Source organism: Pseudomonas sp. P4_B3 (assembly GCF_056402295.1).
Window position 1 is genome coordinate 1 of the sequence record NZ_JBFUHR010000032.1, and the last position, 114,408, is coordinate 114,408.

The 114,408-nt window shown below is 60.2% G+C and carries 98 protein-coding genes; 39 read left to right on the forward strand and 59 right to left on the reverse strand.

The window, feature by feature from the left end:
* The 5 genes from AC1DWG_RS27940 to AC1DWG_RS27960 form a co-directional block, all read left to right on the forward strand.
* On the forward strand, positions 1 to 1,172 hold a 1,172-nt coding region (locus tag AC1DWG_RS27940; protein ID WP_477788649.1), incomplete at its 5' end, for a calcium-binding protein.
* A gap of 50 nt (positions 1,173 to 1,222) precedes the next feature.
* On the forward strand, positions 1,223 to 1,933 hold the full coding sequence (locus tag AC1DWG_RS27945) for a hypothetical protein (RefSeq protein ID WP_477754903.1): 711 nt from the start codon (positions 1,223 to 1,225) through the stop codon (positions 1,931 to 1,933).
* 608 nt (positions 1,934 to 2,541) lie between these two features.
* Positions 2,542 to 3,189, forward strand: coding sequence for a hypothetical protein (locus AC1DWG_RS27950; RefSeq protein WP_477788650.1), 648 nt, complete (start codon positions 2,542 to 2,544; stop codon positions 3,187 to 3,189).
* A 250-nt stretch (positions 3,190 to 3,439) separates the two neighbouring features.
* Positions 3,440 to 5,479 (forward strand): 2,4-dienoyl-CoA reductase FMN-binding domain-containing protein, encoded by a 2,040-nt coding sequence (locus AC1DWG_RS27955; protein WP_477788651.1) that lies wholly within the window; start codon positions 3,440 to 3,442, stop codon positions 5,477 to 5,479.
* Positions 5,480 to 5,550: 71 nt separating this feature from the next.
* On the forward strand, positions 5,551 to 6,477 hold the full coding sequence (locus AC1DWG_RS27960; protein ID WP_477788652.1) for a 1-aminocyclopropane-1-carboxylate deaminase/D-cysteine desulfhydrase: 927 nt from the start codon (positions 5,551 to 5,553) through the stop codon (positions 6,475 to 6,477).
* A gap of 57 nt (positions 6,478 to 6,534) precedes the next feature.
* On the opposite strand, the gene AC1DWG_RS27965 is transcribed toward AC1DWG_RS27960, so the two are convergent.
* From AC1DWG_RS27965 to AC1DWG_RS27975, 3 genes are all read right to left on the reverse strand, one after another.
* Positions 6,535 to 7,095 (reverse strand): cytochrome b, encoded by a 561-nt coding sequence (locus AC1DWG_RS27965; protein WP_477764610.1) that lies wholly within the window; start codon positions 7,093 to 7,095, stop codon positions 6,535 to 6,537.
* 262 nt (positions 7,096 to 7,357) lie between these two features.
* On the reverse strand, positions 7,358 to 8,185 hold the full coding sequence (gene phnX, locus AC1DWG_RS27970) for a phosphonoacetaldehyde hydrolase (protein WP_477764609.1): 828 nt from the start codon (positions 8,183 to 8,185) through the stop codon (positions 7,358 to 7,360).
* A gap of 165 nt (positions 8,186 to 8,350) precedes the next feature.
* The gene (locus tag AC1DWG_RS27975; protein ID WP_477788653.1) at positions 8,351 to 9,460 is read right to left on the reverse strand and encodes a 2-aminoethylphosphonate--pyruvate transaminase; all 1,110 of its coding nucleotides are present in this window, start codon (positions 9,458 to 9,460) and stop codon (positions 8,351 to 8,353) included.
* A 109-nt stretch (positions 9,461 to 9,569) separates the two neighbouring features.
* Here AC1DWG_RS27975 and AC1DWG_RS27980 point away from each other — a divergent pair, with 109 nt between their 5' ends.
* Positions 9,570 to 10,430 (forward strand): LysR substrate-binding domain-containing protein, encoded by an 861-nt coding sequence (locus AC1DWG_RS27980; RefSeq protein WP_477764607.1) that lies wholly within the window; start codon positions 9,570 to 9,572, stop codon positions 10,428 to 10,430.
* A gap of 10 nt (positions 10,431 to 10,440) precedes the next feature.
* Here AC1DWG_RS27980 and AC1DWG_RS27985 read toward each other — a convergent pair whose 3' ends face one another.
* A complete protein-coding gene (locus AC1DWG_RS27985; RefSeq protein ID WP_477764606.1) occupies positions 10,441 to 11,313 on the reverse strand; it encodes a LysR family transcriptional regulator in 873 nt (290 codons plus the stop codon).
* Positions 11,314 to 11,581: 268 nt separating this feature from the next.
* Between AC1DWG_RS27985 and AC1DWG_RS27990 the strand changes: the two genes are divergently transcribed.
* Entirely contained in the window at positions 11,582 to 12,907 is a 1,326-nt protein-coding gene (locus AC1DWG_RS27990) for an MFS transporter (RefSeq protein ID WP_477764605.1), read from the forward strand.
* A 68-nt stretch (positions 12,908 to 12,975) separates the two neighbouring features.
* A complete protein-coding gene (locus tag AC1DWG_RS27995; protein ID WP_477764604.1) occupies positions 12,976 to 14,367 on the forward strand; it encodes an FAD-dependent oxidoreductase in 1,392 nt (463 codons plus the stop codon).
* A 3-nt stretch (positions 14,368 to 14,370) separates the two neighbouring features.
* Here AC1DWG_RS27995 and AC1DWG_RS28000 read toward each other — a convergent pair whose 3' ends face one another.
* Positions 14,371 to 15,792 (reverse strand): type VI secretion system Vgr family protein, encoded by a 1,422-nt coding sequence (locus AC1DWG_RS28000; protein WP_477788665.1) that lies wholly within the window; start codon positions 15,790 to 15,792, stop codon positions 14,371 to 14,373.
* Positions 15,793 to 16,017: 225 nt separating this feature from the next.
* On the opposite strand from AC1DWG_RS28000, the gene AC1DWG_RS28005 reads away from it, so the two are divergent.
* A complete protein-coding gene (locus tag AC1DWG_RS28005; RefSeq protein ID WP_008051121.1) occupies positions 16,018 to 16,722 on the forward strand; it encodes a YebC/PmpR family DNA-binding transcriptional regulator in 705 nt (234 codons plus the stop codon).
* A gap of 69 nt (positions 16,723 to 16,791) precedes the next feature.
* On the opposite strand, the gene AC1DWG_RS28010 is transcribed toward AC1DWG_RS28005, so the two are convergent.
* The 8 genes from AC1DWG_RS28010 to AC1DWG_RS28045 form a co-directional block, all read right to left on the reverse strand.
* On the reverse strand, positions 16,792 to 18,111 hold the full coding sequence (locus AC1DWG_RS28010) for a leucine-rich repeat-containing protein kinase family protein (RefSeq protein ID WP_477764603.1): 1,320 nt from the start codon (positions 18,109 to 18,111) through the stop codon (positions 16,792 to 16,794).
* Between the two features lie 170 nt (positions 18,112 to 18,281).
* On the reverse strand, positions 18,282 to 19,343 hold the full coding sequence (locus AC1DWG_RS28015; protein WP_477788654.1) for an ABC transporter substrate-binding protein: 1,062 nt from the start codon (positions 19,341 to 19,343) through the stop codon (positions 18,282 to 18,284).
* 18 nt (positions 19,344 to 19,361) lie between these two features.
* Positions 19,362 to 20,477, reverse strand: coding sequence for an NAD(P)/FAD-dependent oxidoreductase (locus tag AC1DWG_RS28020; protein ID WP_477764601.1), 1,116 nt, complete (start codon positions 20,475 to 20,477; stop codon positions 19,362 to 19,364).
* Entirely contained in the window at positions 20,474 to 21,829 is a 1,356-nt protein-coding gene (locus tag AC1DWG_RS28025; RefSeq protein ID WP_477788655.1) for an FAD/NAD(P)-dependent oxidoreductase, read from the reverse strand. The genes AC1DWG_RS28020 and AC1DWG_RS28025 overlap by 4 nt, the downstream gene beginning before the upstream one ends.
* 45 nt (positions 21,830 to 21,874) lie before the next feature.
* Positions 21,875 to 22,165, reverse strand: a complete 291-nt coding sequence (locus AC1DWG_RS28030; protein ID WP_477764599.1) for a (2Fe-2S)-binding protein — start codon at positions 22,163 to 22,165, stop codon at positions 21,875 to 21,877.
* Positions 22,166 to 22,172: 7 nt separating this feature from the next.
* Positions 22,173 to 22,967 carry an ABC transporter permease gene (locus AC1DWG_RS28035; RefSeq protein ID WP_477755132.1) on the reverse strand — a complete coding sequence of 265 codons (795 nt, stop codon included), beginning with the start codon at positions 22,965 to 22,967 and terminating at the stop codon, positions 22,173 to 22,175.
* A gap of 6 nt (positions 22,968 to 22,973) precedes the next feature.
* Positions 22,974 to 23,843 (reverse strand): ABC transporter permease, encoded by an 870-nt coding sequence (locus AC1DWG_RS28040; protein WP_477755131.1) that lies wholly within the window; start codon positions 23,841 to 23,843, stop codon positions 22,974 to 22,976.
* The gene (locus AC1DWG_RS28045; RefSeq protein ID WP_477755130.1) at positions 23,840 to 24,865 is read right to left on the reverse strand and encodes an ABC transporter ATP-binding protein; all 1,026 of its coding nucleotides are present in this window, start codon (positions 24,863 to 24,865) and stop codon (positions 23,840 to 23,842) included. Before AC1DWG_RS28045 ends, AC1DWG_RS28040 begins: the two co-directional genes overlap by 4 nt.
* A 244-nt stretch (positions 24,866 to 25,109) precedes the next feature.
* Between AC1DWG_RS28045 and AC1DWG_RS28050 the strand changes: the two genes are divergently transcribed.
* Positions 25,110 to 25,946, forward strand: coding sequence for an IclR family transcriptional regulator (locus AC1DWG_RS28050; protein WP_477764598.1), 837 nt, complete (start codon positions 25,110 to 25,112; stop codon positions 25,944 to 25,946).
* Positions 25,947 to 26,027: 81 nt separating this feature from the next.
* Here the strand turns inward: AC1DWG_RS28050 and AC1DWG_RS28055 are convergent, their stop codons facing one another.
* Both AC1DWG_RS28055 and AC1DWG_RS28060 read right to left on the reverse strand, forming a co-directional pair.
* The gene (locus AC1DWG_RS28055; protein ID WP_477764597.1) at positions 26,028 to 26,780 is read right to left on the reverse strand and encodes an anti-sigma factor family protein; all 753 of its coding nucleotides are present in this window, start codon (positions 26,778 to 26,780) and stop codon (positions 26,028 to 26,030) included.
* Positions 26,777 to 27,283 (reverse strand): RNA polymerase sigma factor, encoded by a 507-nt coding sequence (locus AC1DWG_RS28060; RefSeq protein WP_151214457.1) that lies wholly within the window; start codon positions 27,281 to 27,283, stop codon positions 26,777 to 26,779. The genes AC1DWG_RS28055 and AC1DWG_RS28060 overlap by 4 nt, the downstream gene beginning before the upstream one ends.
* A gap of 158 nt (positions 27,284 to 27,441) precedes the next feature.
* Here AC1DWG_RS28060 and AC1DWG_RS28065 point away from each other — a divergent pair, with 158 nt between their 5' ends.
* Together AC1DWG_RS28065 and AC1DWG_RS28070 are read left to right on the forward strand one after the other, a co-directional pair.
* Entirely contained in the window at positions 27,442 to 28,527 is a 1,086-nt protein-coding gene (locus tag AC1DWG_RS28065) for a catalase family peroxidase (RefSeq protein ID WP_477764596.1), read from the forward strand.
* Positions 28,524 to 29,069, forward strand: a complete 546-nt coding sequence (locus AC1DWG_RS28070) for a cytochrome b (protein WP_477755125.1) — start codon at positions 28,524 to 28,526, stop codon at positions 29,067 to 29,069. Before AC1DWG_RS28065 ends, AC1DWG_RS28070 begins: the two co-directional genes overlap by 4 nt.
* A 103-nt stretch (positions 29,070 to 29,172) precedes the next feature.
* Here the strand turns inward: AC1DWG_RS28070 and AC1DWG_RS28075 are convergent, their stop codons facing one another.
* Positions 29,173 to 30,324 carry a M14 family metallopeptidase gene (locus AC1DWG_RS28075; protein WP_477755124.1) on the reverse strand — a complete coding sequence of 384 codons (1,152 nt, stop codon included), beginning with the start codon at positions 30,322 to 30,324 and terminating at the stop codon, positions 29,173 to 29,175.
* 484 nt (positions 30,325 to 30,808) lie between these two features.
* Positions 30,809 to 31,150, reverse strand: coding sequence for a DUF6124 family protein (locus AC1DWG_RS28080; protein WP_477755123.1), 342 nt, complete (start codon positions 31,148 to 31,150; stop codon positions 30,809 to 30,811).
* Positions 31,151 to 31,279: 129 nt separating this feature from the next.
* Here AC1DWG_RS28080 and AC1DWG_RS28085 point away from each other — a divergent pair, with 129 nt between their 5' ends.
* Entirely contained in the window at positions 31,280 to 31,927 is a 648-nt protein-coding gene (locus tag AC1DWG_RS28085; protein WP_477755122.1) for a LexA family protein, read from the forward strand.
* A 39-nt stretch (positions 31,928 to 31,966) separates the two neighbouring features.
* Here AC1DWG_RS28085 and AC1DWG_RS28090 read toward each other — a convergent pair whose 3' ends face one another.
* Genes AC1DWG_RS28090 through AC1DWG_RS28105 form a run of 4 tightly spaced genes read right to left on the reverse strand, consistent with a single transcriptional unit; the run spans position 31,967 to position 37,531 of the window.
* Positions 31,967 to 33,922, reverse strand: a complete 1,956-nt coding sequence (locus tag AC1DWG_RS28090; RefSeq protein ID WP_477788656.1) for an acetyl/propionyl/methylcrotonyl-CoA carboxylase subunit alpha — start codon at positions 33,920 to 33,922, stop codon at positions 31,967 to 31,969.
* Positions 33,922 to 34,734, reverse strand: a complete 813-nt coding sequence (locus AC1DWG_RS28095) for a gamma-carboxygeranoyl-CoA hydratase (protein ID WP_108219087.1) — start codon at positions 34,732 to 34,734, stop codon at positions 33,922 to 33,924. The genes AC1DWG_RS28090 and AC1DWG_RS28095 overlap by 1 nt, the downstream gene beginning before the upstream one ends.
* 13 nt (positions 34,735 to 34,747) lie before the next feature.
* On the reverse strand, positions 34,748 to 36,355 hold the full coding sequence (locus AC1DWG_RS28100) for a carboxyl transferase domain-containing protein (protein WP_056724065.1): 1,608 nt from the start codon (positions 36,353 to 36,355) through the stop codon (positions 34,748 to 34,750).
* A 12-nt stretch (positions 36,356 to 36,367) separates the two neighbouring features.
* On the reverse strand, positions 36,368 to 37,531 hold the full coding sequence (locus AC1DWG_RS28105) for an isovaleryl-CoA dehydrogenase (protein WP_008031893.1): 1,164 nt from the start codon (positions 37,529 to 37,531) through the stop codon (positions 36,368 to 36,370).
* Positions 37,532 to 37,805: 274 nt separating this feature from the next.
* Between AC1DWG_RS28105 and AC1DWG_RS28110 the strand changes: the two genes are divergently transcribed.
* Positions 37,806 to 39,503, forward strand: a complete 1,698-nt coding sequence (locus AC1DWG_RS28110) for an AMP-binding protein (RefSeq protein WP_477764594.1) — start codon at positions 37,806 to 37,808, stop codon at positions 39,501 to 39,503.
* 691 nt (positions 39,504 to 40,194) lie between these two features.
* Here AC1DWG_RS28110 and AC1DWG_RS28115 read toward each other — a convergent pair.
* The 3 genes from AC1DWG_RS28115 to AC1DWG_RS28125 all read right to left on the reverse strand — a co-directional run bounded on the left by AC1DWG_RS28115 (position 40,195) and on the right by AC1DWG_RS28125 (position 42,728).
* Entirely contained in the window at positions 40,195 to 41,094 is a 900-nt protein-coding gene (locus tag AC1DWG_RS28115) for a hydroxymethylglutaryl-CoA lyase (protein WP_477764593.1), read from the reverse strand.
* A 147-nt stretch (positions 41,095 to 41,241) separates the two neighbouring features.
* Positions 41,242 to 41,643, reverse strand: coding sequence for a MerR family transcriptional regulator (locus AC1DWG_RS28120; protein WP_007992801.1), 402 nt, complete (start codon positions 41,641 to 41,643; stop codon positions 41,242 to 41,244).
* A 149-nt stretch (positions 41,644 to 41,792) separates the two neighbouring features.
* The gene (locus AC1DWG_RS28125; RefSeq protein ID WP_477755012.1) at positions 41,793 to 42,728 is read right to left on the reverse strand and encodes a LysR family transcriptional regulator; all 936 of its coding nucleotides are present in this window, start codon (positions 42,726 to 42,728) and stop codon (positions 41,793 to 41,795) included.
* Positions 42,729 to 42,892: 164 nt separating this feature from the next.
* Between AC1DWG_RS28125 and AC1DWG_RS28130 the strand changes: the two genes are divergently transcribed.
* A complete protein-coding gene (locus AC1DWG_RS28130; protein WP_477764592.1) occupies positions 42,893 to 44,122 on the forward strand; it encodes an acyl-CoA dehydrogenase in 1,230 nt (409 codons plus the stop codon).
* A gap of 82 nt (positions 44,123 to 44,204) precedes the next feature.
* Here the strand turns inward: AC1DWG_RS28130 and AC1DWG_RS28135 are convergent, their stop codons facing one another.
* On the reverse strand, positions 44,205 to 45,545 hold the full coding sequence (locus tag AC1DWG_RS28135) for a substrate-binding domain-containing protein (protein ID WP_477764591.1): 1,341 nt from the start codon (positions 45,543 to 45,545) through the stop codon (positions 44,205 to 44,207).
* Positions 45,546 to 45,686: 141 nt separating this feature from the next.
* The gene (gene xthA, locus AC1DWG_RS28140; RefSeq protein ID WP_477764590.1) at positions 45,687 to 46,499 is read right to left on the reverse strand and encodes an exodeoxyribonuclease III; all 813 of its coding nucleotides are present in this window, start codon (positions 46,497 to 46,499) and stop codon (positions 45,687 to 45,689) included.
* Positions 46,500 to 46,732: 233 nt separating this feature from the next.
* Here xthA and AC1DWG_RS28145 point away from each other — a divergent pair, with 233 nt between their 5' ends.
* From AC1DWG_RS28145 to AC1DWG_RS28175, 7 genes are all read left to right on the forward strand, one after another.
* Complete coding sequence (locus AC1DWG_RS28145) at positions 46,733 to 47,383, forward strand: GNAT family N-acetyltransferase (RefSeq protein ID WP_477755008.1); 651 nt, start codon at positions 46,733 to 46,735, stop codon at positions 47,381 to 47,383.
* A gap of 65 nt (positions 47,384 to 47,448) precedes the next feature.
* Positions 47,449 to 49,176, forward strand: coding sequence for an autotransporter assembly complex protein TamA (locus AC1DWG_RS28150; protein WP_477755007.1), 1,728 nt, complete (start codon positions 47,449 to 47,451; stop codon positions 49,174 to 49,176).
* On the forward strand, positions 49,173 to 52,844 hold the full coding sequence (locus AC1DWG_RS28155) for a translocation/assembly module TamB domain-containing protein (protein WP_477788657.1): 3,672 nt from the start codon (positions 49,173 to 49,175) through the stop codon (positions 52,842 to 52,844). The genes AC1DWG_RS28150 and AC1DWG_RS28155 overlap by 4 nt, the downstream gene beginning before the upstream one ends.
* 213 nt (positions 52,845 to 53,057) lie before the next feature.
* Positions 53,058 to 53,531 carry a MarR family winged helix-turn-helix transcriptional regulator gene (locus tag AC1DWG_RS28160; protein ID WP_477755444.1) on the forward strand — a complete coding sequence of 158 codons (474 nt, stop codon included), beginning with the start codon at positions 53,058 to 53,060 and terminating at the stop codon, positions 53,529 to 53,531.
* Complete coding sequence (locus AC1DWG_RS28165) at positions 53,528 to 54,997, forward strand: efflux transporter outer membrane subunit (protein ID WP_477788658.1); 1,470 nt, start codon at positions 53,528 to 53,530, stop codon at positions 54,995 to 54,997. Before AC1DWG_RS28160 ends, AC1DWG_RS28165 begins: the two co-directional genes overlap by 4 nt.
* Before the next feature lie 15 nt (positions 54,998 to 55,012).
* Positions 55,013 to 56,215 (forward strand): EmrA/EmrK family multidrug efflux transporter periplasmic adaptor subunit, encoded by a 1,203-nt coding sequence (locus AC1DWG_RS28170; RefSeq protein WP_477788659.1) that lies wholly within the window; start codon positions 55,013 to 55,015, stop codon positions 56,213 to 56,215.
* A 108-nt stretch (positions 56,216 to 56,323) separates the two neighbouring features.
* Positions 56,324 to 57,856, forward strand: a complete 1,533-nt coding sequence (locus AC1DWG_RS28175) for a DHA2 family efflux MFS transporter permease subunit (protein ID WP_477788660.1) — start codon at positions 56,324 to 56,326, stop codon at positions 57,854 to 57,856.
* Between the two features lie 61 nt (positions 57,857 to 57,917).
* Here the strand turns inward: AC1DWG_RS28175 and lpxH are convergent, their stop codons facing one another.
* Together lpxH and AC1DWG_RS28185 are read right to left on the reverse strand one after the other, a co-directional pair.
* Positions 57,918 to 58,670 (reverse strand): UDP-2,3-diacylglucosamine diphosphatase, encoded by a 753-nt coding sequence (lpxH, locus tag AC1DWG_RS28180; protein WP_477764585.1) that lies wholly within the window; start codon positions 58,668 to 58,670, stop codon positions 57,918 to 57,920.
* Entirely contained in the window at positions 58,667 to 59,170 is a 504-nt protein-coding gene (locus tag AC1DWG_RS28185; protein WP_046037821.1) for a peptidylprolyl isomerase, read from the reverse strand. Before AC1DWG_RS28185 ends, lpxH begins: the two co-directional genes overlap by 4 nt.
* A gap of 267 nt (positions 59,171 to 59,437) precedes the next feature.
* Between AC1DWG_RS28185 and AC1DWG_RS28190 the strand changes: the two genes are divergently transcribed.
* Positions 59,438 to 61,135, forward strand: a complete 1,698-nt coding sequence (locus tag AC1DWG_RS28190; protein WP_477764584.1) for a glutamine--tRNA ligase/YqeY domain fusion protein — start codon at positions 59,438 to 59,440, stop codon at positions 61,133 to 61,135.
* Between the two features lie 15 nt (positions 61,136 to 61,150).
* Positions 61,151 to 62,533 (forward strand): cysteine--tRNA ligase, encoded by a 1,383-nt coding sequence (gene cysS / locus AC1DWG_RS28195; protein WP_046037823.1) that lies wholly within the window; start codon positions 61,151 to 61,153, stop codon positions 62,531 to 62,533.
* Between the two features lie 214 nt (positions 62,534 to 62,747).
* On the opposite strand, the gene AC1DWG_RS28200 is transcribed toward cysS, so the two are convergent.
* Positions 62,748 to 64,580 carry a sigma-54-dependent Fis family transcriptional regulator gene (locus tag AC1DWG_RS28200; RefSeq protein WP_477764582.1) on the reverse strand — a complete coding sequence of 611 codons (1,833 nt, stop codon included), beginning with the start codon at positions 64,578 to 64,580 and terminating at the stop codon, positions 62,748 to 62,750.
* 384 nt (positions 64,581 to 64,964) lie between these two features.
* Here AC1DWG_RS28200 and AC1DWG_RS28205 point away from each other — a divergent pair, with 384 nt between their 5' ends.
* From AC1DWG_RS28205 to AC1DWG_RS28230, 6 genes are read left to right on the forward strand one after another with little or no spacing between them, the layout of a single operon-like run.
* Positions 64,965 to 66,059, forward strand: coding sequence for an ABC transporter ATP-binding protein (locus AC1DWG_RS28205; protein ID WP_477753962.1), 1,095 nt, complete (start codon positions 64,965 to 64,967; stop codon positions 66,057 to 66,059).
* Entirely contained in the window at positions 66,059 to 67,174 is a 1,116-nt protein-coding gene (locus tag AC1DWG_RS28210; RefSeq protein ID WP_477764581.1) for an ABC transporter ATP-binding protein, read from the forward strand. The genes AC1DWG_RS28205 and AC1DWG_RS28210 overlap by 1 nt, the downstream gene beginning before the upstream one ends.
* Complete coding sequence (locus tag AC1DWG_RS28215; RefSeq protein ID WP_477753960.1) at positions 67,171 to 68,037, forward strand: carbohydrate ABC transporter permease; 867 nt, start codon at positions 67,171 to 67,173, stop codon at positions 68,035 to 68,037. Before AC1DWG_RS28210 ends, AC1DWG_RS28215 begins: the two co-directional genes overlap by 4 nt.
* A 10-nt stretch (positions 68,038 to 68,047) precedes the next feature.
* Positions 68,048 to 68,848 carry a carbohydrate ABC transporter permease gene (locus AC1DWG_RS28220; RefSeq protein ID WP_110662253.1) on the forward strand — a complete coding sequence of 267 codons (801 nt, stop codon included), beginning with the start codon at positions 68,048 to 68,050 and terminating at the stop codon, positions 68,846 to 68,848.
* A gap of 10 nt (positions 68,849 to 68,858) precedes the next feature.
* Positions 68,859 to 69,131 carry a DUF2160 domain-containing protein gene (locus tag AC1DWG_RS28225; RefSeq protein ID WP_095943787.1) on the forward strand — a complete coding sequence of 91 codons (273 nt, stop codon included), beginning with the start codon at positions 68,859 to 68,861 and terminating at the stop codon, positions 69,129 to 69,131.
* A 47-nt stretch (positions 69,132 to 69,178) separates the two neighbouring features.
* On the forward strand, positions 69,179 to 70,921 hold the full coding sequence (locus tag AC1DWG_RS28230) for an ABC transporter substrate-binding protein (RefSeq protein ID WP_477764580.1): 1,743 nt from the start codon (positions 69,179 to 69,181) through the stop codon (positions 70,919 to 70,921).
* A gap of 197 nt (positions 70,922 to 71,118) precedes the next feature.
* On the opposite strand, the gene AC1DWG_RS28235 is transcribed toward AC1DWG_RS28230, so the two are convergent.
* From AC1DWG_RS28235 to AC1DWG_RS28355, 25 genes are all read right to left on the reverse strand, one after another.
* Entirely contained in the window at positions 71,119 to 71,496 is a 378-nt protein-coding gene (locus AC1DWG_RS28235; RefSeq protein ID WP_477764579.1) for a type II toxin-antitoxin system VapC family toxin, read from the reverse strand.
* Entirely contained in the window at positions 71,493 to 71,876 is a 384-nt protein-coding gene (locus AC1DWG_RS28240) for a type II toxin-antitoxin system Phd/YefM family antitoxin (protein ID WP_477753957.1), read from the reverse strand. The genes AC1DWG_RS28235 and AC1DWG_RS28240 overlap by 4 nt, the downstream gene beginning before the upstream one ends.
* Before the next feature lie 265 nt (positions 71,877 to 72,141).
* The gene (gene nuoN / locus AC1DWG_RS28245; RefSeq protein ID WP_108217843.1) at positions 72,142 to 73,605 is read right to left on the reverse strand and encodes an NADH-quinone oxidoreductase subunit NuoN; all 1,464 of its coding nucleotides are present in this window, start codon (positions 73,603 to 73,605) and stop codon (positions 72,142 to 72,144) included.
* A gap of 7 nt (positions 73,606 to 73,612) precedes the next feature.
* Complete coding sequence (gene nuoM / locus AC1DWG_RS28250; protein WP_477753956.1) at positions 73,613 to 75,145, reverse strand: NADH-quinone oxidoreductase subunit M; 1,533 nt, start codon at positions 75,143 to 75,145, stop codon at positions 73,613 to 73,615.
* Between the two features lie 39 nt (positions 75,146 to 75,184).
* Positions 75,185 to 77,038 (reverse strand): NADH-quinone oxidoreductase subunit L, encoded by a 1,854-nt coding sequence (gene nuoL / locus AC1DWG_RS28255; protein ID WP_477753955.1) that lies wholly within the window; start codon positions 77,036 to 77,038, stop codon positions 75,185 to 75,187.
* Entirely contained in the window at positions 77,035 to 77,343 is a 309-nt protein-coding gene (gene nuoK, locus AC1DWG_RS28260) for an NADH-quinone oxidoreductase subunit NuoK (protein ID WP_007946416.1), read from the reverse strand. Before nuoK ends, nuoL begins: the two co-directional genes overlap by 4 nt.
* A gap of 2 nt (positions 77,344 to 77,345) precedes the next feature.
* Positions 77,346 to 77,849 carry an NADH-quinone oxidoreductase subunit J gene (nuoJ, locus tag AC1DWG_RS28265; protein ID WP_477788661.1) on the reverse strand — a complete coding sequence of 168 codons (504 nt, stop codon included), beginning with the start codon at positions 77,847 to 77,849 and terminating at the stop codon, positions 77,346 to 77,348.
* A gap of 9 nt (positions 77,850 to 77,858) precedes the next feature.
* Positions 77,859 to 78,404: an NADH-quinone oxidoreductase subunit NuoI gene (gene nuoI / locus AC1DWG_RS28270; protein ID WP_223444746.1), complete on the reverse strand. Its 546-nt coding sequence runs from the start codon at positions 78,402 to 78,404 to the stop codon at positions 77,859 to 77,861.
* A gap of 12 nt (positions 78,405 to 78,416) precedes the next feature.
* Positions 78,417 to 79,424 (reverse strand): NADH-quinone oxidoreductase subunit NuoH, encoded by a 1,008-nt coding sequence (nuoH, locus tag AC1DWG_RS28275; RefSeq protein WP_046037838.1) that lies wholly within the window; start codon positions 79,422 to 79,424, stop codon positions 78,417 to 78,419.
* Positions 79,421 to 82,135 carry an NADH-quinone oxidoreductase subunit NuoG gene (gene nuoG / locus AC1DWG_RS28280; RefSeq protein ID WP_477788662.1) on the reverse strand — a complete coding sequence of 905 codons (2,715 nt, stop codon included), beginning with the start codon at positions 82,133 to 82,135 and terminating at the stop codon, positions 79,421 to 79,423. The genes nuoH and nuoG overlap by 4 nt, the downstream gene beginning before the upstream one ends.
* 137 nt (positions 82,136 to 82,272) lie before the next feature.
* Complete coding sequence (gene nuoF, locus AC1DWG_RS28285; RefSeq protein WP_477753952.1) at positions 82,273 to 83,628, reverse strand: NADH-quinone oxidoreductase subunit NuoF; 1,356 nt, start codon at positions 83,626 to 83,628, stop codon at positions 82,273 to 82,275.
* Positions 83,625 to 84,122 (reverse strand): NADH-quinone oxidoreductase subunit NuoE, encoded by a 498-nt coding sequence (nuoE, locus tag AC1DWG_RS28290; RefSeq protein ID WP_008053447.1) that lies wholly within the window; start codon positions 84,120 to 84,122, stop codon positions 83,625 to 83,627. Before nuoE ends, nuoF begins: the two co-directional genes overlap by 4 nt.
* A 2-nt stretch (positions 84,123 to 84,124) precedes the next feature.
* On the reverse strand, positions 84,125 to 85,909 hold the full coding sequence (gene nuoC, locus AC1DWG_RS28295; RefSeq protein ID WP_007981273.1) for an NADH-quinone oxidoreductase subunit C/D: 1,785 nt from the start codon (positions 85,907 to 85,909) through the stop codon (positions 84,125 to 84,127).
* A 74-nt stretch (positions 85,910 to 85,983) separates the two neighbouring features.
* Positions 85,984 to 86,658 carry a NuoB/complex I 20 kDa subunit family protein gene (locus AC1DWG_RS28300; protein ID WP_046037844.1) on the reverse strand — a complete coding sequence of 225 codons (675 nt, stop codon included), beginning with the start codon at positions 86,656 to 86,658 and terminating at the stop codon, positions 85,984 to 85,986.
* A 10-nt stretch (positions 86,659 to 86,668) separates the two neighbouring features.
* Entirely contained in the window at positions 86,669 to 87,082 is a 414-nt protein-coding gene (locus AC1DWG_RS28305; RefSeq protein ID WP_003223812.1) for an NADH-quinone oxidoreductase subunit A, read from the reverse strand.
* A gap of 643 nt (positions 87,083 to 87,725) precedes the next feature.
* Positions 87,726 to 89,051 (reverse strand): isocitrate lyase, encoded by a 1,326-nt coding sequence (gene aceA / locus AC1DWG_RS28310; protein ID WP_007970439.1) that lies wholly within the window; start codon positions 89,049 to 89,051, stop codon positions 87,726 to 87,728.
* 459 nt (positions 89,052 to 89,510) lie between these two features.
* Positions 89,511 to 90,287, reverse strand: coding sequence for a secretin N-terminal domain-containing protein (locus AC1DWG_RS28315; protein ID WP_477764576.1), 777 nt, complete (start codon positions 90,285 to 90,287; stop codon positions 89,511 to 89,513).
* 339 nt (positions 90,288 to 90,626) lie between these two features.
* The gene (locus tag AC1DWG_RS28320) at positions 90,627 to 91,052 is read right to left on the reverse strand and encodes a GNAT family N-acetyltransferase (RefSeq protein WP_477757067.1); all 426 of its coding nucleotides are present in this window, start codon (positions 91,050 to 91,052) and stop codon (positions 90,627 to 90,629) included.
* Positions 91,045 to 92,214 carry a ribosomal protein uL16 3-hydroxylase gene (locus AC1DWG_RS28325; protein ID WP_477759982.1) on the reverse strand — a complete coding sequence of 390 codons (1,170 nt, stop codon included), beginning with the start codon at positions 92,212 to 92,214 and terminating at the stop codon, positions 91,045 to 91,047. The genes AC1DWG_RS28320 and AC1DWG_RS28325 overlap by 8 nt, the downstream gene beginning before the upstream one ends.
* An 86-nt stretch (positions 92,215 to 92,300) precedes the next feature.
* Entirely contained in the window at positions 92,301 to 93,671 is a 1,371-nt protein-coding gene (gene purB / locus AC1DWG_RS28330) for an adenylosuccinate lyase (protein WP_007981277.1), read from the reverse strand.
* Positions 93,672 to 93,795: 124 nt separating this feature from the next.
* Positions 93,796 to 94,419 carry a high frequency lysogenization protein HflD gene (gene hflD, locus AC1DWG_RS28335; protein ID WP_108217855.1) on the reverse strand — a complete coding sequence of 208 codons (624 nt, stop codon included), beginning with the start codon at positions 94,417 to 94,419 and terminating at the stop codon, positions 93,796 to 93,798.
* A complete protein-coding gene (mnmA, locus tag AC1DWG_RS28340) occupies positions 94,416 to 95,549 on the reverse strand; it encodes a tRNA 2-thiouridine(34) synthase MnmA (protein ID WP_477764575.1) in 1,134 nt (377 codons plus the stop codon). Before mnmA ends, hflD begins: the two co-directional genes overlap by 4 nt.
* A gap of 59 nt (positions 95,550 to 95,608) precedes the next feature.
* On the reverse strand, positions 95,609 to 96,055 hold the full coding sequence (locus AC1DWG_RS28345; protein WP_477764574.1) for an NUDIX hydrolase: 447 nt from the start codon (positions 96,053 to 96,055) through the stop codon (positions 95,609 to 95,611).
* 198 nt (positions 96,056 to 96,253) lie between these two features.
* A complete protein-coding gene (locus AC1DWG_RS28350; RefSeq protein WP_477788663.1) occupies positions 96,254 to 98,479 on the reverse strand; it encodes an NADP-dependent isocitrate dehydrogenase in 2,226 nt (741 codons plus the stop codon).
* Positions 98,480 to 98,805: 326 nt separating this feature from the next.
* Complete coding sequence (locus tag AC1DWG_RS28355; protein ID WP_191628038.1) at positions 98,806 to 98,973, reverse strand: hypothetical protein; 168 nt, start codon at positions 98,971 to 98,973, stop codon at positions 98,806 to 98,808.
* On the opposite strand from AC1DWG_RS28355, the gene icd reads away from it, so the two are divergent.
* A complete protein-coding gene (gene icd, locus AC1DWG_RS28360; protein WP_007972065.1) occupies positions 98,972 to 100,228 on the forward strand; it encodes an NADP-dependent isocitrate dehydrogenase in 1,257 nt (418 codons plus the stop codon). The genes AC1DWG_RS28355 and icd overlap by 2 nt on opposite strands.
* Positions 100,229 to 100,307: 79 nt before the next feature.
* Here icd and AC1DWG_RS28365 read toward each other — a convergent pair whose 3' ends face one another.
* Positions 100,308 to 100,589 carry a cold shock domain-containing protein gene (locus AC1DWG_RS28365; protein WP_477755246.1) on the reverse strand — a complete coding sequence of 94 codons (282 nt, stop codon included), beginning with the start codon at positions 100,587 to 100,589 and terminating at the stop codon, positions 100,308 to 100,310.
* 224 nt (positions 100,590 to 100,813) lie between these two features.
* Here AC1DWG_RS28365 and clpS point away from each other — a divergent pair, with 224 nt between their 5' ends.
* Positions 100,814 to 101,176: an ATP-dependent Clp protease adapter ClpS gene (clpS, locus tag AC1DWG_RS28370; protein WP_032829596.1), complete on the forward strand. Its 363-nt coding sequence runs from the start codon at positions 100,814 to 100,816 to the stop codon at positions 101,174 to 101,176.
* Between the two features lie 30 nt (positions 101,177 to 101,206).
* On the forward strand, positions 101,207 to 103,477 hold the full coding sequence (gene clpA, locus AC1DWG_RS28375) for an ATP-dependent Clp protease ATP-binding subunit ClpA (protein ID WP_477759981.1): 2,271 nt from the start codon (positions 101,207 to 101,209) through the stop codon (positions 103,475 to 103,477).
* Between the two features lie 174 nt (positions 103,478 to 103,651).
* Here the strand turns inward: clpA and infA are convergent, their stop codons facing one another.
* From infA to trxB, 4 genes are all read right to left on the reverse strand, one after another.
* Positions 103,652 to 103,870 (reverse strand): translation initiation factor IF-1, encoded by a 219-nt coding sequence (infA, locus tag AC1DWG_RS28380; RefSeq protein WP_002553999.1) that lies wholly within the window; start codon positions 103,868 to 103,870, stop codon positions 103,652 to 103,654.
* A 111-nt stretch (positions 103,871 to 103,981) separates the two neighbouring features.
* Positions 103,982 to 104,689: an arginyltransferase gene (locus AC1DWG_RS28385; protein ID WP_111287927.1), complete on the reverse strand. Its 708-nt coding sequence runs from the start codon at positions 104,687 to 104,689 to the stop codon at positions 103,982 to 103,984.
* 57 nt (positions 104,690 to 104,746) lie between these two features.
* Positions 104,747 to 105,427, reverse strand: coding sequence for a leucyl/phenylalanyl-tRNA--protein transferase (gene aat / locus AC1DWG_RS28390; RefSeq protein ID WP_108217862.1), 681 nt, complete (start codon positions 105,425 to 105,427; stop codon positions 104,747 to 104,749).
* A gap of 62 nt (positions 105,428 to 105,489) precedes the next feature.
* Positions 105,490 to 106,449 carry a thioredoxin-disulfide reductase gene (trxB, locus tag AC1DWG_RS28395; protein ID WP_477755029.1) on the reverse strand — a complete coding sequence of 320 codons (960 nt, stop codon included), beginning with the start codon at positions 106,447 to 106,449 and terminating at the stop codon, positions 105,490 to 105,492.
* Between the two features lie 306 nt (positions 106,450 to 106,755).
* On the opposite strand from trxB, the gene AC1DWG_RS28400 reads away from it, so the two are divergent.
* From AC1DWG_RS28400 to cysG, 6 genes are all read left to right on the forward strand, one after another.
* On the forward strand, positions 106,756 to 109,167 hold the full coding sequence (locus AC1DWG_RS28400) for a DNA translocase FtsK (RefSeq protein WP_477759980.1): 2,412 nt from the start codon (positions 106,756 to 106,758) through the stop codon (positions 109,165 to 109,167).
* Positions 109,168 to 109,234: 67 nt separating this feature from the next.
* Positions 109,235 to 109,858, forward strand: coding sequence for an outer membrane lipoprotein periplasmic chaperone LolA (gene lolA, locus AC1DWG_RS28405; protein WP_477755027.1), 624 nt, complete (start codon positions 109,235 to 109,237; stop codon positions 109,856 to 109,858).
* 148 nt (positions 109,859 to 110,006) lie between these two features.
* Entirely contained in the window at positions 110,007 to 111,329 is a 1,323-nt protein-coding gene (locus tag AC1DWG_RS28410) for a replication-associated recombination protein A (RefSeq protein ID WP_095059527.1), read from the forward strand.
* A complete protein-coding gene (gene crcB, locus AC1DWG_RS28415) occupies positions 111,329 to 111,703 on the forward strand; it encodes a fluoride efflux transporter CrcB (protein WP_477764571.1) in 375 nt (124 codons plus the stop codon). Before AC1DWG_RS28410 ends, crcB begins: the two co-directional genes overlap by 1 nt.
* A 16-nt stretch (positions 111,704 to 111,719) precedes the next feature.
* The gene (gene serS, locus AC1DWG_RS28420; protein WP_477764570.1) at positions 111,720 to 113,000 is read left to right on the forward strand and encodes a serine--tRNA ligase; all 1,281 of its coding nucleotides are present in this window, start codon (positions 111,720 to 111,722) and stop codon (positions 112,998 to 113,000) included.
* Positions 113,001 to 114,395 carry a siroheme synthase CysG gene (cysG, locus tag AC1DWG_RS28425; protein ID WP_477755023.1) on the forward strand — a complete coding sequence of 465 codons (1,395 nt, stop codon included), beginning with the start codon at positions 113,001 to 113,003 and terminating at the stop codon, positions 114,393 to 114,395.
* Positions 114,396 to 114,408: the final 13 nt, after the last annotated feature.

The following is a 114,408-nucleotide window of genomic DNA, read 5'->3' on the forward strand; positions in this document are numbered from 1 at the left end:
ACACGGTCTGGACCTCGCTCTCGGGCTACACCCTGAGTGCCAACGTCGAAAATCTGTTTTTCGGCGGCAGCGGCGACTTTGCGGGCAGCGGTAACGCGCTCGACAACATACTCGTGGGCGGTGCGGGTAACGACGTCCTGATCGGTGGCGCAGGTGCCGACACGATGGCCGGCGGTGTCGGCAACGATGTCTACGAAGTCACCGACCTTGGGGACGTGGTGAGCGAGCTCGCCGGTGCCGGCAGCGACACGGTCTGGACCTCGCTCGCAAGCTACACCCTGGGCGCCAACGTCGAGAATCTGTTTTTCGGCGGCAGCGGCAACTTCGCGGGCACCGGTAACGTGCTCGGCAATACGATCGCGGGCGGTGCGGGTAACGACGTCATCATCGGTGGCGCAGGTGCCGACACGATGGCCGGCGGTGCTGGCAGCGATATCTACGAAGCCACCGACCTTGGGGACGTGGTGATCGAGCTCGCCGGTGCCGGCAGCGACACGGTCTGGACCTCGCTCGCGAACTACAGCCTGGGTGCCAACGTCGAAAATCTGTTTTTCGGCGGCAGCGGCAACTTTGCGGGCTCCGGCAACGTGCTCGACAACACACTCGTGGGCGGTGCTGGTAACGACCTCCTCATCGGTGGCGCAGGTGCCGACACGATGGCCGGCGGTGCTGGCAACGATATCTACGAAGTCACCGACCTTGGGGACGTGGTAGGCGAGAACGCCGGTGGCGGCAACGACACGGTCTGGACCTCGCTCGCGAGCTACACCCTGGGTGCCAACGTCGAAAATCTGTTTTTCGGCGGCAGCGGCAACTTCGCGGGCACCGGCAACGTGCTCGGCAATAATATCGTGGGTGGTGCGGGTAACGACGTTCTCACCGGCGGTGGCGGTAACGACGTGATGAGTGGCGGCGTCGCCGGCAACGATACGTTCGTGTTTGCTGCCGCGGGTTTCGGCAACGATACGATCCTGAACTTCGGAGCCAATCCGGCCGGGCAGGACTTGCTCAATATCACGGCGCTGGGGATCAACAGCGCGACGTTCGCTGCCAACGTGACCATAACGGCTAACGGGGCGGACACGGTGGTAGGGATCGGGGCGGACACCATTCACCTTGTTGGTGTCAACAGCGCGGCCGTCGATCAGACGGACTTCATTCTGGCCACTTGAGGTCCTGGTCAGTACTGTCGCAAGGAGCGTGGACAGCGGAGGGGAGGGCAATGGATGCCCTCCCTTTCTCCTTCCATTCAATTGTCCACTGGCTATCGGGATGCCAGCAGCGTACTGGAACTCATCAAGGCAAGTTGGAACCGAACTGCGAAATCAAAGAAACAATGGAAAAAGGAAACCCGGCCTTGAACATTTCAGCCATCTGCCTCTTGAGCAGCCTATTGGTTGCGGTCGCGGCTTCTGCTACCGGGATCACTTCGGTCTTCGACCTGGGCTTCACCAGGTCAGCCACAGAAACGCTGAAAAAACTGGACATCAACGACGCTTTTATTATCGCCGTCTCAAGTCCTGCAGCGTTTACCTTCTGCCGCAAAGGTTCGTCAACGCTCTGGAAGTATCAGGTGTTGGATCTAGAGCAACAGGCGGCGATCCAGATTGGCCAAAAGCGGTCTTCGACGGACTATCAACTAATTACCGTTGCGCATGTCAATAGCATTGCCTGCGAACAGGATCACCTTGCACCATTGGTTAAACCGCCTGTCAGGCGTGGACTTGTCCTCGGCCTGATCACCCTGTTTCTGTTGGTCGGCCTCCGATATACCTACCGGGCAATCATGGATTGCCGTTATGACCAAACCGGGTTTTCCAAGCCCGGCTTACAGCGCTTGAGCGAATCCCGGTTACCGCACAATTCGACAGTCATGGCGTTGGCCGCATGGGGTATAGCGGCAGCCACGGCATTTGTTTACTTCGGGTTTTGAGCATGAGCGCAGAGACTTGATTTACACCCTTATTGTTTAAGTTAATCCTGCGTTGCCATCTGCCTGAAAGGGTGGCCGAATCAGGGTGGAATTCGCAATCGGAGTTTGCTCTGGATGAGAGTCGCTCGCTATTGCGCGCGTTGTCGGATGTATAACAACTAGCGGATCCAATATGCAGTTGTAAAACTGCATGTAATCAAGCAGGCCAGTTGTGGTGGGGCATAGCGCGAAAGTTGGCTCATTACTGTCGCTTCAGGCGCACTTGCGCTACGCACCGCTTGTCGGTGGTTTGTTCGAAAAGTGAACATTGGAGCGTCTGTGGCCTCTGATTCTCAAGCACGTCAGCCATGACCTGCCCCCGCAATCGCAAAAAAGAAGTGGAAGTTGGATCTCAAATGCAGTGAGTGCAAATTGGGGTTTTTTATCTGAAGTTCAGGGAGGTGAAAAAAAGCCGTTCATTGATTTGCCGAGCGAATCAATGAGGTTAACAGTGCCGGGTTCATGACTTGGCTTATCTTTTAGAAGTAAGGTCGCACAGGATATTTGAATAAGTAAAAAATCCTGTCAGGTAGTCGATCTGTACTGTCGAATAAGGTGGAGAAAATACCGTGGCGATAAATACCATTATGAGTCTGCTGGAAAATAAGGAATTCATGGAGTTTTTGCGTCTGGGCGTTATTTACGTTCATTTGGTGGCGTGTTGTGTGGCCATCGGTTTGGTGCTGACCAGTGATGTTGCGATGGTTAGAGATCTTTTAAAGCGGAAAGTATTTACTGAGCATGATAATGCTCACATGGAAAGTCTTCAAAAGTCTGTCATCGTTGCACTAATAGCTCTGTGGGTAACGGGTGTCGCTGTCGTCGGTATTGATTACCTGGGTAAAGGTGTCGAATACTTCATGAATCCAAAGCTTCAAGCCAAAGTCATTATTGTCGCGTTGTTGAGTTACAACGGCGTCTTGTTGCATCGCCTGGTACTGCCGGCACTGCAAAAGGCAGGCTCCCTGCTCAATCTCGGATTCAGTGCACGGATGCTGGCGTTGGCCTGCGGTTCGTTGTCGGCAGTGTCCTGGATGTATGCCGCCATGCTGGGTGTCGGACGTCCTTTGGCCTGGAAGTATTCCCTTTCCGAACTGTTGATGGCTTATCCGGTACTGATTGCGCTGGGGTTCCTGACGATGCTGGTGTTGACCCAGCGAGCGAAACAACAGGACGACTACGTTGCGCCTGCGCGGACGGTAGCAAGCGCATGCTAAGCCGGTTCCGCGCGTAAATCTTGCGGGCTTGTCCAGAGTCCGAAAGGTAGCGACCTTCCTGGAGCAGGTTTCAACCCGGACCTGCACCGGAAGGTCGTTTTGGTTTTGAGTTGTAGCTGCTCACTTCGATCATTAAGTTGTCAGTTACGGTCATTGAGCGACAGCGTCTCGACTCTTAGTCTGTCGAACATGACTGATGGGGGCCGTAGAGCTTCCGCACTTTCCGTGATCGCTCGATGTGGAGTTACCGATGACCGCCGCTCAATACCCGCACCTGTTGGCTCCGCTGGACCTGGGTTTCACCACGCTGCGCAACCGCACCCTGATGGGGTCGATGCACACTGGCCTTGAAGAGAAACCGGGTGGCTTCGAGCGCATGGCGGCGTACTTTGCCGAGCGTGCCCGTGGTGGTGTCGGCCTGATGGTCACCGGCGGTATCGGCCCGAACGACGAGGGTGGCGTGTATTCCGGTGCGGCCAAGCTGACGACCGAAGAAGAGGCGCTCAAGCACCGTATCGTCACCCGTGCCGTGCATGATGCGGGCGGCAAGATCTGCATGCAGATCCTCCATGCCGGTCGTTATGCCTACAGCCCGAAACAGGTTGCACCTAGTGCGATCCAGGCGCCGATCAACCCGTTCAAGCCCAAGGAGCTGGACGAGGAAGGCATCGAGAAGCAGATCAGCGATTTCGTCACCTGCTCGGTACTGGCGCAAACCGCCGAGTACGACGGTGTGGAAATCATGGGCTCGGAGGGTTATTTCATTAACCAGTTCCTCGCCGCCCACACCAACCACCGCACCGACCGCTGGGGCGGCAGCTACGAAAATCGTATGCGCCTGCCGGTGGAAATCGTGCGTCGCGTGCGCGAAGCGGTAGGCCCGAACTTCATCATCATTTTCCGCCTGTCGATGCTCGACCTGGTCGAAGGCGGCAGCACCTGGGAAGAAATCGTGCAGTTGGCCAAGGCCATCGAGCAGGCCGGCGCGACCATCATCAACACCGGTATCGGCTGGCACGAAGCGCGGATTCCGACCATCGCCACCAAAGTGCCACGCGCGGCCTTCAGCAAGGTCACGGCCAAGCTGCGTGGTTCGGTCACTATTCCGCTGATCACCACCAACCGTATCAACACCCCGCAAGTGGCCGAGCAGATCCTGGCCGAAGGCGATGCCGACATGGTGTCCATGGCGCGGCCGTTCCTCGCCGACCCGGATTTCGTCAACAAGGCCGCTGAAGGTCGCGCCGATGAGATCAACACTTGCATCGGTTGCAACCAGGCCTGCCTCGATCACACCTTCGGCGGCAAGCTGACCAGCTGCCTGGTCAACCCGCGTGCCTGTCACGAAACCGAACTCAATTACCTGCCCGTGCAGCAACTGAAGAAAATCGCTGTGGTCGGTGCCGGCCCGGCTGGTTTGTCTGCCGCGACCGTGGCCGCCGAGCGTGGCCATCAGGTGACGCTGTTCGATTCGGCCAGCGAAATCGGCGGTCAGTTCAACATCGCTAAGCGCGTTCCGGGCAAGGAAGAGTTCTTTGAGACCATTCGCTACTTCAACCGCAAGTTGCAGACCACCAACGTCGAGGTGTGCCTGAACACCCGCGTCGACGTGGCCGGGCTGGTCGAGGGCGGCTATGACGAGATCATTCTGGCCACCGGCATTGCGCCGCGCCTGCCGGCCATTGCGGGGGTGGAAAACGCCAAGGTGCTGAGCTACCTGGACGTGATCCTGGAGCGCAAACCGGTCGGCAAGCGCGTCGCGGTGATTGGTGCCGGTGGTATCGGTTTCGACGTCTCCGAGTTCCTTGTGCATGAAGGCGTCGCCACCAGTCAGGATCGCTCCGCGTTCTGGAAGGAGTGGGGCATCGATACGCACCTTGAAGCGCGCGGCGGTGTCGCTGGTATAAAGGCCGCGCCCCATGCCCCGGCCCGCGAGGTGTTCCTGCTGCAACGCAAGAAATCCAAGGTCGGCGACGGCTTGGGCAAGACCACCGGCTGGATTCATCGCACCGGCCTGAAGAACAAACAGGTGCAGATGCTCAACAGCGTCGAATACCTGAAGATCGACGACGAAGGCCTGCACATCCGCATCGGCGAAACCGGCGAGCCGCAGGTGCTGCCAGTGGACAACATCGTGATCTGCGCCGGGCAGGATCCACTACGTGAGTTGCATGACGGTCTGGTGGCGGCGGGGCAGAGCGTGCACCTGATCGGTGGCGCGGATGTTGCGGCAGAGCTGGATGCCAAGCGGGCGATCAATCAGGGTTCGCGGTTGGCGGCGCAGTTGTAATCCACGTCCGACAAGCTCACTCGCCACAAAGGTGCTGCTAAGATGCCGGATCACTCCAATGATCCGGCATCATGCTTTCTCCTCCTGACAACTGGCTTCCTCAAGTCCCCCTCGACCCCCTTCACCTCGACTGGCTCACTCACGCCGGCATCGAAGTGGCGATCCTGCGCCTGGACCAGATCGACCCGCTGATCAGCGGCAACAAATGGTTCAAGCTCATCGAGCACCTGAAGACCGCCGAGCGCCTCGGTGCCGAAGGCATCATCAGTCTCGGTGGCGCGCACTCCAATCACCTCCACGCGTTAGCGGCGGCAGGCAAACGTTTCGGCTTTTCCACCGTCGGCCTGCTGCGCGGGCATCCTCAGGAAACCCCGACGGTCAAAGACTTGCAGGCGTTCGGCATGCAGTTGCACTGGCTGGGTTACGCAGGCTATCGAGCGCGGCATGACGCGGGTTTCTGGCAACCCTGGCAAACCCGCTATCCGACGTTGTATCCGGTGCCTGAAGGGGGAGGTGGTTTGCCTGGCGCCCTGGGTTGCATGCAACTGCGGGCCAGCGTTTGCGCGCAACTGGAGGGCTTGGGCTGGAGCGATTACGACGGCTGGTGGCTGGCCTGCGGAACCGGCACGACCCTGGCCGGCCTGGTGCTGGGCGAAGCGGGGGATCATCCGGTGTACGGTGCCCTGGCGGTGCCTGGTGACCACGGGGTGGCTCAGCAGGTCGAGAGGATGGTGCAGGAATCGGGTGTGGTCGATGCGGTGTATGAGCTGTTCGAGGCCAGTCGCGGCGGGTTCGCCAAGGTTGATCCACTGCTGCTCGACTTTATCGAACAGACAGAGCAGGTAGGAAATATTCCACTGGAGCCGCTGTATACCGGCAAGGCACTGCTGGCACTCAAGCACCAAGTCGAAGCGGGCCGATTCGCCCAAGGTACGCGACTGATCTTCATCCACACCGGCGGCTTGCAGGGGCGGCGGGGATTGAGCTCAAAAAGCTGAGCGGCGCTGCGATCCAGTGTGGGAGCAAGCCCGCTCCCACATTGGAATTCATTGGTCTCAGGTATCGCGGTTTACCCGCTTGGGCATCATCCGCAGCAAGGTGTTATCGCCCACCACATAGTGGTGATACAACCCGGCCACGGCATGCAGGCCGATCAGCCAATAGCCGATAGTGCCGCCGAGCTCATGCCAGCCCTGGAGTTGTTTGGCCAGGTCCTTGTTTTCTGCTATCAGCATCGGCAGGTCGAAACCGTAAAACATCACCTGATTGCCTTTGGCGCTGGTGACCAGCCACCCGAGAATCGGCGTGACGATCATGAAAATGTACAGCGCCCAGTGCATCAGCCTGGCCAGCGTCGTTTGCCAGTGTGGCGAGGCCGGGAAGATCTGCGGCGCCGGGCCGAGACTGCGCGCGAACAATCGCACCCAGACCAGAACGAATACGGTCAGGCCGAGCAGGAAGTGTGATTCGACGATCAGCGTGCGCCCGCCACTGCCCTTGGGAAAGATCCCGCGAAACTCGATACAGGCGTAAACCAGCACCAACAGGACCAGCATCAACCAATGCAGCGCGATCGATACGGTGCTGTAGCGCGATTCGGAGTTTTGCCACGGCATACGGTATTCCTCAGAGGTCCGGTTTAAAGCCACCGCTCTTGTCCGACGGTGTGCGTTAACTGTAATCCTGTTTCACCGGGTTTGCCTGAGGCGATTGGTCGCTGGATGCGCAGGTTCGGGTAATAGGCAGAAAAACACATTCCCCTGTAGGAGCGAGCTTGCTCGCGAAGGTCGCCAACGATGACGCACACCCACTGGGTAACCGCGGCATACTTGAGACCATCGCGAGCAAGCTCGCTCCTACAGGGGGAGTTGCGATTTCTTAGCTCGATTGCGGCATTTCTCCATTGGCCAGACGCTTGTTGATGTCGGCGATCACTTCCGGCAGATCAGTGATGGTGTCGATCATGTAGTGCGGGCGCGAACCTTCGAACATTGCGTGGATGCGCTTGCGCTCGCTGTCCAGTTGGTCGCTGCCCAGCGCGCGATAACCTTCGTAGTCCAGGCCCAGGGCGTTGCCCGAGCAGATCAGCGCCACGGTCCACATGCCGGCGCGGCGACCTTCGAGAATGCCCGGCACCGTGTCATCGATCTTCACGCACGCGGCGACATCGTCGATGCCCAGGGCGATGACGTTGGCCAGTGCCTGGGCGGGCCATGGGCGGCCATTCGGGACTTCGTCGGTGGCGACCACGTGATCGGCGACGTAGCCGTTGGTGGCAGCCAGTTCGACTACTTTGTCCATGACCTGTTTCGGGTAGCCGGAGCAGGAGCCGATCTTGATCCCTTGCTGGCGCAGGTTGGCGATGGTCTCCAGCGCCCCCGGAATCAGCGCCGAGTGTTCGGCGATTTTTTCGATCTGCAGCGGCATGAAGCGTTGGTAGACGGCGGTCACGTCATCGTCGGTCGGCGTGCGGCCGAACACTTTGCGATAACGCTCGGCGACTTCCGGCAGATCGCACAGGGTGCGGATGTGATCCCACTTGCCCATGCCCATCGGGCCACGGGCCTCTTCGATGGACACCTGGACGTCGAACTCGGCGAAGGCCTCGACGAAAATCTGCGTCGGGGCGAAGGAGCCGAAGTCGACCACGGTGCCGGCCCAGTCGAGGATGGCGGCTTGCAGTTTGGTTGGGTTGGAGTAGTTCATGGTGATCTGAGTCCTGTAATAACTGGCTATTGGAGAGCAGCTTTACTGTAGGAGCGACGGTGCGGCGATCCGACTTGCTCGCGATGGTCTTTCATTCAACATGTGAGTCGACTGACCGGGCCTCTTCGCGAGCAAGCTCGCTCCTACAGGGGAATGTGGTGAGGTTTAGATCTCTAACACTTCCATCTCGCGCAACACTTCAGCAATCGCCGCCACGGCTTCGCGCATTTCGGCTGGCTGGACATGGCCGATGCAGCCGACGCGGAAGGTTTCGACCTGGGTCAGTTTGCCGGGATAGAGGATGTAGCCCTTGGCCTTGACCCGTTCGTAGAACTCTTTGAACTGGTAGCGAGGATCTTTCGGGGCATGAAAGGTGGCGATGATCGGCGCCTGAATAGCCGCCGGCAGGAAGCTGCGCAGCCCCAGTTTGCCCATCTCTTCCATCAACACCTGGCAGTTGGCGGCATAGCGTTCGTGCCGGGCCGGCAAGCCACCTTCTTCGTTGTATTGCAGCAGGGCTTCGTGCAGTGCGGCGACCACATGGGTCGGCGGGGTGAAGCGCCACTGGCCGGTCTTGGCCATGTAGGCGTGCTGGTCCTGCAGGTCCATGGCCAGCGAATGCGAGTTACCGGTGGCGTTGGCCAGGGATTCTTTGCGAGCGAAGACAAAACCCATGCCTGGCACGCCCTCCAGGCATTTGCCCGAGGCGGCGATCAGTGCGTCGAACGGCACTTGCTGCGCATCCACCGGCAGGGCACCGAAGGAACTCATGGCGTCGATGATCAGGTGCTTGCCGTGTTCTGCGACGACCTGGGCGATCTGCGGCAGTGGATTGAGGATGCCGGTGCTGGTTTCGCAGTGAATCAGGGCGACGTGGGTGATGCCGGTGTCGGCACGCAGCAGGCGGTCGACGTCGGCGGCGGTGGTCGGCTCGTCTTCGGCGGTTTCGAAGGTACTGTAGGCGCGGCCGAGCACATCACAGATTTTCGCCAGGCGTTTACCGTAGGCGCCGTTGATCAATACCAGAATCTTGCCGTCCCGAGGCACCAGCGTGCCGATCGCTGCCTCGACCGCGAAGGTGCCACTGCCTTGCAGGGGCACGCAGTGGTGAGTGGCGGCGCCGTTGATGATTGCCAGCAGTTGCTCGCAGAGGCTGGCGGTCAATTGATTGAAACGGTCATCCCATGAACCCCAGTCGATCATCATCGCCTGACGGGTGCGGGCCGACGTGGTCAACGGGCCGGGGGTGAGCAGGATGGGTTCGGCAGTACTCATTCTCGTGTCCTCGCAATCGATGGGATGAAGCTACGGGACCTAAATTGCAATTTGCCGTGTTATCAATCAAATTGTTTATTGTTATGCCAGCCATCAGTGAGGGTTATTCATGAACCTGTTTCAGCTGCGCGCATTCGATGCCGTGGCGCGGGAAGGCAGCTTTACCCGGGCGGCGGCGCGGCTGTTCATCAGCCAGCCGGCGGTTACCGGGCACATCAAGGCCCTGGAGGAGCACTACCAGATCACCTTGCTGCGCCGCACCGCCCGCCGAGTGGAACTGACGGAGGAGGGCACCAAACTGGCGGCCATCACCCGGGCGATGTTCGGCCTGGCCGAAGAGGCGCAGGTGATGCTCGAAGCCAACCGGCAATTGCTGACCGGGCGTCTGGAGGTGGCGGCGGACGGTCCGCACATGGTCATGCCGATGCTCGCCAGCCTGCGGGCGCGCTATCCGGGGATCACGGTGAACCTGCGCCTGGGCAACGCCCAGGAAACCCTGGCGGCGCTGCTGTCCGAACATGCCGACGTGGCGGTACTGACCGAGGTCGAGCCGCGCAAGGGCTTGCATCTGCAGGCGCTGAACGAATCACGGATTTGCGCGCTGGTGCCCGCCGGGCATCCTTGGGCGCAGAAGGCCAAAGGCGTGCAGCTCAAGGAACTGGATCAGGTGATCATGGTGCTGCGCGAACCGGGTTCGATTACCCGGCGCACCTTCGATGAGGCTTGCGCCCAGGCCAGGGTCAATCCGCGGGTGCTGCTGGAACTGGACAGCCGCGAAGCGGTGACTGAAGCGGTGGCCGCCGAACTGGGGGTGGGGGTGGTGTCGTCGGTGGAGGTCAGCCACGACCCGCGGGTGGCGGCGGTGCCGATTATTGGCGAGGGGCTGGTGAATCGGCACATGATCGGGTGCATGGAGCGGCGACGGGATTTGCGCTTGATTCAGGCGTTTTTCGGGTTGGCGCCAGCGTAAGGTGATGGGGTCAGTTCAGACTCTCGCGCACCATCTCAAGAAACGTCGCCACCACCCGCCGCGAGCTCTGCTCGCGCAGGCAAACCAGTGTTTCAGTCAGCCGTCGTTCGCAATCGGTAATCGGCAGTGCACAAACCCTGGAGTCGGCGCCAAACTCGGCAGCCGACACCACGCCCACCCCGATCCCGACCACCACCGCTTCCCGCGCCGCCTCCCGGCCTTCGACCTGAATCGCCGGGCGAATGCGGAACCCGGCGCGTTGCATTTCTTCTTCCAGGGTCTGCCGGGTCACCGAACCGATTTCCCGCAACACCAGCGGCGTGTCGTCGAGGTCCGCGAGGGTGATGGATTCGCGATCCGCCCACGGATGATTGCGCGACACGAACGCCACCATCGGGTCGTTACGCAGGGACAGGGAGATCAGGCGTTCATCGCTGACGTCACGGCCCAGTAACGCCAGGTCGGCCTGATAGTTGAACAGTCGAAACAGCGACTCATCGGTGTTGCCGGTTTCGATCTTCACGCTGATCCCGGGGTAGCGTTCGCAGAAGCGGGCAATCTGCGGCAGCACATGCACCGGTGCATCCACCGCCAGAATCAGGCTGCCGGTCTGCAAGGCCTGGGAATCCTGCAACAGCTCCTGCGCTTGCGCCTCAATCACAAAAAGCCGCTGGGTAACGCTCAGCAGGCGCTCGCCCAGATCGGTCAGGCGCACCGAGCGCTTGTTGCGGTGAAACAGCAAGACGCCGTAGCGCTCTTCGAGTTTGCGCACCTGGTCGGAAATCGCCGGCTGCGTCAGAAAAAGCCGCTCGGCGGCTTTGGTAAAGCTTCCATGGACCGCCACGGCATGGAAGGCTTTGAGCTGGGCGTGGGACACCGACATGGAAATCTCCAGTAACAAGCTGAGCTTATTTTTGAAATACGATAAATCGATTTCACTTATTAATCAGTAATTGTTTTTATCCACCTCAGCCCCGCTGACGGGTCAGTCGAACAGCAGCGGGAGCCATGAGCCTGGGCGTGCAAAAACAGGACTCATCTGACCGGTATCCGCCGTAGGGACAGGGCGATATCGCAGTGCTCAACAATAAAAAAACAGGCGTTTTCTTCCAATTCTGCCGGCACACTCACACCCTGAGGTCAGAACCACAATGAACAAGCACATCGGCACCATCAAGCGTTGGCGCATGCAGATCTTCGCGATCACCTGGCTCGCCTACGCCGCTTTCTACTTCACCCGCAAAGCCTTCTCGGTGGCCAAGCTCGGCATCGCCGAAGACCCGACCTTCATGCTCGACAAAATGGCCATGGCCAACCTCGACGCCATCTACTTGACGGCCTACGCCGTCGGCCAATTCACCTGGGGCATCCTTGCCGACCGCTTCGGGCCGCGGGTGGTGGTGCTGGGCGGGTTGCTGATTTCCGCCTGTGCGGCGCTGGTGATGGGCAACTTTGCAACGTTACCGATTTTCGCTACCTGCATGCTGATCCAAGGGCTGGCGCAGTCCACCGGTTGGTCGGGGCTGTGCAAGAATCTCGGCAGCTTCTTTCCCTCGGAGCAACGCGGGCGGGTACTGGGCCTGTGGAGTTCCTGCTACGCCTTTGGCGGTCTCGTGGCGTCGCCGTTTGCCGGTTGGTGGGCGTATACGCTCATCGGCACCTGGCATGCGGCGTTTGTTTCCAGTGCGGCGGTGGTTGGGCTGGTCGCCGTGCTGTTTTTTATTTTTCAACGTAACAAACCGGAGGACGTCGGCTTGCCGGCGGTGGAGCCGGAACCTGAGCTGACCGCCGAACAAGCTGACGCGCAAAGCAAAATCAGCATGTGGGAGCCTTTGAAGGAAATCCTGCGCAACCGCACGGTGCTGGTGCTCGGGCTGGCGTACTTCATGCTCAAACCGGCGCGCTACGCGATTCTGCTGTGGGGGCCGGTGATCGTTTTCGAACAGATGCCTTCGGTGGGTAAGGTCGGTGCAGCAATCATTCCGACCTCGTTCGAGCTGGCCGGATTGCTCGGACCGATCATGATCGGCCTGGCCTCGGACAAACTGTTCGGCGCCCGACGCATGCCGGCTTGCGTACTCAGCCTGTTGGCGCTGACCGTGTCTTTGGCACTGTTCATGGGCGCCTTGCATACCGGTAGCGTGGTCCTGGTGGTGGCGTTGCTGTTCGTCATGGGCCTGACCCTCTACGGACCGGACTCGATGATCAGCGGCGCGGCGGCCATCGATTTCGGTACTGCCAAGGCCGGCGCCACAGCAGCCGGTTTCGTTAACGGCTGCGGCTCGGTCGGGGCGATTCTCGGTGGCCTGCTGCCTGGCTACTTCGACACCGTTACCGTGTTCATTGTCTTCGCCGGCTGCGCCATGTTCTCGGCGCTGGTGCTGATCCCGCACTGGAACAGCCGCCCGGGCGGCCTGAAAACCAACTACCCGTTCGTGCCCAATCGGACGATGACCATCAAACCCCTGCGCACCTGAATCCTGTCCCTCGTCGCCTGCTGCGTCCGCGGCAGGCTGGCGTGTGGGCCATTGACTGGAGATTTCCCATGAGACCCTTTTGGCTGGACCAGGCCTTGAAGGCTGATGCGTCCGAAACCTGTCCGCCACTGCAAGGCGACAGCCGCGCCGACGTGTGCATCGTCGGCGGCGGTTATACCGGGTTGTGGACCGCGATCATGCTCAAGGAGCAGAACCCCGAGCTGGACGTGTTGCTGGTCGAAGCGGATATCTGCGGCGCCGGGGCCAGTGGACGCAATGGCGGTTGTGCGCTGTCGTGGTCGGCCAAGTATTTCACCCTTGAGCGTTTGTTCGGCGTCGAAGAGGCCGTGCGTCTGGTCAAGGAGTCCGAGCGCAGCATCCATGCCATCGGCGCCTTCTGCGAACAGTATGCGGTGGACGCCGATTACCGCCTCGACGGAACGCTCTACACCGCCACCAACCGTGCCCAATGCGGCTCGACCGATGCGGTCATCGCAGCACTGGAGCGCCACGGCATCAACTCGTTCACCCAGCGGCCGGTGGCCGATGTGCAGCGCATGGCTGGCTCCGGCAAACACCTGGAGGGCTGGTTTTCTCCGGCCGCGGCCAGTGTGCAGCCGGGCAAGCTGGTGCGCGGTCTGCGCCGGGTTGCCTTGCAGTTGGGCGTGAGGATTCACGAAAACACCGCGATGACCGGGCTGGAAGAGGGCAAGCCGGTGGGCATTCAAACCCCCAGCGGCACCGTCCGCGCCGACCGGGTGGTGCTGGCGATGAACGCCTGGATGGCCCGAGCGTTCCCGCTGTTCGAGCGCAGCGTGGCGATCGTTTCCAGCGACATGCTGATCACCGAGCCTCGGCCGGATTTGCTCGACGAAATCGGCCTGACCAGTGGCGTCACGGTGCTCGATTCACGGATTTTCGTGCACTACTACCACAACACCCCGGACGGCCGGATCATGCTTGGCAAGGGTGGCAATACCTTCGCTTACGGTGGACGCATGCTGCCGGTGTTCGATCAACCTTCGCCTTACGCCGGTTTGTTGCAGAGCAGCCTGGCGGATTTCTTCCCGGCGTTTGCCGACGTCAAGGTCGAAGCGACCTGGAATGGTCCGTCGGACCGTTCGGTGACCGGGCTGCCGTTTTTCGGGCAGATGAGCGCCAGTGGCAATGTGTTCTACGGTTTTGGCTACTCCGGCAGCGGTGTCGGGCCCTGCCATATGGGCGGGCAGATTCTGGCGTCGATGGTCCTGGGCCTGGACAACCCCTGGACCCGTTCGCCACTGGTCAACGGACCGCTGGGTTTTTTCCCGCCGGAACCGATTCGCTACATTGGCTCGCTGATGGTGCGCAACGCCATCCGCCGCAAGGAGCGTGCAGAGGATCACGGGCGTCGGCCGCGGCATCTGGATGTGCGATTGGCGAAGTTCGCCGCAGCAGCCGGCAAGGCTGACAAGGGCTGAGTGTCAGGGCGCAAGGTCCGAGCGGCTGAGCAGCCAGTCGAACAGCAGGCGGGTATCGCCACGGGGCTCACGCGGACGAGGGCCGCGAGGTTGTGGCCGTGGGCCCATGGCCGTACAGAGCACCGGGCGATCCGGGTCACTGTCGAGGAAAATCACCAGTACCTCGTTGCCGGCCAAGGGCAGGCGGGACGGATCGATCCAGTCCTCGGCGGTGGTCAGCGCCAGCGGCAGCCACAGGCCATCGGACGCCTCTGCGACTGCTTGTGTGACGGGCCAGAGGTTCACCTGAACCCGGCCATCCTCATCCACCGTTGGCGGTTGCCCGACCAGGCCGCACACCTGGCCGGGCTGATACCCGGGAATGCTCGGCCTGGGTTGTTTGAGCGAGGGCCTGAACACTGTCGACCAGGGGATGGCGCTGAATTGATTGCAGTAGCCCGGGGTGATGCCCGGTGAGTCGTCGAACAGAATCGATGAATGACGCCCCTCATGGCGGATTTCGGTGACCAGCCATTGGTCATTGAAACTCGCCAGCGGGTGCTCGGCCACCTGTACGATCCGGCCACTGCGTAGTGCACCCTGGTTACTTTGGCCGTGGATCTGCAGGTGTCGGCAACGCAGACGTTCCAGTTGTCGACGGCTGAGCTGATCGCGATGTTGTTGTTCGTGGGCGGGAAAGTGTCTCGTCGTGGCGAACGAGTGATTGGCTGCGCCGTCGCTGGTGTCCGCTGCACCAGGATTCCTGGCACCCGGGCGCACGGGGGAGAGCGCCGCGTCATGGCGCTGGAACAGTTCGCTGATCACAGGTTCGTGATGTTCGTCGAGGGCGCCGCTGCGCATCGGCATGAGCAGCGGTTCCTGGGGGAAACTCAGGCTGTCATCGGCCAACACCAGGACATGGCCATCGCGTTGATGCTCGAAGTGGTAGTGGATGCCTTCTTCCTCGCACAGTCGTTGCAGCAACGCCAGGTCGGTTTCATCGTATTGAATGCAAAAAGGTCGCAGGGGATAGTGCCCGGCTGCCAGTTCAAAGCGATAACTGCCGGCGGGCAACCCATGTTCCTCGAGCAATTGGCGCAGGATCATGGGCACGCTGGCGCGCTGGAAGACGCGTCGGCGTCGTTGCTGCTCCAGCACTTGGACACGGGACACCAGCACCAGCTTGTAAGCGACCCGGTGCCCGCTTCGATGTTCACTACTGGCGCTGTGTAGCACGCCATGAATGCCTTGATCGTGGCCGAAGTCGAGGAACACCGGTTGGCGCAGCAATCGCTCAAGGTTCAGGGCCGGTGCCAGCCCGATAACCTCGATATCGAATCGATAGGGCTGGTTGAGTGCTTCATGACCGCTGAACCGGACCACCTGGAAACTCAGGTCGTCGTCGAGAAGCGTCAGGGTGGTGGGACTTTCCTTGTCGTTGTGCATCGAACACGCTGCCGCCGTGAAGTAGGGTGCAAAGCGTACGAAACCCCAGCGCATTGCGGGCACGTTAAAGCGACATTTCCGAATCGCCCTACAACCGCTGGTGAAGATGTCGATGCAAGTCGGGATTTTTTGGTCGATTGCCAACTTTAGGCCGTATAAACTTGCACAAAGCGTCGACCAATAGATGTCTCGGCGCCACAGATGCCACAGATAAGAGAGTGAGAAATGGGCGCACAGTGGAAGGTTAAACACAAAGAAGCGGCAGCCAATGCCAAAGGCAAGATCTTCGGCAAACTGGTGAAGGAAATCACCATTGCTGCGCGCAACGGCGCTGATATTGCTACCAACGCGCACTTGCGCCTGGTGGTTGAACAGGCCAAGAAAGCTTCGATGCCCAAGGAAACACTGGATCGCGCCATCAAGAAGGGCGCGGGCCTGCTGGGCGAAACCGTGCAATACCATCGCGTGACGTATGAAGGGTTCGCCCCGCATCAGGTGCCGTTGATCGTTGAGTGCGTGACCGACAACATCAATCGCACCGTCGCCGAGATCCGCGTGGCATTCCGCAAGGGTCAACTGGGCGCTTCCGGTTCCGTGGCCTGGGACTTCAACCACGTCGGCATGATCGAAGCGTCGCCGGACACCCCGGACGCCGATCCGGAAATGGCCGCCATCGAAGCCGGTGCACAGGATTTCGAGCCGGGTGAAGAGGGTGCAACCCTGTTCCTGACCGAGCCGACCGACCTCGATGCGGTACAGAAAGCCCTGCCGGAACAAGGCTTCACCGTGCTGTCGGCCAAACTTGGCTACCAGCCGAAAAACCCGGTCAGCGGCCTGAGCGATGAGCAGATGGCGGAAGTCGAAGCGTTCCTCGAAGGCCTCGATAACCACGACGACGTGCAGGACATGTTTGTCGGGTTGGCGGGTTGATCGAACTGGCTTTGATCTGACCTGTGGCGAGGGGCTTGTCGGAACGCCGCCTCGCCACAGGTTCTGTATTTATATCTTGAGTCCAGCCAACTCCTGGACGATCTCCTCAAACCCCGGCCGCTCCAGCACCTGCGGCTGACAGCAACTCCGTTCTAAATCTTCCAGCACCCCACGCAGTTCATCGCTCAACCCCGAGTCGATTCGCGCCAGCAACTCCCCCAACAACACCCCGAACGCCCGCACCTCGATCCGCTGCAAGGCACGGCTTTCAAGGCTGTCGGAAATCGCGTGGAACGACGCCGCACCAAAGTCCCCCAGCAAGCAATCACCCTGTTCACTCCACAGAATATTGTGCCCATAGAGGTCGCCGTGGGTGATGCCATGACCGTGCAGGTGCTCGGCCACCGAGGCAATGCCCGAGGCAATGCGCAGCGCCACCGCGGCACTGAAACGCAAATCGTCGGGGTAAATGTCGCGGCTGCACGACGCCAGGCTCGGCAGTGCGGCGAGGTTGCGGTAGCTCGGTGCGATCAGTTGCATCACCAGCCCGGCGGTTTTCTGCGGGTGATCGACAATCCGCCCTTCGACGCGGATCAGGTTCGGGTGCAGGCCAGCGGTGATGCAGGCGTTCATCTCGTGCAATGGCGAACCGTCGCTGGTCATTTCGCCCTTGTAGAGCTTCACCGCAACGACCATGGGCGGCTGGTCGCCCGGTTGCCAGACGGCCTGATGAATCACCCCGGAGGCCCCTTCGCCGAGTTTTTTCTCCAGGCGCAATGCCGACCAGTCAATACGCGGTGTGGCGTCGAGGGCCGAGGCATCGGCTTCGGTTTCCAGCGGGTTACCGGCGTACGCCAGCCAGGTCAGGCTCGGCAGCTCCAGCAGCCATTGCGGCAACCCGGTCAACCGGTTGGCGGCGATGCGGATCAGTTCCAGCCGATGGCACTGGCGCAACGACTCCGGCAGCGCTTGCAAACGGTTGCCGGCGAGCATGAGCTTTTGCAGGAACGGGCGCTCTCCCAGTTCGGTCGGCAAGGTTTCGATGCAGTTGTCGGTCAGGATCAGCCAGCGCAGCAGCGGTGGGAGCGCCGCTGCGGGCACGTGGTCGATGCGGTTGGCCTTGAAGCCGATCATCGTCAGTGCGGTGCATTGGCCCAGGCAGGCCGGCAACTCGGTGAAACGGTTATCGGAACAGAACAGCACGCGCAAACGGCTCAGGCGATGCAAGTCCTCGGGCAGGGCGCTCAAGGCATTGCCGCTGAGGTTGAGCACTTCCAGCGAGTCCGCCAGATCGAAGATCTCCCGGGGGAATTCGGTCAGGCCGTCGACCAGATCCAGCCGCGTGATGCCCGACAACTCGCCGTTACGCAATTGAGCAAGGGTATGCATGAACAGATTCGCTATTGATCAAGGAATAGGCGCGTGGCACCGCAAATGCGCGACATGATAGCGGGAAAGATGTGGCGACTGTCAGGCCGCCTTCGTCGGAACGCCGCCCGGAGCAAGCCCGCACTCACAAGGTCATGCCGATGCCCACACAGCTGTGCGTTGCCAGTGATCTAGCGCTCGATACTGCGGCTCCACCGCGCATTCCATGCCGGACGTTGTTCGTTAACCTGATCCCAATCCAGGGCAATCGCCGTATCGAGGTAATGTTTCATGGCTTCGACCTGACCATGGGTTCGCTCGGTGGTTGGGGTGTTGGGGTTGGACGGAATCTGGTCGCCATCCTCGAGTGCGACGGCCTGGGCTTGCGGGGTCAGCAAGAAGGCGGCAAGTTTTTGCGCCAGCTCCGGTTGCGTGTTATTGGCGATTGCGCATTCGGCGACGTTGAGCACCACGGCGCCTTCCTTCGGCTGTGCGTATTCCACTGGCATGCCCTTGAGCTTCAGAGCCGTCACCTGGGTCGGCGTCAACGGGAACAGCGCCGCTTCGTCGGTCTGAAGCATTTCGGAGATCTTCGCCGAGCTCGGAATGTATTCCAGTACGTTACGCCCGACGGTGTTCGGCCAGGCCTTGAAACCAGGGTCGACATTGGTTTCGGTGCCGCCCTGGATCCGGTTGAACATCAGGAAACCGTGCAATCCGAACGTCGAAGAGGCCATCGACTGGAACACCAGTTTGTCCTTGAAGCGCGGGTCGGCCATGTCCATCCAGGAGGTCGGCGCGCTCCAGCCTTTTTCTTTGAACAAGCGGGTGTTGTATGCCAGCCCGGTGACCCCGAGGCTGACCGCCACGGCCTGGTCCTTGATCCGTCCCTTGGCCGGAATCTGTTCCAGCGTCGGGTTGTCTTCGAGTTTGTCGCACAGTCCCATGGAGATCGCGCGGTACATGATGCCGTCGTCGAGGAACATCACGTGCATCTGCGGGTTGCCCTTGCTGGCCTGAACCTTGGCCAGGATATCGGATGAGGTGCCCGGTACGATCACTACTTTGACGTTGTTGGCCTTCTCGAAAGCCGGCAGCACCTTGTCGGCATAGAGCCGCTCCATGGTCCCGCCGTTCATGCCCAGATAAAGTGTTGGCTCGGCCTGGGCCTGAGTGACCGTGAGCAGGGCGCCCACGCAAGAAAAACTTAGCCAAGAGAAACCGAGCAGTGCACTGCATTTGACGTTATTCATTGGCGCGACCTTCCTCTATCAAGCTACGGAGATGGAGTGAAACCGGGTGATGGAAAACGCATCCAGCGACGTCTTTGATGCGCCGCTACAGATGATTTCGGTGAGCGCCTGGCCCACCGCGGGACCGATCTGGAAACCGGCGCCGGCAAAGCCGAACGCGTGCAACAGACCGGGTTGGGTACCACTGTGGCCGATCACCGGTTGGCGATCGGGCAGATAACCTTCGGTGCCGCTCCAGGTACGAATCGCCTGGGCACCTTCAAGAAACGGGTAGAGCTCGACGGCCTGGCGGAGTATTTCCAGCACTGCGCCTTGACCGGGGCGGGCGCGGGTCTCGTCGAGGGCATAGCCCTGGCCGCCGCCCAGTACGCAATTTCCCCGAGTAACCTGACGGGCATAAATGCCACCGCCCTCGACGCCGGTGCTGGCATCCATCACCAGCGGCAACGGTTCGGTGACCAGCATCGCCGGGTGACCTGAATGCATCGGCACCGGTTCGCCGAACTGCGTGGCCAGGCTGCCGGCCCAGGCTCCGGCGCAGTTCAACAGCCAGGGTGCACGCCATTCCAGGCCAGTTTGCGTACGGACACGAAATCGTTGTCCGTCATGTTCTACAGCGCTCACCGCGCATTGTTCGTAAACCTGCGCGCTCTGTTGCCGCGCCGCCCGAGCGAACGCCGGAGACACCAGGCGCGGGTTGGCGTGACCATCGTCAGGGCAATAGGACGCGCCTGCCGCCACGTCTCCAACCCACGGAAAACGTGCGCGCAATTGGGTTCGGTCGAGCACTTGCAGATCGAGACCGAACCCCCGACTGCTATCGGCGTAGTCCCGCAGGGCTTGCAGATCGTTGAGACTGCGGGCCAGTTTAAGGTGACCGCTGCGCTGGTATTCGCCGTCGATGCCAATCAGTTGTGGCAACTGCGCCCAGATTTCGTGGGCCTTTTGCGACAGCGGCAATTGCGCCAGGTGACGACCCTGACGCCGCACGCCGCCGTAGTTCACGCCGCTGGAATGTGAGCCGCAAAAATCCCGTTCCAGCAGCGCCACGCGCCGACCGGCCCGACTGAGAAACAGGGCGGCGCTTGCACCGACAATGCCACCGCCAATGATGACTGCATCGACTTCGTTCAAAGCTCGATCTCCAGGCCAAACGGCAGCGGTTTGATCGGTGCCTGGGCGCGCAACCGGCCGATATCGGACACAGCGCGCTGGCTCTGGCAGGCAATGATTTCTGCTGCTGCGGCACCGCACATCCGACCCTGGCAACGCCCCATGCCGACACGACAATGAGCCTTTACCCGGTTGATTTCCCAATGACCTTCGCGCACCACATCGCGAATATCCCCGGCGCGTACTTCTTCACAGCGACAGACCATCACGTCATCGGTAAGACCAGCGGCCCAGTTGTCGGGAAATGTAAAGGCGCGTTCGAGGCCCTGACGAAATTCGCTAATGCGTTCCAGGCGGTGTTCCAACTGGGCAGGGCGCTGCGCCGAAATCAGATGACCCATGTCGTCGAGCAGTGCCAATGCGGCGCGCTCACCGGCCATTTCCGCCGCGTCCGCCCCCATGATGCCGGCGCCGTCGCCCGCCAGATAAACCTCGGCGACACTGCTGCGGCCCGCACGGTCACGCTGCGGTAACCAGGCGCGATTGAGTGGGTTCCAGGCGAATTCACAGCCGAGCAGATCGGCCAGTTGGGTTTCACTGCGCAGGCCGTGAGCGAAGGCCACGGCGTCGCAGTCGAGTGAGTGGTTGCCCTTGGCGTTGGACCAGCGCAGCGATTGCACGCGTTGCTCGCCGTCGATGGTTGCCAGGGTCGCACCTTGATGCACAGGGATGCCGTGCGCGGTCAGCCAGCCGCGGTAATAAATACCTTTGGCCAGCGTGGACGGTTGCGCCAGCAGGCCGGGCAGGGCTCGGGCCTGTGCGCTGAAGGGTGAGCTGTCGAGCACCGCGACCACGTTGGCCCCAGCCTTGGCGTATTGATAGGCGACCAGGTACAGCAGCGGGCCGCTGCCGGCGAACACCACGCGTTCGCCGATGGCGCAGCCCTGGAACTTCAAGGCGATTTGCGCCGCGCCGAGGCTGTAGACCCCCGGCAATGTCCAGCCCGGTACGGGCAGAATCCGGTCGGTGGCGCCGGTGGCGACGATCACCCGGGAGAACTCCAAACGTGCTGCGCGGCCGTTCTGCAAGGTGTCGAGGGCGCCGTCTTCGGCATTCCACACCAGGGTTTCGGCGCGGTAATCGATTTGTTCGCGCAGTGCGTCAATCGTCTGATGCAGCGCATTGGCTTTGCGTGCTTCAAAGCCATACAGCTTGGCCGGCGAACGTTTGAAGTTGGCCGGTTGACGCCGATAAATCTGCCCGCCGCCGCGTGCGGCTTCGTCCAGCAGCACCGGACGCACGCCATGGGCAACCAGCGTTTGAGCCGCACGAATGCCCGCCGGACCGGCGCCGACGATGACCACAGACTTCATACTCTCACCCCTGTGGGATTCGGTTTCTACAGATGGAATGTTTATTCATAACGATCGCCCCGGTTCGCGGCAGACCTGCTGCCCGGCTTCGAGCAGCGTCGAGCAGGCGCGCACCCGGCGACCATCGCCCAGTCGCACCCAGCAATCCTGACAGGCCCCCATCAGGCAGAAGCCGGCGCGGGGTTCGGCACTGAAGTCGCTGCCGCGCAGGTGTTCGCTGCAAGTCAGCACGGCGGTCAGCACGGTATCGCCGAGCAAACCGCTGGCGCGATGGCCGTCGAGGGTAAAGTCCAGGGCCGGGCGGTCAGCTTCGGCCAGTCGTTTCAGCAGAGCCATGGCGCCCTCATTGTTTACCCACCAGAACCCGATCCAGGCCGTAGACCCGATCAAGCAGAATCATCGTCAGTGCGGTCAGCGCAATCACCAGTGCCGACACCGCCGCCATCATCGGATCGATGGACTCAGTGGCGTACACGTACATGCGCACCGGCAGGGTTTGTGTGGCCGGCGAGGTGACGAAAATCGACAGCGTGACTTCGTCGAAACTGTTGATGAACGCCAGTAGCCAGCCACCGGCCACCCCCGGCAGAATCATCGGCAGGGTGATCTGGCGGAACAGCGTGAAGCGCCCGGCGCCCAAGGATTGCGCGGCGTGTTCGGCGCTGCGATCCAGGCCAATGGCCGAGGCCAGCACCAGACGCAGCACATACGGTGTAATCACCAGCACGTGGGCGAAAATCAGCCAGACGAAGCTGCCATTGACACCCAGCAACGCAAACAGGTGCAGCAACGCCACACCAAGTACCAGGTGCGGAATGATGATCGGCGACAGAAACAGGCCGTTGAGAAAGTCTCGACCGGGAAACTCGAACCTGGTGATCGCCAGCGCGGCGGGCACCGCAATCAGCGTCGCCAGGGTGGCTGCACCGAACGCCAGGATCAGGCTGTTGTAGAACGCATCGACAAAATCGGCACGCTCGAACACCGCGCGAAACCAGCGTAGAGAGAACTCCGTGGTCGGCAGGCTCAGGGTGTTTTCCGGGGTGAAGGCCACAAGGCAAACCACCACCAGCGGCGCCATCATGAACACCACCACCAGGGTATGAAACAGCAGGGCGAAAGGACCGTTCCTGGACATGACGAATTATCCCAATGACTTCTTGTAGCGGCCTTCGATCATGCGATTCCACGACAGCATGATCAGCAGGTTGATGAGCAGCAGAGCCACGGCAATAGTCGCGCCCATGGGCCAATTGAGCTCCGATAGGTACTGGTCGTAGATCAGCGTGGCAACCATCTTCAGCCGACGACCGCCGAGCAGGCCGGGGATCGCGAATGAGCTGGCGGCCAGGCCAAACACGATCAATGTGCCGGACAACACACCAGGCATGACCTGTGGCAGCACGACTTGGCGAATCACCGTGAAGTGACTGGCGCCCAGCGACTGCGCGGCTTGTTCGGCGGCGGGATCGAGTTTCTGCAGCGAGGTCCAGACCGGAATGATCATGAACGGCAGCATCACGTGGACCAGCGCAATCACCACCGCGAACGGCGTGTAGAGCAGCTTCATCGGCGAGCCGCCGAGGGCTTGCAGGGTCTGGTTGACCAGGCCGTCGGCGCCGAGCAACAGGCTCCAGCCGAAGGCGCGCACCACCACCGAAATCAACAGCGGAGTGAGGATCAGAATCAGGAAAATCGAGCGCCAGGGTGTGCCCATGCGACTGAGGATGTAGGCCTCGGGCACGCCGATCAGTACGCAGAGCAAAGTGGTCAGGGCGCTGATCCACAAGGTGCGCAGAAAGATCTCGTAGAAATACGGATCGCCCAGCAGGTTGCTGTAGTGCTCGACAGTGTAGGCGTCGCCGTTGATCCCCGAGCTGTAGTCGAAGACGTTGAACGACAGCACCAGGGTCAATCCCAGCGGGATGATCAACAAGCAGAGGTACAAGGCCAGGGCCGGTGCAGACAGCCAATACCCCTGGCGTCCCTGGTGGATGGCGGTGAGCGTACTCATGCTGGCACCTCGTCGACACTCAGCACTCGCAGCAGCGCCGCGTCCCAGTCCAGACCGACTGCAGTGCCTTCGTTCAACGGCGCAGAGCCATCGTTGCGGCGCACCACGCAGAGTTCGCCCAGGCTCGTCCCGACGCCGTACAGCCATTGGCTGCCGAGGAAAAACCGACTGACGATCTTGCCTTGTAAACGACCGTGGCCGGCATCGCGCAGATCGATTTTTTCCGGCCGCAGGCTCAGGGTCAGATCGCCTTTGCCAACACCGCACACCTGAACCACACCGGCACCATTGCGCTCGCCGGGCAGCAGATTGGCCTTGCCGACGAATCCGGAAATGAACTCGGTGCGCGGGTGTTCGTAGAGGGTGTAGGGCGCGTCGATCTGGGTGATGCGCCCGGCCTGCATCACCACGACACGGTCGCTGATGGACAGCGCCTCCGACTGGTCGTGGGTGACCATCAGCGTGGTGATTGCAACTTCGCGCTGGATGCGGCGGATCTCGAATTGCATCTCTTCGCGCAGATTGGCGTCGAGGTTGGACAGTGGTTCATCCAGCAAAAGTACCGGCGGCTGAATCACCAGGGCGCGGGCCAGGGCGACGCGCTGGCGCTGGCCACCGGAAAGCTCCCGCGGGTAACGCTCGGCGTGCTGATTCAGGCGCACCAGTTTCAGAACCCGGTCGACTCGCTGCTGGATATCAGCGTTCGCCACCTTGCGCATGCGCAGGCCGAAAGCGACGTTGTCCTTGACGGTCATGTGCGGGAACAGCGCGTAGCTCTGGAATACCACCCCCAAACCGCGGCTGGCGGGTTTGGCGTGGGTGATGTCGCGGCCATCGAGCACGATGCGCCCGCTGGTGACTTCGACGAAGCCGGCAATCATTTGCAGAGTGGTGGTCTTGCCGCATCCCGAGGGGCCGAGCAAAGACACGAATTCACCTTTCTCGACCGAGAGGTCGGTGGCGACGACGGCGTCGATTTCGCCGTAGCGTTTGCAGAGTTTTTCAAGTTGCACAAAAGCCATGACTGCGCTCCACCTGAGATTGTTATGCGTCACCCAAAGGCGCGCTTTTTTGTATGGGCAGATACGAAAAGATGTTGCCGGGGTGCGTGGCGCTCGACTTGAGTCGGCTGCCGCTGTTGTTCGAATCGCCCCTGTCTGGACGCAGAGTAGGACGAAGACTAGGATGGGCTCAATGGCCTATTTCACTGAGGCGATGACTATTTTAAGTTTTATTCGATCAGTAAATTAATAATCGGAAAACAAGATGCAGGATTCCATTGAGCGGAATGAAAGCAAAAGTGAAGTCGGTGTCGGCGCGGTCTCAAGACTGTTTGCGGTACTGCGAACACTGGGTGATACCGTCGAGGGCGGCGAGCGGGTGACGCAACTGGCGCAGCGCATCGGCTTATCGCAACCGACGACGCATCGGTTGCTGCGCAGCCTGATGGACGAGGGCATGGTCGAGCAGGATGGGCGCAGTAAACGCTATCGCCTGAGCCTGGATTTTTTCGCGCTGGCGGCGCGTGCGGGCAACACCGGAAACTTGCGCGAACTGGCACGGCCGGCGCTGCTGCGACTCTCGGCTTCGCTGGGTGATTCGTTGTTTTTGCTGGCGCGCTGCGGCTTTGATGCGATCTGTCTGGACCGCAGCGAAGGGCCGTTCCCGATCCGTACCTTTACCGGGGATATCGGCGGGCGTGTGGCGTTGGGCGTGGGTCAGGGCAGCCTGGCGATTCTGGCGTTCCTGCCGGAGGAAGAGCGCGACACCGTCATCCATTACAACTTGCCGCGCCTGAAAGACTTCCACCTGTATGACGAGGTGTTCCTGCGCTCGGAAGTCGACAACGTGCGCGCCCTGGGTTACGCCGGGCGCAATACCGGCGTGCTGCAGGGCATGGCCGGGGTGGCCGTGCCGATTCTCGATCGTGAAGGTCGCGCGGTGGCGGCGTTGAGTGTGGCGACCGTGAGTGACCGATTGGGCCCGGATCGCCTGCCGACGGTGGTGGACATGCTCAAGCGCGAAGCGGCGCTGATCGGGCCGCGGATCAATCCGTTCGACCCGCTACTGCGCCGGCCTTCGCAGGTGTTTGGGCAAGGATGAAAAGATCGCAGCCTGCGGCAGCTCCTACAGGTTCATGTGTACATCTGTAGGAGCTGCCGCAGGCTGCGATCGTTTGATCTGTCAGAACTGAGTGGTCTGTTTGAGCATCCGCGCCGCGGGTGTATCCGCCGGGCTGACCATCGCATAGTTGTAGCCGCTTCCCGACCAGTACTCGGCCTGCAACTCGCCATCACTGCGACTGCCCCTCGGCAACATGTAGTTTTTCGGCCCTGGCGGGCGCACGTAGAAACTGACTTTCTGCCCGCCCTGGTTCTCGTAGACCACCATCGCCGCCGGGCCTTGCTCGGTGCTCAGCAGGCGCCCGCTGACCGGTTTGAAACCGGCATCGGAAAGGTCGGGCAGGCGATTGGCCTGAGTGAAATAACGGTCGAGCCAGCCTTGCATATCACCGTCCTCGCCGACGTTGTAATCGGCCGGGAGGATGCCTTGCTGGGCAATCAGGCGATAGGCCTGTATAGCGTCGGCCATCGGTGCCGGGGCGCTGGCCAGGGTCATTTCCCGTGCTTGCCAACCGCTGAAACCGCCGACACTGACTGCGATCAACAGCACCGCCGCGCTGGCCAGGTGCCGACGGGACTGGCGTTTCAGGTGTTGGCGAATCACGGCTGGATCGAGGTTCGGATTGACCGGTTGCTGCAAGGCGCCACCGAGGGCCGCGCGCAGTTGCTGGGCGTCCAGTTGCCAGGCGCGCACTTGTGCGGACATTTGCGGATTGCTCGCCAGAAAAGTCTCTACCAGGCGTCGGTCGGCGTCGCTCAGTTGGTGATCGACATAGGCGTGCAGGTCACGCTCGCTGGGGGGCATGCTGATCATTTGAGTCTCCGCAGGGAAGGGCGGTTGATTTCGCCATCACTGAGTTGGCGCAGGGCCTGGCGAGCCCGGGACAGGCGGGACATCACGGTGCCGGTGGGTACGTCGAGAATCCCGGCGACCTCTTTGTAGCTCAGGCCTTCCACCGACACCCAGAGCAGCAGCGCGCGTTGCTCGGTGGGCAATTGATCGAAAGCGCTGAGGGTCGATTGAGCGATAACGGTGCGCTCCACCGAGGGCTGGGCATCGTCACGCCCGGTGAAGAATTCGAGCATGCGCGCATAGCGCCGGGAGCGACGGTGCGCATCGAGAAACTGCCGGTAGACAATCGAGAACAGCCAGGCGCGCAAGTCGCCCTCGGCGCGTTTGCCGCTCCAACTCGACAATGCCCGCTCCAGGCTCGCCTGCACCAGGTCGTCAGCGCTGCTGGTGTTGCGCGTCAACGACACGGCGAACCGTCGCAATCTTGGAATGATTTCCCTCAGTTGTTCGTCGATATCGTTCATGAAGTTCTGACTGGTCGCTACGCTTGGGACTAGGAAGACGTCCGGTACTGGAGGTTATTCCACGTCAGAAAAAATAAACATCGCGCGTGGGAATAAACCTGCATGCGGTTCGTCTGCTTGATTCTTCTCACTTGTGGCCGATGGCCCTGGAGTCTTTCATGGTAGATCGATCATCACCGCCAACCCGGCCACCCTTGAGTGCGGCGAGCCTGACGTTGCGTCTGGCCGGCATTGCCGTGGTCGTTGCGGCCGTGGCTGGGGCGTTTGCCTACGTCAACGGTACCTTCGACCCACAGCGCCTGACCCCGAAGAAACTGATCAACGTGCTGGAAACCAATAACGGCGTGCATCAGGGTTTCCGTCGCAACCATTCCAAAGGCGTGTGCGTGATCGGGCATTTCGAGAGCAGCTTTGATGCGCGCAGCTATTCCACCGCTCAAGTGTTCAACGAAGCGCGGACGCCGGTGGTGGGGCGTTTCGCCTTGCCGGCCGGTAACCCTTACGCGCCGGACAGTGCTGTGCCGATCCGCAGCATGGCCTTGCGCTTCACCCAGGCCAACGGCCAGCAGTGGCGCACCGGGATGAACAGCATGCCGGTGTTTCCGGTGGGCACGCCCGAGGCGTTCTATCAACTGCAAAAAGCCCAGTCGCCAGACCCGACCACCGGCAAACCGGACCCCAAGGCGGTACCGGCGTTTTTTGCTTCGCACCCGGAAGCCGCACCGTTCCTGGCCTGGATCAAGACCGCCAAGCCGTCGGCCAGTTACGTGACCGAAAACTACAACAGCGTGAATGCGTTCTACCTGGTCAACGCGGCCGGCCAACGCCAGGCCGTGCGCTGGAACATGGTGCCACTGGCCCAGGACGCACCGGGGGGCACTGCACCGGAGGGCAATGATTTCCTGGAGAAAGACCTGGTTCAGCGAATCGCCGCCGGCCCGTTGCGCTGGCAGTTGAACATCACCCTGGCCAACCCCGGCGATCCGGTCAACGACGCCAGCAAGGCCTGGCCCGAAGGGCGCAAGGTGTTGAATGCTGGCACCCTGGTGCTTGAAAAGACTCAACCGCAACTCAACGGTGAATGCCGTGACATCAACTACGATCCGCTGGTGTTGCCTGCCGGGATCGAAGGTTCCGACGACCCGTTGCTCGCCGCCCGTTCAGCCGGTTACGCCAATTCCTACCTGCGTCGCACCAGCGAAGTAAGCCAGTTGCCCGCCGCCAAACAGGAGGGCCAGCAATGAGCAACCAACCGAACCACTTCGCCCCGCTGGCGCGCCTGCTGCACTGGCTGATGGCGCTGATGATCATCGCGATGCTGTTTATCGGCGCCGGCATGGTCGCCTCGGTGTCCGAGCGTCATGAATGGCTGATTCATCTGCACAAACCCTTGGGCATCGCGATTTTGCTGTTGGTGATCGTGCGCCTGGTGGTGCGTTTCTCCACCACACAGCCACCATTGCCGGCGGACTTGCCGGGTTGGCAGGTGCGGGCGGCCAAGGCGTCGCATGTGTTGCTGTACGCCTTGATGCTGGTTCTGCCGCTGCTGGGCTGGGCGATGATTTCGGCGTCGGGCGAGCCGGTCATGCTCAGCAGTTCGCTGCAACTACCGTCAATTGTGCCGGCGAACGCGCAGGTGTTTGCGTTTTTGCGCAAGGCGCACGGGTATCTGGCGTATCTGTTGTTTCTGACTGTGTTGCTGCATTTGGCGGCGGCGTTGTTTCACGGTTGGGTGCGTCGCGATGAGGTGCTGGACAGTATGTTGCGGGGTAAGGATCGCGGATAATAGCCGGGCGAAAAAAGATCGCAGCCTGCGGCAGCTCCTACAGGGAAACGCATTCCAATGTAGGAGCTGCCGCAGGCTGCGATCTTTTGATCTTGAAGGGCAATTAACGCAGGCTATCGACCATCTCGGCCACGGTGGTCAGCACATCCTTGCCCAATTGCTTCGAACGTTTGCCCGACCAACCGGTTTCCGCGTTCGGGTGGTCGTCGTGATCCTTGAACGGCATTTCCAGGGTCAACGACAGGCAGTCGTACTTCTGCCCGACGCTGTTACAGGCCAGCGTCATGTTGGCCCGGCCCGGTTCGTCGCGGGTGTAGCCGTACTTGGTCTGGAAGTCTTTGGTGGTGTGCTTCAGATGACTGCGGAAGTGCTCCTCGAGCTTTTCGATTCGCGGCGTGTAACCGGGGTTGCCTTCGCAACCGGCGGTGAATACGTGAGGGATTTCCTCGTCACCATGGGCGTCGAGGAACATGTCGACGCCGTACTTTTCCATCTGCTGCTGAACGAACAGGACTTCCGGGCTGATTTCCTGGCTGGCGCTCTGCCAGGCGCGGTTGAGGTCCTGGCCCATGGCGTTGGTGCGCAGGTGGCCGTGGAAAGCACCGTCCGGGTTCATGTTTGGCACCAGGTACAGGTCGGCGCTGGCCAGCAGTTTATTCAGCACAGGGTCGTCGTGTTTTTCCAGGCGTTCGATCACGCCTTCCATGAACCACTCGGCCATGTGCTCGCCCGGATGTTGCTGGGCAATCATCCATATCTTGCGTCGGCCTTCGGCCCCGGTGCCTTTGCGCAACAACTGAATGTCGCGACCTTCGACACTTTTGCCGGTGGCCAACAGTTCGGTGCCGGCCTTGGTCAGTGCCTGCTCGATCAGCCAGTCGTGGCGACCACGGCTGTAGGGTTCGAAGTAGGCGAACCAGGCGTGGGTTTGCTCGGCTTCAAGGCTGAAACGCAGGCAGTCGCCTTCGAAAATGGTCGGTACGCGGAACCAGTTGACGTGATCGTAGGACGCCACCGCCTGATAACCGGTCCAGGCTTTGTTATAGGAGGATTGGCTGGCATTGTTCAGGCGAAACCAGTGCTCCTGGCCAACATGCAGGCCGCTGGCCTTGAAGTGGAACCACTGGAAATGCGGACTGCGGGTGTCCGGGCGAATGGCCAGAAGCGGTTTGAGCGGGTCGCTGATGTCGATGACTTGGATGTTGCCGCTGTCGAAATTGGCACTGATGTCGAAAGAGGATTTAGCCACGCTCATAATCGGGTCCTGAATATGATTTTTATGGCGGCTACTTTACACGCAAGAGTGGGGTGAAACCGAGGGAAATTGCGGGGTGCAGGGGTGGGGGCGTCCTCCTTGACGCTGTCGCAGCTTAGAGGCTATGCGATTGATTCTCAAGTGCTATCTGTCACTGGTTTGAACCCATGATTCCGGGCTTCTTTTGCCAACTGGCATTCTTTTGATATCATCCGCGCCATCGAATTTGCGGCACCCAAAGACTTCATTAGCCTGAAGCCAAAAGCCAGAAAACTGGCAAAAAAAGACCCGGCAAAAAGCCGGGTCAAAAACCGTGATTAGCCTGATGAGGAGATAGTCCAGGAGACCGACCTAAGGTCACCTGGTCCATCGACTGATCTCGCGATCAGCTGATGCAATAATAATCATTCTCGTTTGCAAGTCAAACGTTTTTACCTGCGCGATAGGAAAATTCTTTCCTGTCCTCTCTAATCGCCTTTTCACCTCAACCGTTTTCATACTTCTCCAGCGATCGATCGACCATCGCCTTGGCCATGTCGATCATGTGCACCGTCGAAAATGCCAGGTCGCGGTTTGCGCCTTGCAGGTGATTGGCTGATTCGTACGCGGTGGCGGCAGCACAGCGCAACAGGTCCAAAGCATGGACCAGCGCCTCTTCGCCGCTGATGTTGCGGTTCACATCAAAAAAGCGCGGTTCGGTCACTTCCTCTGAAATAGCTGGTTTCAAGTAATAGTCCAGCGCGCGTTGTGCCGCCGCTGAGCCCTGGGGCGAGGTGAGGGTGGTGTCGATTTGCATGTCCGACAGGTCATTGGTGGGTGGGTTCATGGCGATGGCAAGCTCCGTGTTAGATTCAGATCCGTGAATTGATCCTAATACGTAATGTATTTGTGACGATAATTTAAATACTACAATATGTGTTTTGATGGCCGGAGTTGCCCACGTATCGTGCCGCACATGGATAAATGGATTGAATTGGTCAAGGCCAAGATGAGTGAACTCAAAATCACTCAAGAGATACTCGCCGAGCGCCTCGGGATGTCCCAGGGCGGCATTGGCCACTGGCTCAACAAACGTCGTGAACCCGGCATCGAAGACATGAACCGTGTCCTGCAGGCGCTGGGTCTTGAGTTTCTCGAAGTGGCGCTGGTAATCCGGGAACCGCAGGCGTCAACGGACGACGAAATCCCTTTGACACAGAAGTACAATCCGTACTTCCGCTACCCGGTCAGTGACTGGCGCGAACCTGTCGAAGTGCGCGATGGCGAGGTCGCGGTGTATGGGAAAGGGCACTTTGAATTGTCCGATTATCACGCGCAGGGACCGGCATTCTGGTTGAGAGTGTCAGGTGATGCGATGACCGCACCCACTGGCATCAGTATTGCGGAAGGCATGCTGATCCTGGTGGACCCGGCGGTGGACGCCGAGCCTGGCAAACTGGTCATTGCCCAGTGGCCGGGCAGCGCCGAAGCCACGTTCCGCAAGCTCATCGAGGAGGGCGGGCAGCGTTATCTGGTACCGCTCAATCCGACGTATCCGAAAGCCTTGTACGCCGAAGATTGTCGAATCATCGGCGTAGTGGTTCAGGCAACAGCCAGGTTCTGATCAGATCGGTCCTCGCGATGCGCAGGACCGATCTTCATTTCACGCTTCTTCCAGTTCGACCAGCGCACTGCCTTCACTGACCATCTCGCCTTCCTGGCAATACAGCGCCTTGATCACCCCGGCGTGAGGCGCGCGGATGCTGTGCTCCATCTTCATCGCCTCAAGTACCACCAATTGCGCCCCGGCTTCGACCGATTGCCCGGCCTCGACCAGTACGCGGACGATGCTGCCGTTCATCGGTGCGGTCAGCCCGCCATGATGGCTGTGGCTGGCCTCGACGGCGCTGATCGGGTCGTAAGCCTCGATACGGTGCAATTCGCCATCCCACTGCAAATATACGTATTCGCCACGGCGTATAGCGCGGTGTTGACGACGCACGCCAGCATGCTCGGTCAACAGTTGCTCGCCCTTGAGCAGTGCGCTGTGGGCATCGACGTCGCCCAAGGTCAACGCACGGTCCTGGCCTTCACAACTCAAGTGCAGGGTGATTTCTCTCGGCAAACCGGCACGCAGCCCGTTACGCGCCGCCCACGGTGAACTCGGGTCATCGGCGCGGGTTGCAAGCGCCTGGCTCTGGGCAAACGCCTGGGCGGCGGCTTGCCAGAACTCATCGCTGAGGTCCGCTGGCACCGGCAGCAACTGTTCCTGGTAGCGCGGAATGAATCCGGTATCCAGTTCGGCAGCGGCAAATGCCGGGTGGCCGATGATGCGCCGCAGGAAGTTGATGTTGGTCTTCAGGCCGCCGATGGCGAATTCTTCGAGCATGCTCAGCAGGCGCAAGCGCGCCTGTTCACGATCTTCGCCCCAGGCAATCAGCTTGCCGAGCATCGGGTCGTAGAAGGGCGAAATTTCATCGCCCTCTTCAACGCCGCTGTCCACCCGACGCCCAGGCCCTTGGGCGGATTCGCGATATAGCTCCAGACGACCGGTCGCCGGCAGGAAATCATTGCCCGGATCTTCGGCATACAGTCGCACTTCGATCGCGTGCCCCACCAGCGGCACCTGGTCTTGCGTCATCGGCAACGCTTCGCCGCGTGCCACGCGAATCTGCCAGGCCACCAGGTCGAGGCCGGTGATGGCTTCGGTGACCGGGTGTTCCACTTGCAGGCGGGTGTTCATTTCCATGAAGAAGAACTCGCCCCGCGCATCCAGCAAAAACTCGACGGTGCCGGCACCGACATAACCGATGGCCTGCGCTGAACGCACAGCGGCTTTGCCCATGGCGCGTCGCAGCTCCGGGCTCAGGCCAGGTGCCGGCGCTTCTTCGACGACTTTCTGGTGACGGCGCTGAATCGAGCAGTCGCGTTCGTTGAGGTACAGGCAGTTGCCGTGCTGGTCGGCGAACACCTGGATTTCCACGTGACGTGGTTTAAGCAGGTACTTCTCCACCAGCATCCGCGAGTCGCCGAACGACGATTGTGCTTCGCGCTGGGCTGAGGCCAGGGCTTCGGCCAGTTGGCTGACGTCCTCGACCACTTTCATGCCTTTGCCGCCGCCACCCGCGGTGGCCTTGAGCAGCACCGGGTAGCCGATGCGTTCGCAGGCGGCGCGGAAGGTTTCCAGGTCCTGGGCTTCGCCGTGATAACCGGGCACCAGCGGCACGCCAGCGGTTTCCATCAAGGCTTTGGCCGCGGACTTGCTGCCCATGGCGTCGATGGCCGAGGCGGGCGGGCCGAGGAAGATCAGGCCGGCGTTTTCGATGGCGCGGGCGAAACCGGCGTTCTCCGACAAGAAGCCGTAGCCGGGGTGAATCGCCTGGGCGCCGCTGGCCTTGGCGGCGGCAATCAGTTTGTCGATCTGCAGATAGCTGTCGGCGGCTTTGCTGCCACCCAGGTCGACGCGAATATCGGCTTCGCGGCTGTGCCGGGCGTCACGGTCGGTGGCGCTGTGTACGGCCACGGTGGTCAGGCCCAGGGCCTTGGCGGTGCGCATCACCCGGCAAGCGATTTCGCCACGGTTGGCCACCAGCAGGGTGGTGAGGACAGGTGCGCTCATCAGCGGGGCTCCTTGGTGGATTCGGCTTGCCAGCTCGGCGGACGTTTTTGCAGGAAGGCACGCAAGCCTTCCTGGCCTTCAGGGCTGACGCGAATGCGGGCGATGGCGTTTTCGGTGTAGCGACGCAATGCCGGGGTCAGTGAGCCGTCGCCGACTTCGCGCAGCAGATCCTTGCTGGCGCGCATGGCCGCCGGGCTGTTGAGCAGCAGATTGTCGATCCACTGTTCGACTTTCTGTTCCAGCTCGGCACTTGCATAACTCTCCGACAACAAACCGATTTCCCGAGCCCGTTGCCCGCCGAAACGCTCAGCGGTCAAGGCATAGCGACGGGTAGCGCGTTCGCCAATGGCTTGCACCACGAACGGGCTGATCACCGCCGGTGCCAGGCCGATGCGTACTTCCGAGAGGCAGAACTGCGCGTCATCGGCACCGATGGCCATGTCGCAGCAACTGATCAGGCCCAGTGCGCCACCAAAGGCTGCGCCTTGCACCACCGCCAGGGTCGGGACTTTCAGCTTGGCCAGGTTGTACATCAACTCTGCCAGTTCCCGGGCGTCATCGAGGTTGGTGGCGTAATCGAGTTCGGCCGATTGCTGCATCCAGGCCAGGTCGGCGCCGGCGCTGAAATGCTTGCCGCGACCGCGCACGATCAGAAATCGCAGGCTGGCATCGCTCGCGACTTTGTCGAGGGCGAGGATCAGTTCACGGATCATTTCGGCGTTGAAGGCGTTGTTCTTTTCTTCACGGCTGAGCCACAGGGTGGCAAAACCCCGAGGATCGCTCAGCAGTTCGAGGGTGTTGAAGTCGCTCATGTTCTTCTCCCGATCACATCCGGAACACGCCGAAGCGGCTCGGTTCGATTGGCGCGTTCAACGACGCGGACAAGGCCAGGGCCAGTACGTCGCGGGTCTGGGCCGGGTCGATGACACCGTCGTCCCACAGGCGCGCGCTGGAATAGTAGGGGTGACCCTGTTCTTCGTACTGGTCGAGGATCGGTTGCTTGATCTCGGCTTCCTGCTCGGCGCTGAAACCCTGGCCACTGCGCTCGGCCTGCTCGCGCTTGACCTGCACCAGCACGCCGGCCGCCTGTTCGGCACCCATCACGCCAATACGCGCATTTGGCCACATCCACAAAAAGCGCGGATCGTAGGCGCGACCGCACATGCCGTAGTTACCGGCACCGAAGCTGCCGCCGATGATCACCGTGAATTTCGGCACCTTGGCGCAAGCCACCGCCGTCACCAGTTTCGCGCCGTGCTTGGCGATGCCGCCGGCCTCGTACTTCTGGCCGACCATGAAACCGGTGATGTTTTGCAGGAACAGCAGCGGGATGCCGCGTTGGCACGCCAGTTCGATGAAGTGCGCGCCTTTCTGCGCCGCTTCAGCGAAGAGAATGCCGTTGTTGGCGAGGATTGCGATCGGGTAACCGTGCAGGTAGGCAAAGCCGCAAACCAGCGTGGTCCCGAACAGCGCCTTGAACTCGTCGAACACCGAACCATCCACCAGCCGCGCAATCACTTCGCGCACGTCAAACGGTTGCTTGGCGTCGGCCGGGACCACGCCGTACAACTCGTCACTGCTGTAGAGCGGGGCGATCGGAGTGCGTTGCTGAACCTCACCTTGCTTGCGCCAGTTGAGGTTGGCGACGCTGCGTCGGGCGAGCGCGAGTGCGTGCTCATCGCTCTCGGCGTAATGGTCGGCCACCCCGGAAATCTTGCAGTGCACATCGGCCCCGCCGAGATCTTCGGCACTGACCACTTCACCGGTCGCGGCTTTCACCAGCGGCGGGCCGGCGAGGAAGATCGTCGCTTGTTCGCGGACCATGATCGCTTCGTCGGCCATCGCCGGTACATAGGCGCCACCAGCGGTGCAGGAACCCATGACCACGGCAATCTGCGGAATGCCCATGGCGCTCATGTTGGCCTGATTGAAGAAGATCCGCCCGAAATGCTCGCGGTCCGGGAACACTTCATCCTGACGCGGCAGGTTGGCACCGCCCGAATCCACCAGGTAGATACACGGCAGGCGATTTTGCTGAGCGATGGTTTGCGCGCGCAGGTGTTTTTTCACCGTCAGCGGGTAGTACGAGCCGCCTTTCACGGTGGCATCGTTGGCGACGATCATGCATTCGACGCCCTCCACACGGCCGATCCCGGCAATCACGCCAGCGGCGGGGACGTCTTCGCCATACACCTCGTACGCCGCCAGTTGGCTGATTTCGAGGAACGGCGAACCCGGATCGAGCAAGCGGTTGATGCGCTCACGGGGCAGCAGTTTGCCCCGCGAGGTGTGGCGTTCTTGCGCCTTCGGGCCACCACCTTGCGCCACTTGGGCGAGCAGGGTGTGCAACGCGTCGACCTGTTTGAGCATCGCCGCGCTGTTGGTGGCGAACTCCGCTGAACGGGGGTTGAGCTGAGTATGCAGGGTAGCCATGGGCAGCTCCGTTTAGCGGGTTTCGTTGAACAGTTCGCGACCGATCAGCATGCGTCGGATCTCACTGGTGCCGGCACCGATTTCGTACAGCTTGGCATCACGCAGCAGACGACCGGCCGGGAATTCGTTGATGTAGCCGTTGCCACCGAGAATCTGGATCGCGTCGAGGGCCATTTGTGTGGCGCGTTCGGCGCTGTAGAGGATTACCCCGGCGGCGTCCTTGCGCGTGGTTTCGCCGCGCTCGCAGGCCTGGGCCACGGCGTACAGATAGGCGCGGCTGGCGTTGAGTTGGGTGTACATGTCAGCGACCTTGCCCTGGATCAGCTGGAATTCGCCGATACTTTGGCCGAACTGCTTGCGGTCGTGGATGTACGGCACGATCAGGTCCATGCACGCCTGCATGATCCCGGTCGGGCCGCCGGAGAGCACGACGCGCTCATAGTCGAGGCCGCTCATCAGTACCTTCACGCCGCCGTTGAGTACGCCGAGGATGTTTTCTTCAGGCACTTCGACGTCATCGAAAAACAGTTCGCAGGTGTTCGAACCGCGCATGCCGAGCTTGTCGAACTTGTTGCTGCGGCTGAAGCCCTTCCAGTCGCGCTCGACGATGAAGGCGGTGATGCCGTGGGGGCCCTTTTCCAGGTCGGTCTTGGCGTAGATCACGTAAGTGTTGGCGTCCGGACCGTTGGTGATCCAGGTCTTGCTGCCGTTGAGCACGTAGTGATCGCCGCGCTTGTCGGCGCGCAGTTTCATCGACACCACGTCGGAACCGGCGTTCGGCTCGCTCATGGCCAGCGCGCCGATGTGCTCGCCGCTGATCAGCTTGGGCAGGTATTTCGATTTCTGTTCGTGGTTGCCGTTGCGGTTGATCTGGTTGACGCAGAGGTTGGAGTGGGCGCCGTAGGACAACGCCACCGAGGCCGAGCCACGGCTGATTTCTTCCATGGCCACCACGTGGGCCAGGTAACCAAGGCCGGCACCGCCGTACTCTTCCGGCACGGTAATGCCCAGCAGGCCCATGTCGCCGAACTTGCGCCACAGGTCGGCGGGGAACAGGTTGTCGATGTCGATCTGAGCGGCGCGCGGGGCGATCTCTTTGGCGACGAAGGACTGAACCTGATCGCGCAGCATGTCGATGGTTTCACCGAGGGCAAAGTTCAGGGATGGATAGCTCATGGGTCACCTTTTGGCTTTTTTGTCGGTTGGTGAGACTGTCAATGGGTTCTCACCTTTACGTTAACGTAAGCCTGTGACGAATGGCTGTCAATCACCCTTTACGTTAACGTCAACTTGAGCGAGAGTAGGGCCAATGAATCCTGTAGGAGCGGGCTTGCCCGCGAAGGCGTCGGATCCGTCGAAATCGATGTTGAACGTGCTGGCCTCTTCGCTGGCAAGCCAGCTCCTACAGGGGACCATTCGCAGCCCATAAATAAAGACAATAGGGGTCGTCATGGATCAACCCAGTGCAAGCCCGCAACGCAGTTACACCCGTGGTTCACAGGACAAAGCCTTGCTGGCGATGACCATCGGCCAGGCGTTCGATAACACCGTCGCGCAATACCCGGACGGGGAGGCGCTGGTGGTGCGCCATCAACAGCTGCGTTTGAGCTGGCGGCAATTGGCCGAGGTCGCGGACCTGCACGCCAGAGCGTTGCTGGCGTTGGGGCTGCAGACGGGTGACCGCCTCGGCATCTGGGCGCCGAACTGTGCGCAATGGTGCATCAGCCAGATTGCCACGGCGAAAATCGGCGTGATCCTGGTCAATATCAATCCTGCGTATCGCAGTTCCGAACTCGAATACGTACTCAAGCAATCCGGTTGCCAATGGCTGGTGTGTGCCGGGGCCTTCAAGACCTCGAACTATCACGCGATGCTGCAAGGCCTGGTGCCGGAGTTGGCCGGGCAATCCATCGGCAAGTTGCAGAGTGAGCGGTTGCCGGAGTTGCGTGGCGTCATCAGCCTGGATGCGCAGCCGCCGAGCGGTTTCCTGCCGTGGTCGCAATTGGCCGGTCTGGCGGGCAGCGTGACGGTCGAGCAACTGCATGAGCGCCAGGACAGCCTGCATTTCGATCAACCGGTGAATATCCAGTACACCTCCGGCACCACCGGTTTCCCCAAGGGCGCGACCCTCAGTCACTACAACATTCTCAACAACGGCTACATGGTCGGCGAAAGCCTGGGCCTGACGGCGGCCGATCGGCTGGTGATCCCGGTGCCGCTGTATCACTGCTTCGGCATGGTCATGGGCAACCTCGGCTGCATCACCCATGGCAGCACGATGATTTATCCAAACGACGCGTTCGATCCATTGCTGACCCTCAGCACCGTGGCCGACGAAAAAGCCACGGCGCTGTACGGCGTGCCGACCATGTTCATCGCCATGCTCGATCAGCCTCAGCGTGCCAGGTTCGACCTGTCGAGCCTGCGCACCGGGATCATGGCGGGCGCAACCTGTCCTATCGAGGTGATGCGCCGGGTCATCAGCGAAATGCACATGAGCGAAGTGCAGATTGCCTACGGCATGACGGAAACCAGTCCGGTGTCATTGCAGACCGGTCCTTCAGATGACCTGGAGCTGCGCGTGACCACCGTCGGCCGCACCCAGCCACAACTCGAAAGCAAGATCATCGACGAAGCGGGCAACCTGGTGCCACGGGGCACCATCGGTGAGCTGTGCACCCGCGGTTACAGCGTGATGCTCGGCTATTGGAACAACCCCGAAGGCACGGCGGAAGCCATCGACCAGGCCGGCTGGATGCACACCGGCGACCTGGCGAGCATGAATGACGAGGGTTACGTGTGCATTGCCGGGCGCAACAAGGACATGATCATCCGCGGTGGTGAGAATGTTTACCCGCGGGAGCTGGAAGAATTTTTCTTCACTCATCCGGCCGTTGCGGATGTTCAGGTGATCGGTATTCCTTGCTCGCGCTACGGCGAAGAGATCGTCGCCTGGATCAAGTTCCACCCCGGCCACAGCGCCACCGAGCAAGAACTGCAAGCCTGGTGCAAGGAGCGCATCGCGCACTTCAAGACGCCGCGCTACTTCAAGTTCGTCGAGGAGTTTCCGATGACGGTGACTGGCAAGATCCAGAAATTCCGGATGCGCGAGATCAGTATCGAGGAGTTGCGTAGCAAGCAGGTCTGACGAAGGCCGACTGTAGGAGCGAGCTTGCTCGCGAAGAACGTCAACGATAACGCGTGCAGTCTGGAAATGCGCGGTGCCCTTGTGTTCTTCGCGAGCGAGCTCGCTCCTACAAAGGGCTGCGGAAATCTTAAATGCCAGACAGCACAAAGGGGAGCCGAAGCTCCCCTTTAATTTCGTTGCGCGTGCTCTTTTTTTATTATTGAGGGTCGGCCTGTTGTTGTTTTTGGCAACCGTTGCCCTTTACCGCTGTTTTTGGCGATCCCCATCCGGGATCAAGAGCAAACGTATTTTTTTGAGCGCTGATCTACTTTTTCGCTGAGCGATCCAACCAGTACGGGAGCTACCTGAAGGTAGTTTTATTATTCTCTGTCTGGTTGCGGGTAACTCCGAAAAGCACCCTGAAAAGCACATCTTCTCCAAAAAAATCTGTTAGCTGCGTCTCTGCCGTGTTGTTTTTGTTATGTCAGAGTCGTTACGTCTTGTTTTTATTAGGTTTGCCGCAATTTTTTTATTCTTGTTGTGCGATAGAGATAGCAGGAGCCATGCCAACTTTTTAAAAGCCTTTAAAATCAACGATTTGGAGAGTTGTGAGGTTTTTCGCTTCAGGCAAAACCCCACATTTTGTTTCCGTGTTACTCGCTTGCGCCCACGTTTCAGACACAGCGGTAACACCCGGACACACTCAGCACACTCACTGTGCGCTGCGAGCCTTGGCCACGCGGGAACCGGTAGGGCGACCCAGTACGGTACAAATCTGTTGACCGGCAACCATCAAGGCGTCGAGGTCGATTCCGGTGTCGATGCCCAGGCCGTTGAGCAGGTAAACCACGTCTTCGGTCGCGACGTTACCGCTGGCGCCCTTGGCATAGGGGCAGCCGCCCAGGCCGGCGATGGAGCTGTCGAACACCGAGATGCCCTCCAGCAGGCTGGCGTAGATGTTGGCCACAGCCTGACCGTAGGTGTCGTGGAAGTGCCCGGCGAGTTTTTCCCGGGGCACATCCTTTGCTACGGCTTCAAACATCTTGCGGGTTGCGCCAGCGGTGCCGGTGCCGATGGTGTCCCCCAGCGAGACCTCATAGCAGCCCATGGCATACAGTTCACGTGCGACCACGGCGACTTGCTCCGGGGCGACGTTACCTTCATAGGGGCAGCCCAGCACACAGGACACATAGCCGCGCACGGTAATTCCGTGTTGTCTGGCGGCGTCCATGATCGGCGCGAAACGCTCCAGGCTTTCGCTGATCGAGCAATTGATGTTGCGTTGGGAAAACGCCTCTGAAGCCGCCGCGAACACGGCCACTTCCTTGACCCCGGCGGCGAGGGCATCTTCGAAACCGCGCAAGTTGGGAGTGAGTGCGCCGTAGACCACACCCGGTTTGCGCTGGATCTGCGCGAAGACTTCGGCGGAGCCGGCCATCTGCGGTACCCACTTGGGCGACACAAAACTGCCGACTTCTATATAGCCAAGTCCGGCTGCGGTCAGTGCATCGACCAGTTGTACCTTGTCGGTAACACTGATGGGCCGGGCTTCGTTTTGCAGGCCGTCGCGTGGGCCGACTTCGACAATGCGTACGTGGGTGGGGAGGGGCATAAGGTTCGACCTGTGCTGATTGTCTGAATGTGCAGTGATCCCTGTAAGAGTGAGCCTGCTCGCGATGGCGGTAGCAAATTCAACGCTGATGTCGACTGCCCCGGCGCTATCGCGAGCAGGCTCACTCCTACAGGGGATTTTGTAGGCCTACTGAACTGATTCCTGGCTTTTGAGCGTCTGCTCCAGCGCCTGTACGCAGCGCTCCTCGGCAGTGTCCAGTTCCAGTTTCATCTGTTCGATGTCCAGCAACTGCTGTTCAAGCTGCTCACGGCGCTCGCTGATTTTCGCCAGCATGCTGTGCAACTGCTTGGTGTTACCGCTGGACGGGTCGTAGAGCTCGATCAGTTCGCGGCATTCAGCCAGCGAGAAACCGATGCGCTTGCCCCGCAGGATCAGCTTCAGGCTGACCTTGTCGCGGGGTGAGTAAATACGTTCCTGGCCACGACGCTCAGGGCTGAGCAGGCCTTGCTCTTCATAAAAGCGAATGGCCCGGGTGGTGATGTCGAGCTCGCGGGCGAGATCGGAAATGCTGTAGGTCTGGCTGCTCATGGACGCGCTCGCAAAAGGTCATGGCGCTAAGCTAATGGCAGGTTGACGTTTACGTCAAGGGAGAAAAGATCGCAGCCTGCGGCAGCTCCTCCCCGGGATTTGTATTCACCCTGTAGGAGCTGCCGCAGGCTGCGATCTTTTGATTTTTCTCAAACCGGTTGTTTATCCAGTTTTCTCTCCTGCGCCGTCACCTGCTGGCACAACTCGATCATCTGCTCGCGCATCCAGCGGTTCGCCGGGTCCTGGTCGGTGCTTTCGTGCCAGTAAAGGTGGGTTTCCACTGGCGGCACATCGTTGACCGGCAGATAAAAGGCGTGCAGGTCGTTACGCCGGGCGAAGCGTTCCGGCACGGTCATGACCATGTCCGTCTGTTGCAGCACTTGCGAAGCCATCAGGTAATGCTGGGAGCGCAGGGCGATCTTGCGCTGGATGCCCATCTTGCCCAACGCCAGGTCGACATAGCCGAGGCCGCTGCGGCGGCTGGAAATATGGATGTGGGTCAGGCCCAGGTAATCATCCAGGGTGAGTTTCTCCTTGCCCGCCAGCGGATGCCCCTTGCGCATGGCACACACGTAGCGGTCTTCCATCAATTTGACGTGGCGCACCTGCGGGTCGGTGTTGAGCGGTGCATCGACCGCGAAGTCGAGCCGACCGGCCGCCAGCTCCTTGGTGGTTTCACGGCGTTTGGACAGGAAGCTTTCGATGATCACCGTCGGCGCCAGGCGGCGCAGGCGCTGGAACAGCGGCGGCAGGATCACCGCTTCGGTGAGGTCGGTCATGCTGATGCGGTAGGTCTTGACCGCTTGCTGCGGGTTGAAAATGCGGCTTTCCTGCACCGATACGCGCAGCAGCGAGAGGGCGTTGCGCACCGGGCCGATGATGTTCTGCGCCATCGGCGTGGGCACCATGCCCTGGGCGGTGCGCACGAATAGCGGGTCGTTGAAGGTCTCGCGCAGACGCGCCAGCGCGTTCGACACCGCCGGTTGGGTGATGCCGACGATTTGCCCGGCGCGGGTCAGGTTGGCTTCGGTGTAGATCGCGTCGAAGACGATGAAAAGGTTGAGATCGACCTTGCTCAGATTCATTACGCGGCTCTCTTATTGTGTGGGCGGACTGACCTTGACGATCAGCCGATCATATATCGGTGATGAATGTTTATACACGCCGAGAATAGGCTAGGTAAATTATCAACGCTGTTCTAGCATCGATACATGACCTAAACAACCTCCCCCAAGAAGGTATCTTGCTCATGGATTTCGCTTATTCGCCCAAGGTTCAGGAACTGCGCGAGCGCGTGACTGCGTTCATGGACACCTACGTTTATCCCGCCGAAGCCGTGTTCGAGCGCCAGGTCGCCGAAGGCGATCGCTGGCAGCCGACCGCGATCATGGAAGAACTCAAACTCAAGGCCAAGGCCGAAGGCCTGTGGAATTTGTTTCTGCCTGAGTCCGAACTGGGTGCCGGCCTGACCAACCTCGAATACGCGCCGCTGGCGGAAATCATGGGCCGCTCGCTGCTGGGGCCAGAGCCGTTCAACTGCTCGGCACCGGACACCGGCAACATGGAAGTGCTGGTGCGTTACGCCAACGAAGAGCAGAAACAACGCTGGCTCGAACCATTGCTGCGCGGCGAGATCCGCTCGGCCTTCGCCATGACCGAACCGGACGTTGCGTCCTCCGACGCCACCAACATGGCTGCCCGTGCGGTGCGCGATGGCGACGAGTGGGTGATCAACGGCAAGAAATGGTGGACCTCGGGTGCTTGCGACCCGCGCTGCAAAATCCTGATTTTCATGGGGCTGAGCAATCCTGACGCGCCACGCCACGCCCAGCACTCGATGATTCTGGTGCCGGTGGATGCTCCCGGCGTGAAGATCGTGCGCCCGCTGCCGGTGTTCGGTTACGACGATGCACCTCATGGTCACGCCGAAGTGCATTTCGAAAACGTCCGGGTGCCGTACGAAAACGTCCTGTTGGGCGAAGGACGCGGCTTCGAAATTGCTCAAGGTCGCCTTGGCCCGGGCCGGATTCACCACTGCATGCGTTCGATCGGCATGGCCGAGCGCGCACTGGAACTGATGTGCAAGCGCTCGGTGAGCCGCACCGCATTCGGCAAACCCCTGGCGCGGCTGGGCGGTAACGTCGACAAGATCGCCGACTCGCGGATGGAAATCGACATGGCACGCCTGCTGACGTTGAAAGCGGCGTACATGATGGACACCGTCGGCAACAAAGTGGCCCGTAGCGAGATCGCGCAGATCAAGGTCGTCGCGCCAAACGTTGCGTTGCGAGTGATCGACCGGGCGATCCAGATTCATGGCGGGGCAGGGGTTTCCAACGATTTCCCGCTGGCCTACATGTACGCGATGCAGCGTACCCTGCGCCTGGCCGACGGCCCGGACGAAGTGCACCGAGCGGCGATCGGCAAGTTCGAAATCGGCAAGTATGTGCCGAAGGAGATGATGCGTAGCGGGCATTAAGAAAAGTTAAAAGATCGCAGCCTTCGGCAGCTCCTACAGGATACGCGTACATCTGAAGGAGCTGCCGAAGGCTGCGATCTTTTCAGTACACCCAAACCTCAACCCGCCGATTCCTGATCCTTCCCTCATCGGCGTTATTGGCCGCCACTGGCATTTCGGCACCGAATCCACGAATCTCGCGAAACACCACGCCGCTCTTCACCAACTCCCGCCGTACCGCCATGGCCCGCAGTTTCGACAACAGATCGGCACGCGTCGGGTCGCTCTTGGCATCGCCAAACCCTACCAGCGTCACTTGCCCAGACATTTTGTCTTGCTGCTTTATATAGTCGAGCACTCGCGTCAGGTCTTGCCGCGCCTTGTTGTCCAGGCTGGCACTGCCTTCTTCGAAGCGAAAATTCACCGACAATCGCTGGGCATGCCGACTCAGCGCCTGATACCCCTCGGGCATCAACGCATTGGGGGTGACGGCCATGGCCTGGACGGTTTGTGCAATAAAACCGTTGGCCGCGACGATGGCCTGGCCATTGCTGCTTTGAGCGAAGGCCACTAGCGCGTAGGCCCAGGGATTTTTGCCGTTGGGTGGCAGGTAGAAGAACAACCGGCGGGACAGCGGATAGTCTTCCGTGGCAATCAGGCTGTTGAGCGGCAACATGGCTTGCGATTGCCCGTCGACAATGGCCACGGCTTTGGCCTGGCGCACATAGGGTAATCCGATAAATCCGATGCCTTGCGGGTCGGCGCTGACCGCATCGGACAGTTGCTCGCTGGACTCGAAGCGTTTTGCCGTGCTGCTCAGAGTTTTCCCACGGCTACTGAGGACCAGTACCTTGAAAGTGTCGAAGGTCCCGGACTGATCATCCCGTGCATACAGATGAATCGGCCCGCCGCTGCTACCTATGTCTTCCCAGGTTTTCACCTCACCACTGAAAATGCGCGCCAGTTGCACGGTGTCGAGTTGGTTCAGCGGATTGTCCGGATGAAGGATGATCGCCAGGCCATCGATGGCGATGACCTGTTCGGCGCTCGGACTTTTCAGGTCACCGAGGGATTGCAGGCTGGCCAGTTCGCTGTCCCTGATCGGGCGCGACGAGGCGGCAAGATCGGCACTGGCGGTTTTTAGCGCGGTGAAACCGGTGCTGGAACCATGGGCCGCCACCTCCACCACGACCCGCCGGCCTTGAACGGTTTCACCGACAATGCGCAGTTCGTTGGCGGTGTCCGAGACTTCGCGGTGAATCCTGCGCAGGCCTTGTTCACTCATCAGGCCCTCGACCAGCGCCGGTCCCAATGCCGCGCCAATGGTGTTGGAACCCTGGATGCGCAGCACGGTGCCGTGTTCGGGTGTCGGCAAGTCGCCGGCCGGGGCCGCCTGCGGCAAGCCCATGCACAGCATCAACAGGAACAGCACGCGCAGCATCATGCCGGCACCTTACATAGCCAAAGGAGGTGCCGGGAGATTAAGTCAGTAAGGTTTCCGAAAAATGACAGGCAAAAGATCGCGGCCTGCGGCAGCTCCTACAGATATATGTAGGAGCTGCCGCAGGCTGCGATCTTGTGCTTTTTAGCTCAATTCAAGCCAGATCGGCGCATGGTCCGAAGGTTTTTCCATGCCGCGCAGTTCGTAGTCCACCCCTGCGGCTTTCACCCGTGGCAGCAAGCCGTGGGAGGCGAGGATCAGGTCGATGCGCAGGCCACGCTTGGGCTCGTCTTCGAAGCCACGGCTGCGGTAGTCGAACCAGCTGAAGGTGTCGCTCACTTTCGGGTTCAGGTGCCGGAAACTGTCCACCAGGCCCCAGTTCTTCAGGCGGGCCATCCACTCGCGCTCTTCCGGCAGGAAGCTGCATTTGCCGGTTTTCAGCCAGCGCTTCATGTTGTCCGGGCCGATGCCGATGTCGCAGTCTTCCGGGGAAATGTTCACATCGCCCATCACCACCAGCGGCTGGTCGTTCTTGAACTGGCTTTCCAGCAATTGCTGCAAGTCGCTGTAGAAACGTTCCTTGGCCGGGAATTTGGTCGGGTGGTCGCGGTTTTCGCCCTGTGGGAAATAACCGTTCATGATGGTCACCGGCGCACCATTGGCGTCGGCGAAGGTGCCCCAGATGAAGCGTCGTTGGGCGTCTTCTTCGTCGGTGGCGAAACCCTTGTGCAGGGCCAGCGGTTCCTGGCGCGAGAGCAGGGCGACGCCGTAATGCCCCTTTTGTCCGTGGAAATACACGTGGTAGCCCAGTGCTCTGACTTCATCGAGGGGAAACTGGTCGTCGTGGACCTTGGTTTCCTGCAAGCCGATCACGTCAGGCTGGTGTTTTTCGATCAGCGCCGCCAGCTGATGGGGGCGGGCGCGCAGCCCGTTGATGTTGAAGGAGACGATCTTCATGGTCGGCAGTCCTGGCAAAAGGGCGATGCTAGCTGACATGTGGGAATCGGGCCAGTGTGGGGTGAGGGGATTTAATGTGTTCTGTCAGATCTGCGTTGACCGTCCCAACTTGCTCGCGAAGGCGATTTCATTGCCTACACTCATTTCGGATCTGTAAGGAACTGTGTCAGCGCCGATCAGCTCGTAACAACAAGAGCGCAGCCACCCGAGCTGTGCCGGGGAGATCAACCGTCATGCCCGAAACCTCGACTGCCATCGCCGATATTCACATGCTCGACAGCGGCTACGCCCGCGAAGCGCGTTCGCTGCTGTACCAGGCTTATCGACACGAGCCGACTTTCGGCTATTTGTTTGAAGCCGAACGCCCCGGTTACGAACAGCGGGTTCGCGCCACCGTGCGCGAACTGGTGAGCCAGCATTTTCTCCAGGACCTGCCTGCCATCGGCCTGTTGGTCAACGACCGCCTGATCGGCATCGCTCTGATCGCGCCGCCGCAACGTCGTCTCGGTGTCACTGAAAGTTGGGCCTGGCGCCTGCGGATGCTGCTCAGCACGGGATTTCGCTGCACCCGTCGCTACCTCGAATATCACGCTGCCGTGGAGGCCTGCGTGCCGAATGACTCGGTGCATGTCTTGCCATTGCTGGGGGTTCATCCGCAGTTCCAGGGCAAGCATTTCGGCGAGCAACTGTTGCAAGCCGTGCACAACTGGTGCGCCGTGGATGAAAACTCACAGGGCGTGATCCTCGATACCGGGAATCCTCGCTATCTGGAGTTCTATAAGCGCCAGGGCTATGAGGAAATCGGTGAAGTTGCCGTAGGACCGATTCGCGAACATGTGTTTTTTCACCCCAATCCCCAGGTGTTACAAACAGCAACGGCTTGAACGGCGAACTTTCCGGGCATGTCAGGCTCTATCACGCTCTCAAGCTCGTGATAGCATCCGCGCCTATGAAGTTTCCAGGAAGAATTACCAGCGGTGTGCTGATGCTGATGACCAGCTGCACGGCGCTGGCTCAAAGTGAATTGGATGTACGGATCAAACCGTCCAATGATGAGCTGAAGGCCAATATAGAAGGCTATATCGGCAGCCTCGGCGATCGCGACGAGCAGGCGTTGCTGCGCTTCAGCCGTGGCGCTGAAGAACAGGCGCACAAGGCCGCCCAGGCCTTGGGCTACTACCAGCCGCACATCGACAGCGAGGTGAAGGGCGGCGAAAAGCCGCGCCTGGTGCTGAAAGTCGACCCCGGCGAGCCGGTGCACTTGCGTAACGTCACGGTGCGTGTCGACGGTCCGGCAGCCTCCCTCAAGTCCTTTCGAATCCCTAAAAGCGACGCGCTCAAGCCCGGCGCTGTGCTCAATCATGGGCATTACGAGGACGCCAAGCGCCTGATCCAGAATCAGGCTTCGCGCTATGGCTTTTTCAGCGGCCGATTCACCCGTTCAAAATTGTCGGTCGACCCGCGTGCCGGCGTCGCCGATATCGAACTGATCTATGAAAGTGGCCCGCGCTATACCTTGGGCAAGGTCAGTTTCGAGGGCGATACGCCGTTCGACGACGAGCTGCTGCAACGCATGGTGCCGTTCAAGGCCGGTACGCCGTATGACTCGGAACTGATCGCCGAACTCAATCAGAACCTGCAATCGAGCGGCTACTTCGAAGGCGTGCGCGTGGACGCGGCACCCGCGGCGTCCAAGGACGATGCGATCCCGGTGGACGTCAAGCTCGAAACCCGCAAGCCGCGGACCATGGGCCTGGGCCTGGGTTTCTCCACCGACGTCGGCCCACGTGCCAAGGCCAACTGGACCCGACACTGGGTCAACGCCCAAGGGCACAGTTATGGCTGGGAGACCGAAGTCTCGGCGCCGCGGCAAAACGTCGGGTTGTTCTACGACATTCCACTGGACCCGCCACTGACCGACAAGCTGCGTTTTGCCGGCGGCTATCAGAATGAGGACATTGCCGGCACCGACACCCACAGCAAGTTGCTGACCCTCGGCCCCGAATGGCACAGCAAATTGCCCAGCGGCTGGCAGCGGGTGGTGTCGCTCAAATGGCAACGCGAGGATTACCAACTCGGCGACGACTCCGGGCTCAGTAACCTGCTGATGCCCGGCGTGAATTATTCGTACCTGAAAAGCGACAACCGCATCGACCCGCATAACGGCTATCGGCTGCAATTCGAATCCAAAGTGGCCAAGGAAGGTCTGGGTTCCGACAGCAACCTGATCTACGGCACGGCGCTGGTCAAAGGCCTGACCACGGTGTTCGACAACCATCGTTTCCTCGGGCGGGTGCAGGTCGGCGGCAGTGCCACCAACGGCTTCAAATCGGTGCCGCCATCGCTGCGCTTCTTCGCCGGTGGCGATCAGAGCGTGCGCGGTTACGACTATCAGAGCCTGTCCCCGGAAAACTCCGACGGCGACCGCATCGGTGGCCGCTACATGGTCGCCGCCAGCGCGGAATATCAGTATTCCATCGCTGAAAAATGGCGGATCGCGACCTTTGTCGATCAGGGCAACTCCTTCAACACACTCGAACTGCCGAACCTCAAGACCGGGGTCGGTATCGGCGTGCGCTGGGTATCGCCGGTGGGGCCGATCCGCCTCGACCTGGCCCACGCGCTGGACGACGATGGCGGCATTCGACTGCACTTTTCCATGGGGCCTGAGCTGTGAAGCGTGGTTTGAAAGTAACGCTGCTGGCGATAGCGGCACTGTTGATGCTGGTTGTCCTGACGCTGGCCACAGTGCTGGGCACGGCGACGGGCAGCGGCTGGGCGTTGGGCTTCGTACCGGGGTTGACCCTGGACAACTTCCAGGGCCGGCTGGGCGGGCAGTGGAGTGCCGACCGGGTGTTGTGGCAACAGGCCAACAACCGGGTTGAGCTGAGCAAGGTGATTTTTGCCTGGTCGCCGTTGTGCCTGTCCCGCAGGGCCTTGTGCATCGAGCAATTGCAGGCCGATCAGGTCAGCCTGACGTTCCCGCCGGGTGCCGAAGAGCCAGACAGCGGCCCGATCACGCTCCCGGAGCTCAAGTTACCGTTGGCCCTCGAACTGGGGGAGATCAAGGTCGGTAGCCTGTTGTTCAACGGCAGCGAGGAGCTCAAGGGCTTGCAACTGGCGGCGCACTGGACGGCGGCCGGTTTGAGGATCGATTCGGTGGCGTTGCAGCGCGATGACCTGAGCCTGAACCTGTCCGGCCTGCTGCAACCCTCCGGTAACTGGCCCCTCAGTGCCGAAGGCAAGCTGACCCTGTTGTCGACGCCTGAGCCCTTGGCGCTGGCGCTGAAAGTCGACGGCGACCTGCTCAAGACTCTGAACCTGAAAGCCGACAGCAGCGGTTACCTCAACGGGCAACTGACCGGCGAACTGCAACCGCTGGTGGAAAACCTGCCGGCCAAGGTGCGGATCACCGCCGATGGCTTCAAGCCCGGTGCCGATCTGCCGGACACCCTGCAACTCAATCAGCTTGAGCTCACGGGTGCCGGCGACTTGATGAACGGCTACGCGCTGCTCGGCAAAGCCACGCTACCCGCCGAGCAAGGGCCAGTCGCCCTGGCGCTGCAAGGCAAGGTCGACGCCAAGGGTGCGCAGATCGCCGCGCTGGACCTGACCGCCAACGACAAGCAAAGCCTCAAGCTCACAGGGCTTGTGGATTGGAGCAAGGGCCTGAGCGCCGAGGCGAAGATTGACTGGCTGGACTTCCCGTGGCACAGGCTCTATCCGCTCATCGACGAACCGCAAGTAGCGCTTCGCACGTTTACCGGCGAAGTTTCTTACACCGACGGCAAGTACCTCGGGCATTTCGCCGCCGCGGCGGATGGTCCGGCCGGCGCTTTCACCCTGGCCAGCCCTTTCGCGGGCGACCTGACGAAAATCTACCTGCAACAGATTCAACTCCAGGCCGGGCAGGGCAAGGCTGAAGGGCACTTGAATCTGCAATTCGCCGACGGCATTGCCTGGGACACCGCGCTGGACCTGTCGGCGATCAACCCCGCGTACTGGGTCGCAGAGCTGCCGGGTACGCTGGCCGGGCCGTTGCGCAGCCAGGGCGAGATGAAGAACGAAATGCTCAGCCTCAATGCCGACCTGGACCTCAAGGGCAAACTGCGCGGTCAACCGGCGGTGATCCAGGCCAAGGCCGATGGCCGTGGTGAGCAGTGGAACCTCAACGCCCTGCAAATCCGCCTCGGTGACAACAGCATCACTGGCAAGGGCAGCCTGCAACAGAAACTCGCCGGGCAGATTGACCTCAAGTTGCCGAGCCTGGCCCAGCTCTGGCCAGAACTGCGCGGCCAGCTCAATGGCCGCGTGGATGTCGCCGGCACACTCAAGGCGCCCCAGGGCAAGCTTGACCTGCAAGGCTCGCAATTGGCTTTCCAGGACAATCGCCTGCAAAGCCTCAACCTGGACGCCACGCTGGACAGCGCGCAACGGGCGAAAATCGACCTCAAGGGCAGCGGCATCCAGGCCGGCGACACCTCACTGGGAACCCTGACCGCCAGCGGCCAGGGCGATATCAAGAACCAGAAGTTGAGCCTCGATCTGCAAGGGCCGAAGCTGAAACTGGCGCTGGGTCTGGACGGTGCGCTGGACAAAGGCAATTGGCGCGGACGCCTGGCCAGCGGTGATATCCAGGCCGGTGGCCAGGACTGGAAGCTGCAAGGGCCGGCGAAACTCGAACGCCTGGCGGATGGCAAAATCAACTTTGGCGCCCATTGCTGGGCATCCGGCCAGGCCAGCCTGTGCGGTGAAGACTCACGCCTGATGCCCGAGCCGAAACTGCGTTATCACCTCAAGCAATTCCCGATTGACAGCCTCGCGCAGTGGTTGCCGAAGGATTTCGCCTGGCAGGGCCGGCTCAACGCCGACCTGCAACTGGACCTGCCGGCCAGCGGCCCGAACGGCCAGGTCAGCGTCGATGCCGGCGGCGGCACGTTGCGCATCAAGGAAAAGGACCAGTGGCTGGACTTCCCGTACCAGACCCTGAAACTCACCAGCAAACTCACGCCCAAACGCATCGACACCGAGCTCAATTTCGTCGGTGGCAAACTCGGTGAACTGATGGTGCAGGCGCAGCTCAATCCGTTGCCGAAAAACAAACCGTTGAGTGGCTCGTTCCGCTTGAGCGGGCTGGACCTGTCGGTGGCGCGGCCGTTTGTGCCAATGGTCGAAAAGCTGGCCGGGCGCCTGAATGGCAGTGGCACGATTTCCGGTGGGCTGTTGGCGCCACAGGTCAATGGCAGTCTGCAACTGAGCGACGGCGTGATTGCCGGACCTGAGCTGCCGATGGAGCTGCAAAACCTGCACGTTCAAGCGCTCATCGCCGGAGAAAGCGTGCAATTGAACGGTGGCTGGAACAGCGGCAAGGCCGGGCAGGGCAGCCTGAACGGCAACATCGCCTGGGGCCAGGCGCTGGTGGTAGACCTGGCGCTCAAGGGCTCGCAGTTACCAGTCACCGTCGAGCCTTACGCCAAGCTTGAGGTCGCTCCGGACCTGAAAATCTCGATGAAGGATGACGAGTTGGCCATCGCTGGCAAAGTGCTGGTGCCCAGGGGCGAAATCACCATTCGCGAATTGCCGCCGTCGACGGTCAAGGTCTCCGATGACACGGTGATCGTCGGCCAGCAAACCGAGGAGGGTAAACCGCCGCTGGCGATGAAGATGGACATCGAAGTGCTGGTCGGCGAGGACAAGCTGAGCTTTGCAGGATTTGGCCTGACCGCGAATGTGCAGGGGCATGTGCACATCGGTGACAACATGGACACCCGTGGCGAGCTGTGGCTAAACGATGGCCGATACCGCGCCTACGGCCAGCGGCTTTCGGTGCGCCGGGCACGCTTGCTGTTTGCCGGGCCCATCGATCAGCCGTACCTGGACATCGAGGCCATTCGCAAGACCGACGATATCATCGCCGGCATTCGCCTGAGTGGCAGCGCCGAGCAGCCGACCACGCAGATTTTTTCCGAACCGGCCATGAGCCAGGAACAGGCCTTGTCCTATCTGGTGCTCGGGCGTCCGCTGAGCAGCAATGGCGAAGACAACAACATGCTCGCCCAGGCGGCCCTCGGTCTGGGCTTGATGGGCAGTTCCGGAGTGACCAGTGGCCTGGCCAAGAACCTGGGCATTCAGGACTTCCAGCTTGACACCCAGGGCAGCGGTACTGCCACCAGTGTGGTGGCCAGCGGCAATATTTCCGAGAAGCTCAGCCTGCGCTACGGTGTCGGCGTGTTCGAACCGGCCAACACCATTGCCTTGCGCTACAAGCTGAGCAAGAAGGTCTACCTCGAAGCCGCGGGTGGCGTGGCCAGTTCGCTGGACATCTTCTACAAGCGGGATTTCTAGTCCCTTCAAAATCAAAAGATCGCAGCCTTCGGCAGCTCCTACAGGGTTTTGTGTACACCTGTAGGAGCTGCCGAAGGCTGCGATCTTTTTGCTTATATCCGATGCCTTTAGTCAACTAAATACAAAGCTTCCTAACTATTACGTTGACATTCGCTGCTTAGGCAGTAATATCTCGACATATATTCACTGCCTAGGCAGCTAATTGGTGGTCAGATGAAACATTTCTCTCCAGACGATTTCCAGAATTGCCATCTCGGTTTGTTGCTCGGACGCGCCGCGCTGCTCAAGGACCGGATCATCGACACCCACATGGAACCCCACGGCATCACTGCCGCGCAGTTCAAGGTGTTGATCATCATGGCCCAGTTCGGCGTCGATTCGCCGGGAGAGTTGTGCCGTCACCTGTCCCTGGACAGCGGTTCAATGACCCGCATGCTCGATCGTCTGGAACAGAAAGGTTTCCTCGCTCGCCAACGCTCCGAGGCGGATCGTCGCCAAGTGCAGCTTGTGCTCACGGAAGAAGGGCAGAAGCTCGCCGGGCTGCTGCCGCACATCGGCGCCGAAGCCATGAATGAACTGGCCGGTGCCATCACTCCAGAGGAGCTGAAAACCCTGGAGTTGATCCTGAAGAAAATTTTGGTGGCAGCCGGTGACGCGATCACCCTGCTGCGGGTAGGTGACAAATGAGCAGTACCCCCTTGCGTACCGGTCTGAGCCTGGTGCTGTTGGCCATGAGCGTCGCCGGTTGCGCCAGTTACAGCGGCCTGAAAACCGAAGGCGTCAGCCTCGACGCGAAAAACCTCAAGGCCGGACAATCCCTCAGCGGCGTGACGTTGTCGCCGGCCGCCTGGCCGAAAAGCGACTGGTGGAAAAGCCTCGGCGACCCGCAACTCGACGGCCTGATCCGCGAGGCCTTGCGCGATAGCCCGGACATGCAGATCGCCGACGCCCGTGCCCATCAGGCCAGCGCTGCCGCTTCCGCAGTCGACGCCGAGCGGATGCCGACCCTGGATGCCAGCGCCGGTGTCAGCCGCTCGCGCCAGGCCCTGGACCAGGATCCGCGCGGGCAGGGCGACACGTACGCCACCATTCGCAACATCAGCACCAGTTTCAATTACAACTTCGACCTGTGGGGCGGTCAGCGCGATGCCTGGGAAGCGGCCCTCGGCCAGGCCCGCGCCGCCGAAGTCGACCAGCAGGCTGCGCAATTGACGCTGGCCGCCGATGTCGCCCGGGCCTACAGCGATCTCGGCCAGGCACACATCGTCTATGACCTGTCCAACGAAGACATCAAGCGCACCCGGCAAATGCTCGACCTGAGCCAGCGGCGCCTGACTGCCGGGATCGACAGCCAGTACCAGTTCCAGCAGACCGAAAGCCTGGAAGCCACTTCCCAGGCCAACCTGATCGACGCCGAAAAGCGCTTGAACAGCGCGAAAATCGCTCTCGCGGTGCTGCTCGGCAAAGGCCCGGACCGTGGCAATGAAATTGCCCGACCCAACATTCTTCAGCCGAGTGCGGTAGCGCTACCTTCGGTGCTGCCGGCCGAGTTGCTCGGACGTCGCCCGGACCTGGTGGCCGCGCGCTGGCGGGTCGAAGCGGCGAGCAAAAACATCGACGCCGGCAAGACCCGGTTCTATCCCAACTTGAACCTCAGTGCCGCCGCCGGTGCCGAATCCCTGTTGGGGGATGCGATGTTTGGTTCGGCCAGCCGCTTCTTCAACATTGCACCGACGATCTCGGTGCCGATCTTCGACGGTGGTCGCTTGCGCGCCGACCTCGATTCGCGCGACGCCGATTACGACCTCGCCGTGGCGCAGTACAACAAAAACCTGGTGAAGGCGCTGGGGGATGTCAGTGACAGCATCAACCAGTTGCGCGATATCGGCCGGCAGATCACTGCCCAGCAGCACGCCACCGACATCGCCCAGGATTCCTACAACACCGTGGTCCAGCGTTACGGTTCCGGCATCGGCAACTACCTGGACGTGCTCAGCATCGAGCAGCAACTGCTCCAGGCCCAGCGCCAGCTGGCCAACCTGAATGCCGAGCAGATTGACCTGTCGATCCAACTGATGCAGGCGCTGGGTGGCGGTTTCCAGCCTGAGGCCATCGCCTCGGCCAACGCCACGCCAGCCACGCTGACCCACTAATTCAAGGTACTTGTCATGGCCACTGCCGATACAACTCAACCTCCTGAAAACCCCCAGGGCAACCCCAACTCGGGCAAACGCAAGTTCATGTTGCTGGTCCTGGCCGCCGTCGTCGTATTGAGCGGCGCGGGCGTCTGGGCCTATCACGAGTTCTACGGACGCTGGAGCGAAAGCACCGACGACGCCTATGTGAACGGCAACGTGGTGGAAATCACGCCGCTGGTCACCGGCACCGTGGTCAGCATCGGTGCCGACGACGGCGATCTGGTCCATGAAGGCCAGGTGCTGGTGAACTTCGACCCGAACGATGCCGAAATCGGCCTGCAAAACGCCCAGGCCAACCTGGCGCGCACCGTGCGTCAGGTGCGTGGCTTGTACAGCGATGTGGATGGCATGAAAGCCCAGGTCAACGCCCAGAAAGCCGAAGTGCAAAAGGCCCAGGACAACTTCAGCCGCCGCAAGAACCTCGCCGCTGGCGGGGCTATTTCCCAGGAAGAGCTGTCCCATGCCCGCGACGACCTGACCTCGGCGCAAAACGCCCTGGCCAACGCCGAACAAAAGCTCAAGACCACCAGCGCGCTGGTCGATGACACCGTGGTTTCGTCGCACCCGGACGTAATGGCCGCTGCCGCACAACTGCGTCAGGCGTACTTGAATAACTCGCGCAGTACGCTGATTGCACCGGTGACCGGTTACGTGGCCAAGCGTTCTGTACAACTTGGCCAGCGCGTGCAACCAGGTACCGCGCTGATGGCGGTGATTCCGCTGGATCAACTGTGGATCGACGCCAACTTCAAGGAAACCCAGCTGCGTGACATGCGCATCGGCCAGCCGGTCGAGATCGAAACCGACCTCTACGGCAGCGACGTCAAATACAGCGGCACCATCGACAGCCTCGGCGCCGGGACCGGCAGCGCCTTTGCCCTGCTGCCGGCGCAGAACGCCACCGGTAACTGGATCAAGATCGTGCAGCGCGTGCCGGTGCGGATCCACGTCAACGCCGAAGAGCTGGCAAAACACCCGTTGCGGGTTGGCCTGTCGACCATGGTCGATGTGAATCTGCGCGACCAGAGCGGGCCGGTGTTGGCGCAACAACCGCCGCAGAAGGCTTCGTTCAGCACTAACGTCTACGACCGTCAGTTGGCCGAGGCCGAGGCGATGATCACCCAGTTGATCCACGACAACAGCGCCGCGGTCAGCAAAACCGCGCAACGCTGATTCGCCAGTGTGCCATCACACCGACCCCTGTGGGAGCGAGCCTGCTCCGGGCGGCGTTCCGACGATAGCGTCCGGTCGCAGCGCCAGCCCAGTTTCAAAGGATTCGCGATGAGCAATAACGCGTCTTTCACGCCACCCAGCCTGCTGCTCAGCACCATCGGCCTGTCGCTGGCGACCTTCATGCAAGTGCTCGACACCACCATCGCCAACGTGGCGTTGCCGACGATCTCCGGCAACCTGGGCGTGAGTTCGGAGCAGGGCACCTGGGTCATCACCTCGTTCGCCGTGAGTAACGCCATCGCCTTGCCGTTGACCGGTTGGCTCAGTCGTCGTTTTGGCGAGGTGAAGCTGTTTGTCTGGGCGACACTGCTGTTCGTGCTGGCCTCGTTTTTGTGCGGGATTTCCACCTCAATGCCCGAGCTGGTGGGCTTCCGGGTGCTGCAAGGGGTGGTGGCGGGGCCGTTGTACCCGATGACCCAGACCTTGTTGATTGCCGTTTATCCTCCAGCGAAACGGGGGATGGCACTGGCATTGCTGGCAATGGTGACGGTGGTCGCGCCGATTGCCGGGCCGATCCTCGGCGGCTGGATCACTGACAGCTATAGCTGGCCGTGGATCTTCTTTATCAATGTGCCGATCGGCCTGTTCGCGGCATGGGTGGTGACTCAGCAGATGAAAAAGCGTCCGGTGGTCACCAGCCGCCAACCGATGGATTACGTCGGTCTGATCGCGCTGATCATTGGCGTCGGGGCGCTGCAGATCGTGCTCGACAAGGGCAACGATGCCGATTGGTTCGAGTCCAGTTTCATCGTGATCGGCTCGGTGATTTCGGTGGTGGCCCTGGCGTTCTTCGTGATCTGGGAAATGACCGACGAACATCCGGTGGTCAACCTGCGCCTGTTCGCCCATCGCAACTTCCGTTACGGCACCATCGTGTTGATTCTGGGGTACGCCGGGTTCTTCGGGATCAATCTGATCCTGCCGCAATGGTTGCAGACGCGACTGGGCTACACCGCGACCTGGGCAGGTTTTGCCGTGGCGCCGCTGGGGATCCTGCCGGTGCTGCTGTCGCCGTTTGTCGGCAAGTACGCGCCGCGATTCGACATGCGCGTGCTGGCGGGCGGGGCGTTCCTGGCCATCGGCCTGAGCTGTTTCATGCGCGCAGGCTTCACCAATGAAGTGGACTTCCAGCACATCGCGCTGGTGCAGTTGTTCATGGGGATCGGCGTGGCGCTGTTCTTCATGCCGACCCTGACCATCCTGCTGTCGGACCTGCCACCGAGCCAGATTGCCGACGGTTCGGGGCTGGCGACGTTCTTGCGTACCTTGGGCGGCAGTTTCGCGGCGTCGTTGACCACCTGGATCTGGATTCGCCGGGCGGATCAGCATCACGCCTACCTGACCGAAAGCATCACCCCGTTCGATCCGGCGACCCGCGAAGCGCTGACCAACCTGGGCGGGGCAGGGGTCAAGGCCTACACGCAGCTGGAGCAGACGGTGATCAGCCAGGCGTACATCATGTCCACGGTGGATTACTTCACCTTGCTGGGCTGGATGTTCATGGGGTTGATCCTGATTGTATGGCTGGCCAAGCCGCCGTTTACTGCCAAGGCGGGGCCTGCGGCTTCAGCGGGACACTAAACACCGCACAACCCCTGTAGGAGCGAGCAGGCTCGCTCCTACTGGGGTTTGTGTTTGGTGGTTAGTTGGCGGGTGCGGCCAACTGCGGTGGCGGGGCGAAGTCGAACGGCGCCAGCGCAAACCCTTGCTCATCCACCTGCAACGCCCACCCTTGACGATCCCAATCCCCCAGCACAATGCGCCGGGCCGCTTGCTCGCCAAGCTGCAACTTGTGAATCGCGGGACGATGGGTATGCCCGTGGATCAAGGTTTTCACCCCGTACTCCTGCATGATCCGCGGAATTTCCTCGGGCGTGACATCGACGATGTCATTGGCCTTCATCCGCACCTGCGCACGGCTTTCACTGCGCAGCTTGCGTGCCAGCTTGTGCCGGGTGCTTAACGGCAGGTTGCGCAGGATAAACAGGGTGATCGGGTTACGCAGGTAGCGACGCAGCTTCATATAGCCTTCGTCGCGGGTGCACAGGCTGTCGCCGTGCATCAACAGCACCGGTTCGCCGTTGAATTGCACGACACTCGGGTCTTTCAGCAGGGTGCAGCCGGCCTTTTTGCAGAAGGCCTTGCCGAGCATGAAGTCGCGATTGCCGTGCATCAGGAAAATGGCCGTGCCGCTGTCGCTCAAATCGCGCAGGGCCTGGCAGATGGAGCGCTGGAAGGGTGTCATGGCGTCGTCGCCGATCCACACCTCGAAGAAATCGCCCAGAATGTACAACGCACTCGCCGAGCGGGCGCGTCCGGCGAGCAAATCCAGAAACGCCCGGGTAATGTCCGGGCGCTCCTCTTCCAGATGCAAGTCTGAAATCAGCAATATCACTCAATGATCTCGGCTTTCTCGATGATCACGTCGTCTGCTGGTACGTCCTGGTGGCCGGACTTGGAAGTGGTGGCCACGCCTTTGATCTTGTCGACAACGTCGGTGCCGGCGGTCACTTTACCGAATACCGCGTAGCCCCAGCCCTGAACGTTCTTGCCGCTGTGGTTGAGGAAGCTGTTGTCGGCCACGTTGATGAAGAACTGTGCGGAAGCCGAATGCGGCTCCATGGTGCGGGCCATGGCGACGGTGTACTTGTCGTTGGAAAGACCGTTGTCAGCTTCGTTCTGGATGCTTGGGCGCTTGTCTTTCTTTTCTTTCATGCCTGGCTCGAAACCGCCGCCCTGGATCATGAAGTTACCGATGACACGGTGGAAAACGGTGTTTTCGTAGTGACCGGCTTTAACGTACTCGACGAAGTTGGCCACGGTGATCGGGGCTTTGTCGGCGTTCAGTTCGAGGACGATGTCGCCATGGTTGGTAGTCAGTTTGACTTGGGTCATGATCGGGACTCTTTTAAGGAGAAGCGTTTCTAAGGAATTCGTGGTTTTGGGACATTCCGTCCCGCAACCGGTTCAGCCTGTCTCGGCCAAGGTGCGCAGTTTAGCGTGACAGGCACGAATTTCGAGGCTGTTTTTTCATTTACGGCCTATTAAATACGACGGTTTACAGAGTGCGCTCTGTCAGGTACTTGACGGCATCGGCTATGATAGCGGCTTTGTTTTGTCCGGCCTTCATTACGGCCACGCACTTGTACGTTCAAGGATCCTATGAGCAAGCCCACTGTCGACCCTACCTCGAATGCCAAGACCGGCCCTGCCGTGCCGGTCAACTTCCTGCGGCCGATCATCCAGGCAGACCTGGAATCGGGCAAGCACACGCAGATCGTCACCCGTTTTCCGCCTGAACCCAACGGCTACCTGCACATCGGCCACGCCAAGTCGATCTGCGTGAACTTCGGCCTGGCCCAGGAGTTCGGCGGCGTCACGCACCTGCGTTTCGACGACACCAACCCGGCCAAGGAAGACCAGGAATACATCGACGCGATCGAAAGCGACGTCAAATGGCTGGGCTTCGAGTGGTCCGGTGAAGTGCGCTACGCCTCGCAGTATTTCGACCAGTTGCATGACTGGGCGGTGGAGTTGATCAAATCCGGCAATGCCTACGTTGATGACCTGACCCCGGAACAAGCCAAGGAATACCGTGGCAGCCTGACCGAGCCGGGCAAGAACAGCCCGTTTCGCGAGCGCAGCGTCGAAGAGAACCTGGATCTGTTTGCCCGAATGAAAGCCGGCGAGTTCAAGGACGGCGCACGGGTGCTGCGGGCCAAGATCGACATGGCCTCGCCGAACATGAACCTGCGCGACCCGATCATGTATCGCATCCGTCACGCCCACCACCACCAGACCGGTGACAAGTGGTGCATCTACCCGAACTACGACTTCACCCACGGTCAGTCGGACGCCATCGAAGGCATTACCCATTCGATCTGCACCCTGGAGTTCGAAAGCCACCGTCCGCTGTACGAGTGGTTCCTCGAGCACTTGCCAGTGCCGGCCAACCCGCGCCAGTACGAGTTCAGCCGCCTGAACCTGAACTACACCATCACCAGCAAGCGCAAGCTCAAGCAACTGGTCGATGAAAAGCACGTCAACGGCTGGGACGACCCGCGCATGTCCACGCTGTCGGGCTTCCGCCGCCGTGGCTACACGCCGAAATCGATCCGCAATTTCTGCGAAATGATCGGCACCAACCGTTCCGACGGCGTGGTGGACTTCGGCATGCTCGAATTCAGCATCCGTGACGACCTCGACCACAGCGCCCCGCGCGCCATGTGCGTGTTGCGTCCGCTGAAAGTCGTGATCACCAACTACCCGGAAGGCCAGGTCGAGAACCTCGAACTGCCGTGCCACCCGAAAGAAGACATGGGCGTGCGCGCACTGCCGTTCGCCCGTGAAATCTACATCGACCGTGAAGACTTCATGGAAGAGCCGCCAAAAGGCTACAAGCGCCTGGAACCGGCCGGTGAAGTGCGTCTGCGCGGCAGCTACGTGATCCGCGCCGACGAAGCGATCAAGGACGCCGATGGCAACATCGTCGAACTGCGCTGCTCGTACGATCCGGACACCCTGGGCAAGAACCCGGAAGGTCGCAAGGTCAAAGGCGTGGTCCACTGGGTGCCGGCCGCGGCCAGCGTCGAGTGCGAAGTGCGCCTGTACGATCGTCTGTTCCGTTCGGCCAACCCTGAGAAGGCCGAAGACAGCGCCAGTTTCCTGGACAACATCAACCCTGATTCGCTGCAGGTACTCACCGGTTGTCGTGCCGAGCCTTCGCTGGGCAATGCACAGCCGGAAGACCGTTTCCAGTTCGAGCGCGAAGGCTACTTCGTCGCGGATATCAAGGACTCGAAACCGGGCGCTCCGGTATTCAACCGTACCGTGACCCTGCGTGACTCCTGGGGCCAGTGATTCAAGGAACATGACGTGCTGACGATCTACAACACGCTCACCAAGAGCAAAGAAGTTTTCAAGCCGCTGGATGGCAACAAGGTGCGCATGTACGTCTGCGGGATGACCGTGTACGACTATTGCCACCTGGGCCACGGCCGCAGCATGGTCGCGTTCGATCTGGTGACGCGCTGGTTGCGCTTCAGCGGCTACGACCTGACCTACGTGCGCAACATCACCGACATCGACGACAAGATCATCAACCGGGCCCGCGAGAACGGCGAGTCGTTCGAAGCGCTGACCGAGCGCATGATCGCGGCGATGCACGAAGATGAAGCGCGCCTGAACATCAAGAAGCCGGACATGGAGCCGCGTGCCACGGATCACATCCCGGGCATGCACGCGATGATCCAGACCCTGATCGACAAGGGCTATGCCTACGCCCCGGGCAACGGCGACGTGTACTACCGCGTCGGCAAGTTCATGGGCTACGGCAAGCTGTCGCGCAAGAAGATCGAAGACCTGCGCATCGGCGCCCGCATCGAAGTCGACGAGTCCAAGCAGGACCCGCTGGACTTCGTATTGTGGAAAGCAGCCAAGCCGGGCGAGCCGAGCTGGGAATCGCCGTGGGGCGCCGGGCGTCCGGGTTGGCACATCGAATGCTCGGTGATGTCCACCTGCTGCCTGGGCGAGACCTTCGACATTCATGGCGGCGGTAGCGATCTCGAGTTCCCGCACCACGAAAACGAAATCGCCCAGAGCGAAGCGGCCACCGGCAAGACCTACGCCAACGCGTGGATGCATTGCGGCATGATCCGTATCAATGGCGAGAAGATGTCCAAGTCCTTGAACAACTTCTTCACCATTCGCGACGTGCTCGACAAGTACCACCCGGAAGTCGTGCGTTACCTACTGGTGTCGAGTCACTACCGCAGCGCCATCAACTACTCGGAAGACAACCTCAAGGACGCCAAGGGCGCCCTGGAGCGTTTCTACCACGCGTTGAAAGGCCTGCCGAACGTTGCACCGGCTGGCGGCGAAGCCTTCGTCGAGCGTTTCACCCAGGTGATGAACGACGACTTCGGTACGCCGGAAGCCTGCGCGGTGCTGTTCGAGATGGTCCGCGAGATCAACCGCCTGCGCGAGAGCGATCTGAACGCAGCGGCCGGTCTGGCAGCCCGTTTGAAAGAGCTGGCCAGCGTGTTGGGTGTATTGCAGCTCGAAGCCGATGACTTCCTGCAGGCTGGCGCCGAAGGGCGCGTCGATGCAGCCGAAGTCGAGGCGCTGATTGCAGCGCGCCTGGCAGCGCGTGCCGGCAAGGACTGGGCCGAATCTGACCGCATTCGCGACCAGCTCACTGCCATGGGCGTGGTGCTGGAAGACGGCAAGGGCGGTACGACCTGGCGTTTGGCTGACTGACAGATGTAATGCTTAAAAACAAAACCCGCCAAGTGCGGGTTTTGTTTTTAAGGGCTGTTCGCTATTTCTGCGGTGACAGGGCTGGCGTCTTTCGCTGCGATGCGGCGACCCGACAAGCCAGCTCCTACAAGGTCGCGCCGTTCGCCAAAATCACATACACCACGGACACTGTAGGAGCTGGCTTGCCAGCGAAGGGGCCCGTCCGGCCAACCCATCATTCAGTCTGGCGCAACCGCTTATAAAGGGTGTTACGACTAACCCCCAACCGCCTCGCCAGATACGAAATATTCCCCCCCGCCGCCTGCAACTGCCGGTTCAAATCTTCGGCATCATTCAGATCCACGGCTAACGGTTCCGGCGTATCGACCGGCTCCATCTCCAGATCAACAAAAAAATCATCCGGCAAATGCTCTGGCCTTATCGGTTGTTCCTCGGCCATCGCCAATGCCACCTGCATCACACTGCTGACCTGGCGCAAATTCCCCGGCCACGGGTGGCGGCTGAACAACTCCATCACTTCGTGACTCAACCCAGCCCACTGACTCAGTTCGCGGTGCTGTTCCCACAAGCGTTTGAACAGTGCCTCTTTATCGCTGCGCTCTCTTAACGGTGGCAATTCCAGAGTCAGGCCGCCGATGCGGTAATACAGGTCTTCACGAAACCGCCCCAGTTGTACCTGTTCGCGCAACGAGCGATTGGTCGCGGAAATGATGCGCAAGTCCACCGGGAACAACTCGCTGCTGCCCACCGGTTGCACGCAACGCTCCTGCAACACCCGCAACAGTCGCGCCTGGGTCGGCAGCGGCATGTCACCGATTTCGTCGAGAAACAGCGTGCCTTTGTCAGCCTTGCGGATCAGCCCGATGCTGCCTTTCTGGTTGGCGCCGGTGAACGCGCCTTTCTCATAGCCGAACAACTCGGACTCCACCAGTTCGGCGGGAATCGCTGCGCAGTTGACGGCGATGAACGCTTGTTTGCTGCGAGAGCTGGCCTGATGCAGGGCTTTGACGAACACTTCCTTGCCGACCCCGGTTTCACCGTGAATCAGCAAGGGAATGTCTTTTTCCAGCAAGCGCTCGGCCTGACGCACGGCTTTTTCCACACGACTGTCGCCGAAATGCAGGGTATTGAGGCTGATGGCCGCGGGCGCAGCTACAACCGGCTCGGTGAACACTCGAGGCTGAATTGATGCCTGTTTCGGCCGCTTCAACAGGCACTGGAAGCGGTTGCGCCCCGAGGTTTGCAAGGCGAAGGGCAGGCCGTCGGGCTGGTTCAGCAATTCCAGCAGCGAGACCTTGAACAGGCTTTCGACACTGACCCGCGACAGGCTGATGCCCAGCAGGTTGTCGGCCCGGCGATTGGCCGACAACACTTGGCCAGTCTCATCGAATATCAGCAACCCCGCCCACTGACTGTCGAGGTTGTTCAGTCCGGTGTTGAACGTCAGTTGGAAATGCTGGCCATGGAACAGGTTGAGGATCAGCCGGTTTTCCACGGTCTGGCTCATCATCTTGACCATGCCCAGGGTGTGGGAGGGCGGCAGGTAGCTGTCACTGGACACATCCAGCACCGCGATCACCTTGCGCTCGGCATCGAAAATCGGCGCGGCGGAGCCGGTCATGAAGCGGTTGGCCTTGAGGAAATGTTCGTCGTGCTCGATGTGCACCGCTTGTTCACAGGCCAGGGCGGTGCCAATGGCGTTGGTGCCGCTGCAGCGTTCCATCCAGCTGGCGCCGGCGCTGAACCCCCGTGCCAGTTTGGGTTCGATAAAGCGCTGCGTTCCCCACGACGTGAGCACCTGGCCCTGATGGTCGGCGAGCATGATCAGGCAATTGGAATTGCTCAGGATGTTCTCGTAGTAGGGCAGCACTTCCTGGTGGGTGGTTTGCACCAGTGAATGTTGGCTCTCCAGCAATTGCGCAATGCCCGCTGCCGGCAATTGGTCGAATGCCGGTGTGCTCTGATGACTGAGACCGAACGTGCGGCAACGGGACCAGGAGTCCTGGATGATGGCGTCGTGGGACAGTGGCGAGGCAGGTGCGGCCATGGCGGTCGATCTCTGAACAAGCTTTTATTGTTTTTATGGTGGCTTCAACTACAAACGGTCACTGTAGGAGCGAGCTTGCTCGCGATGGACGTTAACGGTGATGAGGGCTGCCTGAATAAACGAGGCGCTCTCAAGTGCATCGCGAGCAAGCTCGCTCCTACAGGGGGGCGTGAGCAGTCCATAGAGTGTTGTTCACTATTGTTCACTGTCAATGGGTGAACTGTTCAATTGTTCATTTTCGATTGTTCATTTGTGTTCAGCAACGAACGCTGTTTGTACGTCCCGTTCGGAAATTTCAAGCTAAATCAATAGCTTGAATTTTTTGGCACGGATGTCGCTATGTAGCTCCGGTCGCTTGACTCCAAAAATAAAAAAGGCCGAGCCATGTCATTAACCCTGGAGCACGTCAGCCGCACCGTCGAGGGCCAGACCTGGATCGACGATGCCAACCTGAGTTTTGAACCCGGTTCCTTCAACGTTTTGCTGGGTCGCACCTTGTCCGGCAAAACCAGCCTGATGCGCTTGATGGCCGGTCTGGACAAGCCCGACAGCGGCCGCATCCTGATGAACGGCGTCGATGTCACCCAGCGCCCAGTGCGCCTGCGCAATGTGTCGATGGTGTATCAGCAGTTCATCAATTACCCGACCATGACCGTCTTCGAGAACATCGCCTCGCCGCTGCGCCAGGCCGGTGTATCCAGCGAGCTGATCCAGAGCAAGGTGCTGGAAACCGCGAAGATGCTGCGCATCGAGAAATTCCTCCAGCGCCATCCCCTCGAACTCTCCGGCGGCCAGCAACAGCGCACGGCCATGGCCCGGGCGCTGGTCAAGGATGCCGAGCTGATCCTGTTCGACGAACCGCTGGTCAACCTCGACTACAAGTTGCGTGAAGAGCTGCGCCAGGAAATGCGCGAGCTGTTCAAGGCGCGCCACACCATTGCGATCTACGCCACCACCGAGCCCAACGAAGCCCTGGCTCTGGGCGGTACCACGACCATTCTTCACGAAGGCCGGGTGATCCAGAGCGGCCGCTCTTCCTCGGTCTATCACCAGCCGCAAACGGTGCTGGCGGCCGAGCTGTTCTCCGAGCCGCCGATCAACCTGATGCCGGGACGCATTGCCGGCAACGAAGTGAGTTTCGCCAACTTCGTGCACTTTCCGTTGAACGTCGATTTACGTCCGGTGGGCGAGGGCGAGTTCCGTTTCGGCGTGCGGCCCAGTCATATCTCGCTGGTGCCGAGCAACGACGATGACCTCGAATTGGCGGTGACCGTCGAAGTCGCGGAAATCAGCGGCTCGGAAACCTTTCTTCACGTGCGCAACGAGCACTTCCTGCTGGTGCTGCACTTGCCGGGTGTTCACGAATACGACGTCGATGCGCCGATCCGCATCTACATCCCGACCCATAAACTGTTTGTGTTCGATACGCAGGGGCGGCTGGTCCAGGCGCCGGGCCGGCGTGTCACGAGGGTTGCCTGATGGCCGAAATCCGTTTGCACAACCTCGCCCACAGTTACACCAAAACCCCGGTGGGACCTGAGGACTACGCGATCCGCGAGATGGACCACATCTGGGAGCAGGGCGGCGCCTACGCGTTGCTCGGACCATCGGGCTGTGGGAAATCGACCTTGCTCAACATCATTTCCGGGCTGCTCAGCCCGTCCCAGGGCCATGTGCTGTTCGACGGCAAAGCGGTCAATGACCTGACCCCGGAGAAGCGCAACATCGCCCAGGTTTTCCAGTTTCCGGTGGTCTACGACACCATGACGGTGTTCGATAATCTGGCCTTTCCGTTGCGCAATCAAGGCATGGTGGAAGCGAAAATTCACAGCAAAGTGCAGGAAATCGCTGAAGTCCTCGACCTCCAGGCATTGCTTTACAAGAAGGCGCGCAACCTCACCGCCGACGAAAAACAGAAAGTCTCCATGGGCCGCGGGCTGGTGCGCGATGACGTGTCGGCGATCCTGTTCGACGAGCCGCTGACGGTGATCGACCCGCACCTGAAGTGGAAACTGCGGCGCAAGCTCAAGCAGATCCACGAGCAGTTCAACATCACCATGGTCTACGTCACCCACGATCAGCTGGAGGCCTCGACCTTCGCCGACAAGATTGCGGTGATGTACGGCGGGCAGATCGTGCAGTTCGGCACGCCAAGGGAATTGTTCGAGCGCCCGAGCCACACCTTTGTCGGCTACTTCATTGGCAGTCCGGGGATGAACCTGATCGACGTGCAGCCACAACCGGGTGGAGTCGGTTTTGCCTCGACCCATCTGCCGCTGTCCGAGGCCATGCAGCAGCGCATCGCCGAGTCCGAATGGAAAACCCTGAAGGTCGGCATTCGACCGGAGTTCGTCCATGTGTGGGACGAAGCCTTTGATGACGCGCTGCGGGCACAGGTCGTACACGTCGAAGACCTGGGCACCTACAAAATCATGACCCTCAACCTCGATGGCGTCCCCCTGAAGGTGCGCCTGGCCGAAGACAAATTGGTGCCGCAAGGCACGGCCTACATCAGTTTTCCGGCGCAATGGCTGATGGTCTATGCCGACGAATTCCTCCTGGAAACCCAAGCCAACATTGAGGTGCAGCCATGAACAAGGTGCAGAACAACAAGGCCTGGTGGCTGGTACTGCCGGTGTTCCTGCTGGTGGCGTTCAGTGCGGTGGTCCCGATGATGACCGTGGTCAACTATTCGGTGCAGGACATCTTCGACCAGTCCAGCCGTTATTTCGTCGGCGCCGACTGGTACAAGCAGGTGCTGCTCGACCCGAGGCTGCATGACTCGTTGCTGCGTCAGTTCATCTATTCCGCCTGTGTGCTACTGATCGAAATTCCGCTGGGCATCGCCATTGCCCTGACCATGCCGACCAAGGGCCGCTGGTCTTCGGTGGTGTTGATCGTGCTGGCAATCCCGTTGCTGATCCCGTGGAACGTGGTCGGCACCATCTGGCAGATCTTTGGCCGCGCCGATATCGGCCTGCTGGGGGCGAGTCTCAAGGCCATGGGCATCAGCTACAACTATGCGGCGAACACCATGGACGCCTGGGTCACGGTGCTGGTGATGGACGTCTGGCACTGGACCTCGCTGGTGGCGCTGCTGTGCTTCTCCGGGTTGCGGGCGATTCCGGATGTGTATTACCAGGCGGCGCGGATCGACCGGGCCTCGGCCTGGGCGGTGTTCCGGCATATCCAGTTGCCCAAGCTCAAGAGTGTGCTGTTGATCGCCGTGATGCTGCGCTTCATGGACAGTTTCATGATCTACACCGAGCCGTTCGTGCTCACGGGCGGCGGTCCTGGCAATGCCACGACCTTCCTCAGTCAGACCTTGACCCAGATGGCCGTAGGGCAATTCGACCTGGGGCCGGCAGCGGCATTCTCGCTGGTGTACTTCCTGATCATCCTGTTGGTGTCCTGGCTGTTCTACACCGCCATGACTCACTCTGACGCCAACCGTTGAGGACCGCGCCATGAGCAAAAGAAAACTTATCCCCTTGCTGCTCTACATCCTGTTCCTGCTGGTGCCGATCTACTGGCTGCTGAACATGTCCTTCAAGAGCAACACCGAAATCCTCGGCGGCCTGACGCTTTTCCCACAGGATTTCACCCTGGCCAACTACAAGGTGATCTTCACCGATCCGAGCTGGTACACCGGCTACATCAACTCGGCGTACTACGTGAGCCTGAACACGATCATTTCCCTGACCGTGGCGCTACCGGCGGCCTATGCCTTCTCGCGCTACCGCTTCCTCGGTGACAAGCACCTGTTCTTCTGGCTGCTGACCAACCGCATGGCGCCGCCAGCGGTGTTCCTGTTGCCGTTCTTCCAGCTGTATTCCTCGATCGGCTTGTTCGACACCCATATCGCCGTGGCCCTGGCCCATTGCCTGTTCAACGTGCCGCTGGCGGTGTGGATTCTCGAAGGCTTCATGTCCGGCGTGCCCAAGGAAATCGACGAAACCGCCTACATCGATGGCTACAGCTTTCCCAAGTTCTTCGTGAAGATTTTCATCCCGCTGATCGGCTCCGGCATCGGCGTCACGGCGTTCTTCTGCTTCATGTTTTCCTGGGTCGAACTGCTGCTGGCGCGAACCCTCACCTCGGTGAACGCCAAACCCATCGCGGCGGTAATGACCCGCACCGTCTCGGCATCCGGTATCGACTGGGGGGTACTGGCGGCGGCGGGGGTGTTGACCATCCTGCCGGGCATGCTGGTGATCTGGTTTGTTCGCAACCACGTGGCCAAGGGCTTTGCCCTGGGCCGGGTATGAGGAACTGATGATGGAATGGATGAGTTGGACCGTCCCCACGGCGGCATTCTTCAGCGTGATTGCCCTGATCCTGGTGGTCATGACCACTTGGGAATTGCGTTCGCCGAGCATCCTTCGGCGTGGTTTTCTGCCGATTGCCACCACTCGTGGCGATCGCTTGTTTATCGGTCTTCTCGGCAGCGCCTACCTGCATTTGCTGGTAATCGGCGTCACCGACTGGAGCATCTGGGTCGCCTTCGCGATGTCCCTGGTGTGGCTGTTGGCTGTGATGCGTTGGGGCTAGTCGAATCGCTCGGCAATGTTGCTCCGAAACTTAAACAGGAGGTCTCTATGTTCGACAAAAACAATAAGCTGCGACATAGCATTTCATTGGCAGCCATGCTGGCACTCAGCGGTTTGAGCGCATCTGCCTGGGCCGATGCCTACGAAGATGCCGCGAAAAAATGGATCGGCAGCGAGTTCAAGCCGTCCACCCTGACGGCCGATCAGCAGCTCGCGGAATTGAAGTGGTTCATCAAGGCCGCCGAGCCATTCCGCGGGATGGACATCAAGGTGGTGTCGGAAACCATTGCCACCCACGAGTACGAGTCCAAGGTGCTGGCCAAGGCCTTCACCGAAATCACCGGCATCAAAGTGACCCACGACTTGCTGCAAGAAGGCGACGTGGTGGAAAAATTGCAGACCGTGATGCAATCGGACAAGAGCATCTATGACGGCTGGGTCAACGACTCGGACCTGATCGGCACGCACTTTCGTTACGGCAAGACGGAATCGATCACCGACCTGATGGCCAACGAGGGCAAGAACTTCACCTCGCCGACCCTGGACATCAAGGACTTCATCGGCATCTCGTTCACCACCGCGCCGGACGGCAAGATCTACCAGTTACCTGACCAGCAGTTCGCCAACCTCTACTGGTTCCGCGCTGACTGGTTCGAACGCGCAGACCTCAAGGCCAAGTTCAAGGAAAAGTACGGCTATGAGCTGGGCGTGCCGGTGAACTGGTCAGCCTATGAAGACATCGCCAAATTCTTCAGCGAAGACGTCAAGGAAATCGACGGCAAACGCGTCTACGGGCACATGGACTACGGCAAGAAAGACCCGTCCCTGGGCTGGCGCTTCACCGATGCCTGGTTCTCCATGGCCGGTGGCGGCGACAAGGGGCTGCCCAACGGTTTGCCGGTGGACGAGTGGGGCATCCGCGTCGAGGATTGCCATCCGGTGGGTTCCAGCGTAACCCGCGGCGGCGACACCAACGGCCCGGCGGCGGTGTTCGCCACCACCAAGTATGTCGACTGGATGAAGAAGTACGCGCCACCGGAAGCGGCGGGCATGACCTTCTCCGAATCAGGTCCGGTGCCGTCCCAGGGCAACATCGCCCAGCAGATCTTCTGGTACACCGCCTTCACCGCCGACATGACCAAACCGGGTCTTGCGGTGATGAACGCCGACGGCACGCCGAAATGGCGCATGGCGCCGTCACCGCGCGGACCGTACTGGGAAGAGGGCATGAAGCTGGGCTATCAGGACGTGGGTTCCTGGACGTTCATGAAGTCCACACCTGAGAAGCAGAAACTGGCAGCCTGGCTCTATGCGCAGTTCGTGACCTCGAAAACCGTGTCGCTGAAGAAAACCATCGTCGGCCTGACGCCGATCCGCGAGTCGGACATCAACTCGCAAGCGATGACCGACCTGGCTCCGAAACTCGGTGGCCTGGTGGAGTTCTACCGCAGCCCGGCCCGCGTGCAATGGACCCCGACCGGGACCAACGTGCCTGACTATCCTCGCCTCGCGCAGTTGTGGTGGAGCCACATCGCCGAAGCCGCCAGCGGCGAGAAAACCCCGCAAGAGGCGCTGGACGGCCTGGCCAAGGATCAGGACGCAATCATGAGCCGTCTGGAACGCTCGAAGGCACAAGCCACCTGCGCCCCGAAAATGAACCCGGAACGCGATGCGCAATACTGGTTCGACCAGCCGGGCGCACCGAAGCCGAAACTGGCGAATGAGAAGCCTAAGGGCGAGACCGTGAGCTACAGCGAACTGCTGAAATCGTGGGAGGCGGCGCGTAAGTAAAATGGTTGTAATGTGAAAGGCGAGCGGCACCGGAAGGTGCCGTTTTTGTTGGAGTCTGTTCCACCGTCATCGCGAGCAAGCTCGCTCCCACAGGTTTTGTGTCATACACAAAATCTGCGGGTATCCTCGGTCACTGTGGGAGCGAGCTTGCTCGCGATGGGGGCGTTACGGTCAAAGCATGTATTACCGCAGACCTATCAGACCAAAACAGCCAAATCCGTGTACTGAGCAACCACGGAATCGGCGGTGAGGAGTCTCATGGGTTCTGTGATGGCCGTTGCAATAATCAAACGGTCGAAAGGGTCGCGATGGTGATGCTCGAGGTCTTTTACGGCAATGGCGTGTTCTGACGTTACCGGCAACTCGATGAAGCCGCTTTCGAGGCAATATTGACGGATCTCCTCCAGATCGACGTTCAGCTTTCCTAGCCCGACCTTGATTGCCATCTCCCAGAATGTCGCTGCACTGATGTAAATGTCGGCGGCGTTTTCAATGATCTTTCTGGCCTTGCCAGTTAGCCTTGGATCATCACTGAGAGTCCAAAGCAGAACATGGGTGTCAAGCAGAACCCTCATTCGTGAGTTCCCTCAAAAGCATCCAGCATGTCGTCGGGCAGGGGGGCGTCAAAGTCTTGAGGAAGAACCAGTTTGCCTTTCATCGCTCCGATACGCTGTGCGCAAGGTTTTCCCACGGGAACCAGACGAGCCAGGGCTCGACCATGTTTGGCAATCGTAATGATCTGTCCGGCTGCTGCATCATCGACGAGTTTGGACAGGTTGTTTTTTGCTTCGGCCAGCGGAACGACGATCATGGCGTTTCTCCTGAATTCTGGACAAATATAGCCAGAATTCAGAGCGCCGACAAAGGCAAGCTGACGATAGGTCAAATCGTCATGTGTCAAATTGGGTGAGTAATCAAAACTGCTGTCCCGCAACGTATAGGTTTCCCGTTTCATGGAATGCTCCGAATGGCTTTTCACGCACCATAGCGATCGGTAGCAATGATCGGATGTCAGCTATTCCATACCGTCGCTCAAGCATCTTCTTAAAATGGGTAGGGAAAAAAGCTCAAAAGATCGCAGCCTGCGGCAGCTCCTACAGGGTGTAAGCCATCCCGATGTAGGAGCTGCCGCAGGCTGCGATCTTTTGATCTTTGATCCCAAACGCAAAAACGGCACCCGAAGGTGCCGTTTCTGTTTACTACCGAGTAACGCTACGCGATCAACCCGCCAGGCCCGACTGTTGAACCAGGTTCAACAACGGTTGTGGGTACAGGCCGAGGAAGAACGCCAGTACCGCGATGGCCAGCAGCATCACGCCGCCTGCACGTTGTTCCCAGTGCAGTTGGGCGTCGACTCGACGCAGGTTCGGTTCGATCAGGTACAGGGTGACCATCACACGCAGGTAGTAGAACACGCCGATGGCGCTGCCCAGTACCAGGGAGCCGACCAGCCACCATTGGTGCGATTCGACACCGGTGGCGATGATGTAGAACTTGCCGATGAAGCCCGCGGTCAGCGGGATACCGGCCAGGGACAGCATCATCACGGTCAGTACGGCGGTCAGGTACGGACGGCGCCAGAACAGGCCGCGGTATTCGTACAGGGCGTCTGCGTCACGGCCTTTGTACGGCGAGGACATCAGGGTGATCACACCGAAAGCACCGAGGCTGGTGATCACGTAGGTGACCAGGTACACGCCGATGGCTTCCACGGCCAGACCCTTGCTCGCCACCAGGGCGATCAGCAGGTAGCCGAAGTGGGCGATGGACGAGTAACCCAGCAGACGCTTGAGGTTGCTCTGGGTCAGGGCCAGCAGGTTACCGAACAGGATCGACGCGATGGCGATGATGGTCAGCACGTTGCTCAGCACGCCGCTGCTCGCCGCTGGCGAGATCTGGAACAGACGCACCATCACCGCGAACACGGCAACCTTGGAAGCGGTAGCGAGGAACGCTGCAACCGGTGCCGGAGCACCTTCGTAGACGTCCGGAGTCCAGAGGTGGAAGGGTACCAGCGACAGCTTGAACGCCAGGCCGATCAGCATCATGCCCAGGCCCAATTGAGCCAGAGAGCTTGGCAGGCCAGTAGCCGCCAGCGCCTGGCCGATGCCGACGAAGCTCAGGGAACCGGCGTCAGCGTAGAGCAGGGCCATACCGAACAACAGGAATGCGGAACCGGCAGCCGACAGCACCATGTACTTGATGCCGGCTTCCAGCGAACGCTTGTTGAAGAAGGCATAGGCCACCAGACCGTAGACCGGTACCGAGAGCAGTTCCAGACCGACGAACAACCCGGCCAGGTGCTGCGCGCTGACCAGCACCAGGCCACCGGCGGCGGCCATCAGGATCAGCAGGTACAGTTCTTCACGGTTGCCCGGGTAACCCGTGCCGCCATCGCCGAGGTAGGCATGGGCGAGGGTCACACAGGCGAGGGTGGCGACCAGGATCAGCGCCATGTACAGGCAGGCGAAGCTGTCGATCTGCAGCAATGGGGTCACGGCCAGGGGCGCGACTTTCAGGGCAGGCAGGATCGACAGCAGTGCCAGGTTCAGACCCGCCACCGACAGCAGGAAGGTCTGGGAGTGGTTGCGGCGCCAGGCGATCGCCAGCATCACCACGATGATCGTGGCGCTGGTGATCAACAACGGCGCTAGCGCGATAAAGTGTTGAGTCGTGAATTCCATAGCGCTCTTACCGGGCCGAAGCGAGTTGAGTGAAGGCGGTGCCGAGCCATTGCTGCACGCCATGCATCGTAGCGGCAGAGGTATCGAGGAACGGTTGTGGGTACACGCCGATGTAAATCAGCAGTGCGGCCAGACCGACCACCATGATCATTTCGCGACCGTCCATGCCATGTAACACCGCGTCCGATTTCGACGGGCCGAAGTAGGCACGGTGGATCATGATCAGCGAGTAGACCGAACCGAACACCAGGCCGGACGTCGCGATGATGGTGACCCATGGAGCGATCGGGAAGGTGCCGATCAGAATCAGGAACTCACCGACAAAGTTACCGGTCGCCGGCAAGCCCAGGGAAGCTGCTGCGAAGAACAGGCTTAAGGCTGGCAGGTAAGCGATCTTCGACCACAGGCCACCCATCTCGCGCATGTCGCGGGTGTGAGTACGCTCGTACAACTGACCGGAGAGGATAAAGAGTGCCGCCGCCGACAGACCGTGCGCCAGCATCTGCATCACCGCACCCTGCAGCGCTAGTTGGCTGCCGGAGTAGATGCCGATCAGTACGAAGCCCATGTGGGAAACGGACGAGAAGGCAATCAGGCGCTTGATGTCGGTTTGCGCGAACGCCAGGAACGCACCGTAGAAAATCCCGATCAGACCCAGGGTCATCGCAAACGGCGCGAACTCGGCCGAGGCATTCGGGAACAGCGGCAGGGCGAAACGCAGCAGGCCATACGCCGCAGTCTTCAACAAGATACCGGCCAGGTCCACGGAACCCGCGGTCGGCGCCTGGGCGTGAGCGTCAGGCAGCCAGGAGTGGAACGGCACGACCGGCAACTTGACCGCGAAGGCGATGAAGAAGCCGAGCATCAGGATGTACTCGGTAGTCGTCGACATCCTGGTTTTCAACAGATCGGCGTAGTTGAAAGTAATCACGCCGGTGTCGTTGAAGTTGACCAGTACCAGACCCAGGATCGCCACCAGCATGATCAGGCCGGAAGCCTGAGTGAAGATGAAGAACTTGGTCGCCGCGTAGATCCGGGTTTTCTTGCCGTCCGAAGAACTGTGACCCCAGAGCGCGATGAGGAAGTACATCGGCACCAGCATCATTTCCCAAAAGAAGAAGAACATGAACAGGTCGAGGGCGAGGAACACGCCGACGACACCGCCCAGGATCCACATCAGGTTCAGGTGGAAGAAGCCAACGTGACGCTGGATCTCTTTCCACGAGCAGAGTACCGAGAGCACACCCAGCAGACCGGTCAGCATGATCATCAACAGCGACAGGCCGTCGAGGGCCAGGTGCACATTGATGCCGAAGCGCTGGATCCAGACGTGTTTGAACTCAAGCGCCCAGGTCGGATCGGCACCCGGTGCCGGAGCAAATGAATAGTCACCGTTGGCCCACAGCCAGAGGCCGAGGGAGAGCAGCAGGGACATGGTGATCAGCGCAATCCAGCGCGGGAGGGTGGCGCCGAAGCGCTCACCCATCCAGCACAGCAGGCCGCCGATGAAGGGGATCAGGATTAGCCAAGGCAGAATCATGACGGGTTCGTTTCCTTTCGCAAATTCGCAAGGTTCATATCAGACCGCTACCAGCACGACGGCGCCAATGACCAGCACGGCACCAGCAGCCATCGAGGCGGCGTACCAACGCAGTTGACCGGTCTCGGTACGGCTCAGGGCGGTGTGACCGCCTTTGGCCATGCGCGGGATCAGACCGATGGTCTGGTCGAGCGGGTCTTTGCGCAGGATGTGGCTGATCGCCAGGTACGGCTTGACGAACAGTTTGTCGTAGATCCAGTCGAAGCCCCAGGCAGCGAACCACCAGGCCGAGAGGATACGGCCGATGCCGCTGTTGGCGATGCCGGTGACGAAGCGACGCTTGCCGAGGAACAGCAGCGCGGCCAGCAGGATACCGGACAGGGCGATGGCGCCCGAAGCGATTTCCAGACTGTGCTTGGCTTCGCCGCCGGCATGGCCGACGCTTTCCGGCAACACACCGTGCAGCGGCGGAACGATCATCGCGCCGACGAAGGTCGACAGTACGATCAGCACCGACAGTGGCAGCCAGTGAGCGATACCGTGACCAGCGTGGGCTTCGGTCTTCGCTTCACCGTGGAACGCGATGAAGATCAGGCGGAAGGTGTACAGCGAAGTCATGAACGCGCCGACCAGACCCGCGTAAAGCAGACCGTTGTTGCCGCTGGCGAACGCTTCCCAGAGGATTTCGTCCTTGGAGTAGAAGCCTGCGGTCACCAGAGGCAGGGCCGCCAGGGCCGCGCCGCCGACGATGAAACTGGCGTAGGCCAGTGGCAGTTTCTTCCACAGGCCGCCCATCTTGAAGATGTTCTGCTCGTGGTGGCAGGCAACGATCACCGCACCGGACGCAAGGAACAGCAGGGCCTTGAAGAAGGCGTGGGTCATCAGGTGGAAGATCGCGCCATCCCAGGCACCCACGCCCAGGGCCAGGAACATGTAGCCGATCTGGCTCATGGTCGAGTAGGCGAGGATACGCTTGATGTCGGTCTGAACCAGTGCGGCGAAACCTGCGAGAACCAGGGTCACACCGCCAACGATGCCCACCAGGTGCAGGATTTCCGGCGCCAGGGTGAACAGGCCGTGGGTACGGGCAATCAGGTAGACACCGGCGGTCACCATGGTTGCGGCGTGGATCAGTGCCGAAACCGGAGTCGGGCCGGCCATCGCATCCGCCAGCCAGGTTTGCAGCGGCAGTTGCGCGGATTTACCGACAGCGCCGCCCAGCAGCATCAAGGTAGCCATGACCATCCAGAAATCGCCGGACTGGAATTTCTGCGGAGCCAGCACCAGCAGTTCCTGGATGTTCAGGGTGCCCAGTTGGGCAAACAGAATGAACAGGCCGATGGCCATGAACACGTCGCCGATACGGGTCACGATGAAGGCCTTGAGTGCGGCGTTACCGTTGTTGCGGTTGCTGTAGTAGAAACCGATCAACAGGTACGAGCACAGACCCACGCCTTCCCAACCGAAGTACACGAACAGCAGGTTATCGGCCAGGACCAGGAACAGCATGCTGGCGATAAACAGGTTGGTGTAGGCGAAGAAACGCGAGTAGCCGTCTTCACCGCGCATGTACCAGGAGGCGAACAGGTGGATCAGGAAGCCGACGCCAACCACCACACCGAGCATGGTTACGGACAGGCCATCCAGGTGCAGGGCGAAGTTCGGCGTGAAGCCTTCCACCGCCATCCACTGCCACAACACCAGGGTGTAGTGACCGCCTTCCGGCGGGGCGACGTTGAACTGCCAGATCACATAGGCCGCGACGATCGCCGACAGGCCAATGGAGCCGACGCCGATCAGCGCCGAAAGGTTTTCCGAGAGACGGCCGCGAGAAAACGCCAGCAGCACAAAACCGATCAGGGGGAACAGGAAAGTCAGATAGAGAAGGTTCATCCGCGCATCTCACTGGCAGCGTCGATATCGAGCGTGTGGAAGCGGCGATACAGTTGCAGCAGGATCGCCAGGCCAATACTGGCCTCGGCGGCTGCCAGGCTGATCACCAGGATGAACATGATCTGTCCATCCGGCTGCGCCCAGCGGCTACCGGCAACGATGAACGCCAGGGCGGAGGCATTCATCATGACCTCCAGGCTCATCAGCACGAAAAGGATGTTGCGGCGGACCATCAGGCCGACCAGACCGAGGCAGAACAGGATGCCGGCAACCGCCAGGCCATGCTCCATGGGGATAGCAGGCATCGTCATTGCTCCTTGGCTTCGTTGCGGCCCAAGTGGAACGCCGTGACGGCTGCGGCGAGCAGCAGCATCGAGGCGAGTTCGACCACCAGCAGGTAAGGACCGAACAGGCTGATGCCCACGGCCTTGGCGTCTACGGTGGAGTGGCCGATGGCTTCACCGGTCTGGTGGGAGAACAGCACATACAGCAGTTCCACCAGCAGCAGCGCAGCGAGGAGGACCGGGCCGCCCCAGATGCCGGGCTTGAGCCAGGCGCGCTCTTGCTGAGCCGAGGCCGGGCCCAGGTTCAGCATCATCACCACGAACACGAACAGCACCATGATGGCGCCAGCGTAGGCGATCACTTCCAGGACACCGGCAAACGGTGCGCCGAGGGCGAAGAACGTCATCGCCACGGCGATCAGCGAAATGATCAGGTAGAGCAGGGCGTGCACAGGGTTGGTGTTGGTGATCACGCGAAGCGTGGACACCACAGCGATACCCGATGCGAAATAGAAAGCGAATTCCATCTTTCTTCCTTAAGGCAGCAAGCTCTTCACGTTGATCGGTTCGGCTTCATTCTGCGCGGAGCCTTTCGGCTTCCCGGCAATCGCCATACCTGCAACACGATAGAAGTTGTAATCAGGGTTTTTGCCGGGGCCGGAGATCAGCAGATCTTCTTTCTCGTAAACCAGGTCCTGACGTTTGAACTCGGCCATTTCGAAATCCGGCGTCAGCTGGATCGCGGTGGTCGGGCAGGCTTCCTCGCAGAGGCCGCAGAAAATGCAGCGCGAGAAGTTGATGCGGAAGAAGTCCGGGTACCAGCGACCGTCTTCGGTTTCAGCTTTCTGCAGCGAGATGCAACCAACCGGGCAGGCCACGGCGCACAGGTTGCAGGCTACACAACGTTCTTCGCCATCAGGGTCGCGGGTCAGGACGATACGCCCACGGTAGCGCGGCGGCAGGTAGACCGGTTCTTCCGGGTACTGCAGCGTGTCGCGCTTGCGGAAGGCGTGGCTGAAAATCATCACCAGGCTACGAAGCTGGGTGTAGAAGCCATGCACGATGTCAAAAATGTACTTCATGATTCTCTATCCTCACTGAGCCGCGACGGCGGGCGTGTTGAGCAACACGATCGCAGCGGTCACCAGCATGTTGACGAGGGTCAGCGGCAGGCAGAACTTCCAGCTGAAATCCATCACTTGGTCATACCGTGGGCGCGGAATCGAGGCGCGCAGCAGGATGAAGAACATGATGAAGAACGCGGTTTTCAACGCGAACCAGATGAACGGGATCTGCGGCAGGATGCCGAACGGACCGTGCCAGCCACCGAAGAACAAGGTCACCAGCAGCGCCGAAATCAACACGATGCCGATGTACTCGCCGACGAAGAACATGCCCCATTTCATGCCGGCGTATTCAATGTGGTAACCGTCGGCCAGTTCCTGCTCCGCTTCCGGCTGGTCGAACGGGTGACGGTGAGTCACGGCCACGCCAGCGATGAAGAAGGTCAGGAAACCGAAGATCTGCGGAATGACGAACCACAGGTTCTGCGCTTGATATTCAACGATGTCGCGCATGTTGAACGAGCCGACCTGGATCACGATGCCCATCAGCGACAGGCCCATGAACACTTCGTACGACACGGTCTGCGCCGAGGCACGCAAGCTGCCCAACAGGGCGAACTTGTTGTTGCTCGACCAGCCGGCGAACAGCACCGCGTAGACCGACAGGCCAGCCATGGCGAAGAAGAACAGGATGCCGATGTTGATGTCCGCGACACCCCAGGTCGGGGTGATCGGGATGATTGCGAAGGCAATCAGCAAGGCGCTCATGGCCACGACCGGCGCCAAAGTGAAGATCACTTTGTCGGCGAACGGCGGCGTCCAGTCTTCCTTGAAGAACATCTTGATCATGTCGGCCGCGATCTGGAATGCGCCGAACGGACCGACACGGTTTGGACCGTAACGGTCCTGCCAGAGGGCGAGCAGACGACGCTCGACCCAGCTCAGCAGGGCGCCGCAAACCACCACGGCAAGCAGAATCACCACGGCCTTGAGGACCGCGATGATGATGTCGATCACTTCAGGAGTGAACAAGGTCATTGAGCTGCCTCCTGCAGACCGTCAACGGATTTGCCAAAGATCGCTGGCGGAATGCCGGCGATGCCCGCAGGCAATGCCACCAGACCGGCGCCCAGCTCTTCATTGATACGCAGTGGCAGACGCAGGGTCTGACCAGCCACGTTCAGGCTCAGCATGGCGCCATCGTTGACGCCCAAACGGTCGGCTTCGGACTTGGCCAGCGCAACATAAGCAGCCGGAATGCGTTCCTGAACCGGAGCGGCTTTCGAAGAGTTCTCTTCGCTGCCGAACAGGTGGAAGAACGGCACAACCTGCCAGGTGCCTTGGGCTGGGTTGAACGCGCGCGGAACACTGGCGAACCAGTTCAGCGAGTCACCAGTGCTTTCGATCAGGCGGGTGCCCGGGTCGCCAGCGCGGATGTGACCACCGACTTCGTCCTGGAACTTGTTCCAGGCTTGCGGCGAGTTCCAGCCCGGAGACCAGGCGAATGGCACTTGCTGACGCGGTTCGACCGAGCCCGAGTAACCTTCCATGGAGAACGAGAACGCGGTGTCGTTGTCCTGGGAAGTACGCGGTTCGTGCACGCTGATGTCGGCGCGCATGGCGGTCCGGCCGCTGTAACGCAGCGGTTCACGAGCCAGTTTCAGGCCTTTGATGCGGAACGCGGCGGACGGTGCGGCATCGACGATGCGCGCCAGTTGCGGTTTGCTCGCAGCAACGGCAGCGGTGACGTGGTCCAGTTGGGTCCAGTCGATCGGCTGGTTCAGCAGGGTCGAGCGCAGGGCATGCAGCCAGCGCCAGCCTTCGTGAACCAGAATGCTTGCGTCGAGGTAAGTCGGGTCGAAGACCTGGAAGAAACGCTGGGCGCGGCCTTCCTGGCTGACCAGCGTACCGTCGCCTTCAGCAAAGCTGGCAGCTGGCAGAACCAGGTGCGCGCGATCGCTGGTGGCGGTCTTCTGATGGTCCGCCACGATCACCACTTTCGCGGCGTTCAGGGCAGCATCGACCTTGGCTTTGTCGGTGCGGGTGTATAGATCGTTTTCCAGCACGACGATGGCGTCGGCCTTACCGTCGATCACCGCTTGCAGGGCTGCGTCGACCGAGTCACCACCAAGCATGGCCAGGCCGAGGCTGTTGGCCTCTGGCACGATCAGGCTGATGGAACCGTTCTTCTCACGCAGCTTCAGGGCCTTGGCGATGTTCGCCGCGGCTTCGATCAGCGCCTTGGAACCCAGCGAGGTACCGGCAATGATCAATGGACGCTTGGCAGCGAGCAGGGCGTTGGCGATGCGCTGAGCCAGTTCGAGGGCTTCAGCGTCCAGGCCTTCAACGGCCGGCGCGCTGGCATCGAGGGCGTGAGCCACGGCGAAACCGATGCGGGCCAGGTCGTCGGGAGCTGCGTGAACGCATTCTTCAGCCACGTCGTCGAGCTTGGTTTCAGCCAGGCTGGCGATGAACAGCGGGTTCAGCGCGTTCTGACCGATGTTCTTCACCGCGGCATCGAGCCATGGCTGAACGCGCATGGCGTCGGCCATGTCTTCGGCCTTGCCCTTGACCGATTGACGCAGGGCCAGGGCCATGCGCGCAGCGGTCTGGGTCAGGTCTTCGCCGAGGACGAAAATCGCATCGTGATCTTCGATGTCGCGCATGTTCGGGATCGGCAGCGGACTGTCTTTGAGCACCTGTACAACCAGACGAATGCGCTCAAGCTCAGCGGCTTCGATACCGGAGTAGAAGTGCTCGGCGCCGACCAGTTCAAGCAACGCGTAGTTGCTTTCGAGGCTGGCGCGCGGCGAACCGATACCAACGATGTTGCGACCGCGCAGCAGGTCAGCGGCTTTATCCAGTGCTTCGTCGAGGCCCAGCTTGGCGCCGTTGGCCAGCAGTGGCTGACGCGGGCGGTCTTCGCGGTTGACGTAGCCATAGCCGAAACGGCCACGGTCGCACAGGAAGTACTGGTTCACCGAACCGTTGAAACGGTTTTCGATGCGACGCAGTTCGCCGTAACGCTCGCCCGGGGAAATGTTGCAACCGCTGGAGCAGCCATGGCAGATGCTCGGCGAGAACTGCATGTCCCACTTACGGTTGTAGCGCTCGGAGTGAGTCTTGTCGGTGAACACACCGGTCGGGCAGACCTCGGTGAGGTTGCCGGAGAACTCGCTTTCCAGGGTGCCGTCTTCAACGCGACCGAAGTACACGTTGTCGTGGGCGCCGTATACGCCCAAGTCGGTGCCGCCGGCGTAGTCTTTATAGAAGCGCACGCAACGGTAGCAAGCGATGCAGCGGTTCATTTCGTGGGAAATGAACGGGCCCAGTTGCTGGTTCTGGTGAGTACGCTTGGTGAAGCGGTAACGGCGCTCGTTGTGGCCGGTCATTACCGTCATGTCTTGCAGGTGGCAGTGACCGCCTTCTTCACAGACCGGGCAGTCGTGAGGGTGGTTGGTCATCAACCATTCAACAACACTGGCACGGAAGGCCTTGGATTCTTCATCTTCGATGGAGATCCAGGTGCCGTCGGTGGCAGGGGTCATGCAGGACATCACGATACGACCACGGGTGTCGTTCTCGTCGGTGTACTGCTTGACCGCGCACTGGCGGCAAGCGCCAACGCTGCCAAGGGCAGGGTGCCAGCAGAAATAAGGGATATCGAGGCCTAGCGACAGACATGCCTGTAACAGGTTGTCTGCCCCATCGACTTCGAGCTCTTTGCCGTCTACGTGGATAGTGGCCATGGTTCAAAGTTCTTCGTTGGCCCGGTGTCAGCGGGCGTGGCTAATGGAATCTTGTTATCCGCGTGAATCAACACAGCCGTTAAAGGCGTCATCACACGAAAAGCGAAGGGCACGGACCCTTCGCCTTTTTTAAGCGTTTACGCGCCGACCAGGATCGGCCTTGCCAGAGGCGGGACGGCGGCGCTGACTGGCGCGATACCGGCTTCGAACTCATGGCGGAAGTATTTGATCGCGCTGCCCAACGGCTCCACGGCGCCCGGTGCGTGAGCACAGAAGGTCTTGCCTGGGCCGAGGAAGCCGACCAGACCCAGCAGGGTCTCGATGTCGCCGGCTTGCCCTTCACCGTTCTCGATGGCCATCAGGAGCTTGACGCTCCATGGCAAGCCATCGCGGCACGGGGTGCAGAAGCCACAGGACTCGCGGGCGAAGAACTGTTCCATGTTGCGCAGCAGGGACACCATGTTGACGCTGTCGTCCACCGCCATGGCCAGGCCGGTACCCATACGGGTGCCCACTTTGGCGATGCCGCCGGCGTACATTTGTGCGTCCAGGTGTTCCGGCAACAGGAAGCCGGTACCGGCGCCGCCAGGCTGCCAGCACTTGAGCTTGTAACCGTCGCGCATGCCGCCGGCGTAGTCTTCGAACAGCTCGCGAGCGGTGACGCCGAATGGCAGTTCCCACAGGCCCGGGTTCTTGACCTTACCGGAGAAGCCCATGAGCTTGGTGCCCATGTCTTCACTGCCTTCGCAGGCCAACGATTTGTACCAGTCCACGCCGTCGGCAATGATCGCCGGCACGTTGCAGAGGGTCTCGACGTTGTTCACGCAAGTCGGCTTGCCCCACACGCCAACGGCGGCCGGGAACGGCGGCTTGGAGCGCGGGTTGGCGCGGCGGCCTTCGAGGGAGTTGATCAGTGCGGTTTCTTCACCGCAGATGTAACGCCCGGCGCCAGTGTGGACGAACAGTTCGAAATCAAAACCCGAACCCAGGATGTTCTTGCCCAGCAGGCCAGCTGCCTTGGCTTCTTCCACGGCACGGTTCAAGTGCTTGGCGGCGGTGGTGTACTCGCCACGCAGGAAGATGTAGCCACGGTAGGTTTTCAGCGCGCGGGCACTGATCAGCATGCCTTCGATCAGCAGATGGGGCAGTTGCTCCATCAACATGCGGTCTTTCCAGGTGTTCGGCTCCATTTCATCCGCGTTGCACAGCAGGTAGCGGATGTTGATGGATTCGTCCTTTGGCATCAGGCCCCACTTCACGCCAGTGGGGAAGCCTGCACCGCCGCGGCCCTTGAGGCCGGAGTCTTTCACGGTCTGGACGATGTCGTCCTGAGCCATGTCGGCGAAGGCCTTGCGCGCAGCGGCGTAACCGTTCTTGGCCTGGTACTCGTCGAGCCATACGGCTTCGCCGTCGTCACGCAGACGCCAGGTCAGTGGGTGAGTCTCGGCCGAACGTTTGATGAGGTTGGCCGGACCGAAGGAAGTCAGGGTCATACGTAGCCCTCGAGCAATTTGGCAACGCCTGCTGGCTGCACATCACCGAAAGTGTCGTCGTCGATCATCAACGCCGGCGCCTTGTCGCAGTTGCCGAGGCAGCAGACCGGCAGCAGGGTGAAACGACCATCGGTGGTGGTCTGACCCAGGCCGATGCCCAGTTTGCTCTGGATTTCACTGACCACGGACTCGTGGCCGCCGATGTAGCAGACCATGCTGTCGCAGACGCGAATGATGTGACGGCCCACTGGCTGACGGAAGATCTGGCTATAGAACGTCGCCACACCTTCAACGTCGCTGGCCGGGATGCCGAGGATCTCGCCGATGGCGTACAGGGCGCCGTCCGGCACCCAGCCACGTTCCTTCTGGACGATCTTCAGGGCTTCGATCGACGCCGCTCGCGGGTCTTCGTAGTGATGCAACTCGTGCTCGATGGCCGAGCGCTCGGTTTCACTCAAGGTGAAACGGTCTGTCTGGATAAGCGTGCTGTTCATGCTTAGCGGTCCACGTCGGCCATAACGAAATCGATACTACCCAGGTACGCAATCAAGTCCGCGACCATGCTGCCTTTGATCACCGAAGGGATCTGCTGCAGGTGCGGGAAGCTTGGGGTACGAATCCGGGTGCGGTAGCTCATGGTGCCGCCATCGCTCGTCAGGTAATAACTGTTGATGCCCTTGGTCGCTTCGATCATCTGGAAGGATTCGTTGGCCGGCATGACCGGGCCCCACGAAACTTGCAGGAAGTGTGTGATCAAGGTTTCGATGTGCTGCAGGGTGCGCTCTTTCGGCGGCGGCGTGGTCAGCGGGTGATCCGCTTTGTACGGGCCTTCCGGCATGTTGCGCAGGCACTGGTCGATGATCCTGATGCTCTGGCGCATCTCCTCGACACGCACGATGCAGCGGTCATAGGCATCGCCATTGGCGGCCAGCGGCACTTCGAATTCGAAGTTCTCGTAGCCCGAGTACGGACGCGCTTTGCGCAGGTCGAAATCGCAACCGGTCGAACGCAGGCCGGCACCGGTGACGCCCCATTCCAGGGCCTCTTTGGTGTTGTAGTCGGCGACGCCGATGGTCCGGCCACGCAGGATGCTGTTGTCCAGTGCGGCTTTCTGGTATTCGTCCAGACGCTTGGGCATCCACTCGACGAAATCCTTGACCAGTTTTTCCCAGCCGCGCGGCAGGTCGTGGGCGACGCCACCGATGCGGTACCAGGCCGGGTGCAGGCGGAAACCGGTAATGGCTTCGATCACCGTGTACGCGCGCTGACGGTCGGTGAAAGTGAAGAACACCGGGGTCATGGCGCCGACGTCCTGGATGTAGGTACCCAGGAACAGCAGGTGGCTGGTGATCCGGAAGAACTCGGCCATCATGATGCGGATGACGTCGACCTTCTCCGGCACCTTGATGCCGGCCAGCTTCTCGACCGAGAGCACGTACGGCAGGTTGTTCATCACGCCGCCGAGGTAGTCGATACGGTCGGTGTACGGGATGAAGCTGTGCCAGGACTGACGCTCGGCCATCTTCTCGGCACCACGGTGGTGGTAACCGACGTCCGGTACGCAGTCGACGATCTCTTCACCGTCCAGCTGCAGGATGATGCGGAACGCACCATGCGCGGACGGGTGGTTCGGGCCGAGGTTGAGGAACATGTAGTCCTCGTTCGGGCCGGAACGCTTCATGCCCCAGTCTTCCGGCTTGAAGCGCGCGGACTCTTCCTCGAGCTGCTGCTTGGCCAGGTTCAGGGTGAACGGGTCGAACTCGGTGGCACGCGCCGGGAAGTCCTTGCGCAGCGGGTGACCTTCCCAGGTCGGCGGCATCATGATGCGCGACAGGTGAGGGTGGCCTTTGAAGTCGATGCCGAACATGTCCCAGACTTCACGCTCGTACCAGTTGGCGTTCGGCCAGATGCTGGTGACGGTCGGTAAACTGAGGTCGCTCTCGGACAAGGCGACCTTGATCATTACGTCACTATTACGTTCGATCGACATCAAGTGATAGAACACGGAGAAGTCGACGCCGTTCGGCAGCCCTTGACGCTTGGTGCGCAGACGCTCGTCCACGCCGTGCAGGTCATAGAGCATGACGTACGGCTTGGGCAGGTTGCGCAGGAAGGTCAGGACTTCGACGAGTTTGGCGCGGGCAACCCAAAGCACCGGCATGCCGGTGCGGGTAGGCTGGGCGGTGAACGCCTCCGGGCCAAAACGGTTGTTCAGTTCGACGACCACATCCTGGTCGTCTGCCTTGTAAGGCGGGATGTACAGAGCACTGCCTGTAGTCATGGTTATTTTATCGCTTTCGGTCAACGTAAAGAATGAAGCCAGGTTCTCGTTCTATGGAAAGAAGCAGATCTGGATCAGACTTCGTCGGGGCTGCGCAGGTTGGTGACTGCGATTCGCTGTTCGCGGCGCTTTTCCTTTTCGGAAGGCATCTCGGCGCGATACACGCCTTGATCGCCAACGACCCAGGAAAGTGGGCGACGCTCCTGGCCAATCGACTCCTGCAACAGCATCAGGCCTTGCAGGAAAGCTTCAGGGCGGGGCGGGCAGCCAGGCACGTAGACGTCCACGGGCAGGAACTTGTCCACCCCTTGAACGACGGAGTAGATGTCGTACATGCCACCGGAGTTGGCGCACGAACCCATGGAGATGACCCATTTAGGTTCGAGCATTTGCTCGTAGAGACGCTGAATGATCGGCGCCATCTTGATGAAGCAGGTACCGGCGATAACCATGAAATCCGCCTGGCGCGGTGATGCCCGGATAACCTCGGCGCCAAAGCGCGCGATGTCGTGGGGCGCCGTGAAGGCGGTGGTCATTTCCACGTAGCAGCACGAAAGACCGAAGTTATACGGCCACAGGGAGTTCTTGCGCCCCCAGTTGATCGTGCCGTTAAGCACGTCTTCGAGCTTGCCCATGAAAATGTTTTTGTGGACTTGATCTTCTAACGGATCGGAAACGGTTTCCCGCTGGCCAATCGGATACTGCTCGTTAGGAGCATCGGGGTCGATCCTGGTGAGATTGTATTGCATTGCCAAAGCCTCATTGTTTCAGCTTCGCTTGCCGCTTGCGCCGAGCTTCCGGAGCCCAGTCAAGGGCGCCCACTCGGAATAGGTAGACAAGGCCTGCCAACAGAATTGCTATGAAAACGAGAGCTTCGACGAATCCGGTCCAGCCGCTTTCGCGGACGGACACAGACCATGCAAAGAGAAAGAGGGCTTCGATATCGAAGATCACGAAGAGCATCGCGACCAGATAGAATTTGGCTGAGAGCCGCAAGCGGGCGCCACCTGTAGGTAGCATGCCGGACTCGAACGGTTCGTTTTTGCTGCGGCCCCAGGCTTTTGACCCGAGGAGGCTGGAAACACCGAGCATGAAGGCGCAGAGGCCGACAACGCCTAGAAGGAAAATGGCAAAGCCCCAGTTGTGGGCCATGAGTCCTGTCGCTTCGGGCATGCTGGTAATCCTTAACAGAGAGCAAAGGTCTCTGAGCTTGAAAAGAAACAAAGGCAGTGACGATATGTCGCAGCAATCAATCCCGCTGATTTTATGGCTAAACACCCGGCAAGTAAAATTCCTATAGCGAAATTATTTATAGGAATAAGGACATAGGGAGCCCTCAAGGCCCTGTAGCCCTTGGCCCGTGGGCATTAGCCGGCATTTCGTCAATTATGTTTTGTAGGGAATGTAACGAACATTGCTGCCTATAAATGATAATCAGTATTATTTGGATCGGTTTTTAAACTGCTTGTCCTTCGGATACTCGGGAAGTTGTCTTGTATGGGCGTTACTGCAAGTAGCGGAGGGGCGTGTTTTAGCGGATTTTTCTGACGCCGATGGCGCTCTGGATCAATGTTTCGTCAGGCTATCGCCGATCCCCTGTAGGAGCTGTCGAGTGAAACGAGGCTGCGATCTTTTGATCTTGTTTTTTTAGAGGCAAGATCAAAAGATCGCAGCCTGCGGCAGCTCCTACAGGAGTTTGTGGTTTTTGGGGGGGAGGGCGCAGGCAAAAAAACGCCCCGAACCAGTCGGGGCGTCAGATTTGCGGCGTTGCGGTTTCTAATTGGTCCGCAACGGCCGTTTGCTCAGGCGAAGCAGATCAGTGGAACTGTTCTTCTTCGGTCGAACCGGTCAGTGCGGTCACTGAAGACGAGCCACCCTGGATCACGGTAGTCATGTCGTCGAAGTAGCCGGTGCCCACTTCCTGCTGGTGCGCCACGAAGGTGTAACCCTTGGCGGCGTCAGCGAATTCCTGCTCTTGCAGCTTCACGTAGGCAGTCATGTCGTTGCGGGCGTAGTCGTGCGCCAGGTTGAACATGCTGTGCCACATGTTGTGAATGCCGGCCAGGGTGATGAACTGGTGCTTGTAGCCCATGGCGGACAGTTCGCGCTGGAACTTGGCGATGGTCGCGTCGTCCAGGTTTTTCTTCCAGTTGAAGGAAGGCGAGCAGTTGTACGACAGCAGTTGGTCCGGGTATTCCTTCTTGATCGCTTCAGCGAAGCGACGAGCCTCGTCCAGGTCTGGCTTGGCGGTTTCGCACCAGATCAGGTCGGCGTACGGAGCGTAGGCCAGACCGCGAGCGATGGCCTGGTCCAGGCCGGCGCGTACTTTGTAGAAGCCTTCCTGGGTACGTTCGCCAGTCACGAATGGCTGGTCGTACGGGTCGCAGTCGGAAGTCAGCAGGTCAGCGGCGTTAGCATCGGTACGGGCCAGGATGATGGTCGGAGTACCGGCAACGTCAGCAGCCAGGCGAGCAGCGGTCAGCTTCTGTACGGCTTCCTGGGTAGGAACCAGTACCTTGCCGCCCATGTGGCCGCATTTCTTCACGGAAGCCAGTTGGTCTTCGAAGTGAACGCCGGCGGCGCCTGCTTCGATCATGCTCTTCATCAGCTCGTAAGCGTTCAGTACGCCGCCGAAACCGGCTTCAGCGTCAGCCACGATTGGCGCGAAGTAGTCGATGTAGCCAGCGTCGCCCGGGTTCTTGCCGGCTTTCCACTGGATCTGGTCGGCACGACGGAACGAGTTGTTGATGCGCTTGACCACGGTTGGAACCGAGTCCACCGGGTACAGCGACTGATCCGGGTACATCGATTCGGCGGAGTTGTTGTCCGCAGCCACTTGCCAGCCCGACAGGTAGATCGCCTGGATACCGGCCTTGACTTGTTGTACAGCCTGGCCGCCGGTCAGGGCGCCCATGCAGTTGACGAAATCTTTCTCAGGACGGAAGGCCGGCTTGGCACCTTGGGTGACCAGGTTCCACAGCTTCTCGGCGCCCATTTTTGCAAAGGTGTGCTCAGGTTGAACCGAGCCACGCAGGCGGACGACGTCAGCAGCGGAGTAAGTGCGTGTCACGCCTTTCCAGCGCGGGTTTTCAGCCCAGTCTTTTTCGAGGGCTGCAATTTGCTGTTCGCGTGTCAGTGCCATGGGAGATAAACCTCGTCGCGTCTTTATGAAAAGTTGTTCTGCGGTGGAAAATTCCTGCGCTCGCTGACCAGAAGCTTAAGCGGTCAAGTCGGATTCGGCGGGGAGGGCGACGGGATGAACGATCGGCTCGAGGGGAAGTGAGCAGGTAAAGGCGAACTGCGGGCGCATTCGGGCGTCGTGGGCCTTGGTGCGAACATCAGTGTGGTGCCGGGTTACCTATTACGCTTCCGTCCCTCGGGACAACTTCGTTCCAGTCGACAACCTCGTCAAACACACCTTGTGGGCGGTACAGACACGAAGCGGTTCGCGGGGGTAGGTGCGAACATCGCCTCGAAGGCCCTTGCCAGGGCCTCTGATTAGCGGGAGCGAGGCCATCATGCCTTCGCTTTTTTGGCTCGTCAAACGTTTTGTAGTGCTTTTTTTCAAGCACTACATCTTTGGTCTAATACGACTCGTCAGTCAGTTTTTGGTGCTTTGGTCCAGGGTGTCGACTTTCACCCGCAATGTCATGTCGTTGCGGCTCTGGCTCGAGTAGCTGCGGGTCAGGCCCTGTTTGTCGGCCTGGGTCTGGCCATTCACCCCGGCCAGCAGGATCCACTCACCGAGGTGACCGGTGACGGTTGTGTCGGTGCTTTGTACGTTCACTACATCGGGACGTTCCTGGCTCATGCGGTCACGGTTGGTACTGATCGACAAGTGAACGATGTCACCGGTGACGTTTGCGGTGACGTAGAAGCCCTGGGTGACGTTGCGGTATTCAGTCTGGTTGCGGTAACCGCCATAGGAGTCGCTCTGGCTGCTGGTGATCGGCACGCTCTGGCCGACCTGGATCAGTGCCGGTGCGCCTTCGCTGGCCTGCACTTGCTGAATGCCGCCGTCGCGGCTATCGGTGCTGTAGTTGATGATGCGGGTCTGGTTTGACTTGGCGCCGTTGACCGAATAACCCTGGTCGTCCTGGAAGTTGTTGTCGCTGGTGTCGACGGTGATCAGCAGGCGCTTGGGTGCAGTGTCGAGTTGCGAAAGAAGGGCTTTAAGTTCGTCGATCTTGCGTTGATCGGCGTTGACGATGAGTTGATTGCCGTAGGCGCTGACCTGTCCGTCCTTGCCGACGAAATCCTGCGCCACGGGCAGCAGGTCGGCGCTGGTGCGGTAGTTCAGCGGCACGATTTCGGTGGCTGCCATGACCGAAAAACTGCAGACCACCAGCAGGGTGCTGAGCAGGGTGCGTAGGGACATATCCGTTATCTCCGCCATTATGATTTGTGTAGGAGCGAGCTTGCTCGCGATGGTCGTCAACGATAATGCGTGACGCCTGGCACCCCGCGGCGCTCTCAAGTCCATCGCGAGCAAGCTCGCTCCTACAAGTATTGATAGTGCCAGTTTGTCGGCCCGGGATGGGGTAAGTTGAATGGTAGACAGCAAAACGCCCCGGTATCCGAAGATAGCGGGGCGTTTTGTGGTGTGGTCGAGTGCTTTTGTGGCGAGGGAGCTTGCTCCCGCTGGACTGCGCAGCAGCCCCAATAATTTAGGGTCGCTTCGCGACCCGGCGGGAGCAAGCCCCCTCATCACAGGGTCTCAGGCCGAATGCCGCACCATGTCCACATGCGGAATCCCGGCTTCCAGGAACTCCTCACTGACCATGTGAAAGCCCAGGCGCTCATAGAACGCCGTGGCTTGCACTTGAGCGCTGAGCATCTGCTGCTTCAACCCGTGCTCTTCAGCTTCGCCAATCACCGCTTGCATCAGTGCGTCGCCGACTTTCAGGCCACGCCAGTCCTTGAGCACCGACACTCGGCCGATGTGACCATCGGGCAGCAAGCGGGCGGTGCCAATTGGAAAGTCGCCTTCGTAAGCGAGGAAATGCACTGCATCAATGTCATCGGCGTCCCATTCCAATTCTGGCGGAACGGATTGCTCGGCGACGAACACCGTCTCACGAATGCGCCGGATCTCGGCGTTGTCCTTTTGCCAGTCTGCGACACGTACGTGAATCTTATTCATCGGCAAACCCCAGGCTTCCTTGCTTGACCAGTTCGCACAGCAGGCCGCGGCCGTCTTCGTCGCTCAGCCATTCGCCGAGGTTGTCGGCGTGCAGCGAGTCGGCGGCGCAGATCATCTTCAGCAGTTCGCGCAGCTTGCCTGGCAGGTAACGGCTCTGGCCGCTGGCGAACAGCAGCAGGTCGTCATCGACTTCAGACCACGCCAGGCGTGCGCTCGGGTTGCGAATCAGGATCGCGCCTTGCTCCAGGGCGGACATGAAGTCCTCTTCTTCGACGTCTTCCGGGCCCACCACCAGTTCCGGGTAACGTGGCTCGGTCATGAACTGGCCGAACCAGGTCAGCAGCAGGCGCTCGTCGCTCATGTGCTCGGCCAGCAGGCCTTTCAAGCGGTCGAGTGCATCGCGCTGGATCTGGTGAGGGTCGGCAGTCGGCAAGGCGTCGGCGTCGGTGTAGCGTTCTTCGTCCGACAGGAACTGGCTGAGGAAGTCAGTGAAGTGGGTCAGCACTTCAGCGGCGCTCGGTGCGCGGAAGCCGACCGAGTAGGTCATGCATTCATCAACGGCAACGCCGCAATGGGCCAGGCGCGGTGGCAGGTAGAGCATATCGCCCGGTTCCAGCACCCATTCATCGGTGGCTTCGAATTCGGAGAGGATGCGCAGGTCGGCGTGGGTCAGCATCGGGCTCTCGGTGTTGCACATCTGGCCGATCTTCCAGTTGCGCTTGCCGTGGCCTTGCAGCAGGAACACGTCGTAGTTGTCGAAGTGCGGACCAACGCTGCCACCTGGCGCGGCGTAGCTGATCATCACGTCGTCGATGCGCCAGCTCGGCAGAAAGCGGAAGTTTTCCAGCAGTTCGCTGACTTCCGGCACGAATTGATCCACGGCTTGAACCAGCAGGGTCCAGTCACGTTCAGGCAGCTTGCTGAATTCATCTTCGGCGAACGGGCCGCGACGCAGTTCCCACGGACGCTCGCCATTCTCGATGATCAGTCGCGATTCGACTTCTTCTTCCAGCGCCAGGCCGGCCAGTTCGTCGGCGTCGATCGGGCTTTCGAAATCAGGAATCGCCTGGCGGATCAGCAGTGGTTTTTTCTGCCAGTAGTCGCGCAGGAATTCCCGTGCCGTGATGCCGCCCAGAAGTTGAAGAGGAATATCAGGATTCATGTGTAACCTATTGAAAAAATGCACTTTTCAGACGGGAATAAAAACGCCCGGCGCTGCCGGGCGTCTTAAAAGGGTCTAGCGGTCGATCAGATGCGTCTGGCTTGTTCTACAGCGTTGCCGATGTAGTTGGCCGGGGTGAGCAATTTCAGCTCGGCCTTGGCGGCGGCTGGCATGTCCAGGCCGTCGATGAAAGTCTGCAGCGCTTCTGGGCTGATGCCCTTGCCGCGGGTCAGTTCTTTCAGCTTTTCGTACGGGTTTTCGATGTTGTAGCGACGCATTACGGTCTGGATCGGCTCGGCCAGTACTTCCCAGCAGGCGTCCAGGTCAGCGGCAATCTTCTGCTCGTTGAGCTCAAGCTTGCTGATGCCCTTGAGGCTGGCTTCGTAGGCGATCACGCTGTGGGCGAAGCCGACACCGAGGTTGCGCAGTACGGTGGAGTCGGTCAGGTCGCGCTGCCAACGAGAGATTGGCAGTTTGCTCGCCAGGTGCTGGAACAGTGCGTTGGCGATGCCCAGGTTGCCTTCGGAGTTCTCGAAGTCGATCGGGTTGACTTTGTGCGGCATGGTCGACGAGCCGATTTCGCCAGCGATGGTGCGCTGCTTGAAATAGCCCAGGGAGATGTAGCCCCAGATGTCGCGGTCGAAGTCGATCAGGATGGTGTTGAAGCGCGCAATCGCGTCGAACAGCTCGGCGATGTAGTCGTGCGGTTCGATCTGCGTGGTGTACGGGTTGAAGCCCAGGCCCAGCTCGTCTTCGATGAAGGCGCGGGCGTTGGCTTCCCAGTCGATCTCGGGGTAGGCCGACAGGTGGGCGTTGTAGTTGCCGACAGCGCCGTTGATCTTGCCCAGCAGCGGAACGGCAGCGACTTGAGCGATCTGGCGCTCCAGGCGGTAAACCACGTTCGCCAGTTCTTTACCCAGGGTGGTCGGTGAGGCCGGTTGACCGTGGGTGCGCGACAGCATCGGTACGTCGGCGAAGCGGATCGCCAGTTCGCGGATGGCGTTGGCGGTCTGGCGCATCAGCGGCAGCATCACGTCATCACGGCCTTCGCGCAGCATCAGGGCGTGGGACAGGTTGTTGATGTCCTCACTGGTGCAGGCAAAGTGGATGAACTCGCTGACCTTGGCCAGTTCCGGCAGCTTGGCCGCCTGCTCTTTGAGCAGGTATTCAATGGCCTTGACGTCGTGGTTGGTGGTGCGCTCGATCTCTTTGACGCGCTCGGCGTGCTCCAGAGAGAAATTTTCCGCCAGGGTGTTGAGCACAGCGTTGGCTTCGGCAGAGAACGCCGGCACTTCGCTGATGGCAGGGTGAGCGGCCAGGCGCTGGAGCCAGCGCACTTCAACCAGAACGCGGGCACGGATCAGGCCGTACTCGCTGAAAATTGGGCGCAGGGCCTGGGTTTTGCCGGCGTAGCGGCCGTCAACAGGGGAAACCGCAGTGAGCGAAGAGAGCTGCATGGGGTGTTCTCGGACAGTCGGGCAACGAAATGGGGCGCGTATCATACATGAAAAAATCCGCCGGTCCGTCGCCAACTGACCGGCGTATTACGCGTATTGCTATGTTCAGTTCTGTCGATGCGGGTTATTCGTTACGCATCAACGGGTAAAGCTCTTTCAGCAATTTGCGGCGGCTGATCACCAGCTGCCAGCGATGACCGCCCAATTGCCGCCACAGGCGCGCCGAACGGATGCCGGCCAGCAGCAGGGCGCGAATTTTCGAGGCATTGCTCGGTTGCTGTAGGTTGCGCATGTCACCGTGCACCTGGATGCGTTGGCGCAGGGTGCTCAGGGTGTCCTGATACAGCGCGCCGCATGCAGCGATCACGTTTTCGTGGGCCGGGCCGAAGTGTTCGACCTGGGACTGAATCTGCGGCAGACGCTTGCCAATCACGTCGAGCATGTCGTTGCGCTTGGCCAGCTGACGTTCAAGGCCGAGCATGGCCAGGGCATAACGCAGCGGTTCGCGCTGCAGGGCGCTTGGATCGCGTTCGAGGGCGCCAATCAGCGCGCGGTAGCCTTCGCGCAGGTTGATGTCGTCGCCGCCGTAGACTTCCAAAGTGTCCTTGGGGTCGCGGATCAGCAGGCTACCGAGCATGCAGGTCAGTCCGGCTTCGTTGGTCTGGCCGGACTTGGCAATCCTGTCCACCAGCACGGCGGCGAGAAACACGCCGCCCAGTGCTGTCAGTTGCTCCTGAATCGGGTTCATAGGGCCTGGCCCTTGCTCGTCCACGGCTCGGCTACTTCAATCACGCCGCCGCCGAGGCAGATTTCACCGTCGTAGAACACCACGGACTGGCCCGGAGTGACCGCGCGTTGCGGATCATCGAAGGTCGCGCGATAACCGGTGGCGGTTTTTTCCAGGGTGCACGGCTGGTCGCTCTGGCGATAACGAACCTTGGCGGTCAGCTTGCGTGGCTGGCTCAGATCGATCGGGTTGACCCAGTAGATATCGGAAGCGAGCAGGGCGCGGGAGAACAGCCACGGGTGATCGTTGCCCTGGCCAACGATCAGCTCGTTGTGTTCCAGGTCCTTGATCAGCACGTACCACGGCTCATCGCTGGCATCTTTCAGCCCGCCAATGCCCAGGCCCTGGCGCTGGCCGATGGTGTGGTACATCAGGCCGTGGTGACGGCCGATGACTTCACCTTCGGTGGTCTTGATCTCGCCCGGTTGCGCTGGCAGGTACTGCTTGAGGAAGTCGCTGAAGCGGCGCTCGCCGATAAAGCAGATCCCGGTGGAATCCTTTTTCTTCGCGGTCGCCAGTTCGTATTTCTCGGCAATGGCGCGCACTTGCGGTTTTTCCAGCTCGCCGACCGGGAACAGGGTCTTGGCGATCTGTTCACCGCCGACGGCGTGCAGGAAGTAGCTCTGGTCCTTGTTCGGATCCAGGCCCTTGAGCAGTTCGGTGCGGCCGTCGATGTCGCGGCGACGCACGTAGTGACCGGTGGCGATCAGGTCGGCGCCGAGCATCATGGCGTAGTCGAGGAACGCCTTGAACTTGATTTCGCGGTTGCACAGGATGTCCGGGTTCGGCGTGCGTCCGGCCTTGTATTCGGCCAGGAAGTGCTCGAACACGTTGTCCCAGTACTCGGCGGCGAAGTTGGCGGTGTGCAGCTTGATGCCAATCTTGTCGCACACGGCCTGGGCATCCGCCAGATCATCCATGGCGGTGCAGTATTCCGTTCCATCGTCTTCTTCCCAGTTCTTCATGAACAGGCCTTCCACCTCATAGCCCTGCTCGATCAGCAGGAGGGCGGAAACGGAAGAGTCCACGCCGCCGGACATGCCGACAATGACGCGCTTCTTTTGTGTGTCAGAAGGGGCTGGATCACGCATAGGGATTCAATGAGTGTCTTGAAAAAGGACGCGATTCTAGCAGGCTAAGGCCCGCAAGGCTAAAGAGAAGGACGGATCAATTCGAGGCCGAAGTGTTGGCCTGTCAGATAGTCGTCGATGCAGCGGATGATCAGCTCGCTGCGCCAGTTGTCGCGCTGCTCGATTAATTCCTCGCGGGTCAACCACTTGGCGCCGATGATGCCGTCATCCAGTTGATAATCCGCGTGGTGTTTCAGTGGTTTGGCGATGAAGCAGACCCTCTGGTAGGTCACGCCGTTGCTCGGGGCGGTGTAGAGGTAAATGCCCAGCACGCCGGTGGGTTCGACGTCCCAGCCTGTTTCCTCGAGGGTTTCGCGCACGGCGGCTTCGGTCAGGGTTTCGTTCGGGTCCAGATGACCGGCGGGCTGGTTGAGTACGACGCGCCCGTGCTTGAGTTCTTCCACCATCAGGAATCGGCCGTTGTCTTCGACGATGGTAGCGACGGTGATGTGGGGTTTCCAGTCCATGTGTGTTCCCTCAATGTTGAAAGTTGAAAACCGAACCCTGTAGGAGCTGGCTTGCCAGCGAAAGCGGTGGATCAGTCAATGAAGGTTTTGAATGATAAATCGCCTTCGCTGGCAAGCCAGCTCCTACAGGGTTTTGAGCTCCAGCCATAAACACAAACCCCGGCACAGGGCCGGGGTTTGTGATGTTCCCTTACAACCTTAAACCAGCGCAGCAACTGCCGCGTTGAAGGTTGCGCTTGGGCGCATGGCCTTGCTGATCAGCTCGGCGTCGGCGTGGTAGTAACCGCCGATGTCCACTGGCTTGCCCTGAACGGCGTTGAGCTCGGCAACGATGGTCGCCTCGTTCTCGGTCAGGGTCTTGGCCAGGGTCGCGAACTGCGCTTGCAGTGCAGTGTCTTCGGTCTGGGCAGCCAGGGCTTGAGCCCAGTACAGTGCCAGGTAGAAGTGGCTGCCGCGGTTGTCGATGTTGCCGACTTTGCGCGATGGCGACTTGTTGTTGTCCAGGAACTGGCCGGTGGCCTGGTCCAGGGTCTTGGCCAGCACCAGCGCCTTAGGGTTGTTGTAGGTCACGCCCAGGTGTTCCAGGGACGCGGCCAGGGCCAGGAATTCACCCAGCGAATCCCAGCGCAGGAAGTTTTCTTCCAGCAACTGCTGAACGTGCTTCGGAGCCGAACCGCCAGCGCCGGTTTCGAACAGGCCACCGCCGTTCATCAGCGGCACGATCGACAGCATCTTGGCGCTGGTGCCCAGTTCCATGATCGGGAACAGGTCGGTCAGGTAGTCGCGCAGTACGTTGCCGGTCACCGAGATGGTGTCTTTACCTTCGCGGGTGCGCTGCAGGGTGTACTTCATCGCGTCGACCGGCGCCATGATCTGGATGTCCAGGCCGGCAGTGTCGTGATCTTTCAGGTAAGCCTGAACTTTCTCGATCACTACGCCGTCGTGGGCGCGCATCGGGTCCAGCCAGAAGATCGCCGGGGTCGCGCTTGCGCGAGCACGGTTGACGGCCAGTTTGACCCAGTCCTGGATCGGCGCGTCTTTGGTCTGGCACATGCGGAAGATGTCGCCGGCCTCGACAGCCTGTTCCATCAGCAGGTTGCCCTTGCTGTCGGTGACGCGAACAACGCCGTCAGCCTTGATCTGGAAAGTCTTGTCGTGGGAGCCGTACTCTTCGGCTTTCTTCGCCATCAGGCCAACGTTCGGCACGCTGCCCATGGTGGTCGGATCGAACGCGCCGTTGGCCTTGCAGTCTTCGATCACTGCCTGGTAGATGGTCGCGTAGCAGCGATCCGGGATCACGGCCTTGGTGTCGTGCAGCTGGCCGTCGGTGCCCCACATCTTGCCGGAGTCACGGATCATTGCTGGCATCGAGGCGTCGACGATGACGTCGCTCGGCACGTGCAGGTTGGTGATGCCTTTGTCGGAGTTGACCATCGCAAGCGATGGGCGAACGGCGTAGACCGCCTGGATGTCAGCTTTGATCTGCGCTTGCTGCTCGGCAGGCAAGGCCTTGATGCGAGCGTACAGGTCGCCGATGCCGTTGTTCAGGTTGAAGCCGATCTGTGCCAGCACGTCAGCGTGCTTGGCCAGTGCGTCTTTATAGAACTCGGCAACGATCTGGCCGAACATGATCGGGTCGGAGACCTTCATCATGGTGGCTTTCAAGTGAACCGACAGCAGCACGCCTTGTGCCTTGGCGTCTTCGATTTCGGCCGCGATGAAGCTGCGCAGGGCGTTTTTGCTCAATACCGCGCAATCGAGGATCTCACCGGCTTGTACGCTGGTCTTTTCTTTCAGGACGGTGGCGGTGCCGTCTTGAGCGATCAGTTCGATCTTCACGGCGTCAGCGGCGTCGATCAGGGCAGCTTTTTCGCTGCCGTAGAAATCGCCGGTGCTCATGTGTGCGATGTGGGACTTGGAGTCCTTGGCCCAGGCGCCCATTTTGTGCGGGTGCTTGCGTGCGTAGTTCTTGACCGACAGCGGAGCGCGGCGGTCGGAGTTGCCTTCACGCAGAACCGGGTTCACGGCGCTGCCCTTGATTTTGTCGTAACGCGCCTTGGCTTCTTTGTCGGCGTCGCTGGTGACGGTCTCAGGGTAGTCCGGCAGTGCGTAGCCCTGAGCTTGCAGCTCTTTGATCGCGGCTTGCAGTTGTGGAACCGAAGCGCTGATGTTCGGCAGCTTGATGATGTTGGCTTCAGGCGTAACGGCCAGGGCGCCCAGTTCGGCGAGGTGGTCGGCTACGGCTTTGTCACCCAGTTGCTCGGGGAAGCTGGCCAGGATGCGCCCTGCAAGAGAGATATCGCGGGTTTCAACGGCGATATCAGCCGAGGCGGTGAACGCCTCTACGATAGGCAACAGTGAATAGGTGGCGAGGGCAGGAGCTTCGTCGGTGAAGGTATAGATGATCTTCGAGCGGGTGGGCATATTCGGATTAACTCTCTCTTCTTTGCTAAAGCGTGCGCAGAAACTCGAGGGCGCCGGGTAAGCGCGTTCGTTCAAAGTCATCCATGAGCCGAATATCGAGGTTTCGTTGCTGTGATGTTGGGTGCATCAGTAAGGCGTCAAGTGGCCGGACTGCGATAACAGGCCGGCCTGCCAGGCGGAAAGTCTCGTCGTAGAGCACTTCAACCGTCGTGACCCTGTGGTCAGCGGCGGCATTATACATAGGTAGCTGGCAATCTGCCGATGGTTCATACGCAACGAATGTCGTCCATTGGTCTAAAGGTCGCAGGGGCAAGTCGGGCGTAGAGTCATTCGTCGTGCTTGGTTTTGGCGCTTTTCCCTTTGCTTTCAGGCTTGTAGCGCACGAGTTGCAAGGCTTTGCGCCAGATGGATGGAACATAGGGTTTGCGCGCCGATTCAACTGGGTTACGCTCGAACCAAGCCAGATGTTCAATCCAATCAATGGAGTTCAGCATGGGTTACAAGAAGATTCAGGTTCCAGCCGTCGGCGACAAAATCACCGTCAATGCAGACCATTCTCTCAATGTTCCTAATAACCCGATCATCCCCTTCATCGAAGGCGACGGCATTGGTGTCGACATCAGCCCGGTCATGATCAAGGTTGTCGATGCTGCTGTTAAGAAGGCTTACGGTGGCGAGCGCAAGATTTCCTGGATGGAAGTGTACGCCGGGGAGAAAGCGACTCAGGTTTACGATCAGGACACCTGGCTGCCTCAGGAAACCCTGGACGCGGTCAAGGATTACGTGGTTTCCATCAAAGGTCCTCTGACCACCCCGGTCGGTGGCGGCATCCGTTCCCTCAACGTGGCCCTGCGTCAGCAACTCGACCTGTACGTCTGCCTGCGCCCGGTGCGCTGGTTCGAAGGCGTGCCTAGCCCGGTCAAGAAGCCAGGCGATGTCGACATGACCATCTTCCGCGAGAACTCCGAAGACATCTACGCCGGCATCGAGTGGAAGGCCGGCACGCCGGAAGCCACCAAGGTCATCAAGTTCCTCAAAGAAGAAATGGGCGTTACCAAGATCCGTTTCGACGAAAACTGCGGTATCGGCGTCAAGCCGGTGTCCCTGCAAGGCACCAAGCGTCTGGCACGCAAGGCCCTGCAATACGTGGTCGACAACGATCGCGATTCGCTGACCATCGTGCACAAAGGCAACATCATGAAGTTCACCGAAGGTGCCTTCAAGGAATGGGCCTACGAAGTGGCGGCTGAAGAGTTCGGCGCGACCCTGCTCGACGGCGGTCCGTGGATGCAGTTCAAGAACCCGAAAACCGGCAAGAACGTCATCGTCAAGGATGCCATCGCCGACGCCATGCTCCAGCAGATCCTGCTGCGCCCGGCCGAGTACGATGTGATCGCGACCCTGAACCTGAACGGCGACTACCTCTCCGACGCCCTGGCGGCGGAAGTGGGTGGTATCGGTATCGCGCCAGGTGCCAACCTGTCCGACACCGTGGCCATGTTCGAAGCCACCCACGGTACGGCGCCGAAATACGCCGGCAAGGACCAGGTCAATCCCGGTTCGCTGATCCTGTCCGCTGAAATGATGCTGCGCCACATGGGCTGGACCGAAGCAGCCGACCTGATCATCAAGGGCACCAACGGCGCGATTTCCGCCAAGACCGTGACCTATGACTTCGAACGTCTGATGGAAGGTGCGAAGCTGGTATCGTCTTCCGGTTTCGGTGATGCGCTGATCTCGCACATGTAAGAACGCGCAGGCACACAAAAACCGCCTGATTCAATAAGTTGAGTCAGGCGGTTTTTTTATGACTGGATGACGGGTTGCGTCAGCTCGACACCGTTTCGTGCTGGGTGGCGGGCGCGGTCTGTTCGCTCGGGAGCGTGGCAGACGTGATATTCAATGCATGCAAGCCTTTGGGGCCCTGAACGATCTCGAAGCTGACGATTTGTCCGGCCTTGAGGGTTTTGTAGCCGTCCATCGCGATGGCCGAATAGTGAGCAAAGAAATCGATTTCCTTGCCGTCCTCATCACGGCCTTCTTTGGCATCGGTGTTAATGAAACCGAATCCCTTGGCATTGTTGAACCATTTCACCTTGCCAACTGACATACCCAACTCCCTCTGCAACAGACTCCATCACTGGAGTATCATCCAGTACATCCGCAGTCGAATCTGTAAATAAGATTGACTCCGCGGACCTTTTTTACCCACTGTGGGCTCTATTGGTTGTAACACCGTTTTGCCGATAGTCAAGCTGACCGGGCAGTCGGAGTTGAAAACGCTGATAGCCGCCCCCACCAATGTATTTGAACAACTGACGAACCTTTCTTTCCATGCATGCAATCAGCCAGATTCGACTAACATTCAATCAGGATCGCCCTGATTTACACGACGACGATTCCACAGGCATTGCTGTTCAGGAGGCAAAGCCTGCACTACAGGCGCCGCCGATGTACAAGGTGGTTTTGTTCAACGATGACTACACACCGATGGATTTCGTCGTCGAAGTGCTCGAGGTGTTTTTTAACCTGAATCGCGAGCTGGCGACCAAGGTCATGCTGGCCGTCCATACAGAAGGGCGGGCAGTATGTGGAGTGTTTACCCGCGACATCGCCGAGACCAAGGCCATGCAGGTCAACCAGTACGCCAGGGAAAGCCAGCATCCGCTACTCTGTGAAATCGAGAAGGACGGTTAATCGCCGACCACTTGGGTATGAGGTGAAGCTATGTTAAACCGCGAGCTCGAAGTCACCCTCAATCTTGCCTTCAAGGAGGCCCGTTCGAAGCGTCATGAGTTCATGACCGTCGAACACCTCTTGCTGGCCCTATTGGACAATGAGGCTGCCGCCACCGTTTTGCGTGCGTGCGGTGCAAACCTCGACAAACTCAAGCATGACCTGCAGGAGTTCATCGACTCCACCACGCCATTGATCCCCGTGCATGACGAGGATCGCGAAACCCAGCCAACCCTGGGCTTCCAGCGTGTCCTGCAACGTGCTGTGTTTCACGTACAGAGCTCGGGCAAACGCGAAGTGACTGGTGCCAACGTGCTGGTCGCGATCTTCAGTGAGCAAGAGAGTCAGGCGGTGTTCCTGCTGAAGCAGCAGAGCGTCGCCCGTATAGATGTCGTCAACTACATCGCCCACGGCATTTCCAAGGTGCCGGGGCATGGCGATCACTCTGAAGGTGAGCAAGATATGCAGGACGACGAGGGCGGTGAGTCTTCTTCCTCGGGTAATCCCCTGGATGCTTATGCCAGCAACCTCAACGAACTGGCGCGCCAGGGTCGTATCGATCCGTTGGTAGGTCGTGAGCTGGAAGTCGAGCGTGTCGCGCAGATCCTTGCGCGTCGTCGCAAAAACAACCCGCTGCTGGTGGGCGAGGCGGGCGTGGGTAAAACCGCGATTGCCGAAGGCCTGGCCAAGCGCATTGTCGACAACCAGGTGCCGGACCTGCTGGCCAACAGCGTGGTTTACTCCCTTGACCTGGGTGCCTTGCTGGCCGGTACCAAGTACCGTGGCGATTTCGAGAAGCGCTTCAAGGCGTTGCTCAATGAGCTGAAAAAACGTCCGCAGGCGATCCTGTTCATCGACGAGATCCACACCATCATTGGTGCGGGTGCCGCGTCCGGTGGTGTCATGGATGCCTCGAACCTGCTCAAGCCACTGCTGTCGTCCGGTGATATCCGCTGCATCGGTTCCACAACGTTCCAGGAGTTCCGCGGGATCTTCGAGAAGGACCGTGCCTTGGCTCGGCGCTTCCAGAAGGTCGATGTGTCGGAGCCTTCGGTGGAAGACACCATTGGCATTCTGCGCGGCCTGAAGGGGCGTTTCGAAAGCCATCACAATATCGAATACAGTGATGAAGCCCTGCGCGCGGCTGCCGAACTGGCCTCGCGTTACATTAATGATCGTCACATGCCGGACAAGGCCATTGATGTCATTGATGAGGCGGGTGCCTATCAGCGTCTGCAACCGGTGGAAATGCGCGTTAAACGCATCGAAGTGCCTCAGGTCGAGGACATCGTTGCGAAGATTGCGCGGATTCCGCCAAAACACGTCACCAGCTCCGATAAAGAGTTGCTGCGTAACCTTGAGCGTGACCTGAAATTGACCGTGTTCGGTCAGGATGCCGCGATCGATTCGCTGGCAACCGCGATCAAGCTGTCCCGTGCCGGCCTCAAATCCCCTGACAAACCTGTCGGTTCGTTCCTGTTCGCAGGGCCTACCGGTGTCGGTAAAACCGAAGCGGCGCGTCAGTTGGCCAAGGCCTTGGGTGTCGAGTTGATTCGCTTCGACATGTCCGAGTACATGGAGCGCCACACCGTATCGCGTCTGATCGGTGCGCCTCCGGGTTATGTCGGGTTCGATCAGGGCGGCCTGCTCACCGAAGCCATCACCAAGCAGCCACACTGCGTGCTGTTGCTCGATGAGATCGAGAAGGCGCATCCGGAAGTCTTCAACCTGCTGCTGCAGGTGATGGATCACGGTACGTTGACCGATAACAACGGGCGCAAGGCGGATTTCCGTAACGTGATCGTCATCATGACGACCAACGCCGGTGCCGAGACCGCAGCCCGCGCTTCGATCGGTTTCACCTATCAGGATCACTCGTCCGATGCGATGGAAGTGATCAAGAAGAGCTTCACGCCGGAATTCCGCAACCGTCTGGATACCATCATCCAGTTTGGTCGCCTCAGCCATGAGGTCATCAAGAGCGTGGTGGACAAGTTCCTTACCGAGCTTCAGGCGCAACTGGAAGACAAGCGTGTGTTGTTGGAAGTCACTGATGCGGCCCGCAGCTGGCTGGCCGAAAGTGGTTACGACGCGGCGATGGGTGCTCGCCCAATGGCGCGCCTGATCCAGGACAAGATCAAGCGTCCGCTGGCGGAGGAGATTCTCTTTGGCGAACTGGCCGAACATGGCGGTGTGGTGCACATCGACATCAAGGACGGCGAGCTGACCTTCGAGTTCGAGACCACAGCCGAGATGGCCTGACGTTTGGAAGCAAAGCCAAAAGGCGCTGAAAGGCGCCTTTTGGCTGTCCGTCAGATATGCACCGATCCCCTTCGGCAGCTCCTACAGGGATCAGTGGACCAGTGGATCGGCGGCGGGCAAATCGCCCACAAACAAAAACGCCCGGCATAAGCCGGGCGTCTTGTATTGACCTGATTAGCGAGCGCGGTAAGTGATGCGCCCTTTGCTCAAGTCATAGGGCGTCAGCTCGACGCGCACTTTGTCGCCGGTAAGAATACGGATGTAGTTCTTGCGCATCTTGCCGGAGATGTGCGCGGTTACGACGTGCCCATTTTCCAACTCCACACGAAACATGGTGTTGGGCAGGGTGTCGACGACAGTGCCTTCCATTTCGAAGCTGTCTTCTTTCGACATGCAGTAAAGCCCTCGGTGTCCAATGAATGGCCCGGTGCAACTGCGCCAGGCAAAAGCGGCGTGCATTGTGCCCGAAAAGTGGGGTTTAAGCCAAGGGGTTTAGGGCTGGCTCTAGTTTAGAACCACCCAGCGCTGATTAATCAGCAACTCAATGGGGCGATATTGAGTCTTGTAGTTCATCTTTTTGCAGTTTTTGATCCAGTAGCCGAGGTAGACCGCCTCCAGCCCCAGCCGGCTGGCCTCGGCGATTTGCCAGAGGATTGCGTAGCGCCCAAGGCTGCGACGCTCTTCGGCGGGCTCGTAGAAGGTGTAGACCGCCGAAAGACCGTTCGGCAGTAGATCGGTGACCGCGACGGCCAGCAGCCGGCCGTTCAGGCGAAACTCATAAAAGCGTGAAAACGGCAGGTCCCGCACCAGGAATGTCGAAAACTGGTCGCGACTTGGCGGGTACATGTCGCCATCGGCGTGACGCTGTTCGATATAGCGCTGGTAAAGGTCGAAGTACTCTTCGTTGAAGCCGGGCTTGGCGGGACGCACCTGCAAATCCGCGTTGCGCTTGAAGATGCGTTTCTGTTGCCGGTTGGGCGTGAACTGTCCCACGGGAATACGCGCCGGAACGCACGCATTGCAATTCTGGCAATGCGGCCGATAGAGATGATCGCCACTGCGACGAAAACCCATCTCCGACAGGTCTGCATAGACATGCACATCCATGGGCTGACTAGGGTCGAGGAACAGGGTTGTGGCCTGCTCATCGGGCAGATAACTGCAAGAGTGCGGCTGAGTGGCATAGAACTTCAAACGCGCCAACTCGGTCATGATCAACCCTCGGGATAATGCTTTTGAATAAGTGTAAGCCACGCGCGCAAAAGTCGCTCAGCAAACCCAGGTGGCATGGTTGGGTTGGTCAAGGTGCCTGGCCAGATAATCGGCAAACTCGCGGCGCGCAATCGCCCGGGCGCCCAGGCTATGCAGGTGGTCGGTGGGCATCTGGCAATCGATCAGTACAAAGCCCGAGTCTTTCAGATGCCGGACCAGCGTGGCAAAGCCGAATTTCGACGCGTTGTCAGCGAGGCTGAACATGGACTCGCCGAAAAACAACTGGCCCATTGCCAGGCCATACAGCCCGCCAACCAGTTCGTCCCCGTCCCATACTTCCACCGAGTGCGCGTGTCCACGCCTGTGCAGCTCGATATAAGCGTCCTGCATGGCCTCGGTGATCCAGGTGCCATCGGCGTAATCCCGGGGGGCGGCACAGGCGCGGATGACGGCGGCGAAGTCCTGATCGAAGGTCACTTGATAGCGTTGCTGACGCAGCAGTTTGTTCAGGCTGCGCGAGACGTGCAATTCGTCGGGAAACAGAACCGTGCGCGGGTCCGGAGACCACCAGAGGATCGGCTGGCCTTCGGAAAACCAAGGGAAGCAGCCGTGGCGATAAGCCGAGATCAGCCGATCGGCGGACAGATCACCACCTGCAGCCAGAAGCCCGTTGGGGTCGCGCATGGCCTTTTCCAACGGTGGGAAATGCAAGGTATTGCGTTGTAACCAGGTCAGCATGGCATCCGGACTTACAGAAGGGGAGGGTAGTGGCGGGTTTTGGCCCGCCATAAAGTTTGCCTTCAAACGGTTGGAATGTCGTCGAGGTATTTTTCGGCGTCCAGTGCCGCCATGCAACCGGCCCCGGCAGACGTAACGGCCTGGCGATAAACGTGGTCGGCCACGTCACCGGCGGCAAAAACCCCGGCAATCGCCGTAGCGGTGGCATCGCCTTCGCTGCCACCCTTGACCAGTAGATACCCGTCGCGCATTTCCAGTTGGCCCGTAAACAGGTCGGTATTGGGTTTATGGCCGATGGCGATAAACACCCCGGCCAGCGGCAGCTCTTTGGTTTCACCCGTTTGGCTGTCCCGCAGGCGGGCGCCGGTCACGCCGCGGGCATCGCCGAGCACTTCGTCCAGGTTCTGGTTCCAGTGCAGGCGGACATTGCCGTTGGCGGCTTTTTCGAAGAGTTTGTCCTGGAGGATCTTCTCCGAGCGCAGCTTGTCGCGCCGATGCACCAGGTGCACTTCCTTGGCGATGTTCGACAGGTACAAGGCTTCCTCGACCGCCGTATTACCGCCGCCGACCACCGCGACCACCTGATTGCGATAGAAAAATCCGTCACAGGTCGCACACGCTGATACCCCTTTGCCGGCAAACGTTTCCTCCGACGGCAGGCCCAGGTATTGCGCGGAGGCGCCGGTGGCAATGATCAAGGCGTCGCAGGTGTAGGTGCCGCCATCGCCGATCAATTCGAACGGCCGTTGTTGCAACTTGGCGGTGTGGATGTGGTCGTAAACGATCTCGGTGGCAAAGCGTTCGGCGTGTTTTTGCATGCGGTCCATCAGGACTGGTCCGGTCAGGCCTTCGACGTCGCCTGGCCAGTTATCCACTTCGACGGTGGTGGTGAGCTGGCCACCTGCCTGTATGCCGGTAATGACAACGGGCTTGAGGTTGGCGCGGGCGGCATAAACGGCCGCGCTGTAACCCGCAGGGCCGGAGCCCAGGATAATCAGGCGTGAATGCTTCGCTTCGCTCATAAAAACACCTCATAAGCCTTTGTCACCAAAGAGAATGCATGCTCAAATTGAACAGCATGTCATGTGCTGTTGACTATGCTACACCCAAGGGTCTCAAGCATGGCGTCGTGCGTACAAACCCGTACAATGCCCTGCGTGTTACATATATTCAGTGCGCGCCGTGTTTATAAAAACCGGGGCGCAGTGTTAAAAGTAGTCCCGGTTACGCGTGTTAACTTTTTTACCTGCCTGGATTGGGTAGTTTTTCGGCAGTTTTTATAGACATTCACCAGATGGACGCGCCATTGGCGCAGGAAAAGAAGCGTTTTGAAGAAATCCACCGCAGCACCTAAACCAGCCGTCGTTCCGCTCTGGCGCCAGCACTTGCACTACCGACTCAAGGAAGGTGCGCTGATCGCCATCGGTGCCTTGTGCCTGTTCCTGATGATGGCCTTGTTGACCTATGGCAAGGATGATCCGGGCTGGAGTCATAACAGCAAGATCGACGACGTGCAGAACTTCGGCGGGCCAGCGGGCTCCTACAGCGCCGATATCCTGTTCATGGTGCTGGGTTACTTCGCCTACATCTTCCCGTTGCTGTTGGCCGTCAAGGCGTACCAGATCTTCCGCCAGCGTCACGAACCGTGGCAGTGGAGCGGTTGGCTGTTCTCCTGGCGCCTGATCGGCCTGGTGTTCCTGGTGCTGTCGGGCGCCGCTCTGGCCCATATCCATTTCCATGCCGCGACCGGTCTGCCGGCCGGTGCGGGCGGTGCGCTGGGCGAAAGCCTTGGCGACCTGGCCAGGAACGCCTTGAATATCCAGGGCAGCACACTGTTGTTCATTGCGTTGTTCCTGTTCGGCCTGACTGTGTTTACCGACCTGTCGTGGTTCAAGGTGATGGACATCACTGGCAAGATTACCCTCGACCTGTTCGAACTGTTCCAGGGTGCGGCCAATCGCTGGTGGGCGGCCCGTACCGAGCGCAAACGACTGGTTGCCCAGTTGCGTGAAGTCGACGACCGTATGGATGAAGTGGTCGCGCCGACCGTCACCGACAAGCGCGAGCAGGCGAAGGTCAAGGAGCGGCTGATCGAGCGTGAGCAAGCCCTGAGCAAGCACATGTCCGAGCGCGAGAAACAGGTGCCGCCGGTGATTGCGCCCGCGCCGCCAAAGCCCGCCGCACCGAGCAAGCGCGTCGAGAAAGAGAAGCAGACGCCGTTGTTCGTCGACAGCGCCGTGGAAGGCACCTTGCCACCAATCTCGATTCTCGATCCCGCGGAAAAGAAACAGCTCAATTACTCGCCTGAATCCCTGGCGGCGGTCGGCCACCTGCTGGAAATCAAGCTCAAGGAATTCGGCGTTGAAGTCACGGTGGATTCGATTCACCCGGGTCCGGTGATCACCCGTTACGAAATCCAGCCGGCGGCCGGTGTCAAGGTCAGCCGCATCTCCAACCTGGCCAAAGACCTGGCCCGTTCCCTGGCCGTGACCAGCGTGCGCGTGGTGGAAGTGATTCCGGGCAAGACCACCGTCGGTATCGAGATTCCCAACGAAGACCGGCAGATCGTGCGTTTCTCCGAGGTGTTGTCGACCCCCGAATACGACAACTTCAAATCCCCGGTCACCCTGGCCCTGGGTCACGACATCGGCGGCAAGCCGGTCATCACCGACCTTGCGAAAATGCCGCACCTGCTGGTGGCCGGTACCACCGGTTCCGGTAAGTCGGTGGGTGTGAACGCGATGATCCTGTCGATCCTGTTCAAATCCGGCCCGGAAGACGCCAAGCTGATCATGATCGACCCGAAAATGTTGGAACTGTCGATCTATGAAGGCATTCCGCACCTGCTGTGCCCGGTGGTCACCGACATGAAGGACGCCGCCAACGCCCTGCGCTGGAGCGTTGCCGAGATGGAGCGACGCTACAAGCTGATGGCCAAGATGGGCGTGCGAAACCTGTCTGGCTTCAACGCCAAGGTCAAGGAAGCCCAGGACGCCGGCGAGCCGTTGAGCGATCCGCTGTACAAGCGCGAAAGCATTCACGACGAAGCGCCGCTCCTGCAAAAGCTGCCGACCATCGTGGTGGTGGTCGACGAATTCGCCGACATGATGATGATCGTCGGCAAAAAGGTTGAAGAACTGATCGCCCGTATCGCCCAGAAGGCGCGGGCGGCCGGTATCCACCTGATTCTTGCGACCCAGCGTCCGTCGGTAGACGTGATCACCGGTCTGATCAAGGCCAACATCCCGACCCGTATGGCGTTCCAGGTATCGAGCAAGATCGATTCGCGGACCATCATCGACCAGGGCGGTGCCGAACAACTGCTCGGTCACGGTGACATGCTCTACATGCCGCCGGGCACCAGTCTGCCGATTCGTGTTCACGGTGCTTTCGTGTCCGACGATGAGGTTCACCGCGTGGTGGAAGCCTGGAAACTGCGTGGCGCGCCGGAATACAACGACGACATTCTCAATGGCGTCGAAGAGGCGGGTAGCGGCTTCGAAGGCAGCAGTGGTGGCGGCGACGGTGACGATCCTGAGGCCGACGCGCTGTACGACGAAGCCGTGCAGTTCGTGCTGGAAAGCCGTCGTGCCTCCATTTCCGCGGTTCAGCGCAAGCTGAAGATCGGCTACAACCGCGCCGCGCGCATGATCGAAGCCATGGAAATGGCCGGGGTCGTGACGTCCATGAACACCAACGGTTCGCGTGAAGTCCTGGCCCCGGGCCCGGTGCGCGACTGACCCGAGCATGAAAGGGGTGGCGCCCATTGGCGTCGCCCGCACTCCCACGAATGTTATGAGGACTCCCATGCGTCTGATCCGCATGTTGTTGCTGCCGGTACTGGCTTTGACCACGCTCCAGGCTAACGCCGATGACAAGGACGTGGCGCGCCTGACCCAATTGCTGGAAAAATCCAAGACGCTGACGGCCAACTTTTCGCAGTTGACCCTCGACGGCAGCGGCACCCAGTTGCAGGAAACCACCGGCGACATGACGCTGCAGCGCCCGGGCCTGTTCTACTGGCACACTAATGCGCCGGCCGAGCAGACCATGGTATCCGACGGCAAGAAAGTCACTCTGTGGGATCCGGATCTGGAGCAGGCGACGATCAAGAAGCTGGACGAGCGTCTGACCCAGACCCCGGCTCTGCTGTTGTCCGGTGACGTGTCGAAGATCAGCCAGAGTTTCGACATCACCGCGAAAGAGGCGGGTGGCGTGATCGACTTCACCTTGAAGCCGAAAACCAAGGACACTCTGTTCGACAACCTGCGTCTGTCGTTCCGCAACGGTCTGCTCAACGACATGCAACTGATCGACAGCGTCGGCCAACGCACCAACATCCTGTTCACCGGGGTGAAGGCCAACGAAGCAGTGCCAGCGTCCAAGTTCAAGTTTGACATCCCCAAGGGTGCGGATGTGATCCAAGAGTAATACGCAAAACCCTGTAGGAGTGAGCCTGCTCGCGATAGCGTCCGGTCAGTCAACATTGATGTTGAATGTAATGCCGCCATCGTGAGCCGGCTCGCTCCTACAGTGACCTGCGGTGTTCAAATCTTGCAGTGAGGTTTCACCCGATACCATGGACCTGTTTCGCAGCACCCCCATCGCCCAGCCCTTGGCCGCCCGTTTACGCGCGGCCAATCTGGACGAGTACGTCGGTCAGGAACACGTGCTCGCTCGCGGCAAGCCCTTGCGCGAAGCGCTGGAGCAGGGTGCCCTGCATTCGATGATTTTCTGGGGGCCGCCGGGTGTGGGCAAAACCACCCTGGCGCGATTGCTCGCGGAAGTCTCGGATGCGCACTTCGAAACGGTCTCGGCGGTGCTGGCCGGGGTCAAGGAGATCCGTCAGGCGGTGGAAATCGCCAAACAGCAGGCCGGGCAATACGGCAAGCGCACCATCCTGTTCGTCGATGAAGTGCATCGCTTCAACAAGTCGCAGCAGGACGCGTTCCTGCCTTATGTCGAAGACGGCACGCTGATTTTCATCGGCGCAACCACGGAAAACCCCTCGTTCGAACTCAACAACGCCTTGCTGTCCCGGGCCCGCGTCTACGTGCTCAAAAGCCTCGACGAAGCGGCCCTGCGCAAGCTGGTGCACCGCGCATTGACCGAAGAGCGTGGCCTGGGCAAACGCAACTTGACCCTCAGCGATGAAGGGTTCCAGATGCTGCTGTCGGCCGCCGATGGGGATGGCCGGCGTTTGCTCAACTTGCTGGAAAACGCCTCGGACCTCGCCGAAGACAACAGCGAAATGGGTGTCGACCTGCTGCAAAGCCTGCTCGGCGATACCCGCCGGCGGTTCGACAAGGGTGGCGAAGCGTTCTACGACCAGATCTCCGCGCTGCATAAATCGGTGCGCGGTTCCAACCCCGACGGCGCGCTGTACTGGTTCGCGCGGATGATCGACGGCGGTTGCGACCCCTTGTACCTGGCCCGGCGCGTGGTGCGCATGGCCAGCGAAGACATCGGCAATGCCGACCCGCGTGCCTTGAGCCTGTGCCTGGCGGCGTGGGAAGTGCAGGAGCGCCTCGGCAGCCCCGAAGGCGAACTGGCCGTGGCCCAGGCCATCACCTATCTGGCCTGCGCACCGAAAAGCAACGCGGTGTACATGGGCTTCAAGACTGCATTGCGCGCCGCCGCCGAACACGGCTCGCTGGAAGTCCCGCTGCACCTGCGCAACGCGCCGACCAAGCTTATGAAGCAATTGGGCTACGGCGATGAATACCGCTATGCCCACGATGAGCCGGACGCCTACGCCGCCGGAGAAGACTATTTCCCGGAAGAACTCGACCCGATCCCGTTCTATCAGCCTGTGCCCCGTGGCCTGGAATTGAAGATCGGCGAAAAGCTCAATCACCTGGCGAAACTCGACCGTTTAAGCCCCCGGCAGCGGAGAAAATAGTGCTTCCTGTGATCGTTGCGGTTTCCGTCGGCGGGATGGCCGGCACTCTGTTGCGCTTCGCCACGGGCAACTGGATCAACGCGAATTGGCCACGGCACTTCTATACCGCGACGCTGGCCGTTAATATCGTGGGCTGTTTGCTGATCGGTGTTCTATACGGTCTGTTTTTGATACGCCCGGAGGTGCCTTTTGAGATTCGCGCCGGGTTGATCGTTGGCTTCCTCGGGGGGCTGACGACTTTTTCATCCTTTTCACTGGATACGGTGCGCCTGCTGGAAAGCGGGCAAGTGCCGCTGGCCCTGGGCTATGCGGCGCTCAGCGTATTCGGCGGGCTGCTTGCCACCTGGGCCGGCCTGTCCTTGACCAAACTTTGATAAACGAGAAACCGACATGCTCGATTCCAAACTGTTACGTAGCAACCTTCAGGACGTAGCGGACCGCCTGGCTTCCCGTGGCTATGCCCTGGATGTTGCGCGCATCGAAGCGCTGGAAGAACAGCGCAAGACCGTCCAGACCCGCACCGAAGCACTGCAGGCTGAACGTAACGCGCGCTCCAAATCCATCGGTCAGGCCAAGCAGCGCGGCGAAGACATCGCGCCGCTGATGGCGGACGTCGAGCGCATGGCGGGCGAATTGAGTGCCGGTAAAGTCGAACTGGACGCGATCCAGACCGAGCTGGACTCGATCCTGCTGGGCATCCCCAACCTGCCGCACGAATCGGTACCGGTCGGCGAAGACGAAGACGGCAACGTCGAAGTGCGCCGCTGGGGAACCCCGACGGCCTTCGATTTCCCGGTTCAGGACCACGTGGCCCTGGGCGAGAAGTTCGGCTGGCTGGACTTCGAAACCGCTGCCAAACTGTCCGGCGCCCGTTTCGCCCTGCTGCGCGGCCCTATTGCCCGTCTGCACCGCGCCCTGGCGCAGTTCATGATCAACCTGCACGTCACCGAGCACGGCTACGAAGAGGCCTACACGCCTTATCTGGTCCAGGCTCCGGCACTGCAAGGCACCGGTCAGTTGCCGAAGTTCGAAGAAGACTTGTTCAAGATTGCGCGCGAAGGCGAAGCAGACCTGTACCTGATCCCGACCGCCGAAGTGTCGCTGACAAACATCGTCGCCGGCGAAATCGTCGATTCGAAACTGCTGCCGATCAAGTTCGTTGCCCACACCCCGTGCTTTCGCAGTGAAGCCGGCGCGTCGGGTCGCGATACCCGCGGCATGATCCGCCAGCATCAGTTCGACAAGGTCGAGATGGTGCAGATCGTCGAGCCGGCGAAGTCGATGGAAGCGCTGGAAGGCCTGACCGCCAACGCCGAGAAAGTCCTGCAACTGCTGGAACTGCCTTACCGCACCCTGGCGTTGTGCACCGGCGACATGGGCTTCAGCGCGGTCAAGACCTACGACCTGGAAGTGTGGATCCCGAGCCAGGACAAATACCGCGAAATCTCGTCGTGCTCCAACTGCGGCGACTTCCAGGCCCGTCGCATGCAAGCGCGTTTCCGCAACCCGGAAACCGGCAAGCCGGAACTGGTGCACACCCTGAACGGCTCCGGTCTTGCTGTCGGCCGTACCCTGGTGGCGGTGCTCGAGAACTATCAGCAGGCCGACGGTTCGATCCGTGTGCCTGAAGTCCTCAAGCCGTACATGGGTGGCCTCGAGGTTATCGGCTAAATGAACTATCTGCCGCTGTTTCACAACCTTCGCGGCAGTCGTGTGTTGGTCGTCGGCGGGGGGGAGATTGCCTTGCGCAAATCCCGCCTGCTGGCCGATGCCGGTGCGCTGCTGCGGGTGGTTGCACCTGAAATCGAAGCACAACTGCGCGAGCTGGTTGCCGGCAGCGGTGGCGAGTGCCTGCTACGTGGCTACGCCGAAACGGACCTGGACGGTTGCGGGCTGATCATTGCCGCCACCGACGACGAAACGCTGAACGCACAAGTTTCCGCCGATGCCCATCGGCGTTGCGTGCCGGTCAACGTGGTGGACGCGCCAGCCCTGTGCAGCGTGATCTTCCCGGCGATCGTCGACCGTTCTCCGTTGATCATTGCAGTGTCCAGCGGCGGCGATGCGCCGGTGCTGGCACGTTTGATCCGCGCCAAGATCGAAACCTGGATTCCTTCCACCTACGGTCACCTGGCCGGTTTGGCGGCGCGATTCCGTCATCAGGTCAAAGGCCTGTTTCCGGATGTGCAGCAGCGTCGGGCGTTCTGGGAAGATGTTTTCCAGGGGCCGATTGCCGATCGGCAACTGGCCGGGCAGGGCGGTGAAGCCGAGCGGTTGCTCCAGGCGAAAATCGATGGCGAAGCGCCAGTGGCGACCGGTGAGGTCTATCTGGTGGGCGCAGGGCCAGGTGACCCCGACCTGCTGACGTTCAAGGCATTGCGTCTGATGCAGCAAGCCGATGTGGTGCTGTACGACCGTTTGGTGGCACCGGCAATTCTCGAACTGTGCCGTCGCGACGCCGAACGGGTTTACGTCGGCAAGCGCCGAGCCGATCACGCGGTGCCGCAGGATCAGATCAACCAGCAATTGGTGGACCTGGCCAAGCAAGGCAAGCGTGTGGTGCGATTGAAGGGCGGCGATCCGTTCATCTTCGGTCGTGGTGGTGAAGAGATCGAAGAACTGGCAGCCCAAGGCATCCCGTTCCAGGTCGTGCCGGGGATCACGGCGGCCAGTGGTTGCGCGGCTTATGCCGGGATTCCGCTGACTCACCGCGATTATGCGCAGTCGGTGCGATTCATCACCGGCCACCTCAAGGACGGTTCCAGCGATTTGCCATGGGCCGATCTGGTCGCGCCGGCGCAAACCCTGGTGTTCTACATGGGCCTGGTGGGCTTGCCGATCATCTGCGAGCAGTTGATCAAACATGGTCGCGCCGCCGATACCCCGGCGGCACTGATCCAGCAGGGCACCACGGTCAACCAGCGGGTGTTTACCGGCACCCTGGCAGACCTGCCACGACTGGTGGCGGAGCATGAAGTGCATGCGCCGACATTGGTGATCGTGGGTGAAGTGGTGCAACTGCGCGAGAAACTGGCGTGGTTTGAAGGGGCTCAGGGACAGGTCTAGGCACCGAGTCGCT

What these genes read in the sequence shown, in the direction of transcription:
- AC1DWG_RS27945 (WP_477754903.1), top strand. Translation starts at nt 1,223, where the DNA reads ATGGATGCCCTCCCTTTCTCCTTCCATTCAATTGTCCACTGGCTATCG.
- AC1DWG_RS27955 (WP_477788651.1), top strand. Translation starts at nt 3,440, where the DNA reads ATGACCGCCGCTCAATACCCGCACCTGTTGGCTCCGCTGGACCTGGGT.
- AC1DWG_RS27960 (WP_477788652.1), top strand. Translation starts at nt 5,551, where the DNA reads ATGCTTTCTCCTCCTGACAACTGGCTTCCTCAAGTCCCCCTCGACCCC.
- AC1DWG_RS27965 (WP_477764610.1), bottom strand. Translation starts at nt 7,095, where the DNA reads ATGCCGTGGCAAAACTCCGAATCGCGCTACAGCACCGTATCGATCGCG.
- phnX (WP_477764609.1), bottom strand. Translation starts at nt 8,185, where the DNA reads ATGAACTACTCCAACCCAACCAAACTGCAAGCCGCCATCCTCGACTGG.
- AC1DWG_RS27975 (WP_477788653.1), bottom strand. Translation starts at nt 9,460, where the DNA reads ATGAGTACTGCCGAACCCATCCTGCTCACCCCCGGCCCGTTGACCACG.
- AC1DWG_RS27980 (WP_477764607.1), top strand. Translation starts at nt 9,570, where the DNA reads ATGAACCTGTTTCAGCTGCGCGCATTCGATGCCGTGGCGCGGGAAGGC.
- AC1DWG_RS27985 (WP_477764606.1), bottom strand. Translation starts at nt 11,313, where the DNA reads ATGTCGGTGTCCCACGCCCAGCTCAAAGCCTTCCATGCCGTGGCGGTC.
- AC1DWG_RS27990 (WP_477764605.1), top strand. Translation starts at nt 11,582, where the DNA reads ATGAACAAGCACATCGGCACCATCAAGCGTTGGCGCATGCAGATCTTC.
- AC1DWG_RS27995 (WP_477764604.1), top strand. Translation starts at nt 12,976, where the DNA reads ATGAGACCCTTTTGGCTGGACCAGGCCTTGAAGGCTGATGCGTCCGAA.
- AC1DWG_RS28000 (WP_477788665.1), bottom strand. Translation starts at nt 15,792, where the DNA reads ATGCACAACGACAAGGAAAGTCCCACCACCCTGACGCTTCTCGACGAC.
- AC1DWG_RS28005 (WP_008051121.1), top strand. Translation starts at nt 16,018, where the DNA reads ATGGGCGCACAGTGGAAGGTTAAACACAAAGAAGCGGCAGCCAATGCC.
- AC1DWG_RS28010 (WP_477764603.1), bottom strand. Translation starts at nt 18,111, where the DNA reads ATGCATACCCTTGCTCAATTGCGTAACGGCGAGTTGTCGGGCATCACG.
- AC1DWG_RS28015 (WP_477788654.1), bottom strand. Translation starts at nt 19,343, where the DNA reads ATGAATAACGTCAAATGCAGTGCACTGCTCGGTTTCTCTTGGCTAAGT.
- AC1DWG_RS28025 (WP_477788655.1), bottom strand. Translation starts at nt 21,829, where the DNA reads ATGAAGTCTGTGGTCATCGTCGGCGCCGGTCCGGCGGGCATTCGTGCG.
- AC1DWG_RS28030 (WP_477764599.1), bottom strand. Translation starts at nt 22,165, where the DNA reads ATGGCTCTGCTGAAACGACTGGCCGAAGCTGACCGCCCGGCCCTGGAC.
- AC1DWG_RS28035 (WP_477755132.1), bottom strand. Translation starts at nt 22,967, where the DNA reads ATGTCCAGGAACGGTCCTTTCGCCCTGCTGTTTCATACCCTGGTGGTG.
- AC1DWG_RS28040 (WP_477755131.1), bottom strand. Translation starts at nt 23,843, where the DNA reads ATGAGTACGCTCACCGCCATCCACCAGGGACGCCAGGGGTATTGGCTG.
- AC1DWG_RS28045 (WP_477755130.1), bottom strand. Translation starts at nt 24,865, where the DNA reads ATGGCTTTTGTGCAACTTGAAAAACTCTGCAAACGCTACGGCGAAATC.
- AC1DWG_RS28050 (WP_477764598.1), top strand. Translation starts at nt 25,110, where the DNA reads ATGCAGGATTCCATTGAGCGGAATGAAAGCAAAAGTGAAGTCGGTGTC.
- AC1DWG_RS28055 (WP_477764597.1), bottom strand. Translation starts at nt 26,780, where the DNA reads ATGATCAGCATGCCCCCCAGCGAGCGTGACCTGCACGCCTATGTCGAT.
- AC1DWG_RS28060 (WP_151214457.1), bottom strand. Translation starts at nt 27,283, where the DNA reads ATGAACGATATCGACGAACAACTGAGGGAAATCATTCCAAGATTGCGA.
- AC1DWG_RS28065 (WP_477764596.1), top strand. Translation starts at nt 27,442, where the DNA reads ATGGTAGATCGATCATCACCGCCAACCCGGCCACCCTTGAGTGCGGCG.
- AC1DWG_RS28070 (WP_477755125.1), top strand. Translation starts at nt 28,524, where the DNA reads ATGAGCAACCAACCGAACCACTTCGCCCCGCTGGCGCGCCTGCTGCAC.
- AC1DWG_RS28075 (WP_477755124.1), bottom strand. Translation starts at nt 30,324, where the DNA reads ATGAGCGTGGCTAAATCCTCTTTCGACATCAGTGCCAATTTCGACAGC.
- AC1DWG_RS28080 (WP_477755123.1), bottom strand. Translation starts at nt 31,150, where the DNA reads ATGAACCCACCCACCAATGACCTGTCGGACATGCAAATCGACACCACC.
- AC1DWG_RS28085 (WP_477755122.1), top strand. Translation starts at nt 31,280, where the DNA reads ATGGATAAATGGATTGAATTGGTCAAGGCCAAGATGAGTGAACTCAAA.
- AC1DWG_RS28090 (WP_477788656.1), bottom strand. Translation starts at nt 33,922, where the DNA reads ATGAGCGCACCTGTCCTCACCACCCTGCTGGTGGCCAACCGTGGCGAA.
- AC1DWG_RS28095 (WP_108219087.1), bottom strand. Translation starts at nt 34,734, where the DNA reads ATGAGCGACTTCAACACCCTCGAACTGCTGAGCGATCCTCGGGGTTTT.
- AC1DWG_RS28100 (WP_056724065.1), bottom strand. Translation starts at nt 36,355, where the DNA reads ATGGCTACCCTGCATACTCAGCTCAACCCCCGTTCAGCGGAGTTCGCC.
- AC1DWG_RS28105 (WP_008031893.1), bottom strand. Translation starts at nt 37,531, where the DNA reads ATGAGCTATCCATCCCTGAACTTTGCCCTCGGTGAAACCATCGACATG.
- AC1DWG_RS28110 (WP_477764594.1), top strand. Translation starts at nt 37,806, where the DNA reads ATGGATCAACCCAGTGCAAGCCCGCAACGCAGTTACACCCGTGGTTCA.
- AC1DWG_RS28115 (WP_477764593.1), bottom strand. Translation starts at nt 41,094, where the DNA reads ATGCCCCTCCCCACCCACGTACGCATTGTCGAAGTCGGCCCACGCGAC.
- AC1DWG_RS28120 (WP_007992801.1), bottom strand. Translation starts at nt 41,643, where the DNA reads ATGAGCAGCCAGACCTACAGCATTTCCGATCTCGCCCGCGAGCTCGAC.
- AC1DWG_RS28125 (WP_477755012.1), bottom strand. Translation starts at nt 42,728, where the DNA reads ATGAATCTGAGCAAGGTCGATCTCAACCTTTTCATCGTCTTCGACGCG.
- AC1DWG_RS28130 (WP_477764592.1), top strand. Translation starts at nt 42,893, where the DNA reads ATGGATTTCGCTTATTCGCCCAAGGTTCAGGAACTGCGCGAGCGCGTG.
- AC1DWG_RS28135 (WP_477764591.1), bottom strand. Translation starts at nt 45,545, where the DNA reads ATGATGCTGCGCGTGCTGTTCCTGTTGATGCTGTGCATGGGCTTGCCG.
- xthA (WP_477764590.1), bottom strand. Translation starts at nt 46,499, where the DNA reads ATGAAGATCGTCTCCTTCAACATCAACGGGCTGCGCGCCCGCCCCCAT.
- AC1DWG_RS28145 (WP_477755008.1), top strand. Translation starts at nt 46,733, where the DNA reads ATGCCCGAAACCTCGACTGCCATCGCCGATATTCACATGCTCGACAGC.
- AC1DWG_RS28150 (WP_477755007.1), top strand. Translation starts at nt 47,449, where the DNA reads ATGAAGTTTCCAGGAAGAATTACCAGCGGTGTGCTGATGCTGATGACC.
- AC1DWG_RS28160 (WP_477755444.1), top strand. Translation starts at nt 53,058, where the DNA reads ATGAAACATTTCTCTCCAGACGATTTCCAGAATTGCCATCTCGGTTTG.
- AC1DWG_RS28165 (WP_477788658.1), top strand. Translation starts at nt 53,528, where the DNA reads ATGAGCAGTACCCCCTTGCGTACCGGTCTGAGCCTGGTGCTGTTGGCC.
- AC1DWG_RS28170 (WP_477788659.1), top strand. Translation starts at nt 55,013, where the DNA reads ATGGCCACTGCCGATACAACTCAACCTCCTGAAAACCCCCAGGGCAAC.
- AC1DWG_RS28175 (WP_477788660.1), top strand. Translation starts at nt 56,324, where the DNA reads ATGAGCAATAACGCGTCTTTCACGCCACCCAGCCTGCTGCTCAGCACC.
- AC1DWG_RS28185 (WP_046037821.1), bottom strand. Translation starts at nt 59,170, where the DNA reads ATGACCCAAGTCAAACTGACTACCAACCATGGCGACATCGTCCTCGAA.
- AC1DWG_RS28190 (WP_477764584.1), top strand. Translation starts at nt 59,438, where the DNA reads ATGAGCAAGCCCACTGTCGACCCTACCTCGAATGCCAAGACCGGCCCT.
- AC1DWG_RS28200 (WP_477764582.1), bottom strand. Translation starts at nt 64,580, where the DNA reads ATGGCCGCACCTGCCTCGCCACTGTCCCACGACGCCATCATCCAGGAC.
- AC1DWG_RS28205 (WP_477753962.1), top strand. Translation starts at nt 64,965, where the DNA reads ATGTCATTAACCCTGGAGCACGTCAGCCGCACCGTCGAGGGCCAGACC.
- AC1DWG_RS28210 (WP_477764581.1), top strand. Translation starts at nt 66,059, where the DNA reads ATGGCCGAAATCCGTTTGCACAACCTCGCCCACAGTTACACCAAAACC.
- AC1DWG_RS28215 (WP_477753960.1), top strand. Translation starts at nt 67,171, where the DNA reads ATGAACAAGGTGCAGAACAACAAGGCCTGGTGGCTGGTACTGCCGGTG.
- AC1DWG_RS28220 (WP_110662253.1), top strand. Translation starts at nt 68,048, where the DNA reads ATGAGCAAAAGAAAACTTATCCCCTTGCTGCTCTACATCCTGTTCCTG.
- AC1DWG_RS28225 (WP_095943787.1), top strand. Translation starts at nt 68,859, where the DNA reads ATGGAATGGATGAGTTGGACCGTCCCCACGGCGGCATTCTTCAGCGTG.
- AC1DWG_RS28230 (WP_477764580.1), top strand. Translation starts at nt 69,179, where the DNA reads ATGTTCGACAAAAACAATAAGCTGCGACATAGCATTTCATTGGCAGCC.
- AC1DWG_RS28235 (WP_477764579.1), bottom strand. Translation starts at nt 71,496, where the DNA reads ATGAGGGTTCTGCTTGACACCCATGTTCTGCTTTGGACTCTCAGTGAT.
- AC1DWG_RS28240 (WP_477753957.1), bottom strand. Translation starts at nt 71,876, where the DNA reads ATGAAACGGGAAACCTATACGTTGCGGGACAGCAGTTTTGATTACTCA.
- nuoN (WP_108217843.1), bottom strand. Translation starts at nt 73,605, where the DNA reads ATGGAATTCACGACTCAACACTTTATCGCGCTAGCGCCGTTGTTGATC.
- nuoM (WP_477753956.1), bottom strand. Translation starts at nt 75,145, where the DNA reads ATGATTCTGCCTTGGCTAATCCTGATCCCCTTCATCGGCGGCCTGCTG.
- nuoL (WP_477753955.1), bottom strand. Translation starts at nt 77,038, where the DNA reads ATGAACCTTCTCTATCTGACTTTCCTGTTCCCCCTGATCGGTTTTGTG.
- nuoK (WP_007946416.1), bottom strand. Translation starts at nt 77,343, where the DNA reads ATGCCTGCTATCCCCATGGAGCATGGCCTGGCGGTTGCCGGCATCCTG.
- nuoJ (WP_477788661.1), bottom strand. Translation starts at nt 77,849, where the DNA reads ATGGAATTCGCTTTCTATTTCGCATCGGGTATCGCTGTGGTGTCCACG.
- nuoI (WP_223444746.1), bottom strand. Translation starts at nt 78,404, where the DNA reads ATGAAGTACATTTTTGACATCGTGCATGGCTTCTACACCCAGCTTCGT.
- nuoH (WP_046037838.1), bottom strand. Translation starts at nt 79,424, where the DNA reads ATGACCTTGTTCACTCCTGAAGTGATCGACATCATCATCGCGGTCCTC.
- nuoG (WP_477788662.1), bottom strand. Translation starts at nt 82,135, where the DNA reads ATGGCCACTATCCACGTAGACGGCAAAGAGCTCGAAGTCGATGGGGCA.
- nuoF (WP_477753952.1), bottom strand. Translation starts at nt 83,628, where the DNA reads ATGACCCTGACTTCCTTCGGTCCGGCCAACCTCATCAAACGTTCGGCC.
- nuoE (WP_008053447.1), bottom strand. Translation starts at nt 84,122, where the DNA reads ATGAACAGCACGCTTATCCAGACAGACCGTTTCACCTTGAGTGAAACC.
- nuoC (WP_007981273.1), bottom strand. Translation starts at nt 85,909, where the DNA reads ATGACTACAGGCAGTGCTCTGTACATCCCGCCTTACAAGGCAGACGAC.
- AC1DWG_RS28300 (WP_046037844.1), bottom strand. Translation starts at nt 86,658, where the DNA reads ATGCAATACAATCTCACCAGGATCGACCCCGATGCTCCTAACGAGCAG.
- AC1DWG_RS28305 (WP_003223812.1), bottom strand. Translation starts at nt 87,082, where the DNA reads ATGCCCGAAGCGACAGGACTCATGGCCCACAACTGGGGCTTTGCCATT.
- aceA (WP_007970439.1), bottom strand. Translation starts at nt 89,051, where the DNA reads ATGGCACTGACACGCGAACAGCAAATTGCAGCCCTCGAAAAAGACTGG.
- AC1DWG_RS28315 (WP_477764576.1), bottom strand. Translation starts at nt 90,287, where the DNA reads ATGTCCCTACGCACCCTGCTCAGCACCCTGCTGGTGGTCTGCAGTTTT.
- AC1DWG_RS28320 (WP_477757067.1), bottom strand. Translation starts at nt 91,052, where the DNA reads ATGAATAAGATTCACGTACGTGTCGCAGACTGGCAAAAGGACAACGCC.
- AC1DWG_RS28325 (WP_477759982.1), bottom strand. Translation starts at nt 92,214, where the DNA reads ATGAATCCTGATATTCCTCTTCAACTTCTGGGCGGCATCACGGCACGG.
- purB (WP_007981277.1), bottom strand. Translation starts at nt 93,671, where the DNA reads ATGCAGCTCTCTTCGCTCACTGCGGTTTCCCCTGTTGACGGCCGCTAC.
- hflD (WP_108217855.1), bottom strand. Translation starts at nt 94,419, where the DNA reads ATGAACCCGATTCAGGAGCAACTGACAGCACTGGGCGGCGTGTTTCTC.
- mnmA (WP_477764575.1), bottom strand. Translation starts at nt 95,549, where the DNA reads ATGCGTGATCCAGCCCCTTCTGACACACAAAAGAAGCGCGTCATTGTC.
- AC1DWG_RS28345 (WP_477764574.1), bottom strand. Translation starts at nt 96,055, where the DNA reads ATGGACTGGAAACCCCACATCACCGTCGCTACCATCGTCGAAGACAAC.
- AC1DWG_RS28350 (WP_477788663.1), bottom strand. Translation starts at nt 98,479, where the DNA reads ATGCCCACCCGCTCGAAGATCATCTATACCTTCACCGACGAAGCTCCT.
- icd (WP_007972065.1), top strand. Translation starts at nt 98,972, where the DNA reads ATGGGTTACAAGAAGATTCAGGTTCCAGCCGTCGGCGACAAAATCACC.
- AC1DWG_RS28355 (WP_191628038.1), bottom strand. Translation starts at nt 98,973, where the DNA reads ATGCTGAACTCCATTGATTGGATTGAACATCTGGCTTGGTTCGAGCGT.
- AC1DWG_RS28365 (WP_477755246.1), bottom strand. Translation starts at nt 100,589, where the DNA reads ATGTCAGTTGGCAAGGTGAAATGGTTCAACAATGCCAAGGGATTCGGT.
- clpS (WP_032829596.1), top strand. Translation starts at nt 100,814, where the DNA reads ATGCATGCAATCAGCCAGATTCGACTAACATTCAATCAGGATCGCCCT.
- clpA (WP_477759981.1), top strand. Translation starts at nt 101,207, where the DNA reads ATGTTAAACCGCGAGCTCGAAGTCACCCTCAATCTTGCCTTCAAGGAG.
- infA (WP_002553999.1), bottom strand. Translation starts at nt 103,870, where the DNA reads ATGTCGAAAGAAGACAGCTTCGAAATGGAAGGCACTGTCGTCGACACC.
- AC1DWG_RS28385 (WP_111287927.1), bottom strand. Translation starts at nt 104,689, where the DNA reads ATGACCGAGTTGGCGCGTTTGAAGTTCTATGCCACTCAGCCGCACTCT.
- aat (WP_108217862.1), bottom strand. Translation starts at nt 105,427, where the DNA reads ATGCTGACCTGGTTACAACGCAATACCTTGCATTTCCCACCGTTGGAA.
- trxB (WP_477755029.1), bottom strand. Translation starts at nt 106,449, where the DNA reads ATGAGCGAAGCGAAGCATTCACGCCTGATTATCCTGGGCTCCGGCCCT.
- lolA (WP_477755027.1), top strand. Translation starts at nt 109,235, where the DNA reads ATGCGTCTGATCCGCATGTTGTTGCTGCCGGTACTGGCTTTGACCACG.
- AC1DWG_RS28410 (WP_095059527.1), top strand. Translation starts at nt 110,007, where the DNA reads ATGGACCTGTTTCGCAGCACCCCCATCGCCCAGCCCTTGGCCGCCCGT.
- serS (WP_477764570.1), top strand. Translation starts at nt 111,720, where the DNA reads ATGCTCGATTCCAAACTGTTACGTAGCAACCTTCAGGACGTAGCGGAC.
- cysG (WP_477755023.1), top strand. Translation starts at nt 113,001, where the DNA reads ATGAACTATCTGCCGCTGTTTCACAACCTTCGCGGCAGTCGTGTGTTG.